This window comes from Fibrella arboris (genome assembly GCF_041321095.1).
Lineage (GTDB): Bacteria > Bacteroidota > Bacteroidia > Cytophagales > Spirosomataceae > Fibrella > Fibrella arboris.
In genome coordinates this window covers 115343-230685 of sequence record NZ_JBGGWE010000007.1, presented here as the reverse complement: position 1 = coordinate 230685, position 115343 = coordinate 115343, and the positions used below count along the sequence as shown (strand labels likewise).

The 115343-nt window shown below is 53.3% G+C and carries 73 protein-coding genes and 1 pseudogene (2 of these 74 running past the window's edge); 39 read left to right on the top strand and 35 right to left on the bottom strand.

Annotated features, from left to right (window positions below):
- Nucleotides 1–588, bottom strand: the 5' portion of a protein-coding gene (locus ACAW75_RS14525) for a GDSL-type esterase/lipase family protein (RefSeq protein ID WP_370729452.1). It extends 111 nt beyond the left edge of the window; only the first 588 of its 699 coding nucleotides appear in the window; its start codon is at nt 586–588; the stop codon falls past the left edge of the window.
- Between the two features lie 284 nt (nt 589–872).
- Between ACAW75_RS14525 and ACAW75_RS14520 the strand changes: the two genes are divergently transcribed.
- Entirely contained in the window at nt 873–1694 is an 822-nt protein-coding gene (locus ACAW75_RS14520; RefSeq protein ID WP_370729451.1) for a PepSY-like domain-containing protein, read from the top strand.
- Between the two features lie 85 nt (nt 1695–1779).
- On the opposite strand, the gene ACAW75_RS14515 is transcribed toward ACAW75_RS14520, so the two are convergent.
- From ACAW75_RS14515 to ACAW75_RS14495, 5 genes are all read right to left on the bottom strand, one after another.
- Nucleotides 1780–2403 carry a pPIWI-associating nuclease domain-containing protein gene (locus tag ACAW75_RS14515; protein ID WP_370729450.1) on the bottom strand — a complete coding sequence of 208 codons (624 nt, stop codon included), beginning with the start codon at nt 2401–2403 and terminating at the stop codon, nt 1780–1782.
- Nucleotides 2393–2833 carry a RusA family crossover junction endodeoxyribonuclease gene (locus ACAW75_RS14510; protein WP_370729449.1) on the bottom strand — a complete coding sequence of 147 codons (441 nt, stop codon included), beginning with the start codon at nt 2831–2833 and terminating at the stop codon, nt 2393–2395. The genes ACAW75_RS14515 and ACAW75_RS14510 overlap by 11 nt, the downstream gene beginning before the upstream one ends.
- Nucleotides 2834–2880: 47 nt before the next feature.
- On the bottom strand, nt 2881–3762 hold the full coding sequence (locus ACAW75_RS14505; protein ID WP_370729448.1) for a bifunctional 5,10-methylenetetrahydrofolate dehydrogenase/5,10-methenyltetrahydrofolate cyclohydrolase: 882 nt from the start codon (nt 3760–3762) through the stop codon (nt 2881–2883).
- 59 nt (nt 3763–3821) lie between these two features.
- Nucleotides 3822–5249: an ATP-binding cassette domain-containing protein gene (locus ACAW75_RS14500; protein WP_370729447.1), complete on the bottom strand. Its 1428-nt coding sequence runs from the start codon at nt 5247–5249 to the stop codon at nt 3822–3824.
- Between the two features lie 150 nt (nt 5250–5399).
- Nucleotides 5400–5885, bottom strand: a complete 486-nt coding sequence (locus ACAW75_RS14495) for a DUF4385 domain-containing protein (protein ID WP_370729446.1) — start codon at nt 5883–5885, stop codon at nt 5400–5402.
- 218 nt (nt 5886–6103) lie between these two features.
- On the opposite strand from ACAW75_RS14495, the gene egtB reads away from it, so the two are divergent.
- From egtB to ACAW75_RS14480, 3 genes are all read left to right on the top strand, one after another.
- Nucleotides 6104–7279 (top strand): ergothioneine biosynthesis protein EgtB, encoded by a 1176-nt coding sequence (gene egtB / locus ACAW75_RS14490; RefSeq protein WP_370729445.1) that lies wholly within the window; start codon nt 6104–6106, stop codon nt 7277–7279.
- A gap of 24 nt (nt 7280–7303) precedes the next feature.
- Entirely contained in the window at nt 7304–8299 is a 996-nt protein-coding gene (egtD, locus tag ACAW75_RS14485) for an L-histidine N(alpha)-methyltransferase (RefSeq protein ID WP_370729444.1), read from the top strand.
- A gap of 66 nt (nt 8300–8365) precedes the next feature.
- A complete protein-coding gene (locus tag ACAW75_RS14480; RefSeq protein ID WP_370729443.1) occupies nt 8366–9388 on the top strand; it encodes an SDR family NAD(P)-dependent oxidoreductase in 1023 nt (340 codons plus the stop codon).
- 2 nt (nt 9389–9390) lie between these two features.
- Here the strand turns inward: ACAW75_RS14480 and ACAW75_RS14475 are convergent, their stop codons facing one another.
- A complete protein-coding gene (locus ACAW75_RS14475) occupies nt 9391–11457 on the bottom strand; it encodes an alpha-L-fucosidase (RefSeq protein WP_370729442.1) in 2067 nt (688 codons plus the stop codon).
- Nucleotides 11458–11842: 385 nt separating this feature from the next.
- On the opposite strand from ACAW75_RS14475, the gene trxA reads away from it, so the two are divergent.
- From trxA to ACAW75_RS14460, 3 genes are all read left to right on the top strand, one after another.
- On the top strand, nt 11843–12163 hold the full coding sequence (trxA, locus tag ACAW75_RS14470) for a thioredoxin (protein WP_370729441.1): 321 nt from the start codon (nt 11843–11845) through the stop codon (nt 12161–12163).
- Nucleotides 12164–12347: 184 nt separating this feature from the next.
- Nucleotides 12348–13334, top strand: a complete 987-nt coding sequence (locus ACAW75_RS14465) for a c-type cytochrome (RefSeq protein ID WP_370729440.1) — start codon at nt 12348–12350, stop codon at nt 13332–13334.
- An 11-nt stretch (nt 13335–13345) separates the two neighbouring features.
- Nucleotides 13346–13777 (top strand): DsrE family protein, encoded by a 432-nt coding sequence (locus ACAW75_RS14460; RefSeq protein WP_370729439.1) that lies wholly within the window; start codon nt 13346–13348, stop codon nt 13775–13777.
- Between the two features lie 77 nt (nt 13778–13854).
- Here ACAW75_RS14460 and ACAW75_RS14455 read toward each other — a convergent pair whose 3' ends face one another.
- The 3 genes from ACAW75_RS14455 to ACAW75_RS14445 form a co-directional block, all read right to left on the bottom strand.
- On the bottom strand, nt 13855–14277 hold the full coding sequence (locus tag ACAW75_RS14455; protein ID WP_370729438.1) for a hypothetical protein: 423 nt from the start codon (nt 14275–14277) through the stop codon (nt 13855–13857).
- 75 nt (nt 14278–14352) lie between these two features.
- Entirely contained in the window at nt 14353–15063 is a 711-nt protein-coding gene (locus ACAW75_RS14450) for a head GIN domain-containing protein (RefSeq protein WP_370729437.1), read from the bottom strand.
- 12 nt (nt 15064–15075) lie between these two features.
- Entirely contained in the window at nt 15076–15783 is a 708-nt protein-coding gene (locus ACAW75_RS14445) for a head GIN domain-containing protein (RefSeq protein WP_370729436.1), read from the bottom strand.
- A 269-nt stretch (nt 15784–16052) separates the two neighbouring features.
- Between ACAW75_RS14445 and mltG the strand changes: the two genes are divergently transcribed.
- The 9 genes and pseudogenes from mltG (at nt 16053) to ACAW75_RS14400 (ending at nt 25637) form a co-directional block, all read left to right on the top strand.
- A complete protein-coding gene (gene mltG / locus ACAW75_RS14440; RefSeq protein ID WP_370729561.1) occupies nt 16053–17096 on the top strand; it encodes an endolytic transglycosylase MltG in 1044 nt (347 codons plus the stop codon).
- Between the two features lie 97 nt (nt 17097–17193).
- Entirely contained in the window at nt 17194–17622 is a 429-nt protein-coding gene (locus ACAW75_RS14435; protein ID WP_370729435.1) for an acyl-CoA thioesterase, read from the top strand.
- 73 nt (nt 17623–17695) lie between these two features.
- Nucleotides 17696–18652 carry a YihY/virulence factor BrkB family protein gene (locus tag ACAW75_RS14430; RefSeq protein WP_370729434.1) on the top strand — a complete coding sequence of 319 codons (957 nt, stop codon included), beginning with the start codon at nt 17696–17698 and terminating at the stop codon, nt 18650–18652.
- 236 nt (nt 18653–18888) lie between these two features.
- Nucleotides 18889–19902, top strand: coding sequence for a glycosyltransferase (locus ACAW75_RS14425; RefSeq protein WP_370729433.1), 1014 nt, complete (start codon nt 18889–18891; stop codon nt 19900–19902).
- Between the two features lie 126 nt (nt 19903–20028).
- Nucleotides 20029–20667 (top strand): L-threonylcarbamoyladenylate synthase, encoded by a 639-nt coding sequence (locus tag ACAW75_RS14420; protein WP_370729432.1) that lies wholly within the window; start codon nt 20029–20031, stop codon nt 20665–20667.
- Nucleotides 20658–21062: pseudogene (locus ACAW75_RS14415) on the top strand (BsuBI/PstI family type II restriction endonuclease). Before ACAW75_RS14420 ends, ACAW75_RS14415 begins: the two are co-directional and overlap by 10 nt.
- Before the next feature lie 326 nt (nt 21063–21388).
- A complete protein-coding gene (locus ACAW75_RS14410; protein WP_370729431.1) occupies nt 21389–22495 on the top strand; it encodes an alpha/beta fold hydrolase in 1107 nt (368 codons plus the stop codon).
- 1602 nt (nt 22496–24097) lie between these two features.
- Entirely contained in the window at nt 24098–24520 is a 423-nt protein-coding gene (locus tag ACAW75_RS14405; protein ID WP_370729430.1) for a UPF0158 family protein, read from the top strand.
- Between the two features lie 301 nt (nt 24521–24821).
- The gene (locus tag ACAW75_RS14400; RefSeq protein WP_370729429.1) at nt 24822–25637 is read left to right on the top strand and encodes a hypothetical protein; all 816 of its coding nucleotides are present in this window, start codon (nt 24822–24824) and stop codon (nt 25635–25637) included.
- A 174-nt stretch (nt 25638–25811) separates the two neighbouring features.
- Here the strand turns inward: ACAW75_RS14400 and ACAW75_RS14395 are convergent, their stop codons facing one another.
- Nucleotides 25812–26228 (bottom strand): DUF1761 domain-containing protein, encoded by a 417-nt coding sequence (locus tag ACAW75_RS14395; protein ID WP_370729428.1) that lies wholly within the window; start codon nt 26226–26228, stop codon nt 25812–25814.
- 252 nt (nt 26229–26480) lie between these two features.
- Between ACAW75_RS14395 and ACAW75_RS14390 the strand changes: the two genes are divergently transcribed.
- Nucleotides 26481–27362 carry a sugar phosphate isomerase/epimerase family protein gene (locus ACAW75_RS14390; protein ID WP_370729427.1) on the top strand — a complete coding sequence of 294 codons (882 nt, stop codon included), beginning with the start codon at nt 26481–26483 and terminating at the stop codon, nt 27360–27362.
- A gap of 37 nt (nt 27363–27399) precedes the next feature.
- On the opposite strand, the gene ACAW75_RS14385 is transcribed toward ACAW75_RS14390, so the two are convergent.
- The 4 genes from ACAW75_RS14385 to ACAW75_RS14370 form a co-directional block, all read right to left on the bottom strand.
- A complete protein-coding gene (locus ACAW75_RS14385) occupies nt 27400–28641 on the bottom strand; it encodes a 3-phosphoshikimate 1-carboxyvinyltransferase (RefSeq protein ID WP_370729426.1) in 1242 nt (413 codons plus the stop codon).
- Between the two features lie 155 nt (nt 28642–28796).
- Nucleotides 28797–29234: a response regulator gene (locus tag ACAW75_RS14380; protein ID WP_370729425.1), complete on the bottom strand. Its 438-nt coding sequence runs from the start codon at nt 29232–29234 to the stop codon at nt 28797–28799.
- A gap of 231 nt (nt 29235–29465) precedes the next feature.
- Entirely contained in the window at nt 29466–30116 is a 651-nt protein-coding gene (locus tag ACAW75_RS14375) for a hypothetical protein (RefSeq protein WP_370729424.1), read from the bottom strand.
- 80 nt (nt 30117–30196) lie between these two features.
- Nucleotides 30197–30751 carry a DUF502 domain-containing protein gene (locus ACAW75_RS14370; RefSeq protein ID WP_370729423.1) on the bottom strand — a complete coding sequence of 185 codons (555 nt, stop codon included), beginning with the start codon at nt 30749–30751 and terminating at the stop codon, nt 30197–30199.
- Between the two features lie 120 nt (nt 30752–30871).
- Between ACAW75_RS14370 and ACAW75_RS14365 the strand changes: the two genes are divergently transcribed.
- Both ACAW75_RS14365 and ACAW75_RS14360 read left to right on the top strand, forming a co-directional pair.
- On the top strand, nt 30872–31945 hold the full coding sequence (locus ACAW75_RS14365; RefSeq protein WP_370729422.1) for an Ldh family oxidoreductase: 1074 nt from the start codon (nt 30872–30874) through the stop codon (nt 31943–31945).
- Between the two features lie 296 nt (nt 31946–32241).
- Nucleotides 32242–32559, top strand: a complete 318-nt coding sequence (locus ACAW75_RS14360) for a hypothetical protein (protein WP_370729421.1) — start codon at nt 32242–32244, stop codon at nt 32557–32559.
- A gap of 81 nt (nt 32560–32640) precedes the next feature.
- Here ACAW75_RS14360 and ACAW75_RS14355 read toward each other — a convergent pair whose 3' ends face one another.
- From ACAW75_RS14355 to ACAW75_RS14335, 5 genes are all read right to left on the bottom strand, one after another.
- Nucleotides 32641–33609 carry an ADP-ribosylglycohydrolase family protein gene (locus ACAW75_RS14355; protein WP_370729420.1) on the bottom strand — a complete coding sequence of 323 codons (969 nt, stop codon included), beginning with the start codon at nt 33607–33609 and terminating at the stop codon, nt 32641–32643.
- Between the two features lie 34 nt (nt 33610–33643).
- On the bottom strand, nt 33644–34204 hold the full coding sequence (locus ACAW75_RS14350; protein WP_370729419.1) for a hypothetical protein: 561 nt from the start codon (nt 34202–34204) through the stop codon (nt 33644–33646).
- 122 nt (nt 34205–34326) lie between these two features.
- Entirely contained in the window at nt 34327–36714 is a 2388-nt protein-coding gene (locus tag ACAW75_RS14345) for a penicillin acylase family protein (RefSeq protein WP_370729418.1), read from the bottom strand.
- Between the two features lie 15 nt (nt 36715–36729).
- Entirely contained in the window at nt 36730–37971 is a 1242-nt protein-coding gene (fahA, locus tag ACAW75_RS14340) for a fumarylacetoacetase (protein ID WP_370729417.1), read from the bottom strand.
- A gap of 86 nt (nt 37972–38057) precedes the next feature.
- On the bottom strand, nt 38058–39260 hold the full coding sequence (locus tag ACAW75_RS14335) for a homogentisate 1,2-dioxygenase (protein WP_370729416.1): 1203 nt from the start codon (nt 39258–39260) through the stop codon (nt 38058–38060).
- A 241-nt stretch (nt 39261–39501) separates the two neighbouring features.
- Here ACAW75_RS14335 and ACAW75_RS14330 point away from each other — a divergent pair, with 241 nt between their 5' ends.
- Nucleotides 39502–40869, top strand: a complete 1368-nt coding sequence (locus ACAW75_RS14330; RefSeq protein WP_370729415.1) for a T9SS type B sorting domain-containing protein — start codon at nt 39502–39504, stop codon at nt 40867–40869.
- Between the two features lie 28 nt (nt 40870–40897).
- On the opposite strand, the gene ACAW75_RS14325 is transcribed toward ACAW75_RS14330, so the two are convergent.
- From ACAW75_RS14325 to ACAW75_RS14315, 3 genes are all read right to left on the bottom strand, one after another.
- The gene (locus ACAW75_RS14325) at nt 40898–41278 is read right to left on the bottom strand and encodes a response regulator (protein ID WP_370729414.1); all 381 of its coding nucleotides are present in this window, start codon (nt 41276–41278) and stop codon (nt 40898–40900) included.
- A gap of 131 nt (nt 41279–41409) precedes the next feature.
- Nucleotides 41410–42822: an ATP-binding protein gene (locus ACAW75_RS14320; protein ID WP_370729413.1), complete on the bottom strand. Its 1413-nt coding sequence runs from the start codon at nt 42820–42822 to the stop codon at nt 41410–41412.
- A 15-nt stretch (nt 42823–42837) separates the two neighbouring features.
- Complete coding sequence (locus ACAW75_RS14315; RefSeq protein WP_370729412.1) at nt 42838–45075, bottom strand: sensor histidine kinase; 2238 nt, start codon at nt 45073–45075, stop codon at nt 42838–42840.
- A 752-nt stretch (nt 45076–45827) separates the two neighbouring features.
- Between ACAW75_RS14315 and ACAW75_RS14310 the strand changes: the two genes are divergently transcribed.
- From ACAW75_RS14310 to ACAW75_RS14295, 4 genes are all read left to right on the top strand, one after another.
- Nucleotides 45828–47333, top strand: a complete 1506-nt coding sequence (locus ACAW75_RS14310; protein ID WP_370729411.1) for a hypothetical protein — start codon at nt 45828–45830, stop codon at nt 47331–47333.
- A 62-nt stretch (nt 47334–47395) separates the two neighbouring features.
- Nucleotides 47396–50809, top strand: a complete 3414-nt coding sequence (locus tag ACAW75_RS14305; RefSeq protein ID WP_370729410.1) for a DUF7933 domain-containing protein — start codon at nt 47396–47398, stop codon at nt 50807–50809.
- 101 nt (nt 50810–50910) lie between these two features.
- Nucleotides 50911–62169 (top strand): SdrD B-like domain-containing protein, encoded by an 11259-nt coding sequence (locus ACAW75_RS14300; protein WP_370729409.1) that lies wholly within the window; start codon nt 50911–50913, stop codon nt 62167–62169.
- 187 nt (nt 62170–62356) lie between these two features.
- On the top strand, nt 62357–65578 hold the full coding sequence (locus ACAW75_RS14295; protein ID WP_370729408.1) for a cyclic nucleotide-binding domain-containing protein: 3222 nt from the start codon (nt 62357–62359) through the stop codon (nt 65576–65578).
- Nucleotides 65579–65701: 123 nt separating this feature from the next.
- Here ACAW75_RS14295 and ACAW75_RS14290 read toward each other — a convergent pair whose 3' ends face one another.
- Entirely contained in the window at nt 65702–66499 is a 798-nt protein-coding gene (locus ACAW75_RS14290) for a Rossmann-like and DUF2520 domain-containing protein (protein ID WP_370729407.1), read from the bottom strand.
- Nucleotides 66500–66677: 178 nt separating this feature from the next.
- On the opposite strand from ACAW75_RS14290, the gene ACAW75_RS14285 reads away from it, so the two are divergent.
- The 7 genes from ACAW75_RS14285 to ACAW75_RS14255 all read left to right on the top strand — a co-directional run bounded on the left by ACAW75_RS14285 (nt 66678) and on the right by ACAW75_RS14255 (nt 73924).
- The gene (locus ACAW75_RS14285) at nt 66678–68186 is read left to right on the top strand and encodes a 4Fe-4S binding protein (protein WP_370729406.1); all 1509 of its coding nucleotides are present in this window, start codon (nt 66678–66680) and stop codon (nt 68184–68186) included.
- A 206-nt stretch (nt 68187–68392) separates the two neighbouring features.
- Nucleotides 68393–69466, top strand: coding sequence for an OmpA family protein (locus ACAW75_RS14280; RefSeq protein ID WP_370729405.1), 1074 nt, complete (start codon nt 68393–68395; stop codon nt 69464–69466).
- 36 nt (nt 69467–69502) lie between these two features.
- Nucleotides 69503–69781 carry a hypothetical protein gene (locus tag ACAW75_RS14275; RefSeq protein ID WP_370729404.1) on the top strand — a complete coding sequence of 93 codons (279 nt, stop codon included), beginning with the start codon at nt 69503–69505 and terminating at the stop codon, nt 69779–69781.
- 115 nt (nt 69782–69896) lie between these two features.
- Nucleotides 69897–71354: a DASH family cryptochrome gene (locus ACAW75_RS14270; protein WP_370729403.1), complete on the top strand. Its 1458-nt coding sequence runs from the start codon at nt 69897–69899 to the stop codon at nt 71352–71354.
- Nucleotides 71355–71574: 220 nt separating this feature from the next.
- On the top strand, nt 71575–72318 hold the full coding sequence (locus tag ACAW75_RS14265) for a ferritin-like domain-containing protein (RefSeq protein WP_370729402.1): 744 nt from the start codon (nt 71575–71577) through the stop codon (nt 72316–72318).
- 35 nt (nt 72319–72353) lie between these two features.
- A complete protein-coding gene (locus tag ACAW75_RS14260) occupies nt 72354–73142 on the top strand; it encodes a ferritin-like domain-containing protein (RefSeq protein ID WP_370729401.1) in 789 nt (262 codons plus the stop codon).
- 92 nt (nt 73143–73234) lie between these two features.
- Complete coding sequence (locus tag ACAW75_RS14255; protein ID WP_370729400.1) at nt 73235–73924, top strand: TIGR04283 family arsenosugar biosynthesis glycosyltransferase; 690 nt, start codon at nt 73235–73237, stop codon at nt 73922–73924.
- A 64-nt stretch (nt 73925–73988) separates the two neighbouring features.
- Here the strand turns inward: ACAW75_RS14255 and ACAW75_RS14250 are convergent, their stop codons facing one another.
- Complete coding sequence (locus tag ACAW75_RS14250) at nt 73989–77615, bottom strand: CRTAC1 family protein (RefSeq protein ID WP_370729399.1); 3627 nt, start codon at nt 77613–77615, stop codon at nt 73989–73991.
- 409 nt (nt 77616–78024) lie between these two features.
- Between ACAW75_RS14250 and ACAW75_RS14245 the strand changes: the two genes are divergently transcribed.
- The gene (locus tag ACAW75_RS14245) at nt 78025–81300 is read left to right on the top strand and encodes a SusC/RagA family TonB-linked outer membrane protein (protein ID WP_370729398.1); all 3276 of its coding nucleotides are present in this window, start codon (nt 78025–78027) and stop codon (nt 81298–81300) included.
- 83 nt (nt 81301–81383) lie between these two features.
- On the top strand, nt 81384–83132 hold the full coding sequence (locus ACAW75_RS14240; protein WP_370729397.1) for a RagB/SusD family nutrient uptake outer membrane protein: 1749 nt from the start codon (nt 81384–81386) through the stop codon (nt 83130–83132).
- Nucleotides 83133–83499: 367 nt separating this feature from the next.
- On the opposite strand, the gene ACAW75_RS14235 is transcribed toward ACAW75_RS14240, so the two are convergent.
- On the bottom strand, nt 83500–85251 hold the full coding sequence (locus ACAW75_RS14235; RefSeq protein WP_370729396.1) for a RagB/SusD family nutrient uptake outer membrane protein: 1752 nt from the start codon (nt 85249–85251) through the stop codon (nt 83500–83502).
- Between the two features lie 40 nt (nt 85252–85291).
- Entirely contained in the window at nt 85292–88492 is a 3201-nt protein-coding gene (locus ACAW75_RS14230; RefSeq protein ID WP_370729395.1) for a SusC/RagA family TonB-linked outer membrane protein, read from the bottom strand.
- Between the two features lie 297 nt (nt 88493–88789).
- On the opposite strand from ACAW75_RS14230, the gene ACAW75_RS14225 reads away from it, so the two are divergent.
- From ACAW75_RS14225 to ACAW75_RS14210, 4 genes are all read left to right on the top strand, one after another.
- On the top strand, nt 88790–92479 hold the full coding sequence (locus tag ACAW75_RS14225) for a CRTAC1 family protein (RefSeq protein ID WP_370729394.1): 3690 nt from the start codon (nt 88790–88792) through the stop codon (nt 92477–92479).
- 241 nt (nt 92480–92720) lie between these two features.
- On the top strand, nt 92721–95798 hold the full coding sequence (locus ACAW75_RS14220; RefSeq protein ID WP_370729393.1) for a SusC/RagA family TonB-linked outer membrane protein: 3078 nt from the start codon (nt 92721–92723) through the stop codon (nt 95796–95798).
- Between the two features lie 56 nt (nt 95799–95854).
- A complete protein-coding gene (locus tag ACAW75_RS14215; RefSeq protein ID WP_370729392.1) occupies nt 95855–97375 on the top strand; it encodes a SusD/RagB family nutrient-binding outer membrane lipoprotein in 1521 nt (506 codons plus the stop codon).
- A 12-nt stretch (nt 97376–97387) separates the two neighbouring features.
- Nucleotides 97388–98137: a DUF4397 domain-containing protein gene (locus tag ACAW75_RS14210; protein ID WP_370729391.1), complete on the top strand. Its 750-nt coding sequence runs from the start codon at nt 97388–97390 to the stop codon at nt 98135–98137.
- 145 nt (nt 98138–98282) lie between these two features.
- Here the strand turns inward: ACAW75_RS14210 and ACAW75_RS14205 are convergent, their stop codons facing one another.
- The 3 genes from ACAW75_RS14205 to surE form a co-directional block, all read right to left on the bottom strand.
- The gene (locus ACAW75_RS14205) at nt 98283–100226 is read right to left on the bottom strand and encodes a M1 family metallopeptidase (RefSeq protein WP_370729390.1); all 1944 of its coding nucleotides are present in this window, start codon (nt 100224–100226) and stop codon (nt 98283–98285) included.
- A gap of 101 nt (nt 100227–100327) precedes the next feature.
- The gene (locus ACAW75_RS14200; RefSeq protein WP_370729389.1) at nt 100328–101881 is read right to left on the bottom strand and encodes a GH3 family acyl-acid amido synthetase; all 1554 of its coding nucleotides are present in this window, start codon (nt 101879–101881) and stop codon (nt 100328–100330) included.
- 91 nt (nt 101882–101972) lie between these two features.
- A complete protein-coding gene (gene surE / locus ACAW75_RS14195; RefSeq protein ID WP_370729388.1) occupies nt 101973–102746 on the bottom strand; it encodes a 5'/3'-nucleotidase SurE in 774 nt (257 codons plus the stop codon).
- A gap of 171 nt (nt 102747–102917) precedes the next feature.
- On the opposite strand from surE, the gene ACAW75_RS14190 reads away from it, so the two are divergent.
- Nucleotides 102918–103625: a sulfite oxidase-like oxidoreductase gene (locus ACAW75_RS14190; RefSeq protein ID WP_370729387.1), complete on the top strand. Its 708-nt coding sequence runs from the start codon at nt 102918–102920 to the stop codon at nt 103623–103625.
- A gap of 537 nt (nt 103626–104162) precedes the next feature.
- Here ACAW75_RS14190 and ACAW75_RS14185 read toward each other — a convergent pair.
- On the bottom strand, nt 104163–104657 hold the full coding sequence (locus ACAW75_RS14185) for a GAF domain-containing protein (protein WP_370729386.1): 495 nt from the start codon (nt 104655–104657) through the stop codon (nt 104163–104165).
- A 309-nt stretch (nt 104658–104966) separates the two neighbouring features.
- Here ACAW75_RS14185 and ACAW75_RS14180 point away from each other — a divergent pair, with 309 nt between their 5' ends.
- Nucleotides 104967–105956: a GlxA family transcriptional regulator gene (locus ACAW75_RS14180; protein WP_370729385.1), complete on the top strand. Its 990-nt coding sequence runs from the start codon at nt 104967–104969 to the stop codon at nt 105954–105956.
- A 62-nt stretch (nt 105957–106018) separates the two neighbouring features.
- Here the strand turns inward: ACAW75_RS14180 and rpoC are convergent, their stop codons facing one another.
- The 4 genes from rpoC to rplJ form a co-directional block, all read right to left on the bottom strand.
- Nucleotides 106019–110365 (bottom strand): DNA-directed RNA polymerase subunit beta', encoded by a 4347-nt coding sequence (gene rpoC / locus ACAW75_RS14175; protein WP_370729384.1) that lies wholly within the window; start codon nt 110363–110365, stop codon nt 106019–106021.
- A 135-nt stretch (nt 110366–110500) separates the two neighbouring features.
- Entirely contained in the window at nt 110501–114370 is a 3870-nt protein-coding gene (rpoB, locus tag ACAW75_RS14170) for a DNA-directed RNA polymerase subunit beta (RefSeq protein ID WP_370729383.1), read from the bottom strand.
- A 223-nt stretch (nt 114371–114593) separates the two neighbouring features.
- The gene (gene rplL / locus ACAW75_RS14165) at nt 114594–114974 is read right to left on the bottom strand and encodes a 50S ribosomal protein L7/L12 (RefSeq protein ID WP_370729382.1); all 381 of its coding nucleotides are present in this window, start codon (nt 114972–114974) and stop codon (nt 114594–114596) included.
- Nucleotides 114975–115029: 55 nt separating this feature from the next.
- Nucleotides 115030–115343 carry the 3' portion of a 50S ribosomal protein L10 gene (rplJ, locus tag ACAW75_RS14160; protein WP_370729381.1) on the bottom strand. It continues 217 nt past the right edge of the window, so 314 of the gene's 531 nt are visible here — the last part of the coding sequence; its start codon lies off the right edge, out of view — the gene reads right to left on this strand; its stop codon occupies nt 115030–115032.

Sequence of the window (115343 nt, the reverse complement as noted above, 5' to 3'; positions counted from 1 at the left end):
GCCGTCGACGAAGAGGCAACCATGTTGCCGCGCTACTTTTTTGAAGGCCTTCGACATGGCTTTTACGCGTTGGCTACCACCAGCATATTTCGCCGTGGCTTCCGCTTTCATTCCGTAGGGCGGGGGCGAAATAATGATTATTCTGGCCTTCTGAATGACTGTGTACGGGCAATGTTTGATCAGCTCGATCAGCTTTCCCAGATTAACAGGGACGTCTGCCTGACGGTCAGCAAAAATAGCTTTACCATCGTTGGTACCCAGTTCGATCACAATGAAATCGTAGGGTTGGGAGCCCGTCAGTTCGGCGGCTTTTTTCAGGTTTTGCCCAGTAACCAACAGGGCATTCAGTGTGCTGTCGCCATTGTTGACAAACCCGATCGTTCGCCCCGATTGGCTGATGTTATGCACCACCGCATTCGGAAGCGCGAGCCTGAGTTGCTGTGGCCAACTGTGCGGAAATGTACCGTTGCTATCCCCAAAGGTCAGCAGGGTAAGCCGTTTCTCCGACAGACTGGCAGGCTGGGCAAAAACAGCAGTTGACACGAGCAGTTGAAGTGCAAAAAGGCACTGAAGGATGGGCTTTTTCATTGAGCCAAGTTCACGGATTAGGCGCTAATTCCCTAACAAATCGCAATCTAAACAGCGCGTTTATTGATTGGCTTAGGCAAAGCCATTACAGCATAGCTAATTTACTTATCATCAGTTAGTTAGCCAGTGAATAACACGCTATTTATCACCGCCTCGCGGTCAGGCACAAGCGCATGAAAACGAATTTGGCTCAACTAAATTGTTCATCAAAAATTAATCTAAACGGCTGCAACGTCCCGGAATATATCGTCGTAATCAGGGCTATAATAAACACAAAATAGCAAATGAAAACGACGTATTTCCTGGGCTTCATCGCCCTCTTTAGCCTAACTCTCTGGGGTTGCAACAACTCGCAACAGGTGGTTCCTGATACCACGACCGCATCGGCCCGCTTATCGGGCGATACCACTGGCTTCTACTGCAAGAAGAACATCACCAAGATTGCCGTTACTGACCTGCCTGCCACGATCACCTCGGCCATTAGCGCGTCGTATGCCGGTGCTACGATCGATTATGCAGCCAAAGATGACGCAGGGAATTTCCTGGTTGCCCTTACGCAGAATTCGACCCGGACAACGTTGCTCTTCAATGCCGATGGCACTTTCAACAAAGAACTCGCCTTGCGCGACGGACCGGGTGGTGGCAAAGGCCCCGGCGGGCATGGTCCCGGTGGGCATGGTCGTGATAGCCTGAGCCAGGTAGCTGTTGCCGATCTGCCAGCCGCCATCACATCAGCTATCAGTGCTTCGTATGCGGGATCAACGATTAATTCAGCCGGTAAAGATGCTACGCGTGGCTACATCGTGATGATCACGCTGGCCGACGGCACAACCCGTAAAGCCCTGTTGTTCAACATCGACGGCACGTTTGCGCAGGAAGTAGTGCGGGGGATCAAAGGCAATTACAGTGTCATTGATGCCGCTACGCTGCCCGCCCCTATTACCTCCTACATCAGTACCAACTATGCTGGGTCAACCATTAAAGTAGCCGGTAAAAACCCAACGGGCCAGTTCAAGGTAATCATTCAGCAAAGCAACAATCAGCTGGCTGAACTGACGTTTGCCACCGACGGAACCTTTATTCAGGTGCAGAAAGGTCGTCATTGATCAATACCCTTTCTCAGCTAAAAAGAGGCACTGCCGGGTACGTACCCGGCAGCGCCTCTTTGCCATCTATAAAGTAAGGTGAACGTCATTCATCCCATGAGGATGTATCAACATGCAGTTGGATTACCTCGTCAAGAATCAATTCGTTCCGGTCGTTCTGATTCAGTTTAATCTCAAATGTAAACGGAAAACTATCGTCGCTTAATGATGCATCATTGGTTGGACCGTATTGAAGTTCAATTTCTACAGTTCCGGTTCCCTTTGCTTCAAACCCACCTTCCTCCAGCAAGGTTAACTCATCAACAATAGTGTCAACTACATTTTCTATCCGAGTAAGAGAAGAAAGAGAGTTTAGTTCATCAGGAAAATGATCGACTATATACTCATAGAGAAGTTCATCTAAATTGGGAATAGCGATTTTCTTCGGTTTGGGAGGCGTAGCTACAACCACTAAAAATTTATAGTTTTTCTGTGCGCGCACATAATCACCTAGACCAACAATCTGCGCCCGCTTTTGTGGTGTCATCTTCCCCACTTTCACTTCAAAAACAACCACCTCATCCGCTTTTCTAGCCACAAGGTCAGCCCTATACTCGCCAACCTTTTCTTCTTTAGCAACTTGATAGCCTTTAGCCTGATAATCAGCCATTAACTGTTCTACAGCAATATCGTGCATATAGCGCTGCAGGTATTGAGGTCTAATTTGCATTTTGTGCAATGTTTAGTTGAATCATAGCAGGCGAGAAGGTACCACACTCAACATAAAGTAAATGGTCTTCGGTTTCCAATGCGTCGAGCAACTCGGCTATCAACTTACCAGAAAGGCCTGAAGATCCAATAACAGTAATGTAATCAGTGGTCATTTCAAAACTGCCGACGATCCGCATTTTAACACGTTTATCATCATCGTACAGAATTCCTCTCAAACAATCCCAAACTGGCTTACTTATATTGTCAGCATCATGTCCTCCAGATTCTTTATAAAAATGATAAACTAGGCCATATAGATCTTTATTAAGGGGGATATGTCCGGGGTAAGAAGTGGAAAATGCCTTCTCAATACGTTGTATATAGCTCTTCTTCTTCGCAACCGTAGTACTCCCCCAGCTATTGTATGATTTAGGTCTAGTTTTAATCACGAAGCTATACACAGCTGTATCTTTTGAATTGTAGATGATCCATCGGCTTACTCGTACACTTCGCGCCGGGCGGCCTTGACGGTGTTCTGCATGAGTGAGCAGATCGTCATGAGGCCTACGCCGCCGGGAACGGGGGTGATGTAGCTGGTTTTGGGCGCTACTTCGTCGAATTTCACGTCACCCTTGAGGGCAAATCCACTTTTCTTGCTGGCGTCGGGCACGCGTTCGAGGCCTACATCGATCACCACGGCACCGTCTTTCACCATGTCGGCAGTAACGAATTCGGGTTTACCGAGGGCGGCGATCAGGATATCAGCGGTACGGCAGATCTCGGCCAGATTCTGCGTTTTCGAGTGGGTGAGCGTTACCGTGCAATTGCCGGGGTAGCCGTTGCGCTGCATCAGAATGCTCATGGGCAGCCCCACAATCTGACTGCGACCCACCACCACGCAATGCTTGCCGCTGGTGGGAATATCGTAGCGTTTCAGCATCTCCAGAATGCCCTGCGGCGTAGCCGACACGTAGGCCGGTAAGCCTTTTGTCATGCGCCCCACGTTGGTTGGATGGAACCCGTCAACATCTTTGGCGGGGTTGATCGCCTCCATCACCAGATCCGTATTGACGTGTTTTGGTAGCGGAAGCTGAACGATCAGCCCATCCATGTCGGGGTTGTTGTTCACGTCTTCTACAGCAGCGAGCAGTTCAGCTTCAGTCACGTCATCATCGAAACGGATCAGCGTCGAGTGCATACCAACTTCTTCGCAACTTTTCATTTTGCTGGCCACGTAGGTTTCCGAGCGGCCTGCCGTGCCGACAAGAATAGCGACAAGGTGCGGAATCTTGCCGCCCTCGGCCTTGATCTGGGCGACCTCGGCCGCGATTTCCTGCTTGATCTGCGCAGAAAGGAGTTTACCGTCTAAAAGAATCATGGAATGTTGTCTGCCGGTTGAAGCCGCAAAGGTCGCAAAGAATCAGCGCAAACAATAGGTCAGGCCACGATCCGCCCGCTATCGAGGCGAAGGGTATGGGTAATGGCAGCCGGCAGCTCGTCGGTGTAGTGGGTTACGTAGATCAGCGTCTGGGCCGGGTTCACGGCGCAAAGCTGCTCCACCAATTGCCGGAACTGTGCTGTTTGAGTAGCATCGAGCCCCTGCGTAGGCTCATCGAGGACCAGCAAGGGTGGTCTTTTGACCAGCGCCCGGGCCAGCAATACCCACCGTTGCTGGCCTACCGGCAGGGCGGCTAATAGCTCGTCGCGTAGTTCATTAAGCCCAAGTTGCCGAAGTTGTTCATCGATCCGGGTACGTTGCTCGGGCGTCAGTTTTCGGAACAGGCCCATCGTATCGAACAGGCCAGACGCCACCACGTCCCACACGTTTAGCTGCCGGGGGAAATACAGATGGAGTTCGGGCGAGACAAACCCGATGTGCGCCTTGATCGACCAGATGCTTTCACCAGTGCCGCGTTTTCGGTCGAACAGGTCAAAATCATTGGCGTAGGCCTGCGGATTGTCGGCGGTGATCAGACTCAGCAGCGTACTTTTCCCCGATCCGTTGGCACCCAGCAACGCCCATTTTTCGCCCCGCCGCACAGCCCAGTCGATGCCATGCAGCACCGTTTTTTCACCATACCGGATGGTCACGTTCCGCATCTGTACGGCATAAGTGAAGGGGGTAGGGGACGCAGTAGGGCCTGGGGCTAAAAGCCCAGGCCCTACTGCGTCCCCCGCCCCTTCCAGCACCAGCCGGTTGGTAATACACGCCGGTACGTCGCGCTCATCGACAACCATCACCAGCGACACGCCCGCTTGCGCTACCCGGTTCACGGTCTCGTGTAACTGGGCGCGACTGTCGGCGTCTAAGCCCACAAATGGATTGTCGAGCAGCAATATGCGGGGACGTTTCAGCAGCGAGCGGGCCAGCAGTGTCCGGCGGGTTTCGCCATTGGATAGTGACGTCAACCGCCGGTCGAGCAGGTACGTTATGTTGAGTTGAGTTGCCACCTCGATCAGCCAGGCCTCGGTATAGGCCGGTGGGGGAACGGGGGCTGATGCCAGATCGATCGTGCCGGGGGGACGTACCTGACCTTGCAGGACATCACGAACGGTCGGCGCCGTATCGACGGTTTGGGTATTGTACCGTTGCTGATAGAATTGCGCCGCGCTGGCAATCCGCCAGTCGAACGAGTAATCACGCGCGACCAGCTCAACTGAGGTTTTCAGCGGTCCAACCGGATGCAGTAGCTGGCCGCTCTGCAACGTAGTACGCCCCGCCAGCACGTCCAGCAACAAGCTTTTCCCTGAACCCGATGGCCCCATAATAGCCCAATGTTCCCCGGCATTCAGGGTAAAACTGAGGGGTGGGTACGTCTTATTTCCTGTTTGTCGGAAGGTAGCGTTAACGAGTTGAAGGAGCATGGGGTACAAAGTGAGGGCGTTTTACAGAATTAACTACGTTGCCTCGTTCTCCGTTGTCACTCGCCACAGGCAGGCGACAACGGAGAACGAGGCAGGCGACAACGGTCACAACAGTGTGAAGCATCGTAGCCACTGCAAACTTCGCTCACATCACCCATATTTCTCCTGCCATTCCTTTTTCTGACGTTTGTACTCCGGGTCTTCGCGGGCTTCAAGGTATTTGGCGTAGAAAATCCGGGCCGACGCTGCTTTCACGGGATCTTCTTCACTGCGCGGCAACTGCGCCCGGCCATGCGCACCCGACTGGCCTTTTTTATCGGCGGGAACGGGACCATCATATTTCTTGCCGCCTTTGTGGTTGGCGTAGCGCCGCGACCGGGTGTAGCCCATTTGCAGGAATTTGCGGGCCATGTCCATGCCAATGAAATCGTGGTTGGCCTTGTAATCCAGAAAGAGCTGGTAGATTTTCTCCGACGATTCGCGGGCGGCGTCTGGATCTTTGAATCGCCAAAATGGCAATATCTCAGCCTTGTAGGGCATTGCGGTGAGCACCCCCATTTCGCCCACGCTTACCCGATATTTCTCGGGATGCTCACGAAAGTCAATACCATAATAATCTGGTTTAGGCGTAGCCATACGATTCGTGTTGAGTTGATGAGTCAGCTACTAACACAACTAGAGGCCAACCGGTTGGGTTGTTCGCCTGTATGGCCCATTCCATATTATTTTATTGATGTATCGACACCATTATTCCCGATAATTAGTTTGACTTCTAGTTGTTAAGTCTATCGGCTTGTCGAGTCAGCGAATAGATTATTCCTCAGAAAGCTCAATCCGCTCACTTTATCGATTCTATGCAGTTACAGTCAGTAATTACCGCGCTGGCCGATGCCTTTCACCAGGTACGCGACCAGTCAGTACGGCTATGTTCGGGCCTGGAAACCGAAGATTTTGTGGTGCAGCCCATGCCCGATGCCAGCCCGCCCAAATGGCACCTGGGCCATACCAGCTGGTTTTGGGAAACGTTTGTCCTTATCCCGAACGTACCTGACTACCGGGTGTTCAACGACCAGTTCAACTACGTCTTCAACAGCTATTACGAAACCGTTGGTCGCCGCACACTGCGTACCATGCGCGGTAACCTGAGCCGCCCCACGGTGGCAGACGTATATCGCTACCGCGATTATGTGGACGAACACATGAACCGGTTCCTGACCGAGAACGAGTTGGCTGATGACCTGCATGCGCTGGTTGTGCTGGGGCTCGAACACGAAAAACAACACCAGGAACTACTGATCACTGACATCAAATATACACTGGGGCATAACCCGCTGTTCCCGGCGTTGGCGATACCCGTTACCGAGCATACGCCCGAACAGCCAGGTACATCGGTCTTGGTTCCGGAGGGCCTATATACCATTGGCTATCAGGGAAATGGCTTTTCGTTCGACAACGAACTGGGTGTGCACAAGGTGTATCTAAACGACACTAGGCTGGCGGGTAATCTGGTGACCAATGCCGAGTACCTGGACTTTATGGAAGCAGGCGGCTACCAGCAGTTTCAGCACTGGCTGGCCGACGGATGGGCCTGGGTGAATGCCACTAAAGCCGAAGCGCCGCTGTACTGGCATAAGCTAGACGGGCAGTGGCACCACTACACCTTTGGCGGCCTGGAACCCATTGCCCCCGACGCGCCGGTTTGCCATGTCAATTTCTACGAAGCCGACGCCTATGCCCGCTGGCGGGGGATGCGCCTGCCTACCGAATTCGAGTGGGAAACAGCCGCCACGCCAGGTAACCTGAACTGGGGCCAACGGTGGGAATGGACGGCCTCGGCCTATCTCCCCTACCCTGGTTTCAAAACCGTTCCGGGGGCCGTGGGCGAATACAACGGCAAATTCATGAGCGGGCAGATGGTTTTGCGGGGTGCTTCCGTAGCTACCCCACCCGATTCGGTTCGTGCCACGTACCGCAACTTTTTCCAACCCGACAAGCAGTGGCAATACACCGGCATTCGACTGGTTCACTAGTCAGTTGGCTTTACCCTAACGAATATGCTTCCAGACCATACCGACACAACGTACCTGATTAGCACCGCCCTGGCCGACGAGGTACGTTCAGGATTGACCCAGCATCCTAAACGCCTGTCGTCGCGCTTTTTCTATGATGCCGAAGGGAGCCGTCTGTTCAGTGAGATCATGCACTTGCCCGAGTATTACCTCACCCGCAGCGAATACGAAATCATTGACAACTACAAAGACCAGTGGCTCAACCTGTTCGCTGCCGATGACCGTCCTTTTGATCTGATCGAACTGGGGGCGGGCGATGGGCTAAAAACCAAGGTGCTGCTCACCCATTTCGTGGGGCACAACGCCCGGTTCAGCTACTCGCCCGTCGATATTTCGGAAACGGCGCTGGATGAGTTGACCGATGATCTGACCCGGAAACTGCCGACCCTCACGGTGAGTCCCCAACATGGCGACTACACGGATGCGCTGGCCCGGATTGCCGAACGTACCTACGACGGGGCCGACACACCCCGGCAGGTGGTGCTCTTTCTGGGATCGAACATCGGCAATTTCACGCCCGAAGGCGCCCTCGAATTTTATACCCAGTTGTCGGCATTGCTGCGTCCGGGTGATCTGCTACTGACGGGGTTCGACCTGCAAAAGCACCCCGCCGTAATCCACGCCGCCTACAACGACCGGCAGGGCTTGACGAAAGCCTTCAACCTGAACCTGCTTCGCCGCATCAACCGCGAACTCGACGCCGACTTTAACCTGGCCGCTTTTGATCATTACGAAATCTACAGCCCCGAAACGGGTGAAGCACGTAGCTATCTGGTAAGTCAAACAAAACAGACCGTCAACATTAGGGCACTCGATCGGCGTGTGGCGTTCGATTACGGCGAGATTATCCACACCGAGATTTCCCGAAAATTTACCCGTGAGGGAATTCAGCACCTGGCCAACCAGACCGGGTTTACGCAGACACACTGGTTCACCGACTGCCGCCACTATTTTGCCGACGTGGTATACACGAAGCTGTAAGGGGCCACTCCGTCAGTTCCCGCGCCGCCCTGCGCCAGCCGTTGTTTTGTTGTAAACAACTCAGTTATGGCAAAGCAAACGTTACTCTGGAGTATAGTTGGCGTGGGGGCTCTGGTTGCTTTCCGGGCCGTCCAACGCCGCAATCGGAAAATCGATTTCCGGGAAAAAGTCGTCGTTATCACGGGCGGTTCGCGCGGTCTGGGGCTGGTTATGGCCAGACAGTTAGCCCGGGAAGGAGCCCGTCTGGCTATCTGCGCCCGCACACAGGAAACGCTCGACACTGCCGCATCGGAGCTACATACCTATGGCGGGGAAGTATACACCCACGCCTGCGATCTGACCAGCAAAACAGCGCTGGCTGGTTTCTTCGAGGCGGTCAATCAGCAGTTAGGTCCGGTCGATGTGTTGATCAATAACGCGGGAGTGATCATGGCGGGACCATACGCCAACACCACCGACGATGATTTCCACGACGCCATGAACACCAATTTCTGGGCCGCTTATCACGCCACCAATGCCGTATTACCCGATATGCAGCAGCGGAAATCCGGGCGGATTGTCAACGTAGCTTCGTTTGGCGGCAAGGTATCGGTGCCGCACCTGCTGCCTTATTCGGCCAGTAAGTTTGCCCTGGTTGGGTACTCGGAAGGGCTTCGGGCCGAGGTGGCTCGCGATAACGTATTTGTCACGACCATCTGTCCCGGCCTGATCCGCACGGGTAGCCCCCGACAGGCACAGGTACGTGGTCAGCACGAAAAAGAATATGCCTGGTTCAAAATCGGCGATTCGTTGCCGGGTCTGTCGGTCAGTGCCGAGCATGTTGCCAATGAGATCATTGAGGCCACCCGCTACGGTGATGCCGAGCGGATCATTTCGCTTCCGGCCAAGTTTGCCGGGGCAATTCATGGCCTTTTTCCGGGCCTCGTTGTCGATACCCTTGCGTTTATCAATACCCTTTTGCCTGATCCGTCGCCAACAGGCAAAAACAGCCCACGCCAAGAAGGAAAAGAGCTGGAAACGTCGCTTACCCAGAACGCGCTGACAACCCTTACTGACGAAGCCGCCCTACAAAACAACGAACTGATCTGACGTTAGTGAGTCAACACGCCTAGTTCGGCAATAGATACAGTGGCGTCTGTAGCGCTGGCAGTTTCGAGGGCATCGAACTTAATGTAGCGCGCTGACGAAGGCTTCTCAAACCGAATGGACTGAAGCACCGGGTTGTTGTTGATGTTGCTAAACGCGCCCTGACTCACCGGGGCCGACCAGCTTTTACCGTCCTGACTCACCGAAACGGCATACCGATACACGATGCCTTCTTTGCGCCCATCCTGCCGGGGTAGGTACGTCATGCCGTGTAAAGGCACCGTTTCGCCCAGATCCACTACCACGGACAGGGGGGAATCGTCCTTTTTTCGCTGCTGCCAAAACGTATCACCGGTACCGTCAATCAGGCGGTCAGCGGTTTTGCTTTCGGCCGGCATCCCGGCCGAAACAACCGTCCATTTGGCCGCGCTGATATCGAATTCGGTAGCTACCGGGCTGCTGGCCTGCTTCATGTTGTCGATGAACGCCCGTGCTTTGATGGTCCCGCCTTTGGGTAAGGGAAATGGCTGACTAAAACGAGTGCTGCTGGCGGTCGGTTCGGTCCCGTCGACGGTGTACGTAATCACCGGATCGGTCGTTCGGGGGCTCACAATCGTCACCAGGCCGTCTTTGCTGCGTCTGATCACCGGCGTAACCATCAGTTCAGGTGCGTTGTATAGTTCGACGTGGCGAATCAATGGGCTGGCTTTGGCCTCCTCGAAGGTGATGCGCAGTTTATTGGTCGTGACGGCAGAGAAACGTAGTATACGCCGGTTTCCGATGGTTGTTCCGGTAGCGATGGGTTGGTACCGACCGTCCAGAAAAGCCGCGACAGTGAATTTTTTTACCCGCTGCCCCAGGGCAATGTACTCCTCGATCAGCAACCGGTTCAGCGTGGTCTGTTTGCCCAGGTCGATCGCCAGCGCAGCCTGTTTGTCGGTTGCGGCAGCAGCCCAGTAGGTGTTCCGGTTGCCATCCAGCACGTTGCCCGCACCAAACATCGACGTTTTTCGGAAGACACTGCTGCTGGTAATCTTTTTACCGCCTGCCAGATTGTGGGTCGCTTTGTCGGTATAGGCTTTCAGTTCCATAAGGCGCTTTTCATCGTTCTCATGCACCAGCCCCCGCCGGTCGACGGGCAGGTTCAGCAGCCAGTTACCGTTGCGTCCGATGGAGCTGTAGTAAATATCGACCAGGTGTTCCAGCGACTTCACCTTGTTGTCTTCGCTGGCATGATAATACCAGCCGGGCCGGATCGAGCAGTTTACTTCCGTAGGCACCCAATGGGTCCCATCCTCATGCCCCAGCGTCAGCTCCCAGTAATTGGGATAGGCCGGGTACACCTTGTCACGGTTGAGGGTACTCCAGTTCGTTTCGCCGGCATAGCCATCTTCATTGCCTACCCAGCGAATGTCGGGGCCGGCATCGCTGAAAATAACGGCGTTGGGCTGATACTGCCGCACGGTGGCGACGAAGCCCGGCCAGTCGTACACCTGTTTTTTTCCGTTTGGTCCTTCCCCGTTAGCCCCGTCGAACCAGACTTCATACACATCGCCGTACTGGGTGAGCACCTCTTTCAGCGTATTCTTGAACACCTCGTTGTAGGCAGGCGTACCATAAGCGGGATGGTTCCGGTCCCAGGGCGACAGGTAAACGCCGAATTTCAGGCCATACTCTTTGCAGGCTGCCGAGAGGTCTTTCAACACATCGCCCTTCCCATTGCGCCATTTACTGTTCTTTACCGAATGCTCGGTGTATTGGCTGGGCCACAGACAAAATCCGTCGTGGTGTTTGGCCGTGATAATGATGCCTTCCATTCCGGCAGCTTTCGCTACCCGCGCCCACTGCCGACAGTCGAGCTGCGAGGGATTGAACATATCGGGCGTTTCGGTGCCATGCCCCCACTCTTCATTGGTGAAGGTGTTCATGTTGAAATGGACAAAAGCGTAGTATTTCAGCTGGTGCCACTGCAATTGCCGCGACGACGGGACGGCGCCAAAAGGGGCTGGAGTCTGGGCCTGAAGCGTGCTATACAGGCCTAAACAGACCAGGAAAAGAAGAGAAGAACGCATGATGGACTTGGAGTAGCCACAAAGTTATTTGTTATCCTCTTGCGGCATAAACCAACTTGCTTTATTCCAACTCCTTCCCGTTCATGCGCTATCGCGTGTTGTTCCGTCAGTCGCCTGGCTACTGTGTCTTAATCGGCTACCAGTAACTACGGGTTACTAACGGGCAGGCTCAGTGCGCCGGGTCGACGTGCTCCAGTACCTGTTTGATTTGCCGATCGGTTAAAGCCGGGAACGACAGCATCTGGATTTTACCGTTTTCGTTAAAAATTTCACGGCACAGGCCTCGCCGCTGGCGCTTTGATAAACAATGTGGCGCTGGTGTAGTATAATGGGTTCATGACATGCTGATTCAGGTCAGTACCTACTTATCTCTTTACGAACTGATATGGAAGCGCCAACAAGACAACCCTTCGGCGAGCTTATCAATGGGGAGACGCCCGTTCTCGTCGATTTTTTCGCAGCATGGTGCGGGCCCTGCAAAACGATGGCTCCTGTACTGAAAGACTTTGCTACGCGTATGGGCAACCGCGTGCGAGTGCTGAAAATAGACATTGATAAAAGCCCGGCGACAGCCGCTAACTACCGCATTCAGGGCGTGCCCACGTTGATTCTGTTCCGGAAAGGGCAGATCGTCTGGCGGCAGTCGGGTGTGGTGCCGCTCAGGCAGTTAGAGCAAGCGCTTGTGCAGGCAGAAACAACCGCCTGACGCTGGTTGATCTTTCGTACTGAAAAACGCCATAGTATACCGCTATGGCGTTTTTGCGTTATTCACGTCGCGGCGACGCGGTACGGCGGCCGCTTATTGATACCGTAAATTTCACCTATCTTGCTGAATCAATGGTTGTTCCTACATTGCCTGTGTCAGGCAAGTAAAGCCCTGATGGTGAGCTATGCATGCAGAAAAAGCCGATAACAGACCAACCCGAAGTCAACAGCCAGCCTTAAGGCTGCTGGCCGGTCTGCTGGTACTAACAGGTACGGCCAGCTTTATGTCGGACGCTGCACAAACGGGGCCGGCGGCAACCCGGCAGGACACTACAAAAGCCAGCACGGCCCTGATCAGCTACGGAAAAGAGCTGATTGCGCACACGGCAACGTACCTGGGTCCAAAAGGAAAAGTGGCGGCCTTGTCTAACGGCATGAATTGTCAGAATTGCCATTTGGAGGCCGGCACCAAACCCTGGGGCAATAACTACCGTGCTGTGGCGGCCAACTACCCTAAATTCCGCGAACGGTCAGGTACGGTTGAGTCCGTTCAGAAACGGGTGAACGACTGTATTGAACGAAGCCTGAACGGTAGAGCACTCGATAGCAACAGCCGGGAAATGAAAGCCATCGTGGCCTATATCCTGTCTGTTGGCGGCAACGTACCCAAAGGCGAAACGCCCACCGGAGCAGGTATCTGGAAGCTGGCGTACCTCGACCGGGCGGCTGACCCTGGCAAGGGGAAACTGGCCTATGCGCAGAAATGTGTCGCCTGCCATGGTCTAACCGGTCAGGGCGTGGCTAATGCGGGCAAAACGGGCTATACATTTCCGCCACTGTGGGGCCGGCATAGCTTTAATCAGGGGGCGGGTCTGTTCCGCATTTCCCGTCTGGCCGGCTACATCAAAACAAACATGCCCCAGGGCACCACCTGGGAAAACCCGGCGCTGACCGATGAAGAAGCCTGGGATATTGCCGCTTACATCGAGTCAATGCCACGACCCGCCAGGGATCTCAGCCGCGATTGGCCCAACATTGCCGGTAAACCAATAGACCATCCGTTTGGTCCATATGCCGATTCTTTTCCCGAAAAACAGCATAAATTCGGTCCGTTCAAGCCAATAAAGAATTGGCAGGATCAGCAGATCCCCAGTCGTTCACCTAATCGATAAACAGCCGAGTTATGAAAACAGTACTGTTCGTTTTTTCGCTCCTGACCGCTACCCTCGGTATTGACCAGACCATGCTGGCGCAGGACACAGGCAAAGGCCATAAGGTTGTTTTTCAGTTTGTAGCGTCTGATACCCTGTCGCAGCGATCACTTATTACTAACCTGCGCAACCTGCGCGAAAGCTGGCCCGATGCCGAGGTCGAAGTGGTTTTACACGGCGGTGGCCTGGCTATGGTCCTGACCGAAAAGGCCAGATACGCCAGTATACTTCAGGAGCTGGTGCAGAAAAAGAACGTTAAGATGGTCGCTTGCGAGAACACGATGCGCATGCAGAAAGTGACGGAAGCGGATCTTCTCCCGTTTATCGGCACAGTACCGATGGCCATGGCTGAGCTCATCCTGAAGCAGGAACAGGGCTGGGCCTACCTCAGGGCAGGTCTATAGATTCGGCTGCGTCACTTATCGCAGGTGTGGTGAAATGCCGGTACTTCTGTCGGTTCCGCACTACTGGTTGCCCCTATCTACACCAGATCGGCCAGTTGCTGGACGGCCCGGTCAATATCGGCGCGTTTGGTAGCGGGCTGGTCGAATCGGTTGAACGGACGTAACTCGATCACATACGTTTGGTCAACGCTTTCGCCGTCGATGGGGGTAAATAATTTATAGCCGATCACTGTCACAGGCATAAGGCTGTAGCGGTTTTTGAAACGGGCCAGCAACGTACCCAGCCATTGCTCCAAATCTGTATCAGCCGTTGAACCGGGGCTGGCCGAACCTGACGCAGGCAGAAAACGAACTTCTGCCTGATTCCGGTCACGCATTTGTTGCTCATCAGGGGCGAAGTGCCCCTCACAACTTGAAAACGTCTGCACCCGGCCGGTTCGGTTCAGCGCGTTGACCAATGGCAAAATACCGGCTTCTATATCGTGTACATGGGTATTCATTGTCATCAGGTGGTCGTTGCATGTAAAAGACAACCAATGACCACCCGATGCCCGAGCAGCCTACTGGCATGGCTCTTAATTGGCGCTGCCACCGAGTGAGGTTTTACGGCTCACGATCCGGCCGGGGCCACTGTGGCTAACGCTACCGCCCGTCGATGCTTTCAGGAACAGTTCGTTCTCGGCATAAACCCGCACGCTGGCGCCGCTGGTAGCCTCAGCCTGGGTGGTGTTGGCAGTCAGCGATTTGGCATCGATGGTAGCCCCACCCGACGCCGCAGCCGTGACCGTTTTAGCCGTGCCTTTTACGGCAGCCGTGGCGCCTGCGCCTGCGCTTAGCTCAACGTCGGTGGCGTTCAGGTTCATGGTCAGTTCAGCGCCCGATTTGGCAGACAAGCTGATTTTATCGGCCTTAAACGGCGCATCACCGGTTAACTGCGCCCCCGCCGACACCGTAATTTCGTTGAGCTGACGAGCTGTCAGGTACGCTTTCACGTAGCGGCTGTTGTTCTTGTTCGCTTTGTTATTACCCAACCAGCCTTGCAGACGGATGCTGATCTTCAACTCACGACCCTCTACTTCAGCAACAATGTCTTTGGCATCGAAACCGCGGGCGTCAATTCTCAACGATTCCGTATCGCCCTGGGTCAGAAAAACCTGAACACCCGTGCTGACTTTCAAAACAGAAAAGTTGGCCACAGCGGGATTCAACGTACTATCCTGCGCCCAAAGCGGGCTTGTCATCAAGGCAAAAAAGGCTATTAATAGCCGCATACTGTTCGTTTTCATAGGTTGTCTTGTTTAATCTCGATTAATGTCTCCTCCCCCGGAGGTCTTCCTGCTTACTAACTGACCGGGGCCCCGATAGGTTACGTCGCCACCACCCGATGCCCGCAGGTACAGCTCTTTCTGCCCGTATACGCGTGCATCGCCCCCGCCCGACGCCTCGGCGTAGCAAATGTCGCTCTTCAGCTTATCGGCGTTCAGATCGGCCCCGCTCGATGCCGACGCGGTTAGTTTGGTGGCCGAACCACTCAGCGTTACGTCTGCCCCGCTGCTAACCGATACGGTCATGCGATTTACCTGTACTTCCAGATCCACATCGGCGCCGCTGCTGGTGCTCAGCGTCAGTTCGTCGGCCGTGAGGCGGGTTTCGCCTTCCAGATCAGCCCCCGACGAAACCTCGATACTGTTCAGGTTCTTCACCGTTACGTAGGCTTTCACCGAGTTTTTACTGCCAAAAATACCTTTCCAGCCGTTACGTCGATGAATACCCAGCACCAGCTTATTGCCGCGCTGTTCAGCAATCACTTCATCGTCGTCGAAGCCTTTGGCGTCAATGCGTACCGACTCAGTGGTTCCCTGTGTCAGGTACACGTTGATCCCGGCGCTTACATCGAGAGCGGAGATGCCGGAGAACGTCTTGGTTTGTTTCACATCCTGTGCGGAGAGGCAGGACGTCAGACTGAGGCTCAGGGCCAGGTACGTTAGTAACGAAGCGGTTTTCATGTAGTCTCCAGAGTTGTGTTTCTGAAAGATGCAGATTCGCGCGTAAAGGTTGCAGCCCTTTTATGACGAACGGCCTGTTGCGCTGAATAAGGTCTTCTCAGCGGGATTGCCCAGTTGGTTATGTCCATGACAAGCGTCGAGAGGACCTTTTCGCCCGGCTATATCAAAAAAATGCTTGTCAGCGCATTGTTGCGTTAGGGCTGTACCTTTGCAGAGTTGTCATGTCGGCGCTTCGACATGACGCATCAGCCCTCTTACACTCAATGACACTGTCGCGCAACACCAAAATCGGCCTCTACATTGCCTTTACGGTACTGTTCGTTTCATTTACCTTCTACGCCTGGCAACTGGCCAAGACGCCCAACATCAACGCCCATACCGACGATGCCAAGCCGTTTTCGCTGTACATTCCTAAGGGAGCCACCTTCGAATCCGTTATCGATACCCTGCAGAAGCATCAGGTGCTGGAGAATGAGATGACGTTCCGGTTTGTTTCTAAACTGATGAAATACCCTGAACGCGTGAAGGCGGGCCATTACCGCATGAAACCCGGCATGGGCAATTACGAAGCCATTAAAAAGCTTCGCAGTGGCAGCCAGGACCCCATCGAGCTGACCTTCAATAGCAGTATCCGCCTGAAAAGCGAGCTCATCGACAAGGTAGGCAGCAAATTCGCCTTTGGCCCCGAACCCCTCCGCGAGCTGCTCAACAACCCCGATACCTGCAAACGCTACGGTCTCGACACTACCACCATCATCTGCCTGTTCATTCCGAACACCTACGAGCTGTTCTGGACGGCTAAACCGACCGCCCTGCTGGCCCGCATGGCCGACGAATACAAGAAGTTCTGGACACCCGCGCGCAAAGCCAAAGCGGCTGCCCTGGGCCTGAGCCAGACAGACGTGCAAACGCTGGCCTCGATTGTCAGGGCCGAAACGATCAAGTCAGACGAGCAGCCCCGTGTAGCCGGTGTGTACCTGAACCGGCTGAAGCGTGGCATCAAACTGGAAGCCGACCCGACGGTGGTGTTTGCCAACAATGACTTCACGATCCGGCGCGTACTGAACAGACACCTCGCTTTCGATAGTCCGTACAATACGTACCTCCATGCCGGCCTGCCACCTGGCCCTATCAACCTGCCACCACCCACTGCTATCGACGCCGTGTTGAATCCGGAACAGCACGATTACCTGTTTTTTGTGGCCAAAGCCGACTTCTCGGGCTACCACACCTTCTCGCGTAACATGACCGAACACATGGCCAACGCCCGAATTTACCAGCGCGCCCTGAGCGAGCGAAAAATCATGAAATAAAAAAGAGTTGTCGGTCAGCCGACGTTGTCAGTCGGATAGCCCGTCTAGTGTGCCTTCCCTGACGGATGCCTTCGGCTGACTGACGACCTCGCCCTGTATGTTTACCTTCCTTGTTCCTCCATTCCGGGTACGTTATGCCGATACCGACCAGATGGGCTACGTGTATTACGGCAACTACGCCCGCTTTTATGAGATCGGACGCGTGGAGGCATTGCGTAGTCTCGGTTTTTCGTACAAAGAGATGGAGGCATCGGGGATTATGATGCCGGTGTATGAGAATACATCGCGTTACCTGAAGCCCGCCCGCTACGACGACCTGCTTGCCGTCACCGTCACCATTCCCGAAATCCCCCGCGCCCGGATCTTGTTCCGGTACGCCATCCGCAATGAGGCCGGCGACCTGCTGCATACCGGCCAAACCACGCTGGTGTTTCAGCGCGCTGATACGGGGCGGCTAACGGCGGCCCCACCCGCCCTCCTCGACCACCTGAAACCTTTTTTTGAGCCGGAAGTTGGCATAGTATAAAGGATGCTGGATGGGAACTCACCATCCGGGCTCCCGCATCCAGCATCCTTTATGATACCCTGCTGTCAATCGTATGTTCCAAAAACTAATGAGCGTAAAAGCGCTATCGGGGGCGCGGGTCTGGCTACGCACACACAACGCCTTTAACTCAAAAAACGACTGGTACAGTTTCCTGAGCAGAATCACCGACAAGCTGTTCGACAACGACCTGAGCGAACGTGCCGCTTCGGTAGCCTATAACCTGATCCTGGCCATTTTCCCGACGGTCATCTTCCTGTTCACGCTCATTCCATTCATCAAATTCATACCAGATCTGGAAGGGCAGATCATGCAGTTTTTTGCCCTGGCACTGCCCGTTGGCGCTTTTGCCACGGTCAATACAACCATTAAAGACATTATTAGCCAGCCACGGGGCGGCGTCTTATCCTTTGGGTTTCTACTAGCCCTGTATTCGGCCACCAGCGGTATGGTGGCGCTGATGAATGCCTTCAATGCATCGCACGAACTACCCGAACGACGCAGCTATTTAGCCAAGCGCGGTATTGCCGTAGTGCTGACGGTGGCTCTCGCCATTTCGCTCTTTCTCGCTATCGGCCTGCTCGTGATTGGGGGCGTGGTAATCGACTACCTGCTCAGGTTCGGCGTTTTCAACAACATCGTTTTCTATTACCTGCTCAAAATTGCCCGGTACCTGCTGGTGTTTGCCGTTTTTGTGGGCGTCGTATCCGTCATCTACAAATTTGGACCAGACGTGAACCTGAAATGGCCGTTCATTATGCCTGGTTCCGTAACGGCCTCCGTACTCATTGTACTGACCACCCTTGCCTTTTCCTATTACGTATCCAATTTCAGTTCCTACAACAAGGTCTACGGATCTATCGGCACGCTGATCGCCCTGATGATCTGGACCAACCTGATCTGTCTACTGCTGGTGCTGGGCTACGAGATGAATGTCATACTTTTCAACCTGGAAGGCGATAAAAATCCGTCGGTTGCCCGGAAAACAACAAATGCCACCTCCAACATGTGAAGTGGCATTTGCGAACCCTAACCCATAAATGTGATAGCGGTCGGGTGGCAGGCACTTTGGCACGCCCTCCGATTCGCGTACTATCCAGTATCGAAAAACTGTGCCAAACATTAGTCCGACTTTAAAAATAAGTTGGATTATTCCGGTTACTCAATAAAAAGTGCCTGTCCATCAGTAACCTGTTACTTTCATATCATATAGTATTCTAAGGACTTTCTCCAACATGAATCGCCAATATGGATCGCCAACGGATTATCCAGGCAAGCGCCACTGTTCCCATGGCGCCATTCCTGAATAAACATAAACCCTGGGTATCAGTTATCTGCACCTGTTATAACCATGCTGCCTTCGTTCAGGAGAGCCTGCAATCGGTTATTGACCAGACATACCCCAACATTGAGCTGATTGTTATCGACAATGCCAGCAGCGACGGATCAGCCACTGTCATCACCGCTTTCTGCGCGCATCATCCTACTACCCGCTTCATTCGCAACACCAGCAACCGCGGTCTGTGCCGGGCCTTTAACCAGGGGCTGGCCATCGCCATCGGCGATTACGTGATCGATCTGTCGGCCGACGACCTGCTGTTACCGCAGCGGGTAGCCCGGCAGGTAGAGCAGTTCCTTTCGCTCCCCCTCTACTATGGCGTCGTCTTCTCCAACGCCACCTATATCGACGCCCAGGGCGAATTCCTGCGGCACCATCACCCGATCCGTCCCGACGGCCGAACCACCGAACGTGTGCCCACCGGCGATGTTTTTCTGGACGTGTTGACCCGCTACTTCATCAATACACCAACCATGATGATGCGGCGCGCTATGTTGACCGCACTGGGTGGCTATGACGAAACGCTGGCTTACGAAGATTTTGATTTCTGGGTACGTTCGGCCCGCGACTACCGCTACGCCTACATCGATGAGGTGTTGACCAGCAAGCGGGTGCTGGCCAACTCACTTGGCCAGCAGATAGTAAAAGTCGATAACGCCCTGCTCGACTCTTCCTGGCGGGTCTGTTACAAAGCCTATGCCCTCTGCCAGACGGCCGACGAATACAAGGCGCTGGCGAATCGCATCCGGCAGTTTATCCGCAAGTGCTTCTACGCCGAACAGTACACGTTGGCTCAGCAATTTGGCAACCTCCTGATGCAGATAGAACCACCAGGCCTCACTGCCCGCGCCATGCTGCTGCTCTGCCGCATGCACCTGCCCGTCAACAGTGTGTACCGCCGCTACCGATTGGCCACAAAATGAGGAACAGGTAGCAGTAAACAAGTATCAATCACCCGTTATCCATTGTTGTATGGACGATTGGCTAACGTACCTGAGCAACGTTGCTACCTGCGCATTGATACTAAACTGATAACTGTTTATTGCTATATGCCTGCTGAGTTCATTAAGCTTTATCCAAAAAACCCGGATCTGACCCGGATCAGACAGATAGCCAAAGCCCTCAGTGAAGGTGCCGTGGTGATTTACCCCACCGATACAATCTACGGCCTCGGCTGCGACATTCATCATGCGCGGGCCGTGGAGCGGGTAGCCCGCATCAAAGGCATCAAACCGCAGAAGAACGACTTCTCGTTTATCTGCTACGACCTGAGCCATATTGCCGACTATGCCCGCGTGAGTAATTCGGTGTTCAAACTGATGAAGCGGCTACTGCCCGGCCCCTACACCTTTATTCTTGACGCCAACAACAACGTACCCAGGCTACTCAATTCCAGCCGGAGAACGGTAGGTATACGGGTGCCCGACCATACTATTCCGCGCCTGATCGTGCAGGAATTGGGCAACCCGATCATTACCACAACGCTACGTGAAGGCGGCCCCGAAGAACTGCCCGAAGGCATCGCCTACAGCACCGACCCCGAGCTGATCTACGAAACGTACCGCCACGACGTCGACATTGTGATCGACGGGGGGTATGGCGGCTACGTTCCCTCTACCATTATCAACGCCACCAGCGACGATTTCGAGGTTGTCCGGCAGGGCCTGGGCGAAGTAGACTGGGAATAAATCCAGCACAGGCTACGCCAAAACACGGCCTATCAGCTAGTGACACATCTAACAAAATGCTTCACATTGAGGAGACTGAGTTGAAGAAACTTAACTTTTTTGAGCTGTCTTATGACGAATTACCAGACATTATAGCATACAGCGAAAAGAATAACTGGTTATGCTTGATCGAGGCAGTACATAGCTCAGGGCCTATGTCTGAAATTAGGGTTCACGAGCTTAAAAAGCGGCTGAAATATGGCAAGGCTAAGTTAATTTTTGTGACCGCTTTTTTGACAAAAGCTGATTTCTGTAAGTGGGTCATCAACATTGCTTGAGAGACAGAAGTCTGGATTGCAGATAATCCCGACCATATGATTCACTTCAATGGACACAAGTTTTTAGGGGCTTATTAAATCCTGCGATAGGAAGCAGGCCGCAGGGTCAGCGTTTTCAGCCCGACGTAGGCAGGGGTGTACCAAACAAATAGTGCTTTCGGGACAGGTTTTGGCCGGCAGGTCACACTTGACAGCAGAGTTGATTTGTAGACATTTCGGAGACTTTGACTAACAAGCCGTGCGGCTCAGTAGTCGAGCTTTCGCTTGTTAAGTAAGTTACAGGTAACAGTGCGAAAGCCCCGATGAGAAAGGTCACTTGTGAAGCCGAAATCTTACCGACCACACAAAATTGATCTTTCCTGCAACATATTATTTTTCGTTGAGTCTTTGTGTAAAACACGCTGATGAAGATAGTACTTCCCCGATTCCTGCTCGCCGTTATTGCTTATATAATTTCTTGTGAGGTTGTCCTTGCTACCCGGCAACCCGCCATTGATACGCTGATAGAAGTAGGTAGCTACACGCTTCATGTTAAGGTAATTTCGGGTAAGGGAACCCCTATTTTACTGGAAGCCGGGGGAGGAGAGGCCGCTACGGTTTGGACTAATCTTATTCAGCCCCTTGCCGATATTACCCAAGCTCCCGTCATTGTCTATGATCGAATGGGGCTGGGCAGTAGTAGTAGAAGTGCATCCCCAATCAGTATTGGCCAGGAAGTCACCGGGCTTGCCACTGCTCTTAATAAATTGGGTTTTACTGGGCCCCTAATGCTGGTCACCCATTCATTGGGAGGCTTCTACAGTACCCTATATGCTCACCGATACCCACAACAGGTGAAAGCTATGGTGTTTATTGATGCCAACTTACCCTGTTTTTTTACCGAAGAACACCTCCAGAAGATACAGGCATCGGAAGAGTTTCGACAAACTATTCAGTTTATGAAGCAACATCCTTTACCGGCTACTATCCCGGTGGTGGATATGGTAGCCGAAAAAACGCTATTTGTAGGAACGCCAAATGATCAGCGATGGAAAAACTGTCATTTAGACTTTGTTTCAGCGTCGCCCCACCGGAAGTATCTACTGGCTTATGAATGCGGTCATTATATCTTTTTCTCCAATCGTCAATTGGTCCTTAATACAATCGTGACCCTATATGCGCAACAAGTGGAGCCGACCACAAAAACGGCTCTTTTCGAGAGAGGGTATGTGCAGGAACAGGTCGCTTCTAATGAAAACCGCCGGGATCTGATGCGGTATTGGCACTCCGTCAATGATTTAAATGAGTGGGGTTACTCTTTTTTGAAGCAGGGAGAGCCAGCCAAAGCCATAGAGGTTTTTAGACTCAACGTGGCACTACATCCAGACAACGCCAACACCTATGATAGTTTGGGAGAAGCCTATTTAAAGGCAAATCAGAAGGCGTTAGCTATTGAAAACTACCAAAAATCATTACAACTCAATCCTAAAAATGAAAATGCACGGAAAGTATTAAACAGCCTGGAGAAATAGCATCATCTCAGATACGCTTTGACGGACAGGCCAAGCTTTTCAGCAAAGCTGACCATCAACAGACTCTAGTATCTGCACGCTTAGTAGGAAAAGCGGGGTTCGCATAATTGTAGTTCACTCCGCGTGAGTGGTTCTCCGGCAACAAGTTCAATACTTTCTCAGCCCAACCTTCCGTGTATGTAAAGGCTCGTTCCTCGCTATCAGCCCCTGTGGCGGTGGGTTATCGCTCGTCAAGTGCTTGTGTGCCAGCGTATCGGCGACAGGATGCACCCTACAGAGGCCAGGTTTTTGACCTCCATTTCGGCGTTTCGCTCGACAGGCCAAACGCCCCAGGTGCATGGGTTTTTGGTTCGTTGCCGTCTTTCCGCCAACAGTCCTCACGCCTGTCAGTCGGGGATTAAGCGCAACAATGGCAGGTGTGTAAAGGTGCAGGTCGTTCGCGTTCAGCCAAATAACTTGCTCACCATCAATACCTGCGGGCGTTGGGCGCAAGTCCGTAATATGTCTTAAAAAATACAACGATTTACTGTTTGCCTACTTAAGCAAAAAGTTTGGTAACTAATGGGTGCATGCTGTCAGAAAAGATGTATGGTAGCAACGCAGCAGGCATTGTTGACATTACGTACGCTGGATAGAATGTCTTAGCAGCTGTTTGAGTGAGCCAAATCGTCGCGTAGCGACATAATGTTTATAGTTATGTGTCTTTCTATAAGCTTTTCCGTCGCATAGCGACATAACTGATCTGCTTTTGTCAGGTCGCTATGCGACGGAAGGAGATTCAATCAACTCAATTTTCTACCGACGTTAAGTCGCTACGCGACGATTTGGCTCACCCAAACAGCTGCTTACAGTTAATCGACGTACCTGCCGACAGGGCAATCACCTGTGGACGGAACGTCGACAAACGCGTTTCAGCCGACAAGGCAATGTACCAAGGCGGCGGACCGTCTGAGCGTCACCGCCTGACAGCCTCGGCTGAGTTAATAAGGCCATTTTCATCGAAACTGACACGGGCATGAGAATAACGTTTCTTTTTTTGTTGCTGTGGCCATTGTCAGGTTGGGCATGTGAGTGTGCTATTGGTACCATACAAGCTGATGTACAGTCCACATCCTTTATTGCGGTGGGTATAGCTATCGAGTTAGTAGACACCGATCAAGATCGCGAAAATTACGTCTGGCGACAGCCCGGCCATGCACACCGTGTACGTTTTGAGGTCCAGGAAGCCTTTAAAGGAGTAAGTCCCGGCCAGGTTATCACCATCGAATCGACTTTCAGCGATTGTGCCTTTTACTTTAAGTACAACGCCCAGTACGTCTTATTCGTCAATAAATTCAGAGGGCAGCACATGGCCCATATCTGTACATATAGTGGACTTACGGCGTCATCACAAGACATGATTCGATACCTCCGCCATAGTTTACCCGCTGTAAAACCTAAAGAGTAACGCTGCTTGGTCCCCTTCCCTGTGCGAGGCAGCACCCGGAGCGGTCAACGCGGCATCCCGGCGAAGACAAGATGAAACGCCCCGGCTCTTGCGGCTCGACACAAGCACGTAACTGGATTTTGAGTAGCTTCGCCTGTTGACGTAGAAATAGGACGATGCGACTTGAGCAGCGACAAATTCAAGAAATTGCCGAGCAATTAGATTGCGGCTTTCGGGCCTTTTGGCATAAGACAACGGGCAAACTGGTCTTTATTATTGATAGCTCGAAGTTTCCTGCCGCCGATTGGGAGGAGGAAGAAGAACAGGCCCAGGAAGAGATTGATGCCAATCGGGATGAGTATATCGAGATTGAAGCGATGGGGTCGAATGATTCGTATCGGGTGATGGTCGATTTTGCCGACCAACTAACCAACCCCCGTTTACAAAAGCAGCTATTTCGGGCGTTAGACAAACGCGGCCCCTTCCGGGAGTTCAAGTATGTGATTGACAACTCAGGGGATTACCGGGAGGCTTGGTTCGCCTTCAAGAATCAGCGGTACTTGGATTGGGTCAGCCAGCAAGTACAGGTCAGTGAGTAAGGGCAGCTTTCTGGCGACAGGCAGCCCGTCCCGAAGGCGGGGATTTAGCCCAATAAAGGAAAGGGGGTAAAATTCCCAGGTACGTGTGTTCAGTTGAGTTTCGTGCCCACCATCAACACCCATCTAGTGGGGGCGCTCGTCGCCCCAGTAGCGAGTTTAGCAGGTCACCAGTAATGGGTTGTATTTTGCCGACAGACAATACTTATACCATGTACCAATCAACGTATTCGTTATGCGATTCTCTTCCTCTCGCTGGGCGCTACTATTTCTCCCTGCATGTTGGTTCGGTTGCCAAGAACCGATGCCACCTGCTCAGCCGACATCGTTTCTAAAGACAGTATCGGAAGCCCGCTACACACCTGATGATAGCCTGACCATCACCTATCAGTATGATCAGGCTGGGCGCTTGCAGCAGGAAGAACAGCGGATCTCAGGCCGGTCGATTCGGATCGCCGATCTGTACGACATCAGGGAGTTGGCTCAGGTGTATGCAGATCAGTATCGGCTCCACAGTTACAATGCACAGCAACAGGAAATAGCCGTGAAGCATTATTTTCGCACGGGTAATACCTGGCTGATTTATGATGCGGACTCGTTACGGTACACAGGAAATCAGCTGGTTCGTCAGTTACATTACGATCATTTTTTTATTGTTGACGGGGGGCAGTATTCAACTACTTTTCCGCTTTGGCTCACTACGCAGACGAAGACATACGACGATCAGGGGCATATTCTTTCTGAAATCGATTCAGTGTTCATCACCCACGATATACCGGCTGGGAGTTCAGTATTAACGAAAACACCTGCCCACTATCTCCACAGCAACAAAACCACGTATTCGTACAATGAAAGGGGAGTGCTAACCCAACTGGTTGCGGTTTCCGGTGAAGCAGTAAAGCCGATGTTCTACAGTAATGGCTGGCCCGTTCTTAGCACAAACGGCAGCGGGTATGCGGCATCAATACGGCAGCGCTTTATGCCCGGTACAACGACCTATACGTATGCATACAAGTCAACCGGCCAATTAAGTGCGAAAACTGCTGCGTACGCAGACGGAAAAACCGCGCAGACGTATGTCAGTCGGTTTACGTATGCGTATAACACGCAGGCGCCATAACGCTCGCTTAACAACGATTCCTGTTTGCAGAGCATCTGGCTGACAGGCAACTGCCCCGGTTGAGCCAGCCTGAGTGTTCGGATAGGTTTCGTTTGACAGACTGCCCCCGCAACAAAGTCAGCCTGACAGAGCAGGTGCCCACCAACACAACGTACCTGTACCGACTTGGCTTGCCTACTTCATCGCGACGAGAATCAGGCTGACAATCAACATTCCCGTAAGGTGATAGGCGCCACTGATCAGTCCGTAGAGGAGTGGGCGGGGTATGTTTGGGTTAATGGCCATGTTGACGGTATTGGCAAACAGATAACCGAAGCCAATCAGGCCCGTAAATAGTAACGCATTGGCATATGACTCTATTTTTAGTGCATACAGGAGCACCGCGCTGGCCACCGTGATCACCAGCGAACACAAAGCCGGGCCAACAATGAAAATGGGGGCCGGTTTCTGCTGCACCGCCTGCCCTCTGCCCAGCGATATCCGGTAAGGCCTATTAAACAACACCGTGAACCACAGGGCTCCCAACAGGAAATAAGCAACAAATGCAACCAGCACACTTAACCAGTTAATAGCAGTGAGGACATTGAACATAAATTGGACGGTTTTAATGATCGACCTGTTTGAACAACACAAAGAAAAAGGGATGCAGTGACAGCCCTATGTCAGCAGTCAGCCAGAGCAGCCAGCAATAAATCAGCCTGCATTCGGGACTGGCAACGGATCATCGGGCTTTCGCAGCGCAGGGGTGATAACGCAAACAGTAATAGTCTGATGTCGTACGCTTTGGTAACTTCATAAGCCACCCCGTTAGGGTTGGTCATCACCACCTGCATCCTATTCGTTATGACACCGATCAACCGACAGACTTTTCTAAAAGAAGTATCCCTGCTGGCGGGGGCATCGCTATTGCCTTATAATGGCTGGGCCAATTCAACTGACATCGATAGATCGGCGATCAAGCTGGGGTTTGTCACCTACCTGTGGGGGAAAGACTGGGACGTACCTACACTGATCCAGCACTGCGCCGATACAAACATCCTGGGTGTTGAGCTGCGCGTAGAGCATGCCCACGGGGTGATGCCCGAGCTAAACGCGACCCAGCGACGTGAAGTGAGAAAGAAATTCGCCGATAGCCCGGTAAAGGTGGTGGGCCTTGGTACCAACCAGCAGTTCGACTTCGTTGATCAGGCGCAGGTACGGGCTTCGATCGAACGAACCAAAGAATTTATCCGGCTGAGTGCCGACGTGGGCGGGTCAGGAGTCAAGGTGAAACCAAATGGTCTGCACAAAGACGTACCGGTGGCAAAAACACTTACCCAGATCGGCGAATCGCTGAATGAACTGGCTCAGTATGGGGCTAGCCTGGGGCAGCAGATCAGGCTGGAAGTACACGGCGAACAAACGCAGGAATTGCCCGCCATTAAACAGATCATGGATGTGGCTACCCATCCCAACGCCACCATCTGCTGGAATTGCAATCCACAGGATTTAAACGGCAACGGTTTCCAGGCCAACTTCGATCTGGTCAAAAACCGGTTTGGGGCTACCTGCCATGTGCGCGAACTCGACCGAACCGATTACCCCTACCAGCAACTGCTCACGGACCTGGTTAAAATGGATTACAAGGGCTGGGTGCTGCTCGAATGCCACACCAACCCGCCCGATAAAGTGGCGTCGATGCGCGCGCAACGGGCTGTTTTCGACAGAATGCTGGCGAGAGCATAGTGCCGCTTCGTAGTTGAAGCGGCACACGATATTCTTCTCATAGAGCCTCTTCTACATTAGCCACCAGGTTGAAATCATCCCAGAACGAAGGGTATGATTTGGCGACTACGCCCGGCTCGTCGATGATCACGGGGCGTAGCATGGCAATGGGGGCAAAGGCCATGGCCATCCGGTGATCATCGTAAGTGTGAATCCGAACCGGTTCAGCACTGGCTGGCGTAGTGACCACCCGTACCTCATACCGCTCGTTGGGTACCACCTCGACCAGATCGGCGCCAAACTTGCGCAGCTCATTCTGAATCGCCACCACCCGATCGGTCTCCTTGATCTTCAGGCTTTCGATACCGGTAAACGTAGCCGGAATGCCTTTCAGCGCGCAACAGACGGCAACAGTCTGCGCCAAATCGGGGCAGTTGGTAAAATCGACGGAGATGTGGTCGGCGGCCTCTTTTTTGGTGAGCCTGAACCCTCGACCCGTATAGGTTGCGGCCACGCCAAGCTGATCCATAATGCCCACAATAGCGCTGTCGCCCTGCAACGACTGCTCCTTCAAGCCCAGTAAATGAATATCAGCGGTTTCGGCCAGAGCAACGGTGCTAAACCAGTAACTGGCGCCCGACCAGTCCGATTCAATGGCATAGGCAGTCGGCTGATACGCACCGGCGGGAATCTGGATGGTCTGCGCCGTCCAGTCGGCCGTGGCGGTTACGCCAAAGACAGCCATCTGTTGCAGCGTCATGGTCATGTATGGCACCGAGCCCAACGTACCTGTGAGGTTCAGCGTGAGGCCGGTGGGCAGGTACGGGGCCAGCATAGCCAGCGCCGAAATGTATTGGCTGCTCACATCGCCCCGAATACTCAGTTCAGTAAGGCCCGTTGGCGTGAAACCTGTCGTTTGTAACGGTGGGTACCCTTCCTGCCCCAGGTACGTTATGCTGGCGCCAAGCGTGCGCAGGGCGTCGACTAGCAGTCCAATGGGGCGTTCACACATACGGGGCGTCCCGGTCATCACCTTTGTCTGGCCGGTCAGCGCGAAATAAGCGGTCAGGAAACGCATGGTCGTTCCCGCATCGAGCACATCGGCGGTTGGCGAAGCCGTTTCGCGGAGCAACCGGATCATGGTCTGCGTATCGCGAGCCGTCGACAGGTTATCGAGCTGGCAACGAAATCCGGTCAGTGCGTCGAGAATCAACGCACGGTTGCTTTCGCTTTTTGAAGAGGCAAGGGCAATAGTAGCCTGAACAGGCTGGGTGGGGGGCGTCAGTAAAAGGGCATTCATGCCGCAAAAGAACGCAATTTTCTGTCGAATGCCCACTTAAGTGCCTGGGCAGCCCTGATAAGGAAATCAAGTACCTGGCTAACAGGCTGTCAGATAGCGCCTTTCTACAGGTCTGAAAAAAGCGAAAGCAAGGCTGGGAAGGGGCGCGACGACGCCTAGACTGGGGTATTTTTTGGCTTGTTGGGCTGAGGAATACTGGCTGTTGCGAGCCAGAACTGCTGAAGTTGATTGACTGCACGCGTCAGGTCAGCATATTGGTGCGGCTTGGTGATAAAGGAGTTAGCGCCTAGCGAATAAGCCCGAGTCACATCTTCGCGCTGGCTCGACGTGGTCAGTACCAATACGGGCATGGTGCGGTAGGCTTCCTGGTTACGCAGATGGGCGAGCGTCTGAAAACCGTCCATGATCGGCATGTTCAGATCGAGCAGCACCAGCGTAGGACGTGCCTCCGAAACAGCCAACTGGCTGATTAACTCTTCGCCGTTGGTAAAAAAGACAAGATCACACGCCATGCCCGTGGAGGCAAATGCCGTTCGGAGAAGAAATTGATCATCCTCGTCGTCTTCTGCTACAAAGATGGTATGCTGGCTCATCTCCTCCTGCTTGATCGGTTAACTAACTACGTATAAAGGTACCGTCACCTGTCAATAAAACCAAATACTATCTCATGGCTTTTAGGCAATTTCACGAACGTTTAATATACGAACGGGTTTGTACGCTACATATAGTCTAGTTTACCTAAGGCACTGAAAAACAAACCACTAGTTTACGTCCACTTACGCCGGGCAGGTACGCTCGTTGGTGTAGTTTTCGGCCCCGTCGGCTTACTTGGTCCACAAGACCTTAAGCCTGTGTTTTTCACTCACGTTATAGCTTCGGTGCGATACTTTGTAGCACAAGGCACCGCCCAGCAGCAACAGACCACCCGGCACCAACGACTTACGGTCGAATTGAAACCGACCCGTCTGCCCATCCAGGCTGCGGGGATTCACAAAGTCGGCGATCACGAAGACGGCCGCCGCAGCAGGCAACAAATAGCCTAACTCGGTCACAAACGGAATGCGGTGGGTCAGGTAAACGCGCTTCACATCAGTCAGTGGAAACGACAAGGGCTGAGGTTGGTCATATAATTCGTTCTGGAAGGCGATGGTAAACGCCGTATCACTCACCACCGTAAGGGGGTATCGGTATTTTTCTCCGTCAGACTTCGTTCGAAACGCCATGGTTTCGCCGGGAAAGATCCGGTAACGCCGAAACCGCCCGAACGTACCGGTTACGTCGATAGCCAGGTAACGACTTTTGTCTGTAAGCTTCAACGCCCCGTCAATAGTCGGCAGTGTATCGGCCGAGGGCTGATATGCCGCCGGTTTTTGCGGCGGCTCCTGCATACGTACTCCCGGAACGCTACCAGGTTGAGCCAGACAAAGAGCTGTACTGAGCCAGGTAACCGTGATTACCATCAGACATCGCAGCATAGACATAGGAATTAACTGTTATAGATGCTCAACGTTCAGCACAGACGAAAGGTTATTGCATTGACTCCGTGAACAAGCCGCTATTTACTGACGCCCCCCGACACGATCAGTTTCATGGCCTCGGCGCTCGACAGGTTCAACAGCTTCACATTGTCGGTCGGCACAATGAACAATTCGCCCGAGAACGCATAGGAATGTGGACAGTAGACCATTATGGCGTCGGAAAGGTTGAAATGACTCAGGTCTGTTTGGGTAATAAATCCGATTTTCCGAATGCCCGACTCCCGGTTAATGGTCACCAGCACCGGCTGATTGAACTTCTTTTTATCGCCAACGAAGGCTGAGATCAGGTCTTTTACCGAAAAATAGATCAGACTCACCAGTGGTAAATGCCGGATAGACCCCTCAAACAACGATGCAACGGACTGCGGAATAACGGTGGAGATCAACAACCCTGAACCGAGAATAATACCGGTCATGATCAGGAAACCAATACCCGGAATGTCGATAGGCACTAGCCCATCGACCCAGACGAACACGCTATAGATGACGTAGATGGTCAGGCCCAGCGGCGCAATAGCCAGTAAACCCCGGCCGAAATAAGCTACCAGTCGACTGATAAATTTGTTAGTCATAGGGCAAAAATAAGTGTCAGGGTTCAGGTTTCAAGGTTCAGTTTGTTGGCCGTGCGCGGCCAGTCCCCCGACAGACCGGTTGACACTTGAAACCTGAACCCTGAAACTTATTTTTGCCCCATGATTCATGCCAAGCAGTTACGCTCGTTTACCGAGCAGATTTTTCAGGCTATCGGTTGTTCGGTAGCCGACGCCCAATTAGCCGCTGATGTATTGGTGTCGGCCGATCTTCGCGGCGTTGATTCGCACGGGGTTGCCCGCCTGGCTGGGTACGTTCGCCTCTACGACCATGGCCGCCTCAACCCGACACCAGCCATCAGTATCGTACACGAAACACCCTCTACCGCCGTGGTTGATGGCGACCGGGGCCTGGGCCTGGTGGTGGGGCCGTGGGCTATGCGGGTCGCCATTGACAAAGCACGGGTGGCCGGAACAGGCTGGGTGGCGGTGCGCAACTCGAACCACTTCGGCATTGCGGGCTACCATGCCCTGCTGGCCGCCGACCATGACATGATCGGGCAGGCCATGACCCACGCGGCACCACTGGTAGCCCCTACGTTCTCGCTCGATAAGATGCTGGGCACCAATCCAGTTGCCGTCGCTATTCCGGCGGCTACCGAACCAACGTTCCTGGCAGATTTTGCCTCAACGGCGGTGGCTTATGGCAAGCTGGAAATTTTGCAGCGCAAAGGCCAGGACATTCCCGTTGGCTGGGCGCAGGATGCTGACGGCAACCCAACTACCGATGCCAACGCCGTGAAGAGTGGGGGCGCCCTCCTACCTCTCGGGTCCGACCGCGAGCATGGCAGCCACAAAGGGTATGGCCTGGGCGCTATTGTCGATATTTTCTCGGGCGTGCTGTCGGGGGCGAACTATGGGCCGTGGGTGCCTCCATTTGCCACGGCAGGTTTCATGCAGGCCAATGAAGGCGTCGGCGCTGGTACCGGCCATTTCTTCGGGGCCATGCGCATCGACGCGTTCCGGCCCGCTGATGAGTTTAAACAGCACATGGACACCTGGATTCAGCGTTTCCGGTCGGCTAAAGCGGTGGAGGGGCAGCAGGTACTGGTTCCCGGAGATCCAGAACGTATGCTCGAAGCTGATCGCCTGCAACACGGTATTCCCGTACACGAATCGGTGATTAAAACTCTACAGGAATTAGGGGATCGGTTTGGTATACCATTGGGTACGTAGACGGTTCGCCTCTGACTGGTTTAATACTATATTATCAGGGTTAGATTCCATTTTATTTTGGTCCGTTCACTCAACTTTTGAGCTGTACCCATTTTTCAAAAACAAGCTATTAAGAAGCGAAAAACAGCCTGTACAGGCTGTTTTTCGCTTTTCTTATTTAGTATACAGATTTTATAGATAATCGCAATATCGCAACGCGCTAAACCTGACCAAACACAACAAATCATTCGTCCTCCTGTTAGTATACCAAACGAGTCTGCTAATCGGCAGACCAATCACTATATCACTCATTTGTCATGAAAAAGTCATTTTTCGTCGCCGCTTTAGCCTGTTTAGTGGCATCGCAGGCAGGATTCGCTCAGGCTGTTCAGAAGGCCAAGGAAGTGAAAAAAGAGATGAAGGCTGAAAAGAAAATGGAGAAGGCCCAGGAGTACCGGCAAGAAGCTGCTACGGGAAAAGGCGTAGAAATAGCGGGCATCTCTGACAAAAAAACCCGAATGGCCAAAGCCGACCGGAAGGAGAAAAAAGCAGAAAAGAAAGCCATAAAAAGTGATGCGAAAGCGCTAAAAGTTGTTGCCAAGAAGAAAACAAAAGAAGCCGCTGGCGTTAACTAACCAGTACAAAAACCACCATTCAGGAAGTAGAAAAGGTAGCCTGGGCGCAGTGTTCAGGCTACCTTTTTAGTTACGCCTACATCAGGCTCCACATGCAGCCAGTAAACGATTTCCCAAGTCGATCATATCGCCTTTCCTGACCAACGCAGTCAGCCAATCCGACGGAATCGAATCGATCCTATAATACAAGCCGGCGAGTCCGCCAGTTACGCAGCCGGTCGTATCGGTGTCGCTACCGAGATTAACTGCTTTGAGCACCGCTTCAGCATAGGTATCTGTTGTCAGAAAACACCAGAAACTCGCTTCCAGCGTATGCAGAACGTACCCTGAAGAAGCAATCTCGGGTTCTGAACAGTTATAAATAGGCCGAATTTCGTAATCACCAACGGGCGTCTCCAGCAGCCGGTGAAAATGATCAGCCTCGTTGCCAGGCAAAACGCTATGCTGCTTCATGAAGCTGGTAACGCGTTGTTGCATGGCCCGAAATGCCGCGTATTTCTCCATTCCTTCCAGCAATAGCAAAGCATATTCGCCGTAAACAAAACAGGCAAAAACAGATCGGATGTGTCTGTGGGTCAGGCCCGACACCTCCTTGATAAGCCGGAAGCGCTCCAGTATAGGCTGGTTTTTGCTGTAAAAAATGAGCGGCAGTATGCGCATCAGCGACCCATTACCGTTGTCTTGTTCACCGGCTCCGCCAGCCAGCAACGGACTGGTGCCGGTAGCCAGTTTGTGAAGGGCCGTTGAGGTGGCAATGCCGATGTCGAAGACGTGGCCGTGGGGCGTCCAGTAGCCATGTTCATACCAGTCAACAAATCGATTGGCGATGTCTTGCAGGTTGTAGCCGGCGCAAAGGCTTTCGGCCAGGCAGAAGGCCAGTGAACTGTCATCAGACCAGGTACCGGGTGGCTGCTGGTGCGTGCCGTAGCCCTGCATGGTCGTTACAGGCTGGCCTTTCAGCGTAGTGCGGGCCATAAATTCAACGGGTACGCCGAGCGCATCGCCCACAGCCATGCCCAGTAGCGCCTCCGTAACTCGGTTTCGTTTCATGCTCCTCCTCCTCAGTAGGTTGATTTATTGACCCTCAAATTTTTACAACTCCTTTGTAGCTCTTTTCCTGGTTGTAAACCGGTAGCCCGAGTAATCGCCATCTGATATAACCGCTCACCCTGTAAACCAGTTGTTGATCTACCAAAACACGCACTGATGTGTTTTGAGGTATCCATTGAAGACCGGGCATGATGTCTGTTGCCTTAATCAACAGCGTAGTCTGAATTGCGTCGGGCGATAGGCCCGACCCCGGCTCGGTTGGCTGGGAGGCATTGGGGAGCCTGATAGGCCACACAGCCACATGACTCTTGATACTAAAGGTGGGGCTGTTCAACAATACACCATCGTGATAAGCCTGATTCGTTAGGGGAACCATAAGTTGGGGTTGCTGAAATACGAACGTATATTCACCACCGTGCGCCATGATTGCCGATCGTCCCGTAAGCGTAGCCACTCCTGCCAGTATGAACAGGGCACTAACTACATACAGCTTGTTTTTACTGAAGTGGGAAACATAGCGTATCAATGAGCCCCAGCCGCCAATAAACAGTAGCAGGTTCAGGAAGGGCCAGATGGTGAGGAGAACGGTTTGCATGTCTCAAATAAGCACCAAATGGTAGACAAACCAAATCACTACTGCTACGGTGTTTGCTTCGCGCACGGTGTGGCTTCGCGCGAAGCCACACCGTGCTGCTGAAACCGCCGCCAACACGCTGATTACGGCCTGAGCAGCATCTTTGTTTCCGTGACCTGGTCTACTCGTTTTCGGGAGAAAAAGACCGGAAAATAGCCGTTTTCGGCCCAAAGCGGAAACAGATCGCGATAGTGCGTACTACCTGGATCGGCTGACTGGCCGGGGCTGTTGATACCCATGGTCCGATCCCAATCCTGGGTATCGACCACAATGCGGAAGGTCGCGCCATGTTCCTGATTCAGGCTGTTTCCCGTAGCATTAACGGTTTCGGCGTATCCTCCCCGCGCTACCGGTCCAACGTTTATGCGCCGCCGCTGTTCATCACTCACCCATTCACTCAGGGCGTGGGTGAGCGCACTGTACTTAAGTGCTCGCTGCCCATACACCCAGGTTTCCATATCGGGGCCAAGCGCCCTGGTCAGATCGGCCACGGCCAGGGTCACACAAGCCAACAGCAAACTATCCCGGTTGATTGGCCGGTTGGTCGCCAGTTGCGGCGATACGGCCCAATCGAGCAGGCGTTTGGTGGAAAGGCTTTTTACGTAGGGGCGGGCGTCGGCGGGGATGGTCAGGTTCATGAACGCCCGCCGAAGCTGCGCCTCGTAGCCTACATAAATCGCCGCTGCAACCGACGACGTACCCAGTTCATAATTCCATTTCCGCAGGTACGTCAGGGCCTGTTCTGTAGGTACGTCCTCCGACGAAAGCGGCTCCAGCAAGGGCACCAGCGTTCGGGCGGGCAAGGCTACGTAATCGGCCTGTAAGCGCATGAAATCGCTAACTGTCTTGCGCTTACCATCAGCCAATACTTCCTCGATCCGGTGCGCGCGGGAAGGCGACGCCCACACCCAGCCAATGGCGTTGCGATGCGGAAAGCCGGGGGGCGTCAGGTTGTTGTTGGCCGTGACAATATAGCCCGAAGACGGATTTTCGCTGTGTGGCAGTTGGGCAATGGGCAGGTAACCAGCCCATTCGTAACGGCCATCGCCGGGTACCGGCACCAGACCCGTCCAGTTTTTGCGAATGGGCGCCAGCCCTACGGCCTGCCAGCCGATGGTCCCTTTAGGATCGGCCCACACCATGTTTTCGCCGGGGATCCGGCTGTACAGACAAGCCTGTCGAAACTCGGTCCACGACCGGGCCTGGTTCATGCGGAGACTAGCCAGATACGGTGAGCAACCCATTTCGCGCCAGCCCGCCCGCACGGCATAGGCCCGATGCGCCCGGGCATCGTCAAACACCACGGGGCCGTGGCGCGTGTATTTCAGCGTAACGGTCTGCGCGGCGCGACCTTTGACCGGAATCGTTTCGCGCAGCGTCCGCATTGTTTCCCAACGGCCTTTATACCGGTACTGATTCGGATTGGCAGGGTTGGTTTCGTACACATACAGGTCTTCGTTGTCGGTATCGAAAATGGTCAGCCCCCACGCTCCGTAGTCGTTATGCCCAACCGAGATGCCGGGCAACGTTGGCTCACCGGCACCGATCACGTTCCAGCCGGGGGCATTCAGGTGCGCCCAGTAGCGAAGCGACGGCACCGACACGGCCCGGTGTGGGTCATTGGCCAACATGGGATAACCACTCGCCGATTTGCCGCCCGACACCACCCAGTTGTTCGAGCCAACAAACTGTTTCTCAGCCTCAAACCACTCATCGATCTCCGCTCGTTTTTGGGAACGTTGCCAGGCCTCTTCCTCATCGGTAGCGCCCAGGCCTACATTGGCTTTGCTAAATTTAACAGGCAGGCGAAAGGCTTCGTACAGTTCCAGAATGTTCTGCATCAGCCCCGCTCCGTCAACATGAAGCGTTAGATCGGGGTCGCCAGGTTGGCTGACGGGATGGAACCATTGCAAGGCCCGCAGGCTGTCGGTCCCGATCAGGTGCACCAGCCGCCCGTAGTTTAGTTCGTCGCGAATATTGCTAAGCAACCCCTGGTGACGGCTAATGACGATTTCCGGCGTCCATAGTCCGGGTTTGGTGTTGAGCGTTTTAAACTCGAATGGCAGCTTATCGGGCGTCTGGTTGATCTCCGTCACGTAGGCGTTGATACCCGCCACAAACGCACGGATGATCAGGCTACCGTGCGGATGGTAGAAGTTGAGTTCAGCGTCCAGATTCTGGGGACGGAACTTGAACAGCCGGGTGCCGATATCGCGCTTTAGCTCCTGCGGACCGAGCAGTTCAGCTACGGTACCGGTTGCCTGCCTTCGCCACATCTCGAACTGGAACAGCCGATCCTGTGCGGCCATATAGCCCTGCGCAAAGAAGAGGTCATGCTCATTTTTGGCGTAAATATGGTTCACGCCCCACTGATCGCGCAGCACCTCCACTGGTTGCTCCAGGCCCGTTACACGTAAATTCTGGGTACAGGCAGTCGTAGTGAGTAGCAGAAAGAGCAGGATGAGGCGCATTGGATCGGGACTTGGTTATGGTACAATTTGCCCCGAAACATGGCCAAAACCAACCCGAATACCGTCTTTTTCGGCATAACCCCGGAATGTTATCGTATCGCCATCTTCCAGAAATGTGCGTGTTTCGCCCGTGTCGAGCGTAACTGGCTCGGCCCCACCCCACGACAGCTCGAGCAGTGACCCCCACGACGACCGGTCGGGACCGGAAATAGTGCCGGACGCCATCAGATCACCCACCCGAATAGTGCAGCCATTTACCGTATGGTGCGCCAGCTGCTGTGCCTGCGACCAGTACAAAAACCGCTGGTTCGACCGCGAAATAATGGTTTCGGAGCCGCCTGCGGGCATGATACTAACTTCCAGCTGAATGTCAAGATTAGGCGTTGCGCTGGGCTCGTGCAGGTACGGTAAGGGCGTAGGCTCCTGAACGTACCCAGCCACGCGAAACGGGGCGAGGGCATCCATGGTCACTACCCAGGGCGACATCGACGAGCCGAAGCTCTTGCCCAGAAACGGACCCAGCGGCACGTATTCCCACTGCTGAATATCCCGCGCCGACCAGTCGTTGAACAGCACCATACCAAATACGTACTCGTCGAAATCGGCTGGGCGCACTGACGTACCCAGCGGCGTATCTTTCCCGACGATGAATGCCGTTTCCAACTCAAAATCAAGGCGTTGCGACGGACCGAAAATGGGCTGAGTCTCTCCTTTCGGTAACCGCTGCCCGTTTGGCCGCCTGATTGGTGTACCTGAACTTACCACCGACGACGCCCGCCCGTGGTAGCCAACGGGCAAATGACGCCAGTTGGCTAACAGCGCGTTGGCCGGGTCACGAAACATCGTTCCAACATTGGTGGCGTGGTCGATGCTGGAATAAAAATCGGTGTAGTCGCCAATCTGCACAGGGAGATGCAGGGCAGCATCTGCCTGCCGAACCAGCACCTGGTTGGCCAGGCTGCTGAGCAGTGAGGTATCATCAATTAATTCGGCCTGCAACGTGACACGTACCTGCTGCCAGACCGGACGGCCCAGCCGAATAAAGTCATTCAGGAAACTACTTCGGAAAACGTATCGCTGCTGGTAGGGCAGGAAGGCATCAAAAATGGCGCTGTCGGCGGCAGCGGCCAGATCGATGATATATTCGCCAATAGCCACACCCACACGGCGTTCGGGTGCCTGGCTAGTAGAGAAAATACCAAAAGGCAGGTTGTGAATCGAAAAATCGGAATCGGGAGCAACAGGAAGCCAGGGCATTAGTGAAAGAGCGAAAGAGTGAATGGCGGACAGAGTGAAAGAGCGACTGAGCGGATGGATGCTCGCTCATCCACTCAGTCGCTCTTTCACTCTGTCGCTTCTCGCCAGGATTGGAAATACACACCATCGTCGATACCGAGGGCCTGTTTCGTTAGCTGAAGCGGCCGGAATGTATCGACCATAACGGCCAGTTCGTCGGTGCCGGTTTTGCCGATGCTCCGTTCCATGGCACCAGGGTGCGGCCCATGTGGAATACCACCAGGGTGCAGCGTCAGGATGCCGGGCGAGATGCCGTTGCGGCTCATGAAGTTGCCATCTACATAGTACAGTACTTCGTCGGAATCGATGTTGCTGTGGTTGTACGGAGCCGGAACAGCCTCGGGGTGGTAATCGTACAGGCGTGGTACGAATGAGCAAACCACACACGATTTGGTCTCGAAGGTCTGGTGAACCGGTGGCGGCTGATGAATACGCCCGGTAATAGGCTCGAAGTTATGGATCGAGAAACCGTACGGAAAGTTGTAACCGTCCCAACCCACCACATCGAATGGGTGTGTATCATACACCAACGTGTGCAGAATGCCCTCCTTCTTGATCTTCACGACAAAATCGCCGCGTTCGTCGTGTGTTTCCAGATTTTGTGGCAGCTTGAAATCGCGTTCGCTGTAGGGAGAATGTTCCAGCTGCTGGCCAAAGTGGTTTCGGTACCGTTTGGGCGTATAGATGGGTGAAGTCGATTCGAGATAAAACAGGCGGGTGCCAACCGGATCGGCTTCAGGTACGTTGGTTTCGCCGCCCATTGGGTCGAACGTAAGCTGGTAGATCATCCCACGTGGAATGAGCAGGTAATCGCCGGGAACAAACGCAATCGTGCCCAACAACGTCCGCAACGTACCTGCGCCCCGATGCACAAACAGCAGCTCATCAGCATCGGCATTTTTATAAAAATAGTCGGTAAGCGACTGGCGCGGAGCAGCCACGCCAATCACCACATCGCTATTGACCAGCAGCGGTGTGCGGCTCGCCAGGAAATCGTTGGCGGGTGGCACGTCGAACCCGACGAGCTTCCGCGACATGATGTTATGGGCAACGGCAATAGCGGGGCGCAGATCGACCGGGTCGAGTACGGCTTTAACCTGCGTGGGGCGGTGCAGGTGATACAGAAGCGACGACATGCCATCGAAGCCGACAGTACCAAACAACTGCTCGTAATAGAATGCCCCCTGTGGACTCCGGAAGATGGTGTGTCGCTTAGGCGGCAGCTGACCGAGATGATGATAAAGTGGCATAGCTGATTCGTGGCTGATTTAGTTGTCAAAGCAACAAATTTATCTGCCTTTTGTCATACTACAACAAGGCATTGCCCAATTTTCTGGCAAGATACTATCCTAAGGGCTTTTGGTAGCCAGCGGCAGTTCGCCGCGTTCGGGCATTTATCAGCTCTTCCCTGCCCATGACATGAAGGGCAGTAGATAGGCATGGTTTATGATGTAGGGAGGGTGGTCTGTACTAGATCATCTTGCCCAGCCCATGTCCATTCATATCAACCGTATATCATTCGTTATCGGTCTGTTAGCCCTGTTCAGCAGTGCAGTTTATGCCCAGCGACAGGCCCGCAGCCGAGTGCCCGGGCCCGTAGAAGCGGAGGCTAAAAAAGCCTGTTTACCGGCACAGATTACCGTCAGCAAAACTGTTTTGTGCGCAGGCGAGTCGCTCGATCTTCGCTCGAACATCCTGCCCGAGTACCGGTATCGATGGTTCAAAGATGGCGCTGTACTCGTTGGCGAATCCACGTACCTGCTCACCATCGACATGCCAGGTATGTATAAGCTGGAGGTGACCAACACGGCCCTGGCTAACTGCGTGCAAACCACAACCGTCGTTATTCGGCAAAGTCCGCTCAGGAAGTTGTCCTTGCTGCCATTAACGCAACAGGTCCCCTGCGAAGGCGAACCGTTAGTAGCGGCCATCGACGTTGGCTCGACCAACCCTGCGTCGGTCAGCCTGACCTACCACTGGCAGCGCAACGGGTTCACGCTACCTCAAACCAGCCCCACGATTCGAGCCGATGCGCCGGGCGTGTATAGCGTGTTCGTTCTCGACGGCGACTGCGAAGTGAGCGCCGGGCCGCTGGAGGTCTTTACTAAACCCAAACCAGACTTTCCCGTCATTCCTGCCATATGCGCCAATTCAGTTGATCGGGTAGGGCTGGTCGCCACACCAGCAGGCGGTATGTTTTCTGGAAATGGGGTGCAGAACGGCCAGTTTTACCCCAAACTCGTTGGGGCGGGTCAGCAAACAGTGACATATTCTGTCACCAATACCAACGGCTGTCCGGCGCTGGTCAACCAGACCATTGACGTCATCAGCGTACCGCAGCCCGACCTGGGGCCCAGCCAGACCATCATTGCCGGTACACAGGTGGTGTTGCAAGGCCCGTCTGGTCCTGATCTGTCGTATACCTGGGACCCGATCAACGGCCTGTTGACCGAAGGAAATTCAGCCCCCAGCGGCGGGCGCCTCAACCTGCCCCGCGTAATAGCCCAGCCAGTGGCCACCACAACCTATCGCCTCACGGTCAGCCAGGATAGCCAATGTCCGTTGAGTAGTAGTGTCGTCATCACCGTGTTACCGGGCTTATTCTTCCCATCGGCCTTTACGCCCAACGGCGATGGCCAGAACGATACCTGGACACTTATTGGTATTGAGGCGTTTCCGCTCTGTTCGGTACGGATCTACAATCGCTGGGGCGAACTTATTCTCCATGAATCGCCCTACCGCGAGCCCTGGGATGGCCGTGTTCGGGGCGAACGCGTAGCACCCGGCCCCTACCGATACGTCATTAGCCCTGCCCCTTTCCTGCCCGAACGCGCAGGTACGTTGACGGTGCTGGAATAGCCCAATCCGCGTGCTATTCCTATCGTTCTTATACAGGCAGGTTGGCTAGTTTTTCTTTCAGTGAATTGAAATCCAGCGGCTTTGCCAGGAAATCATCGGCACCGAGGTCCATTGCCTGCTGGTGGCTCTCGGCATCGCCATAAGCCGTAATCATCATTACTACCGGAGGGCGCTGCGGCGTAACCGTGCGAATGTGACGTAGCAGTTCCAGCCCGCTCATACCCGGCATATTGATATCCGACAGGATCAGGACGGCTTCGTGCGGGCGATCGTTGAAAATCTGTAGCGCCTCTTCGCCCGACGAGGCGAAGGTCATGTGAACGGCACCACTACGGATTTCCCGCCGGAAACGCTGCTCAAACAGCGGCTGAACATCGGGTTCGTCGTCGACAACAAGAATGTGAGTCATGGGAAAAGAGGTTTCAAGTTTCAGGTGTCAGGTTTCAGGTTTCAGGTTTCAGGTTTCAGGTTTCAGGTGCGCTGCTTGTCTACGATGGGTGAATGAGCAGCGCATCTGAAACCTGAAACTTGAAACTGTTTTTAAGTGGCTGGTAATAAGATCGTAAAAGTTGTGCCGACACCTTCTTTGCTGTCGAGCAAGAGCGTGCCGCCGTGGCCTTTGGTGATAATTTCGTAACTCAGACTGAGCCCCAATCCCGTTCCGGAACCAGACGGTTTGGTGGTGAAAAAGGGCTGGAAAATTTTCTGCTGCACCTCGTCAGACATGCCGGTTCCGTTGTCACGTACCTGGATCTCAACGCCTACGGGTGTTTGCGTGGTTGTGACCACCACCGTTGGCTGGTAGGCAAAGCCCTTCAACGTACCTGACTCCCGCTCGGCGATCTGTCGCTGCTGCACGGCGTAGAAGGCATTGTTGAAGAGGTTGAGCAGCACCCGGCCGATGTCCTGCGAGACCAGCTTCACCAGCGGCAGGGACCCATCCAGCTCGGTGCGGAAACTGGCGTTGAAACTCTTGTCTTTGGCCCGCAAGCCGTGGTAGCTCAGCCGCAGGTACTCGTCGGCCAGCGCGTTGAGGTCGGTGGCCTCGCGCTGGCCCGTGCTGGTGCGGCTGTGCTGGAGCATGTTGCGCACGATGCCCGACGCCCGCTGGCCGTGGTGACTGATCTTGGTGAGGTTCTGGCTGAGGTCCTGCAACAGCTCCTCTTCCAGGGCGGCATCGCGCTGGTCGGCGGGGCGCTGGCGTTCTTCGAGCAGTTCGCCGACCAGGTCCACCGAGACGTCCGAGAAGTTGTTGACGAAGTTGAGGGGGTTCTGGATCTCGTGGGCGATGCCCGCCGTCAGCTCCCCCAGCGAGGCCAGTTTTTCGCGTTGTACCAGTTGATCCTGCGTGGCTCTTAATTCACTGAGCGCCAGTTCCAACTCCTCTTTTTGCCGGGTGATTTCAGCTTTTTGTTGCGTCAGTTCCAGCGTTCGTTCCTGCACCAGTCCTTCGAGCATCTGCCGTTCGCGCCGTTCTGCCTCTTCGCGGTCTATGCGGGCCTGGTGCTCTTTACTGTATGATTTGCGTTGCCTGGCGGCGTAGCCAAACAGCGAGAACACCCAGACATAGGCGAAGCCAACCGATGTTTCAAACAGATCTTTATTCGGGTCGTAGAGCGATGTCGGCAAAAAGCTGCGGACAAAGGAAGTAAACGCCAGTACCACCAGGAAGGGAATCAGCGAGAGCAGCAAGGCGCGGGCCGGCGGGTATCGTTTCGACGCCACATAGACCACATAGCTATTGACGGCCAGCGCTACGTAACAAACCCAGGTCGCCTTCAGCTCGAAAGCACCATTCGTGTCGAGTATTTTATCAAGTACAAACAGGCTACCCAATGCTATCACCGCGCCCAGTAGCCATCGATCCCAGGCCGGCATCCTTTCCCTGGTAGACAGGAAACTGCGCGTCTGGAGCAGAAAAAAAATGGTGACGACTAAAACAGGAACATTCATAGCATCGGTAGTGGCTTAGGCAACCTGCATAGGCAAGGTAATACGAAACTCGGTAAACTGACCTGCTTCTGATTCAACATCGAGCGTGCCACCGTGGCCCTTCGTGACAATATCGTAGCTCAGGCTCAGCCCCAGTCCGGTACCGGAGCCCGTTGGCTTGGTGGTAAAGAAGGGCTGGAAAATCTTACTGCGCACCTCATCAGGAATCCCGGTCCCATTGTCGCGAACAACTATCTCTACGTTCCTGCCCGCTAGTTTGGTTGTCACGGTCACGGTGGGCTGGTAGTTGGCCTCGCCTTGCTGAACGCGCTGCTGCACGGCGTAGAAGGCATTGTTGAAGAGGTTGAGCAGCACCCGGCCGATGTCCTGCGAGACCAGCTTCACCAGCGGCAGGGACCCATCCAGCTCGGTGCGGAAACTGGCGTTGAAACTCTTGTCTTTGGCCCGCAAGCCGTGGTAGCTCAGCCGCAGGTACTCGTCGGCCAGCGCGTTGAGGTCGGTGGCCTCGCGCTGGCCCGTGCTGGTGCGGCTGTGCTGGAGCATGTTGCGCACGATACCCGACGCCCGCTGGCCGTGGTGACTGATCTTGGTGAGGTTCTGGCTGAGGTCCTGCAACAGCTCCTCTTCCAGGGCGGCATCGCGCTGGTCGGCGGGGCGCTGGCGTTCTTCGAGCAGTTCGCCGACCAGGTCCACCGAGACGTCCGAGAAGTTGTTGACGAAGTTGAGGGGGTTCTGGATCTCGTGGGCGATGCCCGCCGTCAGCTCCCCCAATGAGGCCATTTTCTCTTTCTGAACAAGCTGTTTCTGGGTGGTTCGCAGTTCATCCAGCGACTCCTGCAGTTGGGCAGTCCGTTCGGCTACCTGTTTTTCCAGGGTCTCTTTCTGCCGCGCCAGAATGGTTTGCCGATCTTTTTCCTGCTCGAACGACTGTTTCGATAACCGCTGCACCTCAAGCAGTTGCCCCTCCATCCGACGTTGTGTAAACACAAACGAACGGGCGATATAGAGTGAGATCGAAAGCGGAATGAACAAGACGGCGAGGTAGTAGATGAGCTGATGCGCAAAACCCGAGAGCGGAATGATCCGTAATGGAGTCAGCTCGTCGAACGTATAGATGCAGAAGATAGAGAACAGCACCAGCGCACTGAGCATACCGCCGGTGATGAATTCGCCGCCCCACTGCCGCCGGGCCGATAGTGTGATCCGGCTGCATTCGGCAGTGCATAGTAAAGCAGGCCCGAATTCAGTCCAGGTCGCACCGGTAGCGGGCCAGAGAAACAGCGGCAGCCCGCAACTGATCATGACGGCAACGAGCCCCAGATACAGGGGGCCGAACGGCTTTTTGTAGATCGTGTAGATGGCCGTCATGAGAGCAATATAACCAACGGGATAGGCCAACGTACCCAGCATCGACCAGTGGGCGTAGGTGTCGTGCAGTTCAATGACGCCCAGTATCAGGGTGATCGAAAAAAACGCGGTCGCGAACGCAGTGCAGGCCAGCGCCATGGCCCCGTTGGCCCGATCTTCGGTGTTATAGGCGAAGAACAGGCCGTGCAACAACGCCAGCATGACGAACAGACCAGCCGTGAAGGTAGCCACCAGCCGTTGCCAGCGTATCGTAAACGGCTCCACTACCGGGCGGCTCCCGTCCAGCAGGCTTGCCCAGAACAGGGACCGGCCGGGTGGCTGGTAGTTACCCAGGTACGTATCCCGGCTCACCGCAAACCGAACGGCCAGCACAATAGAACCCGCTGAGTCGGGCTGAACAACTGTTGTATACCGGGCGGTGGAATGCGTTAATTCAGCGGGTTTGCCATCGGCGGGGAACGTACCTGTCTGGCGAACCAGCCGTCCGTTGACATACAGATCGGTAGCGGCTGTCTGTCGCCAGAACAGCAGCAGGCCCTGCTGGCGTAGAGCAGGCGGTATGCGTAAGCGGAGTCGTAGCCAGCCTATGTTGTCGGGAATCAGGGGCAGGAGCTCAGCAACGGGTAGCGCCGGGTCAATACGTTGCCAGGCGGCCTCGTTCAGGTTGGCACGGCTCCAGTCTGGATCATCACCCGCCCGAAATGCCCAGGTTGCAGGGGGTGTATCTGAGCGCCCGGTGGCCTTAACATTGGATTTTGCTGTATTGTATGCCCAGCTGCCAGTGAGCTGAAAGCCCGCTTCGGGTAGACTGTCAACGACAATAACCTGACCCACTGCCAGCGAAGCCAGTAGCCAGCCAGTCAATACAAACACTAAGCGGGACATAATAAGGTAGTTCAAACCCTTAAAGAAACGTCTTTCGGCTGAAACCGACAAGTGTTGCCGTTGCCGGGTACGTTGCTCAAGGTAGAACAGATGGATTGGAAGCCGTTGATAGTTGGCCAATTTGTCCACATAGCGTCGCAATCGTCACGATGCCTGAGTCGCCACACCAGTGTATGATCAACTAAGTAATCGTCGAAACAGGCGCCCACAAAACTGTCTGACCGCGATTCAAAGTAAGGTACCGTCAGCCCTGGCTGGTAATTGCACAAATACCTGTACTGGTCACTACAGGTTAAAGCCAGCCTGGCGGCATAGCCTGCTTAGGTCGTTTCGTTCACCCGCCCTACGGGCTGTTTACTCCGCTTTTCCAATAGGGATACCGCTTGCCGCATGGCAGCAACACCCCCAGGCAAAGAGCGCTCATCGGTAGGGTGTATCAGCCAATCGGCGAGAGTTGGCATTAAAAATACTGACTGTCAAGGCTTTGAGTGCCTCCAGGTTTTACGAAATAGAAGCCAGAAGCGTAGTACTTAGTAAAAACATATCCACAAAAATGCTCGATTATTAAATTATAATTATCTGTAAATCAACGATTAAAACGACTGTATGAACGTAATATCGACACAAATGAATGAAAATACCTAGTTAACTCTGACACTGGCATTGGATTTGTATACTACCCAAAAATAGTCGGATTACCAACTAAGTCTTTCCCGCTATTCATACAGGTTAGTACCAATTTTCTCGTATCCATGAAGGGTAATACCACGTCAACTAGCTGGCTTCCCAAGCGGGTGTCTCCGGGTAGCCTTAATAGCTCTGTAGGTCATTCCGTGCAGCGCGGGCTATGCATCATGCTGCTGCTTTTGGCGGGCCACCTGGCACAGGCGCAGTTGTATATTCTGACCAGCAACAGCGCCAACAACTTCCAGAACCTGCTTCTCACGCCAACCAATTCGCTGACCAATCTGGCCACCTGGCCCCGAACCTCCAATGGCGGTTCAGGTGCGCCGGTGATCTGTGGCGTGGGCAATTATATGTATGTCGGGCAGACCAATTCCAATACGCTCACCCGGTACGATATTGCCCTCAATACCTGGGCGACTCTTGGGAATACGATGCCAGCTCAGGGCGCTGATCTTGTTACCGACGGGACAAACTTATATCAGCGGTTAGGCACAAATGCCTTGACTGCCGCCGGTGTTTCGCTCTACAACCCGGGCACTGATACCTGGAGCACGGTGACAGCCCTGGCCAACGTCAATCAGATCATATCGGCAGTAGGCTCGGTGTATGTACTTCAGTCGAACTTTTTGAAGCGCTATGATCCGGGAGCCGGTGCGCTGGTTCAACTGGCAGCGAAACCTGCTGCAGTACCCAACAACCCCTTTTCCTGTGCCGATGCCAATAAAGTGTTTTGCACCGCCAACGTCAGCGGGGCAGCCGCCTTACACGTCTACACGATCAGCACCAACACCTGGTCGACGGAAACCAGTACGCCCACCAATTTTCCGAATGGGTTTGCCTCTGATGGAACGTACCTGTATGGTAAAAATGGAGCGACCATCTATCGCTACCTCATTGGTAGTAATGGGGCCTGGGTCAATACGGGCTTAACCGCTTTTACGGGCGGCTCTACCCCAACGGCTTCGCTGGCTGGCTCGTACTACGCCGCTGCGGCACCGGCCTGTGCGGCTCCGGTGGTCACAGCCACCCTCTCGCAGGCGACCTGTACGGGGTCTACGGCCAACAGCAACGGTACGATTACGCTCACTGCCTTCGATGCCAACGCCCAGAAGGTTCACTACACCATTGGCAGCACCTACACCGGAGCCGGTTTTGCTTCGGCAACAACCCTCTCGGGACCGGCCCCTTACACGGTAGTTAGTTCCCTGGCCAATCCGACGGTGAACCAGCCGTATACCATCCGGGTATTCTGCGATGCCACGACCTATACCGATAAAACGGTGATTCTAGCGCCCAAACAGTGCCAGACGGCCGATTTGAGTTTATCGGTAAGTCCAGCCACACAAACGGGCAATGCGGGTGAATTTCTGACCTATACCGTCACCCTGACCAATGGCGGCCCCAGCACTGCCACCAATGTAGTCGTCGACGTACCCATGCCCGACCCGAAGGCCTCGCTCCTCTCGGCGGCGGCGGCCAGTGGCAGTTACAGCAGCGTGACGAAAGAGTGGGTCATACCCAGCCTGCCCGTTGGGAGCACTACGCTCACCTTCACGGTAAAAGTTAACTGATCATCACAGCGTCTGCGTAAGGCTCTCCCGTAACGAATTGGCTACCTGTCAACTTCCACCCAATGAACGTCTTTACCTCTTCGAATCCGGCCTGGGGGCACCGCCACCCGTCAGCCAGTTTAGTTAACGGGATGGCCATAAAGCGGTTATCCCTCTTGTCGTTGGTTCTGCTGCTGGCTCCTGCGCTGTCGGGCTGGTTTGGCGGGGCCAGTGCAGCGTTGTATGCCCAGTGCAGTACGTCAACACCGACCGTGCTGGCGAAGTGGGATTTCAATTCGCTGACGACCCAATGTAACGGGGCTGTATCGAAGGGAGACGGCGTGTTAACGTCGCCTTTTATGAAGCAGGGAACAAATTCCTACTGCCCCAACACCAACAGTGGCTGCGGGGAGGCCTTGCTCGGTACGCGGGGATTTGGCAACACCAATGATTTTAAAAGTGCTATCTGTCTGGCCGGTTTCTGGCGGAATGACGGTGGTATCTACGCCTCAGCGCCCGGCTGGTCGGCCACCGACGTTACCTTCCACCCTGACATTGCCGCTAACCTGTTTGTGACCTATGACCTGCCCGCCGGGAAAGCGGGTAATCTGAGTGGCTTTTCGCTACAGGTCATTCAGAAACAATATGACGGGGTAAACCCATCCTTCGAGAAGCAGGGCGTGGGTGTATACCGGAACGGCGTACTGATCTATAGCCAGACGCAGGCCATCACGGCCACCGCCGTGAATGGGTCAGCCATGACCTTCACCTTTCCCACCACCCCGGAATTTGCCTCCGACGGGTCGGCGGCCGTACACTTCGAGATCGTGTTTGGCCTGGTTCACCGCCTGATCAAAATATCGACCGGCTACGACAACATCTGCGTGCTGGGTAGCTGCGGAGGAAGCCCCGCGCCCACCGCTTCAATTAGCCCGGCCACCTGCGGCGCCAGCAGTGCCAACAGCGACGGAAAAATTACCCTGAGCAATGTGGGAGGCACCGACCATTACGACATCAGTATTGGCGGTTCATACACCGGCACGCAAACCTACGCCACCTCGACACTTGTTCCAGGCGGGGGGGTCATCACCAGCACCTTACCCAATCCGGCTACGCCGCAGGTGTATACGGTACGGGTATTTACGGCGGCGGGCTGTACGACCGATCTGTCGGTGACGCTCAACCCTACTGCCTGTATAACGGCTTCCTGTACCCCTCCGGTGGCCACCGTAGCAGCCACGGCGGCAACCTGTACTGGCACGAGTGCCGGCAACAACGCCATGATTGCCATTACGGGCGTAACGGGCGGCGACCGGGTGGGTATTTCGCTCGGTACGTTCTATGCCGGGGTGCTTTACAGTGCGGCCAAACCGCTCGTGAGCGGGGCGTATTCCTTTACGGGCCTACCGAATGCCAATGGCAACCAGGCGTATACCATCCGGGTGTTCAACGCCGAAGACAACTGCTTCAAGGACTACCCCGTCACCATCACCGAAACCACCTGCGTGTGCAAGAAAGTGGCCGTGCAGGTGAAACAGTCAGACCAGGCCGACCCCGATTCCAGCCCGAACAACAACGCCACGACCGAAGATGACTTTGTGACCTACGAAGTTTGCAAAGGCACGCAGACCATCGACCTGCAACTGGTTAAGACCGTTAGCCCATCCACCGGCGTCACCTGCCCGACCAACACCGATTTTGTCTGGAAACTGGTGCTCACCAACGCGGGCACAATGGCGGCTACCAACATTCAGGTGACCGATAATCTGGACGCCGGTTTGCTGATCACAGCGGCATCGGTCACGTCGGGTACGTTCACCATCAGCGGGGGCTGGCTCATTCCAGCGCTCTCGGCGGGGGCCTCCACAACGCTGACGCTCACCACCAAAGCCAGCCAGCCAGGTACGTATACCAACTGCGCCTGGGTGAGCGGGGCCTTTCCGCTCAACGACCCCGACTCGTCGCCGCTCAACACGAACACCGCCAACGAGGATGACGACGACTGCGCCAGCATTACCGTAACAGGGTCGAAAACGCCCGAAATAGCCAAGGAATTCAGCCCCGGTTCAGCAAAAACGAACACACCTATCCGGCTGACGATCAAGCTGACCAACCACGAAGCGACGCCCATTACCCTGACGGCACCGCTGGTTGACAACCTGCCCGCCAGCCCGGCCCAGATGACCGTGGCGCCAACGCCTACTCTCACCTCCGACCTGGCGGGTGTGGTGGCGACGGCGGGTGGCACCAGCCTGACCATTCCGGCGGGTACGGTACTGGTGCCCGGCCTGAATCAGATCAGCGTAGACGTGATAGCCCCGGTCGATGGGGAGTACTGCAACACAGTGGCGGCGGGAGCGCTGAAGACGACCGCCTGCGACAATGTAGCGTCTACCGAATCCTGCGTGCTTGTGAAGAGTACCTACGTGATGGGGCCACAGCTTACGAAGTCGTTTATTCCCCAGACTGTGGGTGCCGGCCAGAGCAGTACGCTGGTGATTACCATCAAAAACAGTAACCCCGGCAGCATGACCGTGTTGCAGAATTTTGTGGATGATCTACCGGCTGGACTGGCTATTGCCGGGGCAGCTACGGGTACGTATGCAGGCGTCGGTTCGTTTACCGCAGCTGGCCAGGTTGGCCTGACTGCCGGTACGGTTATTCCCGTGGGTACGTCGGTTATCCGGGTGCCGGTGACAAGCAATACCGCTGCCACCTACTGCAACACCCTCATTGAGAACGCCCTGATCAGTTTAGTCAGTAACGGGTCTATCGGTGTGATGACGGGCAATGAAGGCATCGCTACCGCCTGCCTCACCGTATCGCCCAATCCGTGTACGGCCCTGGACGTAACCAGCCTGTCGCCTACTTCGGCCACGCTTGTACCCGGTGGCACGGCCACCCTGACGGTGAACGGGACGGGCTTTGGCAGCAGCACCCTCTACACCTGGAAAGGCACCGGCACGGTGAATCCACAGGGCGTTTCAACCACCTTCACGGCCCCGGCCATTGCCGGTACGTATACGCTGACGGTAGTGGCCGACAACCGCCTGACGGGCTACGGCAGCTGCAAAGACAGCACCACCATCAGCCTGCTGGTACAGGGCGCGGCCGTCTGTAGCCTGAGTGCTACACCTGTTCAGTCAGGCTGCAACGACAATGGCACCATAGCCATCACCACCGACGATTATTTCACTGTAACCGTCAGTGCAACGGCGATCAGCGGTGGCGCAGCGGGCAAGTATGAAGTGGTGCTGAACGCCAATGCCGATGGCACGGGTGGCACGGTACTCAACGCAGGGGGCACGGCCTATGGCACGGCGGCCAGCGTGGGTGCGGCCGGTACGTTCAAGGCCGACGGGGCCACTACGTACCTGATCACGGTGCGGGACCTCAACAACCCCACCTGCAAAACAACGTTCACCACCACCGTGGTGCAATCCTGCTCAACCTGCCCGCTGCAACTCTGCCCACCCATGACCGGTCTGAAGCAATGAGTAGTCACCGACTTGTCAAGCCACCCAAACCCTACCCCCAAAAAGCCATGATTAACAAGCACTTAAGGCTAGTTTTCGAGACAGCCTTCGTTACAAGCACCATGAAAAGATCGTTACTTCTTTCTTCTGTCATTCGCTGGTTGGGAGGCATCCTGGTCGCGATAGGTATGGTATGCTCGGTTTCCGATGCGCAGGCGCAGGTATCGGGTACGGTTTTCCGGGACTATAACGGCAACGGTATTAAAGATAACGCCAACGAAACCGGTGTATCGAGCCTGACAGTCACGGCCTACTTTAACGCTACTACCGCTACGGCCATTAGCACTACGGCTGGCTCCTATAGTTTTTCGGCGACTCAGATTCCCAACACCACTCCCGTACGACTGGAGTTTACGGGTATCGCTACGGGCGAGTATAGTGGCCCTTTCTCATCGGCAACGGGCGGCAACGGCACGTCCATACGGTTTGTGACGGCGGGTGCTTCGACAGTCAATATCAATTTTGGAGTAAACCTGCCGGATGAGTATTGTCAGCCCAGCCCACGACTGGTAACAGCTTGTTTCGTCAATGGATCGGCCAATAATACGACAGCAGCGGTCGATGCCGTCGTGTCAGTCAATTACTTGGCGTCAGGGTCAAACATGGTTACGATGGGTGAGTTTACCGAAAGCGTTAAAAATCAGGTTGGTTCGGTTTGGGGCATTGCGTATAGCAAAACGCGTAAAAAACTCTATGCCGCCACGTTTCTCAAACGGCACGTCGGGGTAAAGGGTGGGCTTGGCGATATTTATGAAACCGCCGTAGGTTCACCCGCAGACGGGGCCCTCTTCATCACGATCCCGAATGCTGGTACTATCGGAACAGATGCCGTGCGGGGCTTGGGTGCGCCAACGGGCCAGTCGCTGGATACGGAAGCTTTCGGCAAAGTAGGCCGGGCCGGGCTGGGGGGGATTGGGGTCTCGCAGGACGAACAAACGCTCTTTGTGGTCAATCTGGCTGACAAAAAGCTGTATACTGTCGATATCGACACCAAAAACGTTCTAGGTAGTGTAGCTATACCTAGTAGTTGTGATGCTACAAAAGGACAGATGGTTCCGTTTGGCCTGAAAGTGTGGAAAGGTAAAGTCTATATCGGCACTGTCTGCGATGCCTCAATCTCGAAAAACCGGGCCGACTTAGTCGCCAACGTATTTGTTTATGACCCCGTCGCCACGACTTTCTCGGCTACGCCGGTGCTGAGTTTTCCGCTCAATTATCTGCGTGACCCGGCCTGGAACAACACAGTTGCTGGGCAAGGGGGCGAAGCCTCAAATACTAACTCAGCAAAATGGCATCCCTGGATAGATACGTTTAACGCGGCTGAGTTAAATGCCTGGGCTGACAACGGGAACCCCGCGCGCTATGTAGTCTCGCACCCGACACCTGTATTGTCGGATATCGAATTTGATAATGCCGGCAATATGATTCTTGGTTTTTTCGACCGAATCGGCCACCAGATTGGTATCGTAAACCGGGCACCCGACAATTCCCGAAACGAAGATGCAATCATCGGGGGCGACATTCTGAAAGCCACTTTTGTTTCGACCAGCAACTGGACTATTGAAACCCTGTCGACAACCACCGCGCTTGAATTTTTCACGGGCGAAAATTATGTTGCCGACCACCAGGAAACAGCGCAGGGAGGCATCCAATACCTGCCCGGAGCCAATGCAGTGGCCGTTACGGCGATGGACCCAATCGCTTATAATTCGGGTGGGTTTCTTTACCTAAGCAACAGCACTGGCGCACAGACGCAGGGGGGATTACAGCTTTACACCAATGCAAACGGTACGTTTGGCAAGTCGAGTGGCTTAGGCGATTTGACGATGATGTGCGACCTGGCTCCCATCGAAATTGGCAACCGGGTTTGGCGCGATGACAACCGCAACGGCATTCAGGACCCCGCCGAACCGGGCCTTCAGAACGTAGTCATCACGCTTTATAAAAGCACAACCCTCATCGCCACGGCCACGACCAACGCCAATGGCGAATATTATTTCTCCTCGAACAGTGGCACCAATACCACGTCTGCCATTTATAATCTGACGGCGCTCACGCCCGGCAGTACGGTGCAACTCCGCATCAACGGCGCGCAGGCTACCCTGTCGGCACTATCCCTTTCTCCCACCAATCAGGGCAGTAACGATGCCATCGATAATGATTTTGCGCCCGGTACGCCCGGCTCCGCTACGGCAGTGGCCAATGTGACGCTCGGTGTAGTCGGACAAAACGTTCATACCTTCGATGCCGGTCTTTTTGCCTGCCCGACTATCGCCTTCACGGCCCCAGCCTCGGCTACGACCACCGTCTGTGCCAACACCACCATGAACCTGAGCGTTTCGACCAACGCCGTGGCGCCCGATGGGATTCAGTTTGTCTATTTCACCAGTCCGCAATCCGGCACGGCCATGTACACGGGTGGTACGGTGCTGGGAACGGTCAATTCCACGACGGTGGTCGGTACGAAAACCCTGACCTTACCGAATGTACAACTGCCCGATAACGTCGGCTCAACTGCCCAGGCTATTTACGTTTATGCCATTCTGGTAGCTACCGATGGGCTTTGTAAGCCGTTGGATGAAGCGGTAGTGGTGCTTAACCCGCGTCCCGTCGTATCTATTGGTGGCGACGCTATTTTCTGTCAGGGAACGACTACGCAGTTAACGGCCCTGGGTGTATCAGGGGCTACGTATCAATGGTACGTAAACGGTGGGGCCACAGTAGTTAGTACCGCCAACCCCTTCACCACACCGGCCATCAGCACCACAACGGTCTACCAGGTTCGGGCTACGCTGGCGGGCTGCGTTTCTGATTTGGCTTCGTACACGCTGACACCGATAGTTTGTACCCCTTGTGTGGGTGGATCGGCTACGGTGGGTGGTCAGGTGTATCAGGATTTCAGCAGCGATGGCGTCAAACAAGCAGATGATCTAGGCGTGGCTGGTGTAACGGTCACGATTTTCCGCTGCGATGCCAGCGGAGCCAGCACGCAGGTGGACCGAATGCTCACCGACATCAACGGCGCGTACAGTTTCACAGGATTGACCGCCGGCACAGACTACCGCGTCGAGTTCACCAACCTGCCTGCCGGAACGCAGCCCACCTACCGCGGTACCCAAAACGGCACTACCGTTCAGTTTACCAGGCCCGGTAGTTGCTCCGTCAGCGTGGGCATAAACTATCCGTCCGATTTTTGCCAGGCCACCCCAAAAGTGATGGTGCCCTGTTACGAAAACGGAACGGGAACTGGCAGCACAGAGCCAGGGTTTGTGTCGTTCGACTATGGGACAAGTGCCAAACGGGCCGACGGCACCATCGGCGAAATTGGTGCGGTGTGGGGAGTGGCCTATCAGCGCACTACCCGAAAAGCGTTCACGTCGGCGTTTCTGAAACGGCACGTTGGGTTTGCTGCTCAGGGGCCTGGGGGTATTTACGTCTATGATTACATCAATCCGGCTGTTAATTCCCCATTGGTAGCCAGTTTCAGTTTACAGGGCGTGAGTCCCGCCAACGGAGGCCCGACTATTGACCTTGGCACCGTGACGCGGGTTACCAGCCCCACTACTGATCCTAATTATATCGCTACGGTTAAAACGACGCCTAACTACGACATTGATGCCTTTACAAAGGTGGGCAAAATGAGTTTCGGCGATGCCGATGTCGACGAGACCAATAACCGGCTTTGGCTGGTTAACCTCTACCAGCGGGCTATCGTCAGCCTAAACATCAGCGGCTCCGCCACGTCGCTGAACGGCGCCTCAGCCGCTGCACTGTCGCCACTGACCAATCAATATTCACTGGACAATCTGCCGGGCGTGCCCAGTTGCGGGGCCGATGGCGTTTTCCGTCCGTGGGCACTGGCTTTTCACCGGGGCAAAGGCTACCTGGGTGGTGTCTGTTCGTCAGAGATTACCCAAGACAAATCGAAACTACAGGCCTACGTGCTTGAGTTTGATCCCAACAATGTTGGGGCGGGTTTTACGACCGTTATGACGGTACCGATGACCTACCCGCGTGAACAACTTCAAAACTGCTGCGATGACCGAGAATATCAGGTTGGCGGTACGTGGAAAGGCTGGATTAGCCAGTACGCCGATATAATCGGCGCACCTGCTAACCACGGGCGCGTCGGCTGGCCGCAACCCATTCTATCAGACATTGCCTTCGCCGACGACGGGTCGATGATAATGGGCTTCACCGACCGCCTGTCTCACCAGTGGGGCCAGGACAACTACAGACCCGTTGTAGGCAACACCACCCTGTCGGACATCAATGGGGGCGGTGACATTCTCCATGCATGTTTTATAAATGGCAAATGGGTGCTGGAAGGCACCGCCGGTAGCTGCAAGACGAATGACGTATTAACATCCAGTGGCTATTTGTTAGCCAATGATGGACCCTCTAGAACGGGTGAGTTCTATCCAAACGATAGGTTTGTTAGTGCTGCTGCGCATTATGAAACAGCCACTGGTGGTTTAGTGACCTTTCCTGGCCAGAATGAGGTGATTACTACTGCTTACGACATCTCAGATATTTTCCAGCAGGGTGTTAAGTACTTTAGCACGACGACAGGTGCCAATAACCCCGGTTCGTTTCCTATTATTGCCAGTAGCAGCAGTGCTTACTTCGGCAAGGGCAATGGGCTGGGCGATCTGGAAATTACCTGCGACGCGGCTCCAATTCAGATTGGCAACCGGGTCTGGCGCGACGATAACCGGAATGGTATCCAGGACCCCTGCGAACCGGCTATTCCCGGTGCGGTGGTGACGCTCTATAACGCCGCTAAAACTACGGCTCTGGCCAGCGTCACGACCAATGCCGCCGGGGAATACTACTTCTCCTCGGCAGCGGTGGTAGCAGGTACGTCCACCTCGGCGGTATCGACCTCGCTGCTGACGTATAACACCACCTACGGGTTGGTGATTACGAGCCTCGGCACCAGCACCATTGTGACGAGTGCCAACCTCTCGCTGACGGATGTGTCTCCGCTCACGCCGGGCGAGAGCGGCACGAGCAACTCAGGTACGTCGCTGATCAACAACGACGCGAAAGTCGATGTGGTAGGCGGCATCAGTCGGCCCTGCATCAAACTCACCACCGGCGGGCCGGGCGAAAGCAACCATACCTACGATTTTGGTCTGGTCAAATTCATCTGTAGCCTGACGGCTACCGCGCAGACAACCAGCAGCACCAGTTGCACCAATCAGCCGGTGACCGTAGTTGCCAACGTTACGCCGGTGGGCAGCTATACCTACTCGTGGGCGGGACCAGCCGGGGCGGTCATCACGGGGGGTAGCTCGGCTACGGCAACCATTACCGGCCTGACTACGCCTGGCGTTAACACCTTCACGGTCACGGTCAGCAGTTCACCAACGTGTTTCACCACGGCGATGGTCAGCGTGTCGGCGATTACCTGTACGCAGCCACCTGTCGACATCGCCGTGACTAAAGTACGTACCTCAGCCCAGCAAACTACGGTGGGCGGGTCGGTCAGTTTTCAGGTCGTGGCGACCAACAACGCCGCCATCACCGCCACCAGCGTGGTGGTCAGCGACCTGCTTGCTGCTGCCGATTTCAGTGGTATAACGGGGTCACCCTCGCAGGGTGGCTACATGGCCGGTACGGGCATCTGGAACGTAGGTACGTTGAGTGCCGGGGCCAGTGCCACGCTGACCGTCAATGCGACCGTTGTGCGGGAAGGGATCAGCTACAATACCGCTTCGCTATCGAGTGTCGATGGCGGCGATACCGACCCCACCAACAATCTTGACCGGGCCTGCGTCACCGTACCCGTTGCTTTAACCGGGAATCAGACCTACACGGCCACCGTACCCGCGCAGTATTCGGCAGTTCAGTGGTTCAAAGACGGCAACCCCTTTGCAACAGGTAATGTGCTGGCTATCAACCAGAACGGCACCTACACATTTACCGCCTCGAATGGTGGATGTAGTGGTGGCACCTGCTGCCCGCTTATTATTCAGAAAGAGACCTGTAGCCTGACCGCTTCGGCCCAGGCCACGAGCAGCACGATTTGTAGTGGTCAGCCCGTAACGGTGTTTGCCACGGTTAGCCCGGCGGGTAGCTACACCTACAGCTGGGCGGCCCCGGCGGGCGTTACCGTAACGGGCAATACATCGGCCACTGCCACGATGACCAACCTGACCACCAGCGGGTTATATACCTTTACGGTAACCGTCAGTAGCTCACCGACCTGTTCAACAACGGCAACAGTGAGTGTGCTGGTAAACCCACCAGTAACGCCCACCTTCAATCCGGTCAGCCCGATCTGTTCGGGAGGTACGTTATCGGCCCTGCCAACGACTTCGCTGAACGGCATCACAGGTACGTGGTCGCCAGCGTTGACTAACACGGCCACGGCCAGCTACACCTTCACGCCAACGGCCGGTCAGTGCGCTACTACCACTACGTTGACGATCACGGTCAATCCGGCAACAAGTTTACCGACTTATCAGCCGACGGTGATCTGTGAAGGAGGCTCAGCTACTTTCTCGATTACGCCGCCAGTGGGTGCCTCTGTCTACTGGACCACGCCCACCAGCACCACAGTAAACAGCAGCTCGGTCAGTATCACCAACGCGGTAGTGGCCAATTCAGGTACGTATACCTTGTCTTACACCAACGAAGCAGGCTGTGTATCGTCAACGACCAAGCTCGTAACGGTCAATCCTAGACCAACGCTCAGTCTGGTTGGTAGCGGATGTGTAGCGGGCAGCCAATCGTACACGGTGCAGATCAGCACCAACGCCAGCACCGTAAGCACCAATGCCAGCCAGCTTGGGGTAACCATCAGTGGCAATCTGATCACCGCCCCTTATGCCGTTGCCTCGTTTGCCGTGTCGGCCACCTCGGCGGCGGGTTGTGTAGCTACTGCCTTGCCCGTCACGGCCCCGGCCTGTACGACAGCCTGTACGCCCCCCAACCCCGGAGCAGATCAGTCACTCTGCGAAGGAACGACGTCAACGACGTTGGCGAGTGCGGCAGCAGGTGAGCAATGGAGCGTCATGCAATTGGTGGCGGGTACGTCGCCGACCATCAATCAGGCCGCAAACCCCGTTACCGTATCAGGGCTGACCCTGCCGGGCGTGTATAAATTCCGGTTGGCGTCTACGTCGGTCAGCAACTGTTCGGCAGTGGTGACCATCACCGTCAACGCCAAAACACAGCTTCTCGTGTTCACACCTGCTACCGTCTGCGTTGGGCAGCCGGTTGGCTTCGGCACCACCGTACCAGCGGGGGCTTCGGCGTACTGGATCACACCGGCCAGCACTACGATCAACAGCGGTACCGTAACAATTGGTAATGCAGCAATGGCCAACGCAGGTACGTATACGCTGGTTTATACCAATGCCAGCGGCTGTATCTCAACAACGACCAACTCCCTGACAGTAAATCCGCTACCAACGCTTAGTGTTATCAACAGCGGTTGTGTATCGGGCAACCAGTCCTACACCGTTTTACTGAGCACCAACGCCAGCAACCTAAGTACTAACGCCAGCCAGCTTGGGGTAACCATCAGTGGCAATCTGATCACCGCCCCTTATGCCGTTGCCTCGTTTGCCGTGTCGGCCACCTCGGCGGCGGGTTGTGTAGCTACTGCCTTGCCCGTCACGGCCCCGGCCTGTACGACAGCCTGTACGCCCCCCAACCCCGGAGCAGATCAGTCACTCTGCGAAGGAACGACGTCTACAACCCTTGCCAGCGCAGGCGTTGGTGAGCAGTGGAGCGTCATGCAACTGGTGGCGGGTACGTCGCCGGCCATCAATCAGGCAGCAAACCCCGTTACCGTATCAGGGCTGACCCTGCCGGGCGTGTATAAATTCCGGTTGGCGTCTACGTCGGTCAGCAACTGTTCGGCAGTGGTGACCATCACCGTCAACGCCAAAACGCCACTGACACCCTTCACCGCCTCGACCCTGTGCGAAGGCGATGGTGTCACGTTCTCAGTCAGCCCGGCGGCGGGTGCCACAGCCTACTGGACCACGCCCACCAGCACCACAGTAAACAGCGCCACGGTGACGCTGGCCAACGCAACAACGGCCAATGCAGGTACGTATACGCTGCATTATACCAACGCCAGCGGTTGCGTGTCTACTCCAGTCGGCAAGACGGTGATCGTCAACACTAAACCAGCGCTGAGTTTGGTAGACATCGGCTGTCTGTCGGGCAACCAGTCCTATACGGCTTTACTCAGCACCAACGCCGCCAGCCTGACAACCAATGCGGGTCAGCTTGGCGTAACGATCAGCGGCAATGTCCTGACGGCTCCGTCGACGGTAGCGGTGTACACCGTTACGGCCACCTCGGCAGCTGGTTGTATTCGTCAGCTCGACATCAATCGGCCTGTTTGCCAGACCGTCTGTAGCGTAAGCGTTACGGCGGCGCCCTCATCTACCCTGATCTGCGCCAACAGTTCGGCTACGCTGACGGTCGGTTGCCAGACGGGTACGCCGCTCTGGAGTACGGGTGCCACTACCCCGTCGATACTGGTAACACCTGCCAGCACCACGACCTATACGGTGGTATGTCAGTCGGGCGGTTGTGTCAGCCCACCAGCCAGCGCCACGGTGACAGTCTTACCACAGCCTGGTGTCGGGGCCGACCAAACGCTGGTCTGCACCAACGGTGTGTTGCCAACCAGTGCTACGCTGACGGCCCAAACCAACAGTTCGGTACTAACGGGACAATGGTATGCCCAACCGGGTAACCCAACGGCCACCACGTTTGCCAATGCGACCAGCCTGACAACGACCGTATCGGGCCTACAGCCAAACCAAACCTACCGGTTTGTATGGGCGAACACCAGCGGTTGCGCCAATGGCGTCATCATTACCTTGGGGGCGGCCTGCCCAACAGGCAGTCTGGGTAATTATGTGTGGAAAGATAATAACAACAACGGCCTCCAGGACGCCTACGAACCTGGCGTGGCCGGTATTGTGGTCGAGCTGTTTACGGTGGTCAACAACGTCCGCAACAGCACACCCGTAGCCACCGCCATTACCAGTGTCAGCGGGCTATATAGCTTCACCGGGCTGGCGTCAGGGCAATACCAGGTTAAGTTTACCGTGCCTGCCAGCCTGACCAACTGCGCCATCAGTCTGAAACAAAAGGTTGGCAACAATGACGTCCGTGACTCGGATGCGGACCCACTGACGGGCTTCTCGCCGGTTGTGACGATCGACACCAGCCAGCCCGTCAGCAGCACCGCCCGCAACAATCCCCATGTCGACGCCGGCCTGATGCGGATTCGCTGGGACCCAACCGGCTACATCTACTGTGTAGAAACGGGCCAGATACTCAAAGGGGGCACCATAACCGTAACAGGTACAGGCAGCTACACGGTTACTGAAGACGGGCGGAACGGCTACTACCAGTTCTTTACCGACGGCAAGCCGGGCAGCTACACCATCAGCTACACCAACCCCAACGCCTATGGTGTTGCGGTGCTTAGCCGCCCCCCTTCGGCCAGCAGTATCAACCCCACCAATCTGGATGGATCGGCTCAGGACAGGGATGGAATCAGTGATGGCTGGATACAATTGGGCACCAAGCCCAACGCTGCCGAGACTGCCTTACTGGACGGATCGGCCCAGGCTAATCCATACTACCTGGTGTATACGCCCGAAGGTGGAGACCCCTATATCTCCTACAATAACTTACCCATTACGTGTACGCCGCCGCCTCTGGGCAGCATTGGTGCGCTGGTCTGGAAAGACGTGGTGCGAAACGGCAAGTACGATGCGGGCCTTGAACCCGGTGTACCCGGCGTAACGGTACGGCTCCTGGAAGTGACCAGTCCGGTGGGTGCCACGGTGGTATCGACTTCACTGGTGTCGACCACGGTTACTACCGCCAGCGGTGCGTACCTGTTCCCCAACCTGAAAGCAGGCCGCTACATCGTTGAGTTCGACCGGACCACCTTCCCCGCCGACTGCCAGCTTTCGCCCGATTATAAACTACCGGGTGTAGGTGATGTACTGGATAATGATGCCGACCCCACCACGGGCCGTTCACCGATCATCGAGATCATTCCCGGCGATCCGGTGAAAGGTAACGTCCTGACGGTCGATGCCGCCGTGATCGCGCCGGTTGCCCTACAGGTGACAGTGAGTACGCCCGTTTGCCACTCAGCGACCGGAACGCCGGCCGCCAACACGTACACAGCTACCGGAACCGTATCGCTGACCGGCAGCCCCGCCGGTAGCCTGACCATCACGGATGGCGGCAATACTGTAGCCGTGATCAGCGTGACAGCTGGGCAAACTTCAGCCAGTTTCTCCCTGACAGGCACCAGCAACGGCCCGGCAGTCAGACTCGTTACGGCCACACTGGGTACAGCTACGGCCAGCACCACGTATACGACACCAGCCTCCTGCACGAGCGGTACACCGGCCTATGCCATCGCGAAAACGGTTGACCTCAACCGGGTAGCCAAAGGCGGCATCGTCACGTACACGGTTTCACTGACCAACACGGGCAATGCCACGGGCACCAACCTGATCATTACGGACCAGTTGAGCACTACGGCGGTTACGTTCGTAGGCAGTGCCACCACCTCGACAGGTACGTTTACGCCAACAGGCAATGCGGGTAGCTGGACTATTGCGTCGCTCACCGCCGGTCAGGCAGCGACCCTCACAGTCAGGGTGCAGCTCAACGGAGAAGGCCTGACCTACAATACCGTGACGGCCCCCGATGGCCTGACGGCCAGGGTATGTACCACCGTACCGTTCAAGGTATGCGCCAATGAAGCCTTCCAGTTCACAGTAGCCGTAGCCCCAGGCCATGCCCCTTACCAGTGGAGCAAAGACGGACAGCCCATTGCCGGCGCCACCACCAATACCTTGTCGGTGACGGCTCTGGGCGAGTACACCGTGGCCAGCTCGACTACGGGTAGCTGCCCCGATGGTTCCTGCTGCCCCTTCGTGATCGAAGCCTACGGTCCCCTGCCCAGCCTGACCGCCGTGGCAGTAGCGGTCAATTGTGTCAATGGTGTTCCGGCGAACGATGCCAAAATAACGCTGGTGGGCAGCAGTACCAATGCCGTTAGCTACAACATCACCAGGGGCAACAGCTTCACGGCCACTACGCCGTTGTTCGCCACCAACCAATCGTTGGCAGCAGTCGTAGGTGGTGTGCTAGTGGCGAACCAGCCTAATCCGGCGGTGGCCCCCGGGCAGGTCTATACCATCCGGGTCTATACGGCCGATGGCTGTTTCGCCGACACGGTGGTAACCATACCGCAGGCGCTGTGCAATTGCCCGGTCATCTGCGTACCGATCAAAGTGGTGCGCAAACGATAAGCGATTCGTATTGTCCGTTTAACCAGAAAAGGCTAGCCTCTGCGGAGGCTAGCCTTTTCTGGTTAAACGGTTTTGGTAGCAACCGGTGGTATAAAGCCTATGGGGGCCCCCATTACCGCCCCGTTAAGTCTGCCTCTGAAAACAGAGAAAACAGCGATGGTTGACGGTTTTTGGTTTCCTTTGTTCTATGGTCGAAACACGTCCTCCGAAGTCAGATTCTACGAATACCCTTGCTGCCAACGTTCGTTCTGCGCAACGGGTCAATCGCTCGCTCGGTATTCGGGCCGAAGAGGGGCAGCTTGTCCGTTTGTTTTTCCTGCATAATTTCTTGCTGGGTATTGGCACCGTGCTGGTCTATGTGGCGGCCAATGTGCTGCTGCTTGAAAACCATCCCGAAGCCAATCTGCCCATCGCCTATATTGCCTCGGGGATAGGCATGGCTGTGGTGGGCCGCATCTATGCTCATTTCGAGCATCACCTGGCCTTGCAACAGCTGGCCACCAGAGTGCTCTGGTCGGTCATTGTGCTCACGGCCGTGATCACGGCTTTTGTCGTACTGGGGCACTCTGTGGCGGTAGCCGTTCTGATCATGGTTGGCTACCGGATCATTTATCTGCTCACCAATCTGGAATTCTGGGCGGTATCGGCGCTGGTGTTCGATGTTCGGCAGAGCAAGCGGCTGTTTGGCGTGATCAGTTCGGGCGATATGCCAGCCAAAGCGCTGGGCGCCCTGCTCGCGGCCCTGATTCACGGCCACGGACCGCTGGTCTGGCTACTGCTACTGGCCTTTGGCTGCTACGGCATGGCCCTGTTTATCACCAACCGAACCATTCAACTCCACAACATCGAAGCTACCTCGCGCCCCGTCCGGTCGAACCGGCGGACTACGCGCCCCTGGGTCGAGCAGTTGTTTGGCGGTAGCGATCTGATTTCGGCCGTCTGCCTGACGCTGGTCCCCGTGGCCATGATTGCGGCGGGCATTGAATATGAATTCTTTATCAACGTCAAGCATAAATTTCACGATCAGGGCGATGTGATGCAGGCGTTGGGCAAAGTGCTGGGAGCAACGTACCTGCTGGCTATGGCTGTAAAAGCCCTGTTTTCACGGCGGGTACTCGATCAGTTCGGTATTATGCCCACCCTGGGAGGTTTACCGGTGCTGGCCGCCGCAGGCTTCGCTGCCTATGGCCTGATTGCCTGGCGACCGACCAGCGAAACGGCGCAGCTGCTTTATTTCAGCTTGTTGTACATCAGCTTCGAAGTCGTTCGCCGAGCCATTTTCGACCCGGTGTTGCTGGTCTTGTTTCAACCATTGCCGCCCCAGCAACGCCTGAAAGGGCATACACTGGCGAAAGGCCTCTACGAACCGGTAGGCATTGCATTGGCTGGGGCTGCGCTCTGGCTGGTCTATGCGGTTGGCGAAGCTTCTTACCAATGGCTGCTCCTGGCGGGGTTTAGCCTGAGTGCGCTGCTGTTTGTCTTTATCCAACGTACCTACCGGCATTATGTGAACACATTGCAGGATGCCCTCAGTCGCCGGTTCATTGCCCCCGACGACGTAACGCTCCGGGGCACTGCCGCCACCTTCGTTGAACAGGCGCTGGATAGTCCCAATCCGGTTGATGTGCTCAACGCGCTTGATTTTGCGCACGCCCTGCCCACCGATTCCCTCCAGCAACGTACCCAGTCGTTATTACACCACCCCGAAGCGGCCGTTCGTCAACGGGCGATCACGATAGCTGATCCATTGCACGTACCGGCGCTGCTGGCTACGCTGGGCGATCTGGCCCAGCACGACCCCGATGCCAGCGTGCGTCATGAAGCCGCCGAACTGCTGGCCCGCACAGTTGCCACTAATGAGTCGCTTGTTGCGCCGCGCGTGCTGGATGTAGCTCGTCTGTTGCTGACAACCGCCGACATGCCTGCCCGCGAAGGAGCCATAACGGGGCATCTGCGGGCTACTAACCAGCACAGGGCGGCGCACCAGAGTCTGAACGACCTGGCCCTGTCGACGAATCCGGAACGGCGGGCGGCGGCCCTGTCTTGTCTGGCCTTGCTCGGTAACATCACAACGTTACTCCCGGAGCAGACCCGGTTTGTAGCCGACAGCCTGCGCGGGTCTGACTCAACGGTGGTAGAGGCGGCCCTGCGTGTGGCGGCCTGGCAACCCGATGCCTCGCTCCGGCAGCAACTGGTCGATTTCCTGCCACACCGTCAGTACGGGCGAACAGCCATGAACAGCCTGATACAGCTCGGCGAAGCTGCCTTACCCCTGCTTCCAGAAATGGCTGCGCTTGCCGGCCAGCCATTATTACTGAAACGAACCGCCGCTATAGCCGGGAAGATTGCAACCGAACCGGCACGTACCTGGCTGCTCGACCAGTTGGCCACCGCTGACCCAACAAAACGGGGCGCTTTGCTCGATGCACTGAATACGTTTCCACCTACCAACCGCGACAACGACCTGTATAACCAGTTACTTGCCGACGAACTGGTACTAACCTACCGGCTACTCCACGGCAAAACGGAGGCGCTCTCTCCACTGCTGACCGAAGCGCTCGACTACGAATTGACCGTGGTGACCGACCGGACCCTGCTATTACTCATGGGCCTGTATGACCGGGATACCGTCCGCAATGTTCGGCAAAGCCTGACGCACCAAACGGCCGAACGACGCGCCAATTCGCTGGAACTGCTCGAAAATATGACGGCGGCTCACTCGTCGGCCACTCATCCGCGGGCTGTTTATGCCGGGCTATTGGCTCTTTCTGAAACCACCCTACCCCTACCCGACCGCCTTGCTTTGTTACGGCCGCACGTGGATCTGTCGGTTGTCGATGCGTCGATTCAGTCCTATATTCGGCAGACGGGCACCGCCACCTTCACCGACTGGACCGTTCTTTGTCTGCCAGCAGATGATCTTGATTCCCCTTCCGAGACTGCTTCTCCTCAACCCATGCACCATACATCCACACCAGCGTCGACCTCAACGATTGAGCGGGTTTTCCTGCTGAAAAGTACAAGCCTGTTTGCCGATACACCGGCCAATGTGCTGGGTAGTATTGCTCCAATCATGAAGGAAGTATCATTTGCCGACGGGCAGGAGATTGTCAGGAAAGGAGAGCTTGGTACCAGCCTGTTCGTGATCAACGACGGGAAAGTGGGCATTTATGATGGGCAGCAGGCCCTGGCCGAAATGGGCAAAGGCGATGTATTCGGCGAACTGGCCCTGCTCGACGCCGAACCCCGGTCGGCTACCGTTATTGCCCACGGCGATGTGTTACTATTCCGTATCGATCAGGATGATTTCTACGACCTGATGGAAGAGCGTGACGAACTGCTCCGCAACATCGTCCGCTTACTGAGTCGCCGCATCCGCAAACTCAACCACGACCTCGCAAAAAACTGACGCTACACGGTGAGGATGGTACGCGGATTTCGCGGATTGAAAGGGATTGTCGCCGATTTTTAGCTCTGAGCGGATTCTTAGACAGAAGCAGAGGAATCGGTTTAACTCCCTCGAATCCGCGTTCTATTTGTATCGTTGTCTGATACTTTCGGTGAGGAGTTCGTAGAGGCGGGCTACGTTGGGGCGGGGGCGCAGGTACGTTAGGTGGCTGGTGATCACCTGCGTGTCGTGGCGGCGGGCGGGCCCAGTCTGCACATCGGCCGGGTGATCGGCTTCCAGCGCCTTTCTGACCGTTTCCCGAATTAATGGTTTCAGCAGCTCAAATTCGAGGTCTTCATCGTCTGTCATATCTTTTGCTAACGCCATCAGGTGGTTGGTGAAGTTACAGGCCAGCACCGCCGCTACGTGAAGTACCCGCCGTTCGGCCGAATTCACCAGATACACGATCGTGCTCATCTCCTGCCCCATTGTCACTAGCTGCTGCTCCGTTTGGGTGTTATCAGCTTCAATGCAAAGCGGAATCTGTTCAAAATCGAGTAACGCTCGGCCCCGCGAAAATGTCTGTAGCGGATAAAATACGCCTGTTTTCACAGGCACATCGCTGTACACACTCATTAGTTGCTGCAACTTATCGAGCGACAGGCCTCCCGACGTATGCACAAGCGTGGCATTCTCGGGCAGCACCAGGCGGGCACAGACCTCCTCGAGCGCATTGTCGGGTACGGCCAGAATAAACAGTTGCGCTGGATGATCGGCGAGGTTCAGGTCTGCTATCGGCCGGGCATCGTATAGCATCGAGGCCAGCTGTCGGGCATGCGTCAACTGACGGCTGTAGATTGCCAGTATATGGTGGCCTGCGTTTTCAAGGGCCGGGGCCAGATGCCAGGCCACATTGCCTGCGCCAATAAGGGTGATGGTCATTCCGAAAAAGTTTACTACGGTCCGCCGCGCGGTTTTCTGTTTACGGTTTTCTGTTGCTTCGCCAATGAATTACTATTCTCGAAAGCGCAACTGCAAACTGAAGACAGAAAACTGTAAACACCAAAAAGAAAACCTTCACCCGGTTCAACGTGTATATTTGGGTAGACACTCCTGCCCTATGTCCGTTCCTCCGTTTCTGCGCCCTGCTGGCCTTGGTTTATTTTTGATTGGCTTCGCCACGTTTATTTATGTGCTCACGCTCGGCCAGTTCAGGCTCACAAACGAAGTGCTGAAGCAGACGATCAAAACCGAGCATCAGGCCGCGCTCCGGCCCCGGTTTGCGCCACTGCTAAACAAGCCCTATTCCAGTAACCTCCGCTTTATCAGCGATGTCCGGGGCGTCATCAACACCTACAACGGGGAACAGGAGGCCAAACAGAACTGGAAAGCAGTCATCTATGACGATTACCTGTTCGACCTTACCAAACGAAGTACCCTTGGTGGCCCGGCCGATAATGGCGGCTGGTTCTGGCTCAGTATCGGGCTGGCCGCTCTGGGTACGTTGTGCTATGCGCTTCCCCGGCTAAACGACAAACCCGGCATTCGGAACAACGGGATCATGCGCCACCCGGCCACCCATCGTGGCTGGATCGGCATCATCGTGGGTACGTTCCTGATCGGCTTTTACATTCTCCTGTATTTCTACCCCGAATACCTGACCAACTGGACGGCGCTGGTCGACCCGTTTAGCCACGCGCTCAACGGGGGGCCCGCCAGCAAATGGTTTCTCTACGGCTTTCTGTACACTGTCGCCGTAGTGATCATGGGCGTTCGGATGCTGATCAAGTACCGCCACAGTCGGTATCAGCAATACCGAACCTGGTCGGTGATGGCGTTTCAGCTCCTCTTCGCGTTCCTGATCCCCGAAGTGATGAGCCTGCTGAATGCGCCCTACCAAGACCTGAAAAGCATCTGGCCCCTCGATTATGATTTTTTCTTCGATTATGAGATTAATGCCAAACTACAGGCAGGCACACTGGGGATTTTCATGTTCGTCTGGGGCACCGCACTGTCGACCGTAGGTGTGCCAACGATCACGTACTTCGTTGGCAAACGCTGGTACTGTTCGTGGGTCTGTGGCTGCGGTGGGCTGGCCGAAACCCTCGGCGATCCGTATCGGCACCTTTCCGACAAATCATTGAAAGCCTGGAAGATCGAACGCGTGCTGGTGCACTCGGTGTTGGTCTTCGCCGTGGTGATGACCCTGCTGGTGCTGTATAGTTACTTCTCGGGGCAGAGCGCCCTCTTCGGTTTCCTCGATTCCTATAGCGTACGCAAAGCTTATGGATTCCTGATCGGCTCCATCTTTGCCGGGGTGATCGGTACGGGCTTTTATCCGCTCATGGGTAACCGGGTGTGGTGCCGGTTCGGCTGCCCGCTGGCGGCCTATCTGGGCCTCGTTCAGCGGTTCAAATCGCGGTTCCGCATTACTACCAACGGCGGGCAGTGCATCTCCTGCGGCAACTGCTCTACTTACTGCGAAATGGGCATCGACGTGCGGGCCTACGCCCAGCGGGGGCAAGACATCGTACGGTCGTCGTGCGTTGGTTGCGGCATCTGTTCGGCTGTCTGCCCGCGCGGTGTGCTGAACCTGGAGAACGGTCCGGTGAGCACACGAAAAATGTAAGAACGTGGCTGGCAGATTCCTCTATTCGGTGGCAGCTCTGCCACTAGTGGACCACGCGTCGAAAATAATGGAATTTATAAGGAATTTTTATTCGTTTTATCGCGCCCGCTGACAATCCAGGCCTGTTTATTGCTGCAATTTCTGTGTTTTCACCAGCGTCGTCGCTAGCGAAAACAACCCCACCAATGCCAGGGATTTCAGCTCATATGCTTACCTACCTCATCGCTAGTATCTGCTGCCTTTTCAGCTTTATTCCGGGAAATCCCGCCAAACTGCAGGCTCTTCAATCGGTAAAGATTCATGGGAGCTGCCTCAATACGGCCACGAGAGAGCGGTTGAAAAGCAGTGCCTATGTGCTGTACGGGCAGCATAAACTGAAAATAGGCGAAAGCGATGCAACGGGCCGGTTCAACTTGGTTGTGCCGCTCCTGGCCGAAGCTATCCTTTTCGAAGCCGATGGCTTTGCCGCGGCTACTGTTCCGGTAAAATTTAACCAGGGCATATCCGATAATGCCAGATTCAGGCTTACCATAGAAATGAGCGCGCGCAATTGGCAGGCCGTAGCCGTTGCTACCCAGTTGTGTCTCAATTTCGACGCGCCCACCGACATGGAGATCAACTATAAGGTAACGTCGGTCGACAGTAAAGAGCCGGGCGTTTCGTTGAGCGTGAAGCCGGAGTGGAACCAGAAGCAGCCATTAACCAATCTCAACATCGATACCGTCAAGCCCGGAAAGACGTATCTGGTTACAGCCACTTCGCCGGATGGCCAGCTGTTATTTACAAATACCGTGAAGATCAACCCAGGCGCTAATTTTCTGGCCGTCATTATCAACAGCCCGACCACACGTGTTGACAGCCCTGCCATGGAGCAAGTGGCTATAACCAGTGTCAGGACGGCACTACCTGCTGCTGCTCTGCCGGAGGTGCGCCCTGCTAAACTCACCAGCTTCACCACCATCTATTTCGATCAGAGCAGCTATGACTTGCGGGAAGCATCCAAAACGGTGTTAGACTCTGTCTCTTCCATCTTGCTGCAACAGCCGGCCTGCCGCCTGAACGTAATGGGCTATACCGACAACATTGGCAGGCATGATCTGAACGTGATCCTATCCGAGTACCGGGCAAGATCAGTAGCTAACTACTTGAAACAGAAGGGCGTCCGGCCCGATCAGTTAGTTCTTTCAGGAAAAGGGCCCGACTCGCTCGCCGACTCCGATGCTCCCGAAGCCAATCGCCTCAGAAACAGGCGGGTAGTTATTCAGCTTTTACCCAGATAAAGAGGCCTATCTTTGGGAAGTCAACCAATTCAAGGTATGAACTCCTACCTACGATTTGGCCTGCGCGTGTTGATCTGGAGCCTGTTCCTGAGCGTCGCGGTTGGTCATTTTACAACAAGTCTCAATCCGTTTCTAGGGAGTGTCGTTAGCTTTCTTTGCCTGATAGCCGTCGTAGTACAACTCATCCTGTTGCGCCGGAATGGTTTCCTCTATGTGTGCCTCTTCTTCCTGAGCGTAGTAGCGCTTACGTATGGTATCATGTACGTAGACGACCTTCTCTTCGACTATCCCAGACGATACTACTCCATTCATTAACTTGGATCATAGCCTGGCCCAATCCGATTATTAGCCGTTTATAGGGCTGGTTGGCTAACCTTTTTTGCTAGACTTGGGTTGACTCACTGTACTCTTTTGCGGTATTCAGCACCCTATGTCATCCCACAATCGTATTCTCTACTGGTTTCGCAACGACCTGCGGCTTCATGATAATCCGGCCTTTACGGCGGCCTGTACGGAGGCCGCCGAGGTGCTGCCCGTTTACGTTTTCGACCCTAAGCAATTCAGGGAAATCCCCAAACTGGGGATTCGTAAAACGGGCGCTTTTCGGGGCCGTTTTCTCCTTGAGTGCGTGGCCGATCTGCGTGCTTCGCTGCGGTCGCTTGGCGCTGATCTGATCATCCGTGTGGGTGACCCGGCCGTGATGCTGGCCGAGCTGGCCGAAGAGATTGACGCCACCGCTATTTATGCCAGCAAAGAGGTGACCGCCGAAGAAACAGACGTAGAGTCAACGCTGTCGAAACGGCTGAAGCCGCTTAATATCGACATCGATTTCTTCTGGCAAAGCACCCTGTATCACATTCGTGATCTACCCTTTGGCATTGCCAAATTGCCCGACGTGTTTACGCAGTTTCGGACTAGTGTAGAAAGTTACGTTCAGGTACGTGAGCCGGAGCCCGCTCCCGATCAGGTACGTCTGTGTGCGGGTATAGAGACTGGCGAATTGCCAACGCTCAACCAATTCGGCTATATAACTGACGGGCAGCCTGATAAACGGGCATCTATCTCGTTTACAGGTGGTGAAACCGTGGCGCTGGCCCGACTCGAGCACTACTTATGGACGAGCGATCTGATACGTACCTACAAGGATACCCGCAATGGATTGCTTGGGGCAGACTACTCGAGCAAGTTCTCGGCCTGGCTGGCGCATGGGTGTCTCTCGCCCCGGTTGATCTACCAGGAAGTGAAGCGATACGAAAGCGAACGAGGCGCCAACGACTCCACGTATTGGCTGGTTTTCGAGCTGCTATGGCGCGATTTTTTTCGCTTTGTAGCGCTCCGATTTGGCTCCCGTTTATTTAAACCAAGCGGCATTAAACACAATCTGGCAAAACGCTGGCTACACGATCACGCTCTTTTTCAGCGCTGGGCTACCGGTCAGACTGGCATTCCGTTCATTGACGCCAACATGCGCGAACTGAACACCACCGGCTTCATGAGTAACCGTGGCCGACAAAATGCAGGTAGTTTCCTGGTGACTGATCTGGGCATCGACTGGACATGGGGCGCCGCTTATTTCGAGAGCCTGCTGATCGACTATGATCCCTGCAGCAACTGGGGCAACTGGAATTATCTGGCAGGCGTGGGTAATGACCCACGAACCGGCAAAAACGGCCAGGCGCGCTATTTCAATGTGTACACCCAGGCACTGCGGTATGATGCGCAAGGCACTTATGTAAAACACTGGCTACCCGAATTGACTGACGTACCAGTCTCTGCTGTACATCAAGTATCGACACTTACGCCTGAACAGCAAGCTCAGTATGGCGTCATCCTGGGCGATACGTATCCATCGCCCATTGTGGATCCGGCAAAATGGCAATCGCAGTAATACCTTAACAATCTATTAATCTATAGAACTAAAATAGTAATATCTTAATTTTTTGTAACTTATTTACGTAAAGAAGTACACAAAAGGGTCGATTTTTGTCTTTTTTCGGTTTTTTTTCCCATTCCCTCAATATAAAAAATCCAAAGTCTTCCTGGCGTCGTATACCATAAGCTTTCCCGAACAATCGGCGAGAGACTAACCGATTCATATTTCTACGATTATGGAAGAACTTAACACATTGCCCGAGTCGCCGACCCGTGTGGAAGGTGTGGGCCGTCGGTCGTTCCTGCGTTATGTAGGTGGGGCTGCAGTAGTGGGTGGTATCCTGGCATCCTGCACACCAGACGCCAATGACGTAACCGCGACAACAACACCTGGTGGCTACAATTTAAATAAGTATGCTCGCCAAATGAGCAATGGTATTACCGTTAATCTGGGCTCGGGTGAAGTAGCTATTCTTAACTACGCCTACGCCCTGGAACAACTGGAAGCGGCCTATTACGAAATGCTGCTGGCTAACCCATACGAAGGCATGACTTCTATGGAGCGTGCTATGTTCACCGACATTCGCGACCACGAGGTGATTCACCGCGAATTTTTTAAAGCAGCTTTGGGCTCTGCCGCCATTCCTGGTCTGACGCCTAACTTCAGCGGCATCAACTTCAAACAGCGCTCAGTAGCGATCGACGTAGCCCGTCAGTTTGAAGATGTTGGCGTAACGGCCTATAACGGAGCCGGTAAATACCTGAAAACGGTTAACTACCTGGCTACAGCCGGTAAGATCGTGTCGGTTGAAGCTCGTCATGCTTCGATACTGAGCGAAATGCAGTTCCCATTCGAAACTGCTTTTGCAGGCGATACCCCCATTGATGGTCAGGGTCTGGAGCGTTCACGTGAACCAGGTGCTGTGTTGGCTATTGTAGCTCCATTCGTTCAGGAGACTATCACCTACACATTAGGTTAATCAATCTTTTCATCGAACAATAAAGAAACTCAGCAATGAATCTGCAAAATATTCTCAACGAGCTGGAGTCCGTCGATGGCGAGGTTTTCGACCGGATGGCTCATGTATCACGCCGTAACATGTTCAACATGTGGGCGAATAAAGCCGCTAAACTGGCGGTTGCCGGACCGGCTGTTATGGCGGCGGCTATCACTAATTCATACGGACAGTCAGGCTTGCCACAGGCCGTGGTGGATGTACTGAATTTCGCGCTGACGCTGGAGTACCTGGAAGCCGAATTCTACGTTCGTGGCACCGAAACTCCTGGCCTGATTCCAAGCCAGTACATGATGATCTTCCGTCAGATTCGGAAGCACGAAGAAGCACACGTACGGTTGCTGCGGTCGGTACTGGGTGCGCAGGCCGTTGCCAAGCCAACCTTCGATTTCACGGCGAAAGGGGCTTTCCCAACCGTATTCTCTGATTTTCAGACCTATGCAGCGTTATCGCAGGCATTTGAAGACACGGGGGTACGTGCCTATAAAGGTCAGGCGGGTAATCTGATTGCCGCTCCTGCTGTGCTGGAAGTAGCCCTGAACATTCACTCGGTAGAAGCACGTCACGCCGCTCGGATCCGGGCACTGCGCGGCTTTAAAGGCTGGATTACCGAGTCGGATGCCTCGGGTCTGCCAGCCGCTATCTATGCCAATGACAATATTACCGTACAGCTTGGTGTTGAATTAGCTGGCATCGCCGGTAAGTCGCACGCTGCTGTAACGGAATCGTTCGACGAGCCACTGAGCAAAAACGACGTATTGGCCATCGCTGGTCCGTTCCTGGCTTAGTCAGCCTGATCGACATTGCCGAATTCGGCATCAGAACGCCCGGTAGGCCAAGTGCTTGCCGGGCGTTTACTTATTCTGATTTTTGTGTCCTCATGACTATCAGCGTTATCATACCGACGTATAATGAAGTATCCACTATTGAACAGGTAGTTCGCGATCTTCGTAGCTGTTCGCCCCATAGCCACCTTGTTGACATTCTGGTTATCGACGGCGGAAGTACGGATGACACCCCTACCAAAGCGCGGCTGGCTGGCGCCACCGTGTTTACCTGCCCACGACTTGGCCGGGCGGCTCAAATGAACTACGGGGCTCAACAGGCTACTGGCGATGTACTCTACTTTGTTCACGCCGACGTACGGATACACCCCGACTTCATTGACGATATTACACAGGCATTAGCTAGAGGGTATGAAGCGGGCCGGTACAGGTTTCGATTTAACTCCAGGAAGGTCCTTTTACGGGTCAATAGTTATGGTACTCGTTTTAGCGGACTGATGAGCCGGGGCGGTGATCAGACGTTATTTGTTACCCGAACGCTTTTCGACAAACTGGGTGGTTTCGATGAATACTACGTGATCATGGAGGATTTTGACATCATCCGGCGCATTGAAGCGCAGGCCCGGTTTGTGATTATTCCTAAAGACGTTGTTGTGTCGGCCCGCAAATACGAAGCCAATTCCTGGCTGCGTGTTCAACTGGCCAACCTGACGGCGGTTATCCTGTTCGCCTGTAAGGTGCCGCCTGCCCGCATTGCCCGAGTGTACAGGAAATTCCTGAAATAAACGGCCCCTTGAACTGGTCCTCAGGCAACGAACGGCACACCACCGCCTGCTCCCTGAGGATGGTTTATCGCTTAACCAGGTCGTCGGGTTGAAATCCCTGTCGTTTACGCCCTTGCGAATCGATCAGTTCAACCGATTTTACCTGCGGGCTTACCAGCAGTGTCCGGGCCGACTGCGATAGAAATGAGCTACCGTAACTGAATTCCACCTTTTGCTTTTTACCGTCGGCAAAGGTCAGCAGGGCGGTAGCATCGGTAAGATTGAGCCGTATGCGCCTGGTCGGTTTGGTGTTACGAAAAATACACAGCCGCCCCCGGTTCTGAGTGGCTACCAGTAATTCAGAACCTGTATGATCAGTCAGTTGCACTAGCGCCTTAGCGTTTCCAGGTACGTATAGGCCACTACTGGCAATAGACTGAGCCGTGAACTGGCCCTTTCCGTCGCCCCGGAGTACCAGCCCGTTTAGCGCATCGTAGCGGCCAGCCATTACCTCGCCGCTATAGTCATTCCCAACAAGTACCACATCCAGCTTACCATCACGGTCTACATCATCTGTCACCATGCCGAAAATGGGTGCTATCTGGGCCTGCATGGGCAATGCCCGGATGGCGAATGTACCGTCGCCTTTGTTTTCAATATATGCCGATTCCAGGTAGTTAGCTTCCAGCACCAGTGCCTTTTCCCGCTCTTCGGGCGTCAGGAGTTTGTCAACAGTTGCCGTGGCGAAATCTTTGAAATAGGGAAAACGCTTTCGCATCACAATCATCTGTTTGATGAGGTCTTCGCGGCCATGAAACGTATATTCCTGCCGACGGCCATCAGCATCGGGAATGAATATGGTCGGAATGGCATCGTAGAACCCGTTATTGTCGAAGTCGCCCGCATACATACGTACAGGTTCCTCGGTGCTGGCCCGCATCCGGGCATTACGTCCTAGATTTCCGGCGATATAGTCGATATCACCATCACGGTCGAAATCACCGGCAGCCAGTGAGTTCCACCAGCCTTTTGCGTTGGTGAGCCCGTTGATTTGGTTTCGATTCGCCAGTTTACCACCCTCATTTGTCAGCAGCGTAAGTGGCATGAACTCACCAGCCAGCAGCAGGTCCATGTCCCCGTCATTGTCGGGGTCGGTCCATAAGGCATCGCACACCAGCCCGATCTCGTGCAAGACCGGGGCCAGCTGGGCCGTCACATCGGTGAAGCGGGGCCGCCCCGCCCGGCTGTCGTTGCGCAGCAGCAGGCTGGAGGTCGGTTTGGGATACTGGTCGGGCACAACGCGCCCACCGATGAAGAGGTCCAGGTCGCCATCGTGGTCGAAGTCGGCGGCCTTGACGCAGGATTTGCTCAGGGTGCTGGGGGGGAGGGTGCCGGGTGGGGCCAGGGTGAAGGTGGCTGCGCCCTGATTGAGGTAAAGCCGGTCCTGAAAGACGGCGGCGTTGGCCTGTCCTTCCACGCTGCCACTGGCGATGTAGAGGTCCAGGTCGCCATCGGCATCGGCGTCGAAGAGCAACGTACCCATGTCCTCTTCAGGCTTGGCACCAGTTGGAGCCTGCCCCGCCACGGCGGGGTTCCCAGCTGGCAACAGGTCTTTCTGAATGAACGCGCCGGTGGCTGTCTGGATCAAAAAACGACCACTATTCGCCGTTGAACCGCCAATGAACAGATCATCCAGGCCGTCACCGTTTACATCACCGACCGACGCGCCCGGTCCAAACTGGGACAATTTATGGGGTAGCAGCTTCTGCGAGTTGAAATCAATATATTCAGGCTCCTGATGCTGAAAGACTACGTTCAGTGAATCGGTTATTTCATGGAACAGACTGGCGGGCGGGTTGAGAGGTGGCGACAGCGGCTCGGTGGCGTGGCGAATATCAGCCGTCAGGACCTGATTGGCTTTCACATTGCGCAACGTCTGCTGGCGGGCAGGCTGGCCGTCGTGGGCAGGCCAGATAATCCGTACTTCGTTGATTGTTTTTACCCCACCCAGGCCAAAATGGGCAACGGGCTCAACCGTTGATAAATACCCCCGATACGGGCTGTGTTCGTATACCTGCTGCTGGTCGCGTTCTTTCCCATACCGCAGCTCAACAAACGCACCTAATCCCATTCTGTTCGAGGCCGACCCGACAAACTTCACCCGCAGGTAGTTGGCCTTGTCGGCATGCTGTTCGCTGAGGTTGTTACGGTAGACAAAGGCCGAATCATTGATGTTGTTGACCACGTAATCCAGATCACCGTCGTTGTCCAGATCGCCGTAAGCAGCTCCGTTCGAGAACGAGGGTACATCAATACCCCAATCCTGGGTCACATTCGAAAACGTCAGATCGCCATTGTTGCGGAAAGCGTAGTTACTGATCTTGACTACCGGAATCTGGGCCAGCGTATAATCTTTAGTGGCTACTTTCCCGTTTTCGGCCCGGAACGTCATGAAGTCCCGATCAGTCACGTCTTTTGGAAAACCGTTTGTGATCAGCAAATCGCGGAAACCGTTGTTATCAAAATCAATGACCATCGGTGCCCAGCTCCAGTCGGTTTCGGCTACGTCGGCCAGCAGGCTGATCTCACTGAAGGCCGGTGTGAGCGCCTTAGGGCGCTTTCCCTGGTTGAGTTGCAGCGTATTACGCACCACCTGGTAATTATACTTAAACTCGTCGTTGTTCAGGTACGTCTGGTAGCTGTTGACCGCCAGCATCATCTTTTTCCGATAATTATCGCGGGGCATCATGTCAACGGCAATCACATCAACCAGGCCGTCATTGTTAATATCGGTCACGTCGTTACCCATGGCCGTGTTGCTGGTATGCTTAAAGGTTTCGCCAGCCCGGTCGGTAAAGGTGCCGTCGTGGTTGTTGATGTACAACAGATCATCTGACAGGTAATCGTTTGTTACGTAGATATCTTTCCAGCCATCCCGGTTTATATCGACGATATTGAGCCCAAGCCCGTAGCCGTCATGTATGATCCCGGCCTGTTCCGACACGTTGGTAAACACCGGGTGCCCTAGTTTCGGATCGGGATCATTGCGATACAGTCGGTCCGTATTTAGCGACGACCCATCGTTGACTTTCGCCCGGTATACATTGGGATAATCGTCGATGCGGTCGGTGAGCAGGTAAAGATCCAGATCACCATCGTTGTCGTAATCGAAGAAAGCAGCGTGGGTTGTGTGGCTGTTATCAGCAATACCGTATTCGCTGGCCATTTCCTTAAAAACGGGCTTTCCGTTGCGTATGCCCTGATTTACATACAGCAGATTCTCCCGTTGCCGGTCGTTTTTGCTAAGGGTTGCGCTCACGTATATATCCAGCCAGCCATCGTTGTTGATATCTATCAGCGACGTACCTGAGCACCATTTCCCATTGCCGGTGACGCCCGCATTCTGCGTAATGTCGTCAAACTTCATATCGCCTTTGTTGAGGAAAAGACGATTGGTCACCAGGTTTCCGGTGAAGAAAATATCGGGCAGGCTGTCATTATTGAAGTCACCCAGGGCAACGCCCCCCCCGTTATAGAAATACTCCACATCCAGGATACTCAATGAGTCAGACTCATTGACCCGGTTGGCGAAAGTGACACCGGTGTCCTTGGCAGCGAGAAGGGAGAATAATGGTTGCGATGATGACTGACAAGCCACTGCAAACCAGGCTATACCAACGGAAACAAGAAGGGGAAGTGAACGGATCGACATACGAAAAACAAAATAATTACCGAGTAAAGTACACAAATAAAACCTTAAAATCCTATTAAATAATTTATAGGACTAGTTATTTATACAAGAAAACGCAGCTAAATCAATATAATTTCTAGGTATAAAATTTTTATGTTTCCAAGTAAATACTTACGAATTATTGTGTCTAATATTTTTTATATCACAATATATATCGCGTTGTATTTTTATTGTAAAAAAAATAATTTATAAATCAATTCTCTATCTAATAGATTCACTGTCAGTGACTTATAACGATAAAATAAAATCTACTTGATTAATAATTGAATTTTAATGTCAGAACTAAGTTAAAAAAAATCAAAATATACTTTAACATATAGATGTATTAATATACATTGATTCGTTTTCACATTTTAATGGTCTCAGCCATATGAACACAAAATTTTACAATTCCTTCAGGTATATATTACTGGGGGCATTCGTACTACTCTGGAGCACGAGTGTGATGGCACAGGATCGCCGGGTAACCGGGACAGTGACTAGTAATACTGACCCGGTTCCTGGTGCTACTGTTGTTGTCAAGGGAACAACCGTGGGTACTACTACAGATGCCAACGGGGCATTTGCCCTTACACTGCGTGGTTCGGCAGATGTTATTACAGTGTCGGCCATTGGTTACAAATCAACAGACGTGACCATTGGTACCCGCACAACAGTGGCTGTTCAGCTACAGGAAGAGGCCTCAACGCTGAACGAAGTGGTGGTAACGGGTTACTCTACCGACAGCAAGCGCGACAACACCGGTGCAGTATCGACGGTGAAGTCACGTGACCTGGCTGTAGTTCCTTCGGCCAACGTAGAAACGCAGTTGCAGGGTCGTGTAGCCGGGGTAACGGTTATTGCCAGCGGTCAGCCTGGGGCTAACAACACCATCCGGGTACGTGGTTTTGGTGCTTTTGGCGGTAATCAGCCTCTCTACGTTGTTGACGGGGTGCCTACGGGTGGTATTGGTAACCTGTCTCCCGACGACATCGAGACAACTACTGTCTTGAAAGATGCGGCGGCGGCTTCTATTTATGGTGCACGGGCGGCCAACGGCGTGATCGTAGTAACGACGAAAAAAGGGCAGCGCAAAACGCAGCGTCTGACGGTATCGTATGATGGGTTATATGGCATTACCGATCCAGGTAAAGCACCAGCCGTCCTGAATCCGCAGGAACAGGCCGACTGGACCTGGAATGCTGTGCGGAACAGAATCCTGGCTAATGGTGGCACGATTGGCCCGAACAGTTTTACGGGGATCGCCAGCGGACAGTATGGCCAGGGCCTTACCCCTGTATTGCCCGAATACCTGCAGGTTGGCAACCGTTTTGGGGTAACTGGTGGTGTCGATCTGGCTGCTGAACGGGCCAAGTATAACGTTGATGCCTCGCTTGGCGGCATCTATCAGGTAACCCGGGCCAATCAGGCTGGTACAGACTGGTACAAGGCTATCACGCGCACTGCGCCGATAATGCGCCACACACTGGGCTTCTCGGGTGGTAGTGAAAGCAGCCGGTATTATATAAGCGTCAGTCAGCAAACGCAGGCGGGTATTCTGCTGAACAATAACTTCAGCCGCTACACCTTCCGGGCAAACTCAGAATTCGATATTCTGAAAAACAAAAAACTACGCTTTGGCGAAAACCTGCAGGCAACCTATATCGACAACTCTGGTCAGGTAGGTGGTAACGCCGGTCAGAACCTGTCGCAGGAAGAAAGCGATATCCTGACGGCCTTCCGGATTGCGCCAATCATCCCTGTATACGACGTATTCGGTGGGTATGCGGGTACGGCAGCAAAAGGGTTCAACAACCCTGTTAACCCGGTAGCTGCCCGCGACGGAGCGAAGAACAACCGGAACTTCAACATCGGATTCTTTGGCAATGCTTACCTGGAATATGACATCATTCCTGACCTGACCATCCGTAGCAGCATTGGTGGCGCCTTGTCGAACTATTACAACAAGACTACTTCGCGCAACACCTACGAAAACGCAGAAGGCAATAATGGTGGCTTCCGCATCAACGAAGGAGCCGGTTACAGCATTGCCTGGACGTTTACGAATACAGCTCAGTACAAGCGTAAATTCGACATCCACAGCATTGACCTGTTAGCTGGTCTGGAAGCACTGAATACCGGTTTCGGGCGTAACCTGAGCGGTGTGGGCCTGAACCCGTTCTCAACGGATCCGAACTATGCCAACATCACGACCTCAGCGGCCTCTGGCCGGCAATCGAACAGCGATCTGTTTAGCGGGGTGAACTTCTATTCACAGTTTGCCCGGGTTAACTACAGCCTCCTCGATAAGTACATCATTACGGGTGTGATTCGTCGTGATGGTTCGTCACGCTTCGGTGCCACTAACCGGTATGGGGTGTTCCCCGCTATCTCGGCAGCCTGGCGTTTATCGGCCGAGCCGTTCATGAAAGATGTTCCTTTCGTAACGGATCTGAAAATTCGTGGTGGCTGGGGTCAAATGGGTAACTCAAACAACGTGGACCCCAACAACCAGTATAGCCTTTACCAGTCGAACATTGCCAACTCGTACGATATCGGGGGTACTAACTCAGCCGTTGATGCGGGCTTCTACCGGAGCCGAATTGGTAACCCCGATGCTAAATGGGAAACCAGTACCACCACCAACCTGGGTATTGATGGTTCGTTCCTGAATGGTAAACTGGACGTGATCTTCGACATCTGGCGGAAAGACACCAAAGACCTGCTGTTCCAGGTGCCCATTCCGGGTGTAGTTGGCCAACGTGCCACAGCGCCATCGGTTAATATTGCCAGCATGCGCAACCAGGGTATCGACGTTCAGGTAATTACCCGTGGTAATGTAGCGGCCAGCGGTGTGGGGTATGAATTGAACGTAACGGGTAGCTTCCTGCAAAACCAGATTCAGTCGCTGGCTCCAGGTGTTCCTTATTTCGACGTAGCGCCAGGTACAAACCGGTTATCGTTACCAGAAACCCGGAACGCGCCAGGCCAGCCTCTGGCTTCGTTCTTCGGCTATAACGTGATTGGCTTGTTCCAGACAAGAGAAGAGATCAACTCTGCCCCAACGCAGGAAGGTGCAGGTCTGGGTCGTTTCCGGTACCAGGACGTAAATGGTGACGGCAAAATTGACAACAGCGACCGCACGTTCCTGGGCAGTCCAGTGCCCAAGTTCACTGGTGGTGTAAACCTTCGCGTGACATTCAAAGGATTTGACCTGGCAACGTACCTGTATGCGTCTCTGGGCAATAAGATCTTCAACATGTCGAAATGGTTCACCGATTTCTATCCATCGTTCTCAGGGGCCGCTATCAGCGCACGGGTAAAAGACTCATGGACACCGACGAACACCAACACCACGCAGCCAATTTTCGAGGATGTTGCCAACTTCAGCACCAACAACGTACCTAACTCTTTCTACGTTGAGAACGGTTCGTACCTGCGGATGCAGAACGTCACGATCGGTTACACCCTGCCCCCTGCTTTGCTTGGCAAGATTGGCCTGAGCCGTGTGCGTTTCTCGCTGGCAGCCAACAACATCTTTACCGTAACGGGCTACAAAGGTCTGGACCCAGGTGTTGGTGGAGCAGCTGACCAGAACTTCGGTATCGACGTGGGTAACTACCCTATTACGCGCAGCTACAACGCTGGTCTCAGCATCGGTTTCTAACACTGTCAATTGGTCTGGTCGCCCACCAGTACAGGCTGATCAGACCAAACACTCACGAATTATCTGTTACAAACATTAGTACAATGAAAAAGACATTCATAACAGGGATTGGCACGGTGCTGATGCTGACGGGCATTTCAATAGCCTGTAAAGATTCGTTTCTGAACGTGGCACCGACTGGTCAGTTGGTAAACACGCTCCTGACGACCAGCAACGGCTTGCAGGGCCTTCTGATCAGCGCCTATGCTGAATTGAACGGCCGGGGCTATACGCAAACGGCCAGCCCTACCAACTGGGTATATGGCAGTATTATGGGCGGCGATGCCAACAAAGGATCTGACCCCGCCGACTTCAACGCGATCACGCCCTTTGAAACGTATCTGATCAATGCCTCCAGCGCCGAAGTGAACTCTCGCTGGCAGATGCTTTATGAAGGTGTAAGCCGGGCCAACTCGGTGCTTCGGCTCATTCCATCGGCCGACCCTACTGTCACGGCTGCCATTAAGCAGCAAGTGTCGGGAGAGGCTCGTTTCCTGCGTGGTCTGTATTATTTCGATCTGAAGCGGACTTTCAACATGGTACCTTACATCGACGAAACTGTCGATTACGGTGCCGGCATCACAACGGTTCAGAACAACACGGACATCTGGCCAAAAATTGAAGCCGATTTCAAATACGCCTACGACAATCTGGCAGAAACAAATTCGCAGGCTGGACGGGCCAACAAATGGGCAGCGGCAGCTTACCTGGCTAGAACGTACATGTATCAGAAGAAATACACGGAAGCGAAAGCGTTGTATGATCTGATCATTGCCAACGGCAAAACGACCAATGGCAAAAAGTATGGGCTGGTGCCTCAGTACGCCCAAGTGTTTAATGCCGCCAACGAGAACAGCGAAGAAGCCGTTTTCTCGACGCAGAACGTTGCAAACGCCGGTAGTTCAGATGCCGCCTCTGGCGACTTGAACCTGAACTATCCGTATAGCGCGGGGATTGGTGCTACTTGCTGCGACTTTTTCAAGCCCAGCTTTGACCTGGCTAACTCGTTCCGGACAAATGCCAACGGGCTACCCGTTGATATTGCCCTGGCTAACGGTGCCTACGATAACAGCGCAAATGAGATAAAGACCGATATGGGTCTGCTGCCCGGTGATCCGTTTACGCCAGACGCTGGTAACCTGGACCCACGCTTAGACCATACGGTTGGCCGTCGGGGTATTCCTTACCTGGATTATGGCGATTTCACCAGCGCATGGACTCGTAACCAGGCATTCGGTGGTCCTTACTCTACGAAGAAGTACGTTTTCTATCTGGCCCAACAGGGTAAGGTTGCCGACGTATCGAACTGGACAAAAGGCTGGTCAGCCACTAACATAGTCCTGATGCGTTATTCAGATGTGCTGCTGATGGCTGCTGAGGCTGAAGTAGAAGTTGGTAGCCTTGCGAAGGCCATGGAATACACGAACCTGGTTCGTACACGCGCAGCTAACCCAGCTGGTTTTGTGATGACAGCGGCTGGCCAACCGGCGGCTAAGTATGTAATCAGCGTGTATCCGGCGGCATCCTTTGCTTCGCAGGCACTGGCCCGGTCAACGGTACGGTTCGAGCGCAAACTCGAACTGGCTGAAGAAGGTCAACGGTTCTTCGATTTGGTTCGCTGGGGTATTGCCGAGCCAACCCTGACGGCCTTCCTGACATACGAGAAAACCAAGTTGTCGAATGCATACAGCGGGGCGGTGTTCACCGCAGGTAAAAATGAATACCTGCCGTTGCCACAAACTCAAATTGACCTGCAGGGCACCAGCGTGCTGAAGCAAAACCCTGGCTATTAATCCAGGTACGTTAGTGCCAGTAAAAGGGCCGGCTTCTTAGGAGGCTGGCCCTTTTTTGTTGGCCGAACAGTAGCAAATCAATGCGTTGCTTCCGCCAGACACAGGAAGGAACTCATGAAAGCAAATTGCGCTATTCCCGGTCCCTAACGCACTTTGCAAGACCTTGGTAGTTTGCGGCCCTTGCATACGTTATGCTGTCTGGATACGATGCATTCAGACCCATAAGGTACTGTGCCAGATCAAGCCGGCGAGCTAGGTTATAGCAGAGTAAACTTAACCGCTCATCCAACCATAAGCCCCAACAAAAAAGTGGGCTGGTACAATGACCAGCCCACTTTTCAAAGTTCGACTTATAGCTGACTACTGCTTAGAACCCTGGGTTCTGCTTCAATACGCTAGTGCCTTGAATATCGATCTGTGCCTGGGGTACAGGTAGCAGTTCGTTTTTACCTGCCGTAAACGTTGCACCACCCAGTGTAGTTGGGAGCCGCTCTTTGGCTCCTTCATACTGCAAGTAGGCGTTGATCGTTGTTGCGGCAATACCCCAGCGAACCAGGTCGAAGAAACGGTGCCCTTCATCACCCAGCTCCAAGCGACGCTCGAAACGCACGGCCGTAGTAGCCGAGGCTTTGTTGGCAAATACAGAAGCAGGATACGGACTGATCGTATACTTAGCAGCAGGTTTACCGCCAGATGCAACAAAGCCGGCAGGGTTAGCAGCCCGGTTACGCACCAGGTTAACATATTCCATCGCCTTGGTGAGGCTACCTACTTCAATTTCAGCTTCAGCAGCCATCAGCAGCACATCGGCGTACCGGATAATGGGTACGTTAAGCGCTGTATAACCAGGTGTCCATGAGCTGTTGTCCTGTAAGGAACCAACGTCCGACTTGTAATATGTGAACTTCTTGGGCGAGTAAGGGCCACCGTTTGGCTGGTTACGAATCCAGTCGGCACCTGGGTGATTCTGCCAGTCGAGGTAAGGAATACCCCGACGACCGATCGTGTGGTCAATCCGTGGATCGAGGTTACCAGCGTCAGGCGTGAAAGCATCTTTCGACAAGATACCCATGTCCGTTTTTACCGCGTTGGCAGCTGAGTTATATGAACCATCAAGCAACGGGAGGCCGTTGGCATCTGTACGGAACGAGTTTCCGTATTCGAAGCTTGGCTGGTTGAATCCGCAGCAGTTACCTGGACCGTTTGGACCGGTGTTGTATGGGAAGTTCAGGTCAAACTCTGGGTTGGCGTTGTTTACACTACCCGTGTTGGCAGCAGCCTGAATAGCGAAGATCGACTCTTCATTGTTGTCATTCGACGCTCTGAAAAGATCCGCATACTTAGCAACGAGGCCATATTTCTTTCCGTTTGCTGTTTTACCATTGGCAATGATCAGATCGAAAAGCGCTTTTGCTTCGGTGTATTTTTTCTGATAGAGATACACTTTAGCCAGTTGAGAAGCCGCGGCCCATTTGTTCACCCGACCAGCAGCTGCCTGTGTTTCTGGCAGGTTATCGTAGGCGAACTTAGCATCAGCTTCAATTTTTGGCCATAAGCTCGTACCATTGGCTACTTTCTCGATACCAGTACCATAATCAACTGTTTCATCGATATATGGCGCTCCATCACCAAACAGGCGTTTCAGATCGAAATAATACAGACCACGCAGGAAACGAGCTTCAGCGCCGATCCGCTTCTGATCATCAGCCGACATGTCAGCCGGTGGAGTCTTCAGGAGATTCAGCGTGGTGTTAGCCCGGCTAATGCCTTCGTACTTCCGCTGCCATGTACCGCCGATCTCACCGCTCGACGAGTTGGTCTCGAAGCGCTGGTGTGGGTTGATCGTTGAGAAGTCACCCGGGTCAGTGCCTTTGTTGGCATCACCACCACGAATACCACCCCACACCCAGTTATTGAAAGACGCCAGACGATCGCCACGACCGTTCAGGATTGAGTATGCAGCAATCAAAGACCCTTCGATACCTGCTTTTGAACTAAGCTGAGCCCCAGCCAACTGTCCGGTAACGGGCACTTCCAGGAAAGTGTCTTTACAGGAAACAGTCACTAAGCCCAGGGTAGTAGTAACCCCTAGAATTAAGAGTTTTATATTGTTTCTCATTGTGTGATTAAGTTTTGAACGGGTAAAAATCCCTTTGTCATTAGAATGCCAGCGATACACCGCCCAGTACGCTACGAGTGATCGGGTAGTTACCCACATCGATACCGAAGTTCGTATCAGCGTTACCACCAACACTTGGATCAAGGCCCTGGTATTTCGTGATCGTAAACAGGTTGTTCGTTGACACAAACACGCGCAGACGCTGCAGTTTAGTGCGAGTCAACAGGCTGCTGGGCAGATTGTAGCCGATTGACAGGTTCTGCATCCGGAAATATGAGCCGTCCTCCACATAGTATGAGTTCGACTGTGTATTGGTGCTGAAGTTAGACGCCGACTCGAAAATGGGGATAGTAGCCGATGTGTTTGTCGTTGACCACGAGTTTTTCACACGGTTGCTGATGGCAGCACCAGCAAACGATGGATAGAAATCGGTGAACCATTTCGATTGATTGAAAATTTTGTTCCCAATCGACGTGTAACCGTACATTTCGATATCAAATGCTTTGTACGTGAACTTCAGGTTCAAACCACCCGTGAATTTTGGCACTGGGCTTCCCAGGTACGTGCGGTCATCAGCGGTGATCTTACCGTCACCGTTGATATCAGCATACCGGAAACGGCCTGGAGCAGCACCTTCCTGAGTGGGAGCACCATCTACTTCAGCTTTGCTCTGGAATAAGCCTAACACCTGATAGCCATAGAAAGCAGACAGCGAATAACCCAGTTGGTTACGAATCGGGTTGATACCACGGAAGGCAGGGTTTACGGTAGTCAGGTACGTGATACCAGGAGCCAGCGAAACAATTTTATTGCTCAGGAAGCTAGCTGTTACGTTGGCTTCATAGCCCACTTCTGGACCAATTTTACCACGTCCAATCACCTGAATATCAATACCCTGGTTGCGCATCTCACCAATGTTAACGGCAGGAGCAGAAGCGTAGGTACCAATTACGTCAGGAATGGGCACCTGGAACAGCAGGTCTTTGGTGTCTTTCCGCCAGATATCGAACACCACTTCTAAGCGGTTGTTGAAGAATGAACCATCAATACCAATGTTGCTGGTGATCGACGTCTCCCATTTAGCATCGGGGTTACCAATCCGTGACCGGTAATAACCGTCAACTGTGCTTGAGTTAGAGCCGTTGATGTCATAAGCCGAGTTACCCAGGCTAGCAGCGTAGAGGCTGTACTGGTTGTTGGGATCTACGTTATTCGAGTTACCCATCAGACCATAACCGCCGCGCAATTTCAGATCCGTTACCCAGGGTAAATTTTTCATGAATGGCTCTGACGACATACGCCAGGCAACAGACGCCGCAGGGAATACACCGTACCGATTGTTGGCCCCAAAGCGTGACGAACCATCGCGACGAATCACACCCGTTACAATGTACTTGTCATTGTAAACATAGTTTACCCGGCCAAACAGCGAGTAAAAATTAACGCCTTTAAACTGACCGCTACCGACCGTACGACCTGTGGAGGCTACCGTATTCAGCGTAATATAGTTCGGGTCAATTGAGAATGGGTTCTGACCATTCCCGTTGATATTCCTACCAGCACCTGTGTTCAGGGCTTCCTGACCAACGATTACGTCAACAGCGTGTTGGCCAAACTTCCGCTTGTAGGATGCCGTGTTGGTCAATGTCCAACCAAACGAGTATCCGCTGCCTTCGTTGTAGCCAAAGGCCGAGTTGTTTTCAGAGTTTTCGTACTGCAACCGGCTATAACCGTAGCTGTAGAAGTTGTTGTACTGGCCACCAAGGCTGCTCCGCAGCGTCAGGTGCTCGATTGGGTCAACTTCCAGGTAGAGGTTACCGAAACCGTTTACGTTAAAGTTACGGTCGTTAGCCTGACCAGCGCGTGAGGCAACTGGGTTACGCGGGTTGTTGAATCCTTTCGCTGCTGTACCGGCATAGCCACCAAATTCGTCATATACTGGAATGATCGATGGCATACGGAATGCCTGGAGGATGTCATTCTCATCGGCTGCTACACCCTGGCCACCGCTGCCACCACCCTGACCTAATATAGACAGGTATGTGAACTGGAGGTTTTCACCGATACGAACTCTCTTACCTAGGTCGAACTCAGTATTTGCACGGAATGTGTAGCGGCTAAAGTTGTTATTTAGCAGGATACCGGCCTGATCTTGAGCACTTAAGCCAACATAATAACGAGCAGACTCACCGGCTCCCGAGAAGCCAAGGCTATGCCGCTGAACGGGAGCTACCCGCGTAATTGCTTTATACCAGTCTGTACCTTCTTTATTGGCTTTTACTACCTGATAGATAGCACCAGCTTTGGGATCGACATTGTATTTCAGTTTAGCCGCAGCTAAGTCAACCGACCCTACTACGCCAGCAGCACCACCAACGTTAATATAGTCGGGGATAACAGGCGTTGAACCCGTGCCAAATTGAGGGTGACTGAATGAAGGCGTAGTGCCGTTCTGCAAGGCTGTATTGCGGGCAGCATTCCAGGTCCAGGTAGCAAAATCCGTTGGATTCATCATCGACTGGCCGGTACCCGGGTCAGTTACACCATATTGGCCATCGTAGCTCACCTGCATCTTGCGAGCTGTTTTTGAGCCTTTACGGGTTGTAATAACGATTACACCGTTGGCAGCACGTGCTCCATAAATAGAGGCAGCGGCCGCATCTTTCAGTACGGTTGTTGTTTCTACGTCGCCGGGTGCCACAATGTTTACTGAACCTACTGGTACCCCATCAACTACGTAAAGCGGTTCGTTACCACCGAAGGCACCAAAACCACGCACACGTACCTGACTGCTCGTGCCTGGCTGTCCGTTTGAAATAACGGTCAGACCCGATACCCGGCCCTGCAACTGCTGTTCTACGTTACCTGAAGGCGTTACCTGAAGTGCACGTGCTTTTACGGTTGATACGGCACCTGTTACATTTCTACGGTCATCCGTGGTATAACCCGTCACTACGATTTCGTTCAGCACGGATGCATCTTCAGCCAGTGTGACATCGACACTCGTACGGTTTCCTACTGTTACTTCCTGTGTTTTGAAGCCAATTCCAGAAAAAACAAGCACATCGCTATTCCCACGCAAGTTGAGGCTATACCCGCCGTCTGCATCCGTAGATGTACCGGTTGAGGTGCCCTTTATTACGACGTTGATACCCGGCACCCCGCCATCGGGACCGGTAACGCGCCCATTAACGCGCCGGCTCTGAGCGAAAGTGCTTACTCCTGCGAGTAAAAACACCATGCACAGGCAAGTAATTTGTAGAAGCTTGCTTCTCATGTAGAAAGAGGTTTTAAAAAGTTAATTATGCTTGTGAGTATATCCCTTAAATGCATAGGACATACCCGGTACTTTATAGGACATCTAAGCAAAGGTACACTTTCTTCTACTCTATTTAATTCTTTAATAATACAATTTTGACGCCTTCTGGCGCTGAAAACAAGCGTAAATGCTTACGGAAGCCTATTTTTACACAAAAAACAATATGTTTAGCGTAGCAAGCATATATATAGTAAGTATAAATACAATACACCCCTTTGTATGCCCAACCGTCCTTATTATCATGGCCTCCTGGTCATTTTGCTGGTCGCTGGCCTTAGCGGCTGCCAGATTAAACCCAAGCCTTTGTTCTCGCTGGTACCAGCCGAAGACACAGGCATCACGTTTGCCAACCGAATCGTTGACAATGACTCGCTGAACATTATCGATTTCGAGTATATCTATAATGGAGGCGGCGTTGCGCTAGGCGATTTCGACAACGACGGACGAACAGATGTGTACTTTACGGGCAATCAGGTACCCAGTCGACTGTTTATCAACCAGACGGTTGCGGAATCGACTGATTTGCATTTTCGCGACGTAACCGCGTTGGCTGGCGTAGGTGGCGAAGGGAAATGGTGTTCAGGTGTAGCCATGGTCGACATCAACAACGATGGCCGATTGGATCTATACGTGGGTGCTACGGTCAGTAAAGACTCAACCAAACGGGAGAACCTGCTTTATATCAATCAGGGTACCAGGAATGGAGTACCCGTCTTTCGAGAGATGGCCCGCGAATATGGCGTTGCAGATAACGGCCATACCACCAATGCCGCCTTTTTCGATTACGATAATGATGGTGACCTGGACTTGTATGTACTCACCAACACTATTGAGGACCGAAGTCCGAATACGTACCATGTCAAAGTGGCCAATGGAGCGTCAAAAACAACTGATCGACTGTACCGGAACGATTTCAGCCCTAAGCTGGGCCATGCGGTATTTACCAATGTATCTAAAGCAGAAGGTATTCAGATGGAAGGTTATGGGCTGGGCCTGGCCATTACCGACCTAAACCACGATGGCTGGCGCGACGTGTATGTCACGAACGATTACCTCACCGACGACCTTCTCTGGATCAATCAGCATACGGGTGACAAGCATAGTGGTTTCCGGGATGAGGCCGGTCAATACTTCAAGCATACCAGCAATTCGGCGATGGGCAATGACGTGGCCGACGTGAATAATGATGGACTGCTGGATGTGGTGGCGGTTGATATGCTGCCACGCGACAACTTCCGAAAAAAAATGTTGCTGGGTCCAAACAACTACCAGACGTATCTGAACAATGATCAGTTTGGGTTCGGCTACCAGTATGTACGCAATACACTGCAACTGAACCAGGGGCCACGGCCCAACACCGCCCAGTTGACATTTCGACGGACAGGGGCCGATTCCTTTGCAGAAAAAGGCGCGCCACTTTTCAGCGAAATAAGCCTACTGGCCGACGTAGCCGAAACCGACTGGAGCTGGGCACCTTCAGTAGCTGATTTTGACCACGACGGTTACCGGGACTTACTGATCACAAACGGTTTTCCAAAAGATGTGACCGACCGTGATTTTATGGCGTTCAGAGAGCAAAGTTCGATCGTGAGCACGAAGCGATTTCTGCTAGACCAAATCCCGGTTGTTAAAATACCAAACTACGCATTCCGTAATCTGGGCGGCAACGTACCTACGTTTGCCGATGTAACGGAAGAGTGGGGCCTCAAAACACCCAGTTTCTCAAACGGGGCTGCCTATGGCGATCTGGATAACGACGGAGATCTGGATTATGTAGTCAACAATATCAACGATTCGGCCTTTGTCTACCGTAACAACCTTATTGAGCAAAAAGGCGCAGCAGCAACGTACCTACGCCTTCGGTTCGATGGTCCTGCCCGTAATCGCATGGGCCTTGGTGCTTTTGTCACGATCAACTACGACACACGCGATGGATTAAAGAATCAGCAGCAGGTATACGAGCACAGCCCATATCGAGGTTACCTGTCAACGGTCGAGCCTGTCGGTCATTTCGGCTTGGGACCTGTTGACCTCATTCGGGAACTGCGGGTAGTCTGGCCAGCACACGATGGGCTGCCAGCGCGGCAACAGACGCTGCGTAATGTAAAACCCAACCAGGTGCTGACGCTCCATCAGGCAAACGCAACCGAAACACCTGCTCCGGTTAACGCTGCTCCTACCCCGTTGCTGCAAGACGTCAGCGATTCGCTCGGCCTCAACCTGGTTCATACCGAGCCGGAATTCATCGACTTCAACTCCCAAAAACTTCTCCCCCATAAGTTCTCCCAGTTTGGCCCGTCGGTATCGGTTGGTGATATCAACGGCGATGGGCTGGATGATGTATTCATTGGCGGGTCGCGGCAGCAGCAGGGGCATTTTCTGGTGCAGACGAAAACTGGCGCCTTCATCGAAAAAAAGGGTTTACCTGAGCTACATCAACCCACCGACAAACCACAGGAGGACATGGGTACGTTGCTCTTCGACGCCGATGCCGATGGCGACCTGGACCTCTACATCGCCAGTGGCAGCGTGGAAGGACAGGCCAACGCCGCCGTCTTTCAGGACCGGCTTTACCTCAATCAGGGCGCAGCCACCTTCACCCTGGCCCCACCCGGCACCCTCCCCCCCAGCACCCTGAGCAAATCCTGCGTCAAAGCCGCCGACTTCGACCACGATGGCGACCTGGACCTCTTCATCGGTGGGCGCGTTGTGCCCGACCAGTATCCCAAACCGACCTCCAGCCTGCTGCTGCGCAACGACAGCCGGGCGGGGCGGCCCCGCTTCACCGATGTGACGGCCCAGCTGGCCCCGGTCTTGCACGAGATCGGGCTGGTGTGCGATGCCTTGTGGACCGACCCCGACAATGACGGGGACATGGACCTGCTGCTGGCTGGTGAGTTCATGCCTATTCTTTTACTGACCAACCAGCAGGGTCAGTTTAAGCCTACCGACTGCCAGATAGGCCAGTATCGCGGCTGGTGGAACTCGCTGGTAGGGGGCGATTTTGATCAGGATGGCGACATGGATTATGTAGCGGGTAATTTGGGCCGTAATGCCCGAATGCGGGCCAGCCAAGCGAAGCCAGTACGCGTATATGCGGGCGACTTCGACAATAACGGGTTCTACGATGCTATTCCAACCATCTATATTCCCGACGAAACAGGGGAAGCGCGTGAATTCACATTCCACGGACGCGACGACCTGATCCGGCAGATGATTGGCCTGCGTGGTCGATTTCAGCAGTACAAAGACTTTACGCAGGCAAGCATCGACAAACTCTTAAAACCCGAAGAACGGCAACAGGCACTGGTAGTAGAAGCCACCGAGTTTCAGTCGATGTTTATCGAAAATACGGGTAACGGTAAATTCGCCATGCACCCGCTTCCCGTACAGGCACAACTGAGTCCATTATTCGGTATGGTAGCCAGTGACGTTGACCACGACGGAAAGTTGGATTTGCTAGCCGTAGGTAATGATTTCAGCGGTGAGGTGTTGATGGGGCGTTACGATGCGTTGAATGGGCTGTACTTACGCGGTGATGGAAAAGGCCACTTTTCTGCTCAGCCCATTCAAAAAAGTGGCCTCTGTGTTGCCGGCAACGCAAAAGGACTGGTTAGTCTTACCGGAGCCAGCGGACACTTGCTTTTTCTGGCAACGCAGAACCGAGGACCACTGTGTGCCTTTCAAACCAACGTACCCAGCCGCTATATAACGCCCAAACGTACCGACGTTGCCGCGTTGCTCACCCTGACCAATGGCCACACGCAGCGAGTCGAATTTCCGATTGGCAGTTCTTACCTGTCGCAGTCAAGCCGCACCCTTTACCTAGAAAAGAATATGAAATCAGTGGTTTGGATAGACTATAAAGGTCAACGAAGCACAGCACAGGCGCTAAAAAGTCTGCCATAACCTCAGGAGATTACACTAGCTGGTATGCAGAAGAGGCATCTCGGTTCTGACCTGGGGTGCCTTTTCTACATACCAGCTAGTGTGATCTCCTCTACCAGTTAACCGCACTATTACTGAAAATTGGGCACGAGAAAGTTTGTCACAATTAATCGCTAACCCGCTTTTAATCCTGCTGCCAGATAGAGAACTTTGTTAATACCTCACTTTGGGGCATCATCTTCTAACTAAAACATCGATCATCATGCAGCAATCGCTACGTAGATGTCTGCTGTTCTGGTTCTGTCTAAGCCTGTCTATATCGGCAGCCTGGGCACAGAACCTTGACATCAGAGGAAAAGTAACTTCAGCTGAAGACAACAAGCCTATTCCAGGAGCCAGTGTGGTGGTACTGGGTACGTCGCGCGGAACCACCGCCGATGCTGAGGGCAATTACCGCATACAGGCCAACGCGGGCCAGACATTACGGTTCAGCTTCATCGGTAACAAACTGACCGATGTTGTTGTCGGGAACGCTGACGTGATCAACGTAACCATGAAAGCCGACGATAATCAGCTGAACGAAGTTGTGGTAACGGCACTAGGCGTGAAGCAAGAGAAACGCGCCCTGGGCTACTCGGTGCAGGAAGTAAAAGGCAACGTGATTGCCGAAACACAACGCGATAATTTTTTGAATGCACTGAACGGTCGGGTTGCTGGGGCAACAATTACGCCTACCAGCGGTAACCCCGGTGCGTCGACGTCGATCACGCTACGGGGCATTAGCTCGATTGGCGGTAACAACCAGCCGCTGTTTGTGGTAGACGGTTTACCCATCGATAACCGGACCTTCAATCAGGGCGCACTGGTGTCTGACTCGCCAAACCGGAATAACGACTACCAAAACCGGGGCGCCGATATTAACCCGAACGACATTGAAACCCTTACGATCCTGAAAGGCCCCGAAGCATCGGCCCTGTATGGCCTGGATGCTGCGTCGGGTGCGATCGTGATCACGACTAAAAAAGGCAGCACTGCTGGTCGCGGTCGTATAACTTACGACAATGCGTTCCGTTGGGAAGACGTATATCGGTTCCCGGCTTTTCAGAAAACATACGGTCCCGGCGATAACGGAACGTTCAGTACACCAACTCGCTTATATTTCGGTCCAAAATATGCGTCTGATGTTCCGCTGTACGACAACCTTGGCAATTTTTTCCAGACGGGTTTCACTAGCCGACACAATCTTGGTCTTGAAGGTGGTAATGACAAAACAACCTACCGCCTGAGCGTTGGCTATACTGGTCAGCAGGGTGTAGTGCCAACAACCGATTATAAACGACTATCGGTGCGGTTGGCCGGAACGAGTAAGATCACCAGCAAGCTCGAAGCCAGCACCACGTTCAATTACATTAACACCAGCAACACCAAAGCGGGTAAAGGCGCTGGTAGCACCCTACTGGCCCTGTTGTCGTGGCCACAGCAGGACGACGCCCGTAACTACCTCAACAACGATGGTACACGCCGCCGCCTGAACCCCAATAGCGACACGCAGGATATTGACAACCCATTTTTCGACGTCTACAAAAACAAAAACAAAGATCAGACGAACCGGATACTGGGCAACGTAACGATGACATATGACCCATTGTCGTGGTTGAAAGTGCAGGGGTTGATCGGTGCCGATATTTATTCAACAACGGGTAACCTGCTGTTCCATCCGCAGTCAAACCGGGCTATCTCTACACGGGGAAACCTTGAAAACTACACCGAAATCAGCCAATTGTTGAACGGCCAGTTACTGGTAACGGGAAAGAAAGACTTCGGCAAAATCAGCACATCGCTGCTGCTGGGTACGTCGTTCGACGACCGGCGGTATAATGTGGATGCCGTCCAGGGCCAGCAGTTCTACGAGGTCGACTTCAACGGTATCAACAACACGTTACCAACTACACAACGGGCTAAAAACACGCTCAACCTGATTCGTCGGCAGGCAATATTTGGTCAGTTCCAGGCTAGCTACGAAAGCATGTTGTATCTGACCGTAACGGGCCGTAATGACTGGTCGAGCACGTTACCCGAGGCCAATAACTCGTTCTTCTACCCGTCTGTCAGCGGTAGTTTCGTGTTAACTGAATTGCCTAGCCTGCAAGCTGGCAAACTGATTTCATTTGCCAAAATCCGAGCTTCATACGCGGAGGTAGGTAAAGATGCTCCTGTTCCCTACATCACGCAATCGAACCTGTTGGGGCAGGTAACAACGGGTGGTGGTCTGGCCTACAACGTGACGGGGGGTAATGGTATTCTGGTGCCAGAACGTACCTCATCGTATGAAGTAGGTGCGGATGTGCGCCTGTTCAACGGCCGACTTGGCATCGATGCTGCTTACTTTAACCGGAGAGCCGATAACCAGATTTCGGCCCCACGGCTCAGCTACGCTACCGGGTTCATTCTGCAGTACATCAACAGCGGCTCTATCGAAAGCCGAGGCGTTGAACTGTTGCTAACGGGTAACCCAATCCGCAAGGCAAACTTCAACTGGGACGTGACCCTCAACTTTACCCGCAACAATAGCCAGGTGCTGAGCCTGCCGGGCGGTCAAAGCGAGTTTTACTTGTCTGACACCTGGATGTATGCCAACGTGCGAAACAGCCTGTTCCCCGGCCGGCCGGCTACGGTACTAGGTGGTAACGACTACCTGCGTAACAACAACGGCGATATTCTGATCAACCCGTCGACAGGCTACCCCGTGAAGAATACCAACTTCACAGAAATCGGCAACCGTAACCCAATGTTTACAATGGGTCTGACCAACTCGTTCCGCTACAAAAACTGGTCGTTGTCGGCTCTGCTCGACATTCGCCGCGGCGGTGACGTGTTCAACGCTAACGAACTGTTCCTGTACACCAACGGCTTGAGCACCAAAACACTCGACCGCGAGACACCTCGTATTATCAAGGGGGTTTTGCGCGACGGGCTGGAGAACTCAGAGAAGCCAACAGTTAATACAATTCAGATCACCCCCATTACCCGCAACGACTTCTACACAGCAGCCTACGTGGAATCTGACTTCATTGAACACGATATCAATTGGGTACGTCTTCGCGACGTGACGCTCCGTTACACGTTCCCAAAAAGTTTATTGGGCGACAACAAGGTTGTTCGTGGTGCCAGCGTATTCTTTACGGGTACCGACTTGTTCCTGTTGACAAATTATACGGGCGCTGACCCATCGATCAACGGCCTGAACGCCTCAACGGGTGGTAGTGGCGCGGCTGGTTTCGACTATGGCACAGTGGCCGTTCCACGCGGTTATTCATTCGGTGTTCAGATTCAATTATAAATGAGACCTGCCCAGAATATGTCCTTTAAATCTGGGTATGTTACCATACAGAACTCATGAAAAGATACTTGTTAGTTGCCGCCGCTCTTTTGCTGGGCACAAGCGGCTGTAAGGAATACCTGGACGTTAACAAAAACCCGAGTACGCCACAGATAGCCTCTGCTCCAGTATTGTTGCCGCCCATGTTTGCACAGATGGCGCGGGGCGAGCTGTTCGATAGTCGCTATGCTGGTGCTTTCATTCAAAACTGGGCATTCACTACGTCGAATAACGTTTGGGATCGGCAGGGATACGCCGCCAGTTCTGATGCGGGTGGCGAAAAATGGCGGTCACACTACTTCGGAAATGGGTCGAACCTGTTCCTGATCATGGATGATGCTACTGCAACCAACCGCCCAACTTACTCGGGTATTGCCAAAGCTATTTGGGCCTGGAGCCTGCAGTCAACAACTGACTGGCATGGCGACATGATCATAAAGCAGGTATTTGAATTCGGGCGCTATTCGTTCGATTTCGATTCACAGGAAGTAGCCTACGCTGAAGCCGTGAAACAGGCCAACGACGCACTGGCCGATTTGGCTAAAGACGATCAGATTACGCCGGGTACAGTCACCCGGGCCGACCTGGTTTATGCCGGTGACCGTGCTAAATGGACCAAGTTCGCCTATGCTGTACTGGCCCGTAATGCCAACCACATCAGCAACAAAGCCAGCTACAAGCCGGATGATGTCATTGCGTTTGTTGACAAATCGCTGGCCAGCAACGCGGATAACTTCCTGGTGCCTCACAACGGCTCCAATACCGATGATTCGAACTTCTTTGGCCCGCTACGGAACAATCTGGGTTCATACCGGCCCACCATCTTTGCCATAAACCTGATGAATGGCACCACGATGGGCGCGCAGGACCCACGGCTTACACTTCTCTTCAATCCCTCGGCTGATGGTGTCTATCGGGGTATAGCCCCAGTACAAGGTGACCCGAACGCTGCCAATACGCCCAGCTTCATTCCTACATTCTGGGGTGGCAATACAGTAGCCCTGTCAGGCACGGGCCGGGGTATGTTCCGCGACAACGCGCCGTATCCGATAATGACTTATGGCGAGCTTCAGTTCATCAAAGCCGAAGCGGCTTTCCGTAAAGGCGACCGCGCCACAGCCCTGACAGCTTACAGGAACGGTATCAACGCCAGTTTTGACCTGTTGAACAGCCTGGAAACAGATGCCACCAAGCGCGTAACGGCGGCTCAACGAGCAACGTACCTGGCAAGCAAAGCAGTAGCGCAAACCGCCGCTGATCTCACGTTGAGTAACATCATGCTCCAGAAATACATTGCCATGTATGGCCACGGTATGCTGGAAACCTGGGTTGATATGCGTCGCTTCCAATACAGCTCCGATATCTACACTGGGTTTGCCGTGCCAGGCAGCCTGTTCCCCGACAACAACGGCAAGACGGTGCAACGTGTGCGGCCTCGCTTCAACTCGGAGTACGTCTGGAACGCTGCATCACTGGCCAAGATCGGTGCCGACAAGCCCGATTATCACACCGTTCCCATGTGGTTCTCACAACCCTAATCGCTCACTACGATGTTTATAAACAGAAAAGAAATACAACTCCTTGGTGGGCTGGGGCTAAGCCTTTTGTTAGCCGCCTGCGGTCCGAAAAACGACATTCAGAGCAACCAGATACCGGCAACGGGTGCCCGGGTGAAATTCGTGCACGCTGTCGTTGATGGTCCGGCAGTAAATGTATTTGCTAACGATACCAAGTTGAACGGCACTACCGTCACCTATGGCACTACATTTCCCGTGTCGGAGTACTCTGCCCTTAACCCAGGGCAAACCACGCTGAAAGTGTCGACGGTAGCCTCGGGTACCGTAGCCGAAGCCGCGGTTCTAACAGCCCCCGTTGCCCTCGAAGCCGACAAATACTACTCAATTGTGGCGGGTGGTACGGCTACTGCACCCATTGGCTTTATTCTCGATGACGATCAAACAGTGCTCAACCCGAAGAAAAACTACATTCGGGTATTGAATCTGCTCAGTAGTGGCCAATCGGTAGATTTTGCTATCGCATCGGGTACACCAGCAACCGTGGCGACTCCGGTAACTAATCTTGCTTATAAAAGTGTATCAGCGTACGTTGAGGTTGACCCCAACGCGGCAACGGCACCGTATTCGCTTCAGATTCGTAGCACCGGCACAACCACGGCCATTGGTACGGCGCTCAGTTTCAACACTCTGAATCAGGGGAGAAAATACACGTTAGTAGTTCGTGGCGCCGTTGGCCGCACCGGTACAGCTGTTCCTACACTATTTACTTACACGGTCAAGTAGCTGTAGCTTCTCGATTCATTAACAAAAGGGCATTGCTCGATCACTTCTAGTGATTTAGCAATGCCCTTTTACATTGGCAGGTTGATAAACGCTTGTATGTATTACTTCGCGTGCGCGAAGAAGCCTTATTACATGTACCTAGTCTTTACGCCAGCCAGGCCAGCCATTGCATGGCATTTTCGACCCAGAACAAAAACCGGGTGGCGTATTTCGCTGCCGGAGCTGACGACGGGCCGACCGTGTAGCTATTATTCAACATGTTCACATCCATATACAGCTTGTGCTTCGGGTCGACCTGCGCCCAGATTACGCGGCCTTTCCGCCCAAGAGCGAACGTTCGTGTGCGCGCCTTGCCATCCCACGATAGAGTCTCCTCACGGCCATTTTCGAAATGAACCAGCACCTCAACGGGTAACTGCATATCGCCCAGCCGATCGACCCGCAACGTGGCCGGACTACTGCTGTGATTAGTCAGACTAACCAGTTTATAATCGCAGACCCGATCACCATAAAGCACCTGATCGAAGAACCAGTTCATGTTGGCGCCAAACTTTTGGCCCAATCGGCGCGGTACTACTTCGTTAACGACATCGATAAAGCTCTGTGCGTTAGGATGCTTGAAGCGCCAGCGGAGGAAATAGGTCTGCATCACCTCGTCCATCACCGGCCGACCAATTAATCCTTCCAGCGTGCGTAGCCAGGTAGCCGTTTTCGAGTAGGTCAACTCGCCATAGTAGCTTGAGGGTAATTGCCATACATTGCCATACGACGGGCTTATCGCCGGGTTATCCATATGAACGTACCCATCGCGTGACGCTTCGAGATCGCCCATCCGTAGACCCAGCCAGTCGACCATGCTTTGCTGCGGGCCATAGGTGGCATCCATGATCCGGCCTTCGTAGTACTGGTTAAATCCTTCGTCGAGCCAGGCTTCCTCGAACTCATTGCTGGCCAGCATCAGCATGAAATACTGATGCCCGAATTCGTGTACGGTGACTATTTCCGGAAACCGCAGCCCGGCTGGTATGGCCCAGGACGTACCGGCCGTAATGAACGTTGGGTACTCCATTCCCCCCGCGCCCGATGCCCGCAAAGGTGGGTCAACGATGGTTAATGTTGGGTATGAGTATGGTCCCAGGTACGTGTCGAAATAAGTAAGAGCTGCCTTTACAGCATCGAAGTGGCGCTGCGCCTGTTCTCGGTGTTCAGGCTGCAGCATCAGGCGAATCTGAACCGGTCGGCCGTTTTTCCCCCGCCACTGGCTCTCGGTGACGTCGTACTGTGGCGAGGCTGTCCAGGCAAAATCAATGACATCGTCGGCATGCCAGCGGGTGGTTCGGCTACTGTCCTTATTGATCGTTTCGCCCGTTTTTTGCCCCGTAGCACCAACGATGAATGGCTTGGGCGTAGTGATGGCCACATCATACACTCCGTAATCGGCGTAAAACTCTGAATGAGCGTGAAACTGATGACAGTTCCAGCCGCCAGTAAGCCGACCCCGCATGCCAGCTGGCTCATAAACGCCAATTTTGGGAAACCACTGCCCTACCAGAAAGAAGTCTTTACTGAAACCTGTCCGGGCAAAAACTTTGGGCAGCTTTGCCTGAAAGGTCATGTTGAACACAACCGTTTCGCCCGGCACAACTGGCCGGCTTAGCGGTACCCGAATTACCGTTCGGTCATCGGGGTTGAACGTACCTGAAGCGAGATCGTCGGGCTGAATGTATTGCAGCTGGCCAATCAGGCTCTCGCCTGTTCGTTGGTCAGACAAGGCCGTCAGCTTCGCCCAGCCAAAATTTTCGGATTTCGACTTATCTAGTGCATCGCCCCGTAACTGGCCGCCCGATTCGCGCATGAATGTCGAATTGGCATTTCGAAAAGCATTGAGGTACAGATGAAGTTGTATGTCCCGAATGATATCAGGCGAGGTATTTCGCCAGGTTAACGTTTGTCGACCATCAAGCCGTTTCGTCTGCGTATTTAGTCGTACCTCAATCTGATAGCTCGCATTCTGAGGGCTCAATGGGGGCGTAATCGCGGTGGCCAGGTACGGAATCAGCAGGAAGAACAGCAGATAAAGTTGGCGCATAGAATGGGGATGGTCGTGGGTCTACTACTGCTTACTCTGTTTTTATCACCCCGCCACGGCGGACCGCTCCTGTTGTCGGGATGACAAAAAACGGGCTTATATCAATCAGCTGCTTCGCCAATGAAGGCCTGCCATTCTGCAATTTGATTCTTTTTCAAGACACGGGGAAACTTATGCTGTCCCCCCATCTTACCGCGCGCTTCCATCCAGTTGTAAAACGTTTGGGTTGGTAATACGGTCAAAAACACCTCTTTCAGGGCGTGTTGCCGCTCAGTGGCGTAATCGTCGTTCAGCACTTTTAAATGGGCATCGATCCGGTCACGGAGTTGATTGGCATCAACTGTGCCATCGGCACCAATATACCAGTGATGTGCGAAAAGCGGATCATGATTGATACCCGCTACCGTAAACTCCCGCACGTCGAGGTTCATTTCCCGCGCCGACAGATCAACGGCTTTGTTCATGTTGTCGACAGACAGGTGTTCGCCGCACAGGCTCAGGAAGAACTTGGTTCGGCCCGTAATGACGATCTCGGCTTTGCGTTTCGACACGAACTTAATGGTGTCGCCAATCAGATAGCGCCACGTACCTGCGCAGGTCGATAGCAACAACGCGTATTCTTTGCCCTCTTCCACTTCGTCAATCATCAGTGTCTGTGGATTATCCACCATGACGCCATCGGCCGAAAAGTTGGTTTCATTGAAGGGCACAAACTCATGGAAGATGCCGTTATTCAGCACTAGTTGCATGCCCCCGGCCTGCGGATGCGTTTGATAAGCAATGAATCCCTCTGAGGCCAAGTACGTTTCAATGTAGGTGATAGGTCGGGCCAAGAGCTTCTCAAAACCAGCTTTGTATGGCTCGAACGAGACGCCACCATGGCAAAAGACAGCCAGATTAGGCCAGATGTCATGGATCGTTTTCACGTTGTAATGAGCAATGATCTTTTCCATCAATAGCTGAATCCAGGCGGGTACGCCCACAACGTACCCAATGTCCCAGTCAGCGGCCTGCTCAGTAATCTCGTCGAGTTTTACGCCCCAGTCGCGTTCCCGGGCAATTTCGGGGCCCGGTTTATAGAAACGCTGGAACCAGAACGGAATTTGACCGGCGGTGATGCCACTCAGATCGCCCTCAAAATGACCTTGACGGGCATTTAATTTGGTACTCCCGCCAAGCATCAGGTAGCCTTTTTCGTACAGCGACGCGGGTAAATGCTGGTATTTACCCAGCGTCAATATCTGCCGGATACTTGTTTTCTGGATGGCCTTGCTCATGGCCTTCGTTACCGGAATATATTTCGAAGCAGCCTCCGACGTACCTGAGCTAAGCGCGAAATACTTGACGCGCCCCGGCCAGGTAACGTTTTTTTCGCCCGCCAGCGTACGATGCCACCAGGCGGCAAAAATGGCGTTATAGTCGTAGACAGGTACGTTCCGTTTGTAGGCTTCATAGAAGGCTCGTTCGCTTCCGAAATGCCCTTCTCGTAATACCTCGTCGAACCCACCCTGTTTGCCGAATTCCGTATAGCGGGCTTTTTCGATCAGTTTTAACAGCGTTTTCTTCTGTGCACGAAACGGGTTCAGTTTCTTACGCCGCTGCACCACATTGGTGAGTCGGATACCGCGTTTTAGTAAGCTACCAAGAAATGCCATAGTTGATGAACAATGTATAATGTATCCGCCCAATCAGTCTGTTAACACGTGTGGATTATCAGGCATCCACTAGTCATAGTACCTCGCTCCTTCACATCCCCCACTCACTCATCGTGGTCATGGTATCGTAGGCCGTCAGGTCGTACTGGCAGGGAACAATCGACGCATAGTTCTGCGACAGGGCGTATTCGTCGGTGTCTTCGCCGGGGTCATTGTTTACGAACTCGCCAGCAAGCCAGAAATACCGACGGCCATTTGGGTCGCGGCGTTCATCGAAGATTTCCTGCCACTTGGCATCGGCCTGGCGGCAAATCTTTACACCTTTCAACGGTTCAGAACTACGCGCCGGGAAATTCACGTTTAAGGCCACGCCTTTCTTAATACCTCTTTCCAGCACGTTGCGGGTAATGGAGAGAATATACTCACGCGTATGCGAAAAGTCGGGCTCACGGGTATAATCGGCTAGTGAGAAGCCGATGGCCGGAATACCTTCGATGGCCGCCTCAATGGCCGCCGACATGGTTCCTGAATACAGTATACTGATGGCCGAGTTGCTGCCGTGGTTGACGCCACTTACAACCAGATCGGGTGCGTTGTCTTTTAGAACATGGTGTTTGGCCAGCTTTACGCAGTCGGCGGGCGTACCTGAACACTCGTAGGCGGGCAGTTCCGGGAAAACAGTTGTTGGATAGAGTCGTAATGGATTGGCAATTGTGATCGCATGGCCCATACCCGACTGCGGACTGTTTGGCGCTACCACCACCACATTGCCTAGCTCCTGCATACACTCGACCAGGAAAGCAATGCCCCGTGAGGTAATACCATCATCATTTGTCACTAAAATCAGCGGTTTTTTCGCGCTCATATCTGCGTTGTTTCGTAGACCAAATGTACAACCAGAACTGTTGCCCGGCTCTCAGGCGAACAACCCCATCGGCTAAAGTGTTGTTTCAAAACAGAGTTCCACAACAGATAGCCGGTCAGTCAGCCCCCTACTGTTGTGACCACACAACAGATGACTCTGTAGGTCAAGATTATGGAATCGAATGAGAAGCTAGACCGTATTGTAGAAGCTCGGATGAAGCTAAAACGCCGGTTTGACGAAAAAATGGCGCAGACTCCGTCTGTAGCCGACAGTGAAGGAGGCGCCTTTAAGCCACGTGGAAAAGGGCCAGCCAACCGCCACGGAATGCCACAGGTCCCGATTGGCCAGACAGTTACCGCCAAATGGCCAGTACTGGATCTAGGCTATCAACCCACTATTCCGCTCGACAAATGGCAGCTCAATATTGACGGGGAAGTAAATCATCCCGTTCGGTTGAAATGGGACGACCTGATGGCATTGCCGCAGGTAGAAGATACCAGCGATTTTCACTGTGTCACCACCTGGTCGCGGCTCGACGTTCCCTGGGTAGGTGTCCGTTTCATGGACCTTGCCGCATTGGTTGATCCGAAGGGCTCTGCTACGCACATAATGTGCTATGGCTATGACGGCTATTCGACAAACGTATCGTTGGAAGAGGCCCTGAAGCCAGATGTGTTACTGGTACACACCGCCGATGGTCAGCCATTATCCGTAGAGCATGGCGGGCCATTGCGTATGATCACCCCGCAGCTATATGCCTGGAAAGGATCTAAATGGATTAAGCGGATTGAATTTATGACCAGTAACCGCCTTGGTTTCTGGGAAGAGCGCGGCTATTCTAATACGGCTTACCCCTGGCGTAATGACCGGTATAGTTAACCTATACACGCTTGTAGCGTATGACCAAGCCGTTCCAGCTAATTGATAGACTCGCCTCTGTCAGTTCAAGTATAGTGGCGTTCGGTTGCTCTGGAGTGTATATGAATGGAATACATCTCGGCTCACTGAAAGTGAATCGCAGTTTGCCTGGGCTGTAACTGTACGCTCCATCTTTGGCGTACGTATACGTTGATGCGTAATTACACGTTCCGCCAGTGAACGGATATGAACCCGCTTCCTGTCCTGTTGTACCATCTGCGTTGAAAATAGCATACTGAGGCCATGCCGGGTTAGCTTCATATACGGTATGTGTAGATGTCGAGGTTGATCCAACATACTTCCAACGGCCTGGCAGTAGTCTGGCCTGTATACCGTCTGACTGGCAGGCGATCAACAGCCAACCCAATAAAACGGGTAGTATTTTTTTCATAGCTAATCACGTCTGTTTCTATCACGATTCGGTAAGCCATAAAAGCGTTGGAACTGTATATAGATTACATACAGTTCCAACGCTTTTCTCTTTCTTTAGTGGCTTGATTAGTCAGCTACAAAGGCCTGAATGGAGGCTAATAAGCCCGGCAATTGTTTGTCAATATAAGCCCGCTCATTGGGCGACCATTGCCGGGGATGCCCAAATACACAAGGCTGGAGAATACCCCATAACTGTCCATTGGCCTGTATGTGCGCGTGAATTAAGGCGCGGTGGCCAAAGGTTCGCTGCTCGAAATCGCGGTTCAACACATCAGGCGCAGCTTTGTCGACATCGTCAATATACACCGACGGTTGCATGGCCAATCCCGCCCGGATCAGCGGATCTTCTTTGGGTAAGTTTGTAGTATCGGGCTGCCAATCGGGCTGAATCACATCTGGAATTGTTTCGTTACGGCGCCATTGGAAAGCCGTACGTCCACGTTCCTGATCGGGTTGCCTGACATATAGGAAGCACCGGTCGGCCCCTAAATAACGACCGATCTTTTCGACGGCCTTTTGCAGTGTTACCTCCGCTACTGTTCTTGAGATGGGTGTATTCATACTCAGTCAACGACATAGATTAACAAGAGTTGTGTTTAAGCACCACCTGAATTACGAATTAACGAATTCACCGACGACGCGTTTAGTCCAATCGCCACAGTATTAGGGCCGGTGTAGGGCCGGATTGGCTTGCTAAAACCGAACGATATATGTTGTCAGTTTATCACTTGGGGCTTCTCTTTCACCACAATAAGCAACCATACAGCTTGAGAAAAGTGGGCTGGAACATACCTGTATTACTGGTTGTATGGCGCTCGTCAATCCGCCTAAAATGTGTATCTTGAACGTACCTAACACTCCTTTTTATCAATGAAAACAATTTCGTTGCTAGTCTACGAAGATGCCGTTTTAGCCTCTATCTCTGGTGTTATTGATCTCCTGGTTGCTACAAATGGGTACGCACAACAAATAGGGCAACCCGCGCCATTTCGTTTAGAGTTAGTCAGTGAACAACAGAAACATATTCAGCTCAACGTACCTGCTCAATTCATCTGCACAAAGACACTTGCCGAAATTACCCACACCGATTTAATCATCGTTCCCGCTTTTTATGTGGAACCTGATGAAGCGCTCACCAAAAACAAAATTTTGATCGACTGGATTGCGGCGCAATACGAACAAGGCACTGAAGTGGCCAGTTTGTGCCTTGGAAGCTATTTCCTGGCCGAAGCAGGTATCTTATCGGGTAGATCTTGCACGTCGCATTGGAAAGCATTTGATGATTTACAACGTCGGTATCCCGATGTGCAGGTTTTGACCGATAGCGTCATGACCGATAAAGAGGGGATCTATACCAGCGGTGGCGCGTTGCTTTCCTGGAACCTGATTTTGTATCTGATTGAAAAATTTTGCGGGCGCGACCTATGTATTGGTATTAGCCGCATGTTCAACATCGATCTGGCCCGAGCTTCCCAGTCTTATTTCGCTGTTTTTCAAGGGCAACGGCAGCATGAAGACCAGGACATTCTGAAAGCGCAGACCTTTATTGAAACGAATTTTCATCTGCCAATCTCGGTAGAACGGATTGCCAGTGAAGCCAACATGAGTAAGCGAAACTTCATTCGTCGATTCAAAAGCGCCACTCAGAACACACCACAGGAATATTTGCAACGGGTAAAGATCGAATCGGCGAAAAAAGCGCTTGAAAAAGATCGCGACGATGTAAGTTCGATCATGTATGACGTAGGTTATAACGATGTAAAAACGTTTCGCAAAGTCTTCAAACAAATTACCGGCCTTACCCCGCAGGATTATCGCCGAAAGTATAGCCGCGACAGCCTGCTGTTATCGTCGAATTAACGCAAAAAGGCCAGCCACGTTTCCGGGCTGGCCTTTTCTATGCTACTGTAACGTACCTGGATTTAAGCAGTTACTTTCTTCTTACCACGGGCAAACTGTTCACGCGATTCGGTGATCGTGTCGAGTTCTTCCTGCGAACCAACTATGGTATTCAGGTACTTACGAGTACCCGTACCGGCCGGAATCAGGTGACCTACGATTACGTTCTCCTTCAAACCTTCCAGATTATCCTGCTTACCCCGGATCGAGGCTTCGCTCAACACTTTCGTCGTTTCCTGGAACGAAGCCGCTGAAATGAAGCTGTCGGTACCCAGTGACGCCTGCGTGATCCCTTGCAGGATTGGCTGTGATACGGCAGTCATAGCATCACGAACAGTTACGATCTTCATGTCACGACGTTTCAGGCTCGAGTTTTCATCGCGCAGCCGACGGGCCGAGATAATCTGACCAGGCTTCAGGTTCTCTGAGTCACCTGCATCAGTTACCACTTTGGCATCCATCATTTTGTCATTCTCCTGCCGGAACAACCACTTGTCGACAACCTGATTCTCGAGGAAGTTCGTGTCACCTGAGTCAGTGATCTCAACCTTCTGCATCATCTGCCGAACAATCGACTCAATGTGCTTATCATTGATTTTCACACCCTGCAAGCGGTACACTTCCTGAATCTCGTTTACCAGGTATTCCTGAACAGCAGTTGGCCCTTTGATCGACAGAATATCGCTCGGTGTAATGGCACCGTCTGACAGCGGCGAACCGGCCTTCACGAAGTCATTGTCCTGTACCAGAATGAACTTGGCCAGTGGCACCATGTATTTCTTACGGGTACCGTCCTTCGACTCGATGAAGATTTCACGGTTACCACGCTTGATGGCCCCGTAAGTGACAACGCCGTCGATCTCCGATACAACCGCCGGGTTCGACGGGTTACGAGCTTCAAACAATTCCGTTACCCGAGGCAGACCACCCGTGATATCACGAGTTTTACCAACGTTACGAGGAATCTTCGCCAATGGCTGACCCGCAACAATCGATTGACCGGCTTTCACCACCAGACGCGACCCAACAGGTAGGTTGTACCCTTTCTCGGTAGTGTCTTCGAGCAGCGTAGTTGTACCATTTACAATGATCGATGGGTTTTTCGCCTTATCGCGGGTTTCGATGATCACCATCTCCTGGAAGCCGGTTTGCTCATCAAATTCTTCGCGATAGGTAATTGCCTCTTCGATGGCATCGAATGATACTTTACCCGTCAGTTCAGACAGGATAACGGCGTTGTATGGATCCCATACGCAGAGCTCGTCACCTTTCTTCACCACGTCGCCTTCCTTCACTCGCAGGAAAGCACCGTATGGTACGTTATTGCTGATAAAGACGATGTTCATGTTGGTTGGATCAACGATTTTCACCTCACCCGAACGACCCATGACAACCGTCTGCGGATTACCATCGTTATCCTGCGATTCAACTGTCCGCATTTCCTCGAACTGAATCACACCGTCGAACTTAGCTTTCAGGGCTGCATCCACTGCGATGTTTGAAGCCGTACCACCTACGTGGAACGTACGGAGTGTCAGCTGTGTACCGGGTTCACCAATCGACTGCGAGGCAATTACGCCCACAGCTTCACCAATGTCGACCATACGACCTGTTGCCAGGTTGCGGCCATAACACTTAGCACAAACACCTTGCTTCGCTTCACACGTCAGTACTGAACGAATCTCTACGGTTTCAATGCTGGTCTCATCAATGATGGCCGCAATTTCTTCCGTAATCAGTTCGCCGTTGCCAATAAGCAGCAATGGATCCCCATTTTCGTTTTTCTTCAACGGGTCATAGATATCATGCACCGAGGTACGTCCCAGAATCCGCTCTGACAGTGGCTCAACGATATCTTCGTTGTCTTTCAGGGCCGAAATCTGAATACCACGTAGCGTACCACAGTCTGTTTCACTAATGATAACATCCTGCGCTACATCGTGCAAACGACGCGTCAGGTAACCAGCATCGGCCGTTTTCAAGGCTGTATCGGCAAGACCTTTACGGGCACCGTGCGTTGAGATAAAGTATTCCAATACGTCGAGCCCTTCTTTGAAGTTCGACAGAATTGGGTTTTCAATGATCTCACCCACCGAGCCTTGCAGGTTTTTCTGTGGCTTGGCCATCAGACCCCGCATACCACCCAACTGACGAATCTGCTCGCGAGAACCACGGGCCCCCGAGTGCATCATCATATAAATTGAGTTAAAGCCTTGTTGGTCAGCCTCAAGCTGCTTCATCAACGTTTCTGTCACCCGTGAGTTAACCCGTGTCCAGATGTCGATAACCTGATTATAGCGCTCGTTCTCCGTGATGAGACCCATCAGGTAGTTATCCCAAACGGCTTGTACGTCTTTCTTCGCGTCATCAACAAGTGCCTGCTTTTCGTCGGGAATCTTGATGTCGCTCAAACCGATCGACAGACCACCTCTGAATGCTTGCTGGAAACCAAGTTCTTTGATGTTATCTAAGAATTCGGCCGTTTTAGCCACACCCGCAATCTTGAAGATCAACGCAATGATTTGCTGTAGCTTCTTCTTAGTCAGCAGTTCGTTGATGAACCCTACTTCAGTTGGAACAAACTGATTAAAGATTACACGACCCGCTACCGTTTCGATGATCTTCGACTCAAGTTCACCGTCTTCGTTCCGTACGTTAACCCGGCACTTAATGTTAGCATGCTTCGACAGCTTGCCTTCATTCACGGCTATAACCACTTCCTCAGCACCGTAGAAGGTCATGCCCTCGCCAGCGATGGGGTAGGCCTCTGTTGTTTTGCGACCTTTCGTTACATAATACAGGCCCAATACCATGTCTTGCGAGGGCACCGTAATAGGCGCTCCGTTAGCAGGGTTCAGGATATTGTGTGAGGCCAGCATCAATAGCGAAGCTTCCAATACGGCCTCCTGTCCCAGTGGAACGTGAACGGCCATCTGGTCACCATCAAAGTCAGCGTTGAAAGCCGTCGTTACCAATGGGTGCAGCTGAATGGCTTTGCCTTCGATCAACTTCGGCTGAAACGCCTGAATACCCAGACGGTGCAGGGTTGGAGCCCGGTTAAGCAGTACAGGGTGTCCCTTCAATACGTTTTCCAGAATGTCCCAGATAACAGGGTCTTTCCGGTCAACGATCTTCTTGGCCGACTTCACCGTTTTCACGATACCCCGCTCAATGAGCTTACGGATGATAAACGGTTTGAAAAGCTCGGCAGCCATGTCTTTCGGCAGGCCACATTCGTGCATTTTCAGTTCCGGACCAACTACGATAACCGAACGACCAGAATAGTCGACACGCTTACCAAGTAAGTTCTGGCGGAAACGTCCCTGCTTGCCTTTCAGCATGTCAGAGAGCGATTTCAGCGCCCGGTTACCTTCTGAACGTACTGCGTTTACTTTACGCGAGTTGTCAAACAGCGAGTCAACGGCTTCCTGAAGCATCCGTTTTTCGTTACGCAGAATCACTTCAGGCGCTTTGATCTCGATCAGACGTTTCAGACGGTTGTTCCGGATGATAACGCGACGATACAAATCGTTAAGGTCTGATGTAGCGAAACGGCCACCATCCAGGGGTACAAGCGGACGAAGTTCGGGCGGAATCACTGGCACCATGCGGATCACCATCCACTCGGGGCGGTTCTCAACACGACCGTTAGCTTCACGGAACGCTTCAACCACTTTCAACCGTTTCAGGGCTTCAGCCTTACGCTGCTGCGACGTATCGGTGGCGGCTGAGTGACGCAGGCTAAACGAAAGTTCATCCAACTGCACGCGTGACAGCAACATCTCCAGCGCGTCAGCCCCCATCTTGGCGATGAATTTGTTGGGGTCTTTATCGTCGAGGTGCTGGTTAGTGGCGGGCAGTTTGTCGATAATATCGAGATACTCGTCTTCTGTCAGGAAGTCGAGCTCGTTGATACCATCGGCGGCCTTCACACCGGCTTGAACAACTACGTACCGTTCGTAATAGATGATCTGATCCAGCTTCTTGGTTGATAAACCCAGAAGGTAACCGATTTTATTTGGAAGGCTACGGAAGTACCAAATGTGGGCAACAGGAACCACGAGTTCAATGTGGCCCATCCGCTCACGACGTACTTTCTTCTCCGTTACTTCCACACCGCAGCGATCGCAGATGATGCCTTTGTAGCGAATCCGCTTGTATTTGCCGCAGTGGCACTCCCAGTCCTTCACCGGACCGAAGATCCGCTCACAGAACAACCCACCCATTTCAGGCTTGTATGTCCGGTAGTTGATCGTTTCGGGTTGGGTGACCTCACCGTATGAACTCTCCAGAATTGACTCGGGCGATGCCAGGCTGATCGTTACGCTCTGGAAATCGCTGTTGAGTTTCTTGTTCTTCTTAAAAGACATCTGTTGGAGATTATATAGTTGAAAAGAGTTTCAAGAGTCAGGTTTCAAGTTTCAGGTTTCGAGGGCCGCTATCAACCTTTGATCAGCAAGCAGCGCCCCTTGAAACCTGACTCTTGAAACCCGAAACTGTCAACTTTACTCTAAAGTGATTTCAAGTGCCAGACCGCGCAACTCATGAACGAGTACGTTGAATGATTCAGGAATATTTGGCTTGGGCAGGTTTTCACCTTTCACAATAGCCTCATACGCCTTGGCACGGCCTACCACGTCATCCGATTTAACGGTTAAGATCTCTTGCAGGATGTTCGATGCTCCGAAGGCTTCTAACGCCCACACTTCCATCTCACCAAACCGCTGACCACCGAACTGCGCCTTACCACCCAGCGGTTGCTGTGTAATAAGCGAGTAGGGCCCGATCGAACGGGCGTGCATTTTATCGTCGACAAGGTGACCAAGCTTCAGCATGTAGATGATACCTACTGTTACTTTCTGATCGAAACGTTCGCCACTCAGACCGTTATACAGGTACGTCCGGCCAAACTCAGGCAAGCCTGCTTCTGTCAGCTCATCAGATACCTGCTGCTCAGTAGCCCCGTCGAAGATTGGCGTTGCATACTTACGATTCAGTTTTTGTCCGGCCCAAGCCAGTACTGTTTCGTAGATCTGACCAATGTTCATCCGGGATGGTACACCGAGCGGGTTCAATACAATGTCAACAGGCGTGCCATCTTCCAGGAACGGCATATCTTCATCACGAACAATCCGGGCAACTACCCCTTTGTTTCCGTGACGGCCGGCCATTTTATCACCTACTTTCAGCTTACGCTTTTTGGCGATATAAACTTTAGCCAGTTTAACGATACCTGCCGGTAGTTCATCACCCACCTCGAGCGTAAACCGTTCCCGCTTAAACCGGCCTGTGATTTCATTCCGGCGTGTATTGTAGTTCTTGACCAGCTTCACAAGCAACGCGTTGGTTGCTTCGTCTTCTGTCCAGTTCTCCAACACCAGGTCAGCCATCAGGTTCACCTCCTCCGGAACCGCGTAACCGCTTTCGTCACGGTATGGGTTTTTGTCTGGAAACAGGTTATCCGTAATGTTTTTCCGGCTGAACTTCGTGCCCTTGCTGATAATTTCATCACCAAAGCGGTGTTTCACACCTTGGCTGGTTTTGCCATCAAGCAATTCCACTAATTTGTCTATACCACGAGTACGGAAGGCGACCAGATCACGACCATACTTCTTCATCAGCACTTTCAATTCCTCTTTGTGCTTGCCACGATCTTCTTTTGAAGGCCGAGAGAACAATTTGGTATCGATCACCACGCCTTTCAGCGACGGTGGCGCTTTTTTAGACGCATCCTTCACATCACCGGCCTTGTCGCCGAAGATGGCACGAAGCAGTTTTTCTTCCGGTGTTGGATCGCTTTCGCCTTTCGGTGTAATCTTACCGATCAGGATATCGCCTTCTTTCACCTCTGTACCTACGCGAACGATACCGTTCTCATCAAGGTTACGGACTGTCTCTTCCGATACGTTTGGAATTTCTGAGGTTAATTCCTCCTCGCCCCGTTTCGTATCCCGAACTTCCAGTTCAAATTCTTCAATGTGGATCGATGTGAAGATGTCTTCCCGCACAACGCGTTCAGAAATCACGATGGCATCCTCGAAGTTGTACCCCTGCCATGGCATGAAGGCAACCTTCATGTTTCGGCCCAGCGCTAACTCACCTTTCTGCGTAGCGTAGCCTTCGCAAAGCACATCGCCTTTTTTCACCTTCTGGTTTTTCAACACAACAGGCTTCAGGTTGATGCAGGTATCCTGGTTTGTACGGCGGAACTTAATCAGGTTGTACGTTTTGATGTCTTCATCAAACGTAACCAGACTAGTGTCTTTGTCCAGATTATAGCGAACAATGATTTTAGTCGAGTCAACAAAATCAATCACACCATCTGTCTCGGCAATAACCAAGGCACGCGAATCAACAGCTACGCGTCCTTCAAGCCCAGTACCCACAATTGGAGCCTCTGGCCGAAGCAGTGGTACCGCCTGACGTTGCATGTTGGATCCCATCAGGGCCCGGTTAGCATCATCATGCTCCAGGAACGGAATCATCGATGCCGCTACCGACACAATCTGGTTTGGCGCAATATCCATGAACGACACGCTCGATGGCTCCGAAATGGGGAAGTCACCTTCAAAGCGAGCCTTCAAACGATCTACCTTAAAGTTACCTTTCGGGTCGAGCGCTGAACTAGCTTGGGCAATGTAATGCGTGTCTTCTTCCTCAGCGGTCAGGTACATCACTGGCTTATCAGGCACCTTGCCATTTTCGACAACCCGGTAAGGCGTCTCAATAAAGCCCATACTGTTCACCTTCGCGAACACACAGAGTGAGGAGATCAGACCAATGTTTGGTCCTTCAGGCGTTTCGATTGTACACAACCGACCATAGTGGGTGTAGTGTACGTCACGTACCTCGAAACCAGCCCGTTCCCGTGATAAACCACCTGGCCCGAGCGCCGACATCCGACGTTTGTGCGTCACCTCGGCCAGCGGGTTTGTTTGGTCCATGAACTGCGACAGCTGGTTTGTACCGAAGAACGAGTTGATTACTGAAGACAGCGTACGCGCGTTGATCAGATCAACCGGCTTAAAATCTTCGTTATCCCGTACGTTCATACGTTCTTTGATGGTCCGGGCCATACGAGCCAGACCAACGCCGAACTGAGCGTACAACTGCTCACCTACAGTACGTACCCGACGATTGCTCAAGTGGTCAATATCATCGACAACCGCTTTAGCATTGATCAGACCGATCAGGTACTTTACAATAGAAACAATGTCCTGAGTAGTCAGCACCTTTGTATCCAGCGCTACGTCAAGACCTAGTTTCTTATTGATACGATACCGGCCTACATCGCCAAGATCATACCGCTTGTCAGAGAAGAACAGGCTTTGAATCACCTCACGAGCTGATTGCTCATCAGGCGCTTCTGTATTCCGAAGTTGCCGGTAGATTTGCTCTACAGCTTCTTTTTCAGAATTGGAGCTATCTTTCTGAAGCGTATTATAAATGATATTGTAGTCAGCCACGTTCATATCTTCCTTATGCAGGATGATAGACTTCTGGCCCGACTCCGTAATAGTATCGATATCGTCAGCGCCAATCACTGAATCACGCTCCAACAGCACTTCATTCCGGCTGATAGAAACCACTTCACCAGTGTCTTCATCAACAAAATCTTCTGTCCAGGTACGTAGCACCCGGGCTGCCAGCCGACGACCAATGGCTTTTTTCAAGCTGGCCGGGGTCGCATTTATCTCTTCAGACAAACCAAACAAGTCGAGGATGTCTTTGTCAGAGCCAAAACCAATTGCCCGTAACAGCGTAGTAACCGGAAACTTCTTTTTCCGGTCGATATACGCATACATGACATTGTTAACATCCGTTGAAAACTCAATCCATGAGCCCTTAAACGGAATGATACGGGCAGAATACAACTTCGTACCATTGGTGTGCTTACTCATCGAGAAGAACACACCCGGTGACCGGTGCAATTGCGAAACAATGACCCTTTCGGCTCCGTTTATAACAAACGATGCTTTAGCGGTCATGTAAGGAATATTACCCAGAAAGACTTCCTGTTCAATCGTCTCGAAATCCTCATTATCAGGATCACTATTCGATAAACGTAGTTTAGCTTTAAGAGGTACTGAATAAGTTAACCCGCGATCGATACATTCATCAACTGAATATTTTGGCGGATCGACCGAATAATCGATAAATTCCAGCTTGAAATTCTCGCGAGAGTCAGAAATCGGGAAATTCTCCTGAAACACCTTGTACAAGCCTTCTTGCGAACGGCTATCTGAAGGAGTATCTAACTGGAAAAAGTCGCGGAATGATTTCAATTGAATATCCAAGAAATCAGGATAGTCAACTACGGGCTGAATCGTCGCAAAGTTTTTGCGTGTGTTGGTGTTTTTAGCGTTTGTAGCCAAGGCTCTTCTGCGTTTAGTTGAGCGACTGATTCTATACTAAAACGCTCCTTTCTATTACAAAAAATTGGTAACGTAAATAAAAGGGCGTAAAAAAGCAACACCGTCCGGTAAAAAATAGTTTTTTCCGGAACGATGTATATAGATAAAAAGTCTCCAAGCGGAAAAAGACCTGACATAGAGCCAGGCCTCTTTCCGCTTGGAGTATCGTAGAACGACGGTATACTTACTTAACTTCTACTTCAGCACCAGCCTCTTCCAGTTGCTTACGCAGGGCTTCGGCTTCGTCTTTTGCTACACCTTCTTTAACTGGCTTCGGCGCACCGTCTACCAATTCTTTCGCTTCTTTCAGGCCCAGACCGGTTAGGTCTTTAACCAGTTTCACAACGGCCAGCTTACCAGCACCAGGTGCTTTCAGAATCACGTCGAATGAAGTTTTCTCAGCAACGGCTGGAGCAGCTTCGCTACCACCACCGCCAGCTACCATTACAGGTGCTGCAGCAGCAGGCTCGATGCCATACTCGTCTTTCAGGATAGCAGCCAGCTCGTTTACTTCTTTAACCGTCAGGTTTACAAGCTGCTCAGCGAACGCTTTCAAATCTGCCATTATAGTATTGGAAATTAAGTTGTTACAAGATTGATTGAAAAAATATGTATCGGGCTTAGTTTTCTTCGCGCTCCGACAGCGTTTTCAGGATACCAGCAATTTTGCCACCACCGCTTGTCAACGCAGATACCACGTTTTTCGCAGGTGATTGCAGTAAGCCAATAACATCACCGATAAGTTCGTTTTTGCTCTTCAAGTTGATGAGCGTATCGAGTTGATCGGCACCTACAAACAAACTATAGTCAACCGAAGCACCCTTCAGTTTTAGTTTATCGTTGGTTTTGCGGAATTCTTTGATCAATTGAGCGGCTGCTTTACCATTTTCAGGGTGAAACATCACTCCTGAAAATCCTTTCAGCACCTCATCAA

What these genes read in the sequence shown, in the direction of transcription:
- ACAW75_RS14315 (WP_370729412.1), bottom strand. Translation starts at nt 45,075, where the DNA reads ATGTCCCGCTTAGTGTTTGTATTGACTGGCTGGCTACTGGCTTCGCTG.
- ACAW75_RS14445 (WP_370729436.1), bottom strand. Translation starts at nt 15,783, where the DNA reads ATGAAAACCGCTTCGTTACTAACGTACCTGGCCCTGAGCCTCAGTCTG.
- ACAW75_RS14345 (WP_370729418.1), bottom strand. Translation starts at nt 36,714, where the DNA reads ATGCGCCTCATCCTGCTCTTTCTGCTACTCACTACGACTGCCTGTACC.
- ACAW75_RS14305 (WP_370729410.1), top strand. Translation starts at nt 47,396, where the DNA reads ATGAACGTCTTTACCTCTTCGAATCCGGCCTGGGGGCACCGCCACCCG.
- ACAW75_RS14240 (WP_370729397.1), top strand. Translation starts at nt 81,384, where the DNA reads ATGAAAAAGACATTCATAACAGGGATTGGCACGGTGCTGATGCTGACG.
- ACAW75_RS14505 (WP_370729448.1), bottom strand. Translation starts at nt 3,762, where the DNA reads ATGATTCTTTTAGACGGTAAACTCCTTTCTGCGCAGATCAAGCAGGAA.
- ACAW75_RS14390 (WP_370729427.1), top strand. Translation starts at nt 26,481, where the DNA reads ATGACACCGATCAACCGACAGACTTTTCTAAAAGAAGTATCCCTGCTG.
- ACAW75_RS14380 (WP_370729425.1), bottom strand. Translation starts at nt 29,234, where the DNA reads ATGAGCCAGCATACCATCTTTGTAGCAGAAGACGACGAGGATGATCAA.
- ACAW75_RS14385 (WP_370729426.1), bottom strand. Translation starts at nt 28,641, where the DNA reads ATGAATGCCCTTTTACTGACGCCCCCCACCCAGCCTGTTCAGGCTACT.
- ACAW75_RS14520 (WP_370729451.1), top strand. Translation starts at nt 873, where the DNA reads ATGAAAACGACGTATTTCCTGGGCTTCATCGCCCTCTTTAGCCTAACT.
- ACAW75_RS14425 (WP_370729433.1), top strand. Translation starts at nt 18,889, where the DNA reads ATGGATCGCCAACGGATTATCCAGGCAAGCGCCACTGTTCCCATGGCG.
- rplL (WP_370729382.1), bottom strand. Translation starts at nt 114,974, where the DNA reads ATGGCAGATTTGAAAGCGTTCGCTGAGCAGCTTGTAAACCTGACGGTT.
- ACAW75_RS14215 (WP_370729392.1), top strand. Translation starts at nt 95,855, where the DNA reads ATGAAAAGATACTTGTTAGTTGCCGCCGCTCTTTTGCTGGGCACAAGC.
- ACAW75_RS14430 (WP_370729434.1), top strand. Translation starts at nt 17,696, where the DNA reads ATGTTCCAAAAACTAATGAGCGTAAAAGCGCTATCGGGGGCGCGGGTC.
- ACAW75_RS14350 (WP_370729419.1), bottom strand. Translation starts at nt 34,204, where the DNA reads ATGCAAACCGTTCTCCTCACCATCTGGCCCTTCCTGAACCTGCTACTG.
- ACAW75_RS14455 (WP_370729438.1), bottom strand. Translation starts at nt 14,277, where the DNA reads ATGAATACCCATGTACACGATATAGAAGCCGGTATTTTGCCATTGGTC.
- ACAW75_RS14400 (WP_370729429.1), top strand. Translation starts at nt 24,822, where the DNA reads ATGCCACCTGCTCAGCCGACATCGTTTCTAAAGACAGTATCGGAAGCC.
- ACAW75_RS14270 (WP_370729403.1), top strand. Translation starts at nt 69,897, where the DNA reads ATGTCATCCCACAATCGTATTCTCTACTGGTTTCGCAACGACCTGCGG.
- ACAW75_RS14285 (WP_370729406.1), top strand. Translation starts at nt 66,678, where the DNA reads ATGTCCGTTCCTCCGTTTCTGCGCCCTGCTGGCCTTGGTTTATTTTTG.
- ACAW75_RS14475 (WP_370729442.1), bottom strand. Translation starts at nt 11,457, where the DNA reads ATGCGTTCTTCTCTTCTTTTCCTGGTCTGTTTAGGCCTGTATAGCACG.
- ACAW75_RS14230 (WP_370729395.1), bottom strand. Translation starts at nt 88,492, where the DNA reads ATGGTGTTTTTACTCGCAGGAGTAAGCACTTTCGCTCAGAGCCGGCGC.
- ACAW75_RS14420 (WP_370729432.1), top strand. Translation starts at nt 20,029, where the DNA reads ATGCCTGCTGAGTTCATTAAGCTTTATCCAAAAAACCCGGATCTGACC.
- ACAW75_RS14480 (WP_370729443.1), top strand. Translation starts at nt 8,366, where the DNA reads ATGGCAAAGCAAACGTTACTCTGGAGTATAGTTGGCGTGGGGGCTCTG.
- ACAW75_RS14265 (WP_370729402.1), top strand. Translation starts at nt 71,575, where the DNA reads ATGGAAGAACTTAACACATTGCCCGAGTCGCCGACCCGTGTGGAAGGT.
- ACAW75_RS14250 (WP_370729399.1), bottom strand. Translation starts at nt 77,615, where the DNA reads ATGTCGATCCGTTCACTTCCCCTTCTTGTTTCCGTTGGTATAGCCTGG.
- ACAW75_RS14225 (WP_370729394.1), top strand. Translation starts at nt 88,790, where the DNA reads ATGCCCAACCGTCCTTATTATCATGGCCTCCTGGTCATTTTGCTGGTC.
- ACAW75_RS14275 (WP_370729404.1), top strand. Translation starts at nt 69,503, where the DNA reads ATGAACTCCTACCTACGATTTGGCCTGCGCGTGTTGATCTGGAGCCTG.
- rpoC (WP_370729384.1), bottom strand. Translation starts at nt 110,365, where the DNA reads ATGTCTTTTAAGAAGAACAAGAAACTCAACAGCGATTTCCAGAGCGTA.
- ACAW75_RS14210 (WP_370729391.1), top strand. Translation starts at nt 97,388, where the DNA reads ATGTTTATAAACAGAAAAGAAATACAACTCCTTGGTGGGCTGGGGCTA.
- ACAW75_RS14200 (WP_370729389.1), bottom strand. Translation starts at nt 101,881, where the DNA reads ATGGCATTTCTTGGTAGCTTACTAAAACGCGGTATCCGACTCACCAAT.
- ACAW75_RS14325 (WP_370729414.1), bottom strand. Translation starts at nt 41,278, where the DNA reads ATGACTCACATTCTTGTTGTCGACGACGAACCCGATGTTCAGCCGCTG.
- ACAW75_RS14410 (WP_370729431.1), top strand. Translation starts at nt 21,389, where the DNA reads ATGAAGATAGTACTTCCCCGATTCCTGCTCGCCGTTATTGCTTATATA.
- egtB (WP_370729445.1), top strand. Translation starts at nt 6,104, where the DNA reads ATGCAGTTACAGTCAGTAATTACCGCGCTGGCCGATGCCTTTCACCAG.
- ACAW75_RS14465 (WP_370729440.1), top strand. Translation starts at nt 12,348, where the DNA reads ATGCATGCAGAAAAAGCCGATAACAGACCAACCCGAAGTCAACAGCCA.
- ACAW75_RS14180 (WP_370729385.1), top strand. Translation starts at nt 104,967, where the DNA reads ATGAAAACAATTTCGTTGCTAGTCTACGAAGATGCCGTTTTAGCCTCT.
- ACAW75_RS14255 (WP_370729400.1), top strand. Translation starts at nt 73,235, where the DNA reads ATGACTATCAGCGTTATCATACCGACGTATAATGAAGTATCCACTATT.
- ACAW75_RS14450 (WP_370729437.1), bottom strand. Translation starts at nt 15,063, where the DNA reads ATGAAAACGAACAGTATGCGGCTATTAATAGCCTTTTTTGCCTTGATG.
- ACAW75_RS14260 (WP_370729401.1), top strand. Translation starts at nt 72,354, where the DNA reads ATGAATCTGCAAAATATTCTCAACGAGCTGGAGTCCGTCGATGGCGAG.
- ACAW75_RS14310 (WP_370729411.1), top strand. Translation starts at nt 45,828, where the DNA reads ATGAAGGGTAATACCACGTCAACTAGCTGGCTTCCCAAGCGGGTGTCT.
- ACAW75_RS14330 (WP_370729415.1), top strand. Translation starts at nt 39,502, where the DNA reads ATGTCCATTCATATCAACCGTATATCATTCGTTATCGGTCTGTTAGCC.
- surE (WP_370729388.1), bottom strand. Translation starts at nt 102,746, where the DNA reads ATGAGCGCGAAAAAACCGCTGATTTTAGTGACAAATGATGATGGTATT.
- ACAW75_RS14360 (WP_370729421.1), top strand. Translation starts at nt 32,242, where the DNA reads ATGAAAAAGTCATTTTTCGTCGCCGCTTTAGCCTGTTTAGTGGCATCG.
- ACAW75_RS14185 (WP_370729386.1), bottom strand. Translation starts at nt 104,657, where the DNA reads ATGAATACACCCATCTCAAGAACAGTAGCGGAGGTAACACTGCAAAAG.
- ACAW75_RS14365 (WP_370729422.1), top strand. Translation starts at nt 30,872, where the DNA reads ATGATTCATGCCAAGCAGTTACGCTCGTTTACCGAGCAGATTTTTCAG.
- fahA (WP_370729417.1), bottom strand. Translation starts at nt 37,971, where the DNA reads ATGCCCTGGCTTCCTGTTGCTCCCGATTCCGATTTTTCGATTCACAAC.
- ACAW75_RS14320 (WP_370729413.1), bottom strand. Translation starts at nt 42,822, where the DNA reads ATGAATGTTCCTGTTTTAGTCGTCACCATTTTTTTTCTGCTCCAGACG.
- ACAW75_RS14500 (WP_370729447.1), bottom strand. Translation starts at nt 5,249, where the DNA reads ATGCTCCTTCAACTCGTTAACGCTACCTTCCGACAAACAGGAAATAAG.
- trxA (WP_370729441.1), top strand. Translation starts at nt 11,843, where the DNA reads ATGGAAGCGCCAACAAGACAACCCTTCGGCGAGCTTATCAATGGGGAG.
- ACAW75_RS14280 (WP_370729405.1), top strand. Translation starts at nt 68,393, where the DNA reads ATGCTTACCTACCTCATCGCTAGTATCTGCTGCCTTTTCAGCTTTATT.
- ACAW75_RS14190 (WP_370729387.1), top strand. Translation starts at nt 102,918, where the DNA reads ATGGAATCGAATGAGAAGCTAGACCGTATTGTAGAAGCTCGGATGAAG.
- ACAW75_RS14335 (WP_370729416.1), bottom strand. Translation starts at nt 39,260, where the DNA reads ATGCCACTTTATCATCATCTCGGTCAGCTGCCGCCTAAGCGACACACC.
- ACAW75_RS14370 (WP_370729423.1), bottom strand. Translation starts at nt 30,751, where the DNA reads ATGACTAACAAATTTATCAGTCGACTGGTAGCTTATTTCGGCCGGGGT.
- ACAW75_RS14460 (WP_370729439.1), top strand. Translation starts at nt 13,346, where the DNA reads ATGAAAACAGTACTGTTCGTTTTTTCGCTCCTGACCGCTACCCTCGGT.
- ACAW75_RS14405 (WP_370729430.1), top strand. Translation starts at nt 24,098, where the DNA reads ATGCGACTTGAGCAGCGACAAATTCAAGAAATTGCCGAGCAATTAGAT.
- ACAW75_RS14235 (WP_370729396.1), bottom strand. Translation starts at nt 85,251, where the DNA reads ATGAGAAACAATATAAAACTCTTAATTCTAGGGGTTACTACTACCCTG.
- ACAW75_RS14435 (WP_370729435.1), top strand. Translation starts at nt 17,194, where the DNA reads ATGTTTACCTTCCTTGTTCCTCCATTCCGGGTACGTTATGCCGATACC.
- ACAW75_RS14395 (WP_370729428.1), bottom strand. Translation starts at nt 26,228, where the DNA reads ATGTTCAATGTCCTCACTGCTATTAACTGGTTAAGTGTGCTGGTTGCA.
- ACAW75_RS14295 (WP_370729408.1), top strand. Translation starts at nt 62,357, where the DNA reads ATGGTCGAAACACGTCCTCCGAAGTCAGATTCTACGAATACCCTTGCT.
- ACAW75_RS14205 (WP_370729390.1), bottom strand. Translation starts at nt 100,226, where the DNA reads ATGCGCCAACTTTATCTGCTGTTCTTCCTGCTGATTCCGTACCTGGCC.
- ACAW75_RS14495 (WP_370729446.1), bottom strand. Translation starts at nt 5,885, where the DNA reads ATGGCTACGCCTAAACCAGATTATTATGGTATTGACTTTCGTGAGCAT.
- ACAW75_RS14515 (WP_370729450.1), bottom strand. Translation starts at nt 2,403, where the DNA reads ATGCAAATTAGACCTCAATACCTGCAGCGCTATATGCACGATATTGCT.
- ACAW75_RS14245 (WP_370729398.1), top strand. Translation starts at nt 78,025, where the DNA reads ATGAACACAAAATTTTACAATTCCTTCAGGTATATATTACTGGGGGCA.
- ACAW75_RS14375 (WP_370729424.1), bottom strand. Translation starts at nt 30,116, where the DNA reads ATGCTGCGATGTCTGATGGTAATCACGGTTACCTGGCTCAGTACAGCT.
- ACAW75_RS14220 (WP_370729393.1), top strand. Translation starts at nt 92,721, where the DNA reads ATGCAGCAATCGCTACGTAGATGTCTGCTGTTCTGGTTCTGTCTAAGC.
- ACAW75_RS14290 (WP_370729407.1), bottom strand. Translation starts at nt 66,499, where the DNA reads ATGACCATCACCCTTATTGGCGCAGGCAATGTGGCCTGGCATCTGGCC.
- ACAW75_RS14355 (WP_370729420.1), bottom strand. Translation starts at nt 33,609, where the DNA reads ATGAAACGAAACCGAGTTACGGAGGCGCTACTGGGCATGGCTGTGGGC.
- ACAW75_RS14300 (WP_370729409.1), top strand. Translation starts at nt 50,911, where the DNA reads ATGAAAAGATCGTTACTTCTTTCTTCTGTCATTCGCTGGTTGGGAGGC.
- egtD (WP_370729444.1), top strand. Translation starts at nt 7,304, where the DNA reads ATGCTTCCAGACCATACCGACACAACGTACCTGATTAGCACCGCCCTG.